This is a genomic window from Winogradskyella sp. SM1960 (assembly GCF_020179375.1).
GTDB classification, from domain to species: Bacteria; Bacteroidota; Bacteroidia; order Flavobacteriales; family Flavobacteriaceae; genus Winogradskyella; species Winogradskyella marina.
Genome location: NZ_JAICBG010000005.1, coordinates 1 through 115343, shown reverse-complemented (window position 1 = coordinate 115343; position 115343 = coordinate 1). Strand labels below are relative to the sequence as shown.

Annotated in this window: 93 protein-coding genes (1 of these 93 running past the window's edge); 55 read left to right on the top strand and 38 right to left on the bottom strand. The window is 34.7% G+C overall.

The features are described from left to right. The 4 genes from K1X16_RS12905 to K1X16_RS12890 form a co-directional block, all read right to left on the bottom strand. On the bottom strand, window positions 1-442 hold the 5' portion of the coding sequence (locus K1X16_RS12905; RefSeq protein ID WP_225036702.1) for a hypothetical protein. Its footprint begins 221 nt before the window's first position; 442 of the gene's 663 nt are visible here — the first part of the coding sequence; the start codon lies at window positions 440-442; the stop codon falls past the left edge of the window. 65 nt (window positions 443-507) lie between these two features. Next, the gene (locus K1X16_RS12900; RefSeq protein ID WP_195871055.1) at window positions 508-888 is read right to left on the bottom strand and encodes a TraR/DksA family transcriptional regulator; all 381 of its coding nucleotides are present in this window, start codon (window positions 886-888) and stop codon (window positions 508-510) included. Between the two features lie 4 nt (window positions 889-892). Further along, complete coding sequence (gene ileS, locus K1X16_RS12895; RefSeq protein ID WP_225036701.1) at window positions 893-4294, bottom strand: isoleucine--tRNA ligase; 3402 nt, start codon at window positions 4292-4294, stop codon at window positions 893-895. Window positions 4295-4434: 140 nt separating this feature from the next. After that, window positions 4435-6267: a TonB-dependent receptor plug domain-containing protein gene (locus K1X16_RS12890; RefSeq protein ID WP_225036700.1), complete on the bottom strand. Its 1833-nt coding sequence runs from the start codon at window positions 6265-6267 to the stop codon at window positions 4435-4437. Window positions 6268-6366: 99 nt separating this feature from the next. Here K1X16_RS12890 and K1X16_RS12885 point away from each other — a divergent pair, with 99 nt between their 5' ends. Then, entirely contained in the window at window positions 6367-7863 is a 1497-nt protein-coding gene (locus K1X16_RS12885; RefSeq protein WP_225036699.1) for a PLP-dependent aminotransferase family protein, read from the top strand. On the opposite strand, the gene K1X16_RS12880 is transcribed toward K1X16_RS12885, so the two are convergent. After that, a complete protein-coding gene (locus K1X16_RS12880) occupies window positions 7853-8269 on the bottom strand; it encodes a DUF2007 domain-containing protein (RefSeq protein WP_195871051.1) in 417 nt (138 codons plus the stop codon). The two genes, K1X16_RS12885 and K1X16_RS12880, sit on opposite strands and share 11 nt — an antisense overlap. Window positions 8270-8361: 92 nt before the next feature. Continuing rightward, complete coding sequence (locus tag K1X16_RS12875; RefSeq protein ID WP_225036698.1) at window positions 8362-8910, bottom strand: hypothetical protein; 549 nt, start codon at window positions 8908-8910, stop codon at window positions 8362-8364. Between the two features lie 219 nt (window positions 8911-9129). Here K1X16_RS12875 and K1X16_RS12870 point away from each other — a divergent pair, with 219 nt between their 5' ends. The 3 genes from K1X16_RS12870 to K1X16_RS12860 are packed head-to-tail and all read left to right on the top strand — an operon-like array spanning window position 9130 to window position 11690. Then, the gene (locus tag K1X16_RS12870; RefSeq protein ID WP_225036697.1) at window positions 9130-9639 is read left to right on the top strand and encodes a DUF2975 domain-containing protein; all 510 of its coding nucleotides are present in this window, start codon (window positions 9130-9132) and stop codon (window positions 9637-9639) included. A gap of 2 nt (window positions 9640-9641) precedes the next feature. Then, complete coding sequence (locus K1X16_RS12865; RefSeq protein WP_225036696.1) at window positions 9642-9848, top strand: helix-turn-helix domain-containing protein; 207 nt, start codon at window positions 9642-9644, stop codon at window positions 9846-9848. A gap of 45 nt (window positions 9849-9893) precedes the next feature. After that, the gene (locus K1X16_RS12860; protein WP_225036695.1) at window positions 9894-11690 is read left to right on the top strand and encodes a M61 family metallopeptidase; all 1797 of its coding nucleotides are present in this window, start codon (window positions 9894-9896) and stop codon (window positions 11688-11690) included. 2 nt (window positions 11691-11692) lie between these two features. On the opposite strand, the gene dinB is transcribed toward K1X16_RS12860, so the two are convergent. Together dinB and K1X16_RS12850 are read right to left on the bottom strand one after the other, a co-directional pair. Beyond that, the gene (gene dinB, locus K1X16_RS12855; RefSeq protein ID WP_225036694.1) at window positions 11693-12910 is read right to left on the bottom strand and encodes a DNA polymerase IV; all 1218 of its coding nucleotides are present in this window, start codon (window positions 12908-12910) and stop codon (window positions 11693-11695) included. A 510-nt stretch (window positions 12911-13420) separates the two neighbouring features. Then, window positions 13421-16441, bottom strand: a complete 3021-nt coding sequence (locus K1X16_RS12850; RefSeq protein WP_225036687.1) for a DNA polymerase III subunit alpha — start codon at window positions 16439-16441, stop codon at window positions 13421-13423. 256 nt (window positions 16442-16697) lie between these two features. Between K1X16_RS12850 and K1X16_RS12845 the strand changes: the two genes are divergently transcribed. Continuing rightward, the gene (locus tag K1X16_RS12845; protein ID WP_225036686.1) at window positions 16698-17465 is read left to right on the top strand and encodes an XRE family transcriptional regulator; all 768 of its coding nucleotides are present in this window, start codon (window positions 16698-16700) and stop codon (window positions 17463-17465) included. A gap of 301 nt (window positions 17466-17766) precedes the next feature. Here K1X16_RS12845 and K1X16_RS12840 read toward each other — a convergent pair whose 3' ends face one another. The 7 genes from K1X16_RS12840 to K1X16_RS12810 all read right to left on the bottom strand — a co-directional run bounded on the left by K1X16_RS12840 (window position 17767) and on the right by K1X16_RS12810 (window position 28865). Beyond that, a complete protein-coding gene (locus tag K1X16_RS12840) occupies window positions 17767-18060 on the bottom strand; it encodes a F0F1 ATP synthase subunit epsilon (protein ID WP_225036685.1) in 294 nt (97 codons plus the stop codon). A 102-nt stretch (window positions 18061-18162) separates the two neighbouring features. Continuing rightward, the gene (gene atpD / locus K1X16_RS12835; protein ID WP_225036684.1) at window positions 18163-19671 is read right to left on the bottom strand and encodes a F0F1 ATP synthase subunit beta; all 1509 of its coding nucleotides are present in this window, start codon (window positions 19669-19671) and stop codon (window positions 18163-18165) included. 179 nt (window positions 19672-19850) lie between these two features. After that, a complete protein-coding gene (locus K1X16_RS12830; protein WP_195871036.1) occupies window positions 19851-21509 on the bottom strand; it encodes a G-D-S-L family lipolytic protein in 1659 nt (552 codons plus the stop codon). A gap of 11 nt (window positions 21510-21520) precedes the next feature. After that, window positions 21521-24283, bottom strand: a complete 2763-nt coding sequence (locus tag K1X16_RS12825) for a TonB-dependent receptor (protein ID WP_225036683.1) — start codon at window positions 24281-24283, stop codon at window positions 21521-21523. A 170-nt stretch (window positions 24284-24453) separates the two neighbouring features. Next, the gene (glmS, locus tag K1X16_RS12820) at window positions 24454-26301 is read right to left on the bottom strand and encodes a glutamine--fructose-6-phosphate transaminase (isomerizing) (protein ID WP_225036681.1); all 1848 of its coding nucleotides are present in this window, start codon (window positions 26299-26301) and stop codon (window positions 24454-24456) included. A gap of 12 nt (window positions 26302-26313) precedes the next feature. Continuing rightward, on the bottom strand, window positions 26314-28044 hold the full coding sequence (locus K1X16_RS12815) for a DUF4270 domain-containing protein (protein ID WP_225036679.1): 1731 nt from the start codon (window positions 28042-28044) through the stop codon (window positions 26314-26316). Between the two features lie 8 nt (window positions 28045-28052). Beyond that, on the bottom strand, window positions 28053-28865 hold the full coding sequence (locus K1X16_RS12810; RefSeq protein WP_195871032.1) for a glycogen/starch synthase: 813 nt from the start codon (window positions 28863-28865) through the stop codon (window positions 28053-28055). A gap of 109 nt (window positions 28866-28974) precedes the next feature. On the opposite strand from K1X16_RS12810, the gene panC reads away from it, so the two are divergent. The 11 genes from panC to K1X16_RS12755 all read left to right on the top strand — a co-directional run bounded on the left by panC (window position 28975) and on the right by K1X16_RS12755 (window position 39579). Beyond that, window positions 28975-29826, top strand: a complete 852-nt coding sequence (gene panC / locus K1X16_RS12805) for a pantoate--beta-alanine ligase (RefSeq protein ID WP_225036677.1) — start codon at window positions 28975-28977, stop codon at window positions 29824-29826. A gap of 13 nt (window positions 29827-29839) precedes the next feature. Next, the gene (panD, locus tag K1X16_RS12800) at window positions 29840-30190 is read left to right on the top strand and encodes an aspartate 1-decarboxylase (RefSeq protein ID WP_195871030.1); all 351 of its coding nucleotides are present in this window, start codon (window positions 29840-29842) and stop codon (window positions 30188-30190) included. Between the two features lie 6 nt (window positions 30191-30196). Next, window positions 30197-31156 carry a YbhN family protein gene (locus K1X16_RS12795; RefSeq protein ID WP_225036668.1) on the top strand — a complete coding sequence of 320 codons (960 nt, stop codon included), beginning with the start codon at window positions 30197-30199 and terminating at the stop codon, window positions 31154-31156. A gap of 40 nt (window positions 31157-31196) precedes the next feature. Beyond that, window positions 31197-32345, top strand: a complete 1149-nt coding sequence (locus K1X16_RS12790; RefSeq protein ID WP_225036666.1) for an alpha/beta hydrolase — start codon at window positions 31197-31199, stop codon at window positions 32343-32345. Between the two features lie 76 nt (window positions 32346-32421). After that, window positions 32422-33609 carry an alpha/beta hydrolase gene (locus tag K1X16_RS12785; protein WP_225036664.1) on the top strand — a complete coding sequence of 396 codons (1188 nt, stop codon included), beginning with the start codon at window positions 32422-32424 and terminating at the stop codon, window positions 33607-33609. Then, the gene (locus K1X16_RS12780; protein ID WP_225036663.1) at window positions 33596-33748 is read left to right on the top strand and encodes a hypothetical protein; all 153 of its coding nucleotides are present in this window, start codon (window positions 33596-33598) and stop codon (window positions 33746-33748) included. The genes K1X16_RS12785 and K1X16_RS12780 overlap by 14 nt, the downstream gene beginning before the upstream one ends. A gap of 64 nt (window positions 33749-33812) precedes the next feature. Continuing rightward, window positions 33813-35174 carry a DNA repair protein RadA gene (gene radA / locus K1X16_RS12775; RefSeq protein WP_225036662.1) on the top strand — a complete coding sequence of 454 codons (1362 nt, stop codon included), beginning with the start codon at window positions 33813-33815 and terminating at the stop codon, window positions 35172-35174. Between the two features lie 383 nt (window positions 35175-35557). Next, window positions 35558-36196 carry a hypothetical protein gene (locus K1X16_RS12770; protein ID WP_225036661.1) on the top strand — a complete coding sequence of 213 codons (639 nt, stop codon included), beginning with the start codon at window positions 35558-35560 and terminating at the stop codon, window positions 36194-36196. A 50-nt stretch (window positions 36197-36246) separates the two neighbouring features. Next, the gene (locus tag K1X16_RS12765) at window positions 36247-37677 is read left to right on the top strand and encodes a flotillin family protein (RefSeq protein ID WP_225036659.1); all 1431 of its coding nucleotides are present in this window, start codon (window positions 36247-36249) and stop codon (window positions 37675-37677) included. Window positions 37678-38172: 495 nt separating this feature from the next. Beyond that, a complete protein-coding gene (locus K1X16_RS12760) occupies window positions 38173-39033 on the top strand; it encodes a cupin-like domain-containing protein (protein ID WP_225036656.1) in 861 nt (286 codons plus the stop codon). A gap of 60 nt (window positions 39034-39093) precedes the next feature. Continuing rightward, window positions 39094-39579: a DUF6646 family protein gene (locus tag K1X16_RS12755; RefSeq protein WP_195871020.1), complete on the top strand. Its 486-nt coding sequence runs from the start codon at window positions 39094-39096 to the stop codon at window positions 39577-39579. Between the two features lie 227 nt (window positions 39580-39806). Here the strand turns inward: K1X16_RS12755 and K1X16_RS12750 are convergent, their stop codons facing one another. Continuing rightward, window positions 39807-40277 (bottom strand): regulatory protein RecX, encoded by a 471-nt coding sequence (locus K1X16_RS12750; RefSeq protein ID WP_225036654.1) that lies wholly within the window; start codon window positions 40275-40277, stop codon window positions 39807-39809. A gap of 265 nt (window positions 40278-40542) precedes the next feature. Here K1X16_RS12750 and K1X16_RS12745 point away from each other — a divergent pair, with 265 nt between their 5' ends. After that, window positions 40543-46875: a GEVED domain-containing protein gene (locus tag K1X16_RS12745; RefSeq protein WP_225036653.1), complete on the top strand. Its 6333-nt coding sequence runs from the start codon at window positions 40543-40545 to the stop codon at window positions 46873-46875. 288 nt (window positions 46876-47163) lie between these two features. Here the strand turns inward: K1X16_RS12745 and K1X16_RS12740 are convergent, their stop codons facing one another. The 4 genes from K1X16_RS12740 to gdhA all read right to left on the bottom strand — a co-directional run bounded on the left by K1X16_RS12740 (window position 47164) and on the right by gdhA (window position 54200). Further along, window positions 47164-49551 (bottom strand): TonB-dependent receptor plug domain-containing protein, encoded by a 2388-nt coding sequence (locus K1X16_RS12740; protein WP_225036651.1) that lies wholly within the window; start codon window positions 49549-49551, stop codon window positions 47164-47166. Between the two features lie 71 nt (window positions 49552-49622). After that, complete coding sequence (gene recO / locus K1X16_RS12735) at window positions 49623-50342, bottom strand: DNA repair protein RecO (RefSeq protein WP_225036649.1); 720 nt, start codon at window positions 50340-50342, stop codon at window positions 49623-49625. Between the two features lie 2 nt (window positions 50343-50344). After that, window positions 50345-52729: a two-component regulator propeller domain-containing protein gene (locus tag K1X16_RS12730; RefSeq protein WP_225036647.1), complete on the bottom strand. Its 2385-nt coding sequence runs from the start codon at window positions 52727-52729 to the stop codon at window positions 50345-50347. 127 nt (window positions 52730-52856) lie between these two features. Then, window positions 52857-54200: an NADP-specific glutamate dehydrogenase gene (gdhA, locus tag K1X16_RS12725; protein WP_225036645.1), complete on the bottom strand. Its 1344-nt coding sequence runs from the start codon at window positions 54198-54200 to the stop codon at window positions 52857-52859. A gap of 316 nt (window positions 54201-54516) precedes the next feature. Between gdhA and K1X16_RS12720 the strand changes: the two genes are divergently transcribed. After that, window positions 54517-55302 carry a THC0290_0291 family protein gene (locus K1X16_RS12720; protein WP_225036643.1) on the top strand — a complete coding sequence of 262 codons (786 nt, stop codon included), beginning with the start codon at window positions 54517-54519 and terminating at the stop codon, window positions 55300-55302. A gap of 72 nt (window positions 55303-55374) precedes the next feature. On the opposite strand, the gene K1X16_RS12715 is transcribed toward K1X16_RS12720, so the two are convergent. Then, window positions 55375-56517, bottom strand: coding sequence for a cystathionine gamma-synthase (locus K1X16_RS12715; RefSeq protein WP_225036641.1), 1143 nt, complete (start codon window positions 56515-56517; stop codon window positions 55375-55377). Window positions 56518-56654: 137 nt separating this feature from the next. On the opposite strand from K1X16_RS12715, the gene K1X16_RS18060 reads away from it, so the two are divergent. From K1X16_RS18060 to K1X16_RS12700, 3 genes are all read left to right on the top strand, one after another. Next, window positions 56655-57374 carry a DUF3298 and DUF4163 domain-containing protein gene (locus K1X16_RS18060; RefSeq protein ID WP_225036639.1) on the top strand — a complete coding sequence of 240 codons (720 nt, stop codon included), beginning with the start codon at window positions 56655-56657 and terminating at the stop codon, window positions 57372-57374. 12 nt (window positions 57375-57386) lie between these two features. Next, window positions 57387-57740: an arsenate reductase family protein gene (locus K1X16_RS12705; RefSeq protein ID WP_225036637.1), complete on the top strand. Its 354-nt coding sequence runs from the start codon at window positions 57387-57389 to the stop codon at window positions 57738-57740. A gap of 209 nt (window positions 57741-57949) precedes the next feature. Continuing rightward, window positions 57950-59086 (top strand): peptidogalycan biosysnthesis protein, encoded by a 1137-nt coding sequence (locus tag K1X16_RS12700; protein WP_225036635.1) that lies wholly within the window; start codon window positions 57950-57952, stop codon window positions 59084-59086. Between the two features lie 62 nt (window positions 59087-59148). Here K1X16_RS12700 and K1X16_RS12695 read toward each other — a convergent pair whose 3' ends face one another. Beyond that, complete coding sequence (locus K1X16_RS12695) at window positions 59149-59628, bottom strand: acyl-CoA thioesterase (protein ID WP_225036633.1); 480 nt, start codon at window positions 59626-59628, stop codon at window positions 59149-59151. Window positions 59629-59749: 121 nt separating this feature from the next. Between K1X16_RS12695 and K1X16_RS12690 the strand changes: the two genes are divergently transcribed. The 4 genes from K1X16_RS12690 (at window position 59750) to nadD (ending at window position 63024) form a co-directional block, all read left to right on the top strand. Next, window positions 59750-60607, top strand: a complete 858-nt coding sequence (locus K1X16_RS12690; RefSeq protein ID WP_225036631.1) for a YicC/YloC family endoribonuclease — start codon at window positions 59750-59752, stop codon at window positions 60605-60607. A gap of 52 nt (window positions 60608-60659) precedes the next feature. Next, window positions 60660-61250, top strand: a complete 591-nt coding sequence (gene gmk, locus K1X16_RS12685; protein WP_195871006.1) for a guanylate kinase — start codon at window positions 60660-60662, stop codon at window positions 61248-61250. A gap of 158 nt (window positions 61251-61408) precedes the next feature. After that, complete coding sequence (locus K1X16_RS12680; protein ID WP_225036630.1) at window positions 61409-62371, top strand: D-2-hydroxyacid dehydrogenase; 963 nt, start codon at window positions 61409-61411, stop codon at window positions 62369-62371. A 74-nt stretch (window positions 62372-62445) separates the two neighbouring features. Further along, on the top strand, window positions 62446-63024 hold the full coding sequence (gene nadD, locus K1X16_RS12675) for a nicotinate (nicotinamide) nucleotide adenylyltransferase (protein WP_195871004.1): 579 nt from the start codon (window positions 62446-62448) through the stop codon (window positions 63022-63024). A 142-nt stretch (window positions 63025-63166) separates the two neighbouring features. On the opposite strand, the gene K1X16_RS12670 is transcribed toward nadD, so the two are convergent. Further along, entirely contained in the window at window positions 63167-63526 is a 360-nt protein-coding gene (locus K1X16_RS12670) for a YraN family protein (RefSeq protein WP_195871003.1), read from the bottom strand. A gap of 202 nt (window positions 63527-63728) precedes the next feature. On the opposite strand from K1X16_RS12670, the gene K1X16_RS12665 reads away from it, so the two are divergent. Beyond that, a complete protein-coding gene (locus K1X16_RS12665) occupies window positions 63729-64031 on the top strand; it encodes a hypothetical protein (protein WP_195871002.1) in 303 nt (100 codons plus the stop codon). A 341-nt stretch (window positions 64032-64372) separates the two neighbouring features. Here K1X16_RS12665 and K1X16_RS12660 read toward each other — a convergent pair whose 3' ends face one another. Continuing rightward, the gene (locus K1X16_RS12660; protein WP_225036629.1) at window positions 64373-65398 is read right to left on the bottom strand and encodes an LD-carboxypeptidase; all 1026 of its coding nucleotides are present in this window, start codon (window positions 65396-65398) and stop codon (window positions 64373-64375) included. Between the two features lie 284 nt (window positions 65399-65682). Between K1X16_RS12660 and metG the strand changes: the two genes are divergently transcribed. The 19 genes from metG (at window position 65683) to K1X16_RS12565 (ending at window position 87417) form a co-directional block, all read left to right on the top strand. Continuing rightward, window positions 65683-67773: a methionine--tRNA ligase gene (metG, locus tag K1X16_RS12655; RefSeq protein WP_225036628.1), complete on the top strand. Its 2091-nt coding sequence runs from the start codon at window positions 65683-65685 to the stop codon at window positions 67771-67773. A gap of 170 nt (window positions 67774-67943) precedes the next feature. Next, a complete protein-coding gene (locus K1X16_RS12650) occupies window positions 67944-68414 on the top strand; it encodes a lipocalin family protein (RefSeq protein ID WP_195870999.1) in 471 nt (156 codons plus the stop codon). 4 nt (window positions 68415-68418) lie between these two features. After that, window positions 68419-69126, top strand: a complete 708-nt coding sequence (locus tag K1X16_RS12645) for an OmpA family protein (RefSeq protein ID WP_225036627.1) — start codon at window positions 68419-68421, stop codon at window positions 69124-69126. Window positions 69127-69216: 90 nt separating this feature from the next. After that, on the top strand, window positions 69217-71334 hold the full coding sequence (locus K1X16_RS12640; protein ID WP_225036814.1) for a Tex family protein: 2118 nt from the start codon (window positions 69217-69219) through the stop codon (window positions 71332-71334). A 52-nt stretch (window positions 71335-71386) separates the two neighbouring features. Further along, window positions 71387-72289, top strand: coding sequence for a histone deacetylase (locus K1X16_RS12635; protein WP_195870997.1), 903 nt, complete (start codon window positions 71387-71389; stop codon window positions 72287-72289). A gap of 72 nt (window positions 72290-72361) precedes the next feature. Beyond that, window positions 72362-72880 carry a ferritin gene (locus K1X16_RS12630; protein ID WP_225036626.1) on the top strand — a complete coding sequence of 173 codons (519 nt, stop codon included), beginning with the start codon at window positions 72362-72364 and terminating at the stop codon, window positions 72878-72880. 305 nt (window positions 72881-73185) lie between these two features. Next, window positions 73186-73887, top strand: coding sequence for a hypothetical protein (locus tag K1X16_RS12625; protein WP_225036624.1), 702 nt, complete (start codon window positions 73186-73188; stop codon window positions 73885-73887). Window positions 73888-74352: 465 nt separating this feature from the next. After that, window positions 74353-74901, top strand: a complete 549-nt coding sequence (locus K1X16_RS12620; protein ID WP_225036622.1) for an ASCH domain-containing protein — start codon at window positions 74353-74355, stop codon at window positions 74899-74901. Window positions 74902-75088: 187 nt separating this feature from the next. After that, window positions 75089-76585 carry a sodium/pantothenate symporter gene (locus K1X16_RS12615; RefSeq protein ID WP_225036620.1) on the top strand — a complete coding sequence of 499 codons (1497 nt, stop codon included), beginning with the start codon at window positions 75089-75091 and terminating at the stop codon, window positions 76583-76585. Window positions 76586-76929: 344 nt separating this feature from the next. Next, window positions 76930-78435, top strand: coding sequence for a class I adenylate-forming enzyme family protein (locus K1X16_RS12610; protein ID WP_225036618.1), 1506 nt, complete (start codon window positions 76930-76932; stop codon window positions 78433-78435). Window positions 78436-78506: 71 nt separating this feature from the next. Next, window positions 78507-79373 carry an alpha/beta fold hydrolase gene (locus K1X16_RS12605; protein ID WP_225036616.1) on the top strand — a complete coding sequence of 289 codons (867 nt, stop codon included), beginning with the start codon at window positions 78507-78509 and terminating at the stop codon, window positions 79371-79373. Further along, on the top strand, window positions 79373-80788 hold the full coding sequence (locus K1X16_RS12600; protein ID WP_225036614.1) for a hypothetical protein: 1416 nt from the start codon (window positions 79373-79375) through the stop codon (window positions 80786-80788). The genes K1X16_RS12605 and K1X16_RS12600 overlap by 1 nt, the downstream gene beginning before the upstream one ends. 165 nt (window positions 80789-80953) lie before the next feature. Beyond that, a complete protein-coding gene (locus K1X16_RS12595) occupies window positions 80954-83431 on the top strand; it encodes a TonB-dependent receptor (protein ID WP_225036611.1) in 2478 nt (825 codons plus the stop codon). A gap of 30 nt (window positions 83432-83461) precedes the next feature. Continuing rightward, complete coding sequence (locus K1X16_RS12590; protein WP_225036610.1) at window positions 83462-84244, top strand: alpha/beta fold hydrolase; 783 nt, start codon at window positions 83462-83464, stop codon at window positions 84242-84244. Beyond that, complete coding sequence (locus K1X16_RS12585; protein ID WP_225036609.1) at window positions 84237-85007, top strand: 3-hydroxybutyrate dehydrogenase; 771 nt, start codon at window positions 84237-84239, stop codon at window positions 85005-85007. The genes K1X16_RS12590 and K1X16_RS12585 overlap by 8 nt, the downstream gene beginning before the upstream one ends. 217 nt (window positions 85008-85224) lie before the next feature. After that, window positions 85225-86067: a helix-turn-helix domain-containing protein gene (locus tag K1X16_RS12580; protein ID WP_225036607.1), complete on the top strand. Its 843-nt coding sequence runs from the start codon at window positions 85225-85227 to the stop codon at window positions 86065-86067. A 90-nt stretch (window positions 86068-86157) separates the two neighbouring features. Continuing rightward, the gene (locus K1X16_RS12575) at window positions 86158-86310 is read left to right on the top strand and encodes a hypothetical protein (RefSeq protein ID WP_195870984.1); all 153 of its coding nucleotides are present in this window, start codon (window positions 86158-86160) and stop codon (window positions 86308-86310) included. A gap of 144 nt (window positions 86311-86454) precedes the next feature. Next, window positions 86455-87003, top strand: coding sequence for a carboxymuconolactone decarboxylase family protein (locus K1X16_RS12570; protein WP_225036603.1), 549 nt, complete (start codon window positions 86455-86457; stop codon window positions 87001-87003). A gap of 30 nt (window positions 87004-87033) precedes the next feature. Beyond that, window positions 87034-87417 (top strand): cupredoxin domain-containing protein, encoded by a 384-nt coding sequence (locus tag K1X16_RS12565; protein ID WP_195870982.1) that lies wholly within the window; start codon window positions 87034-87036, stop codon window positions 87415-87417. A gap of 78 nt (window positions 87418-87495) precedes the next feature. On the opposite strand, the gene K1X16_RS12560 is transcribed toward K1X16_RS12565, so the two are convergent. After that, the gene (locus K1X16_RS12560) at window positions 87496-87831 is read right to left on the bottom strand and encodes a single-stranded DNA-binding protein (RefSeq protein WP_195870981.1); all 336 of its coding nucleotides are present in this window, start codon (window positions 87829-87831) and stop codon (window positions 87496-87498) included. A gap of 250 nt (window positions 87832-88081) precedes the next feature. Between K1X16_RS12560 and K1X16_RS12555 the strand changes: the two genes are divergently transcribed. The 7 genes from K1X16_RS12555 (at window position 88082) to K1X16_RS12525 (ending at window position 92658) form a co-directional block, all read left to right on the top strand. Continuing rightward, window positions 88082-88879 (top strand): CPBP family intramembrane glutamic endopeptidase, encoded by a 798-nt coding sequence (locus K1X16_RS12555; RefSeq protein WP_225036601.1) that lies wholly within the window; start codon window positions 88082-88084, stop codon window positions 88877-88879. 166 nt (window positions 88880-89045) lie between these two features. Beyond that, window positions 89046-89393 (top strand): hypothetical protein, encoded by a 348-nt coding sequence (locus K1X16_RS12550; RefSeq protein WP_195872762.1) that lies wholly within the window; start codon window positions 89046-89048, stop codon window positions 89391-89393. Window positions 89394-89849: 456 nt separating this feature from the next. Beyond that, entirely contained in the window at window positions 89850-90263 is a 414-nt protein-coding gene (locus K1X16_RS12545; RefSeq protein ID WP_225036599.1) for a hypothetical protein, read from the top strand. A 197-nt stretch (window positions 90264-90460) separates the two neighbouring features. Continuing rightward, a complete protein-coding gene (locus K1X16_RS12540; protein WP_225036597.1) occupies window positions 90461-91171 on the top strand; it encodes a membrane or secreted protein in 711 nt (236 codons plus the stop codon). A 144-nt stretch (window positions 91172-91315) separates the two neighbouring features. Continuing rightward, the gene (locus tag K1X16_RS12535) at window positions 91316-91582 is read left to right on the top strand and encodes a hypothetical protein (protein WP_225036595.1); all 267 of its coding nucleotides are present in this window, start codon (window positions 91316-91318) and stop codon (window positions 91580-91582) included. A gap of 38 nt (window positions 91583-91620) precedes the next feature. Then, window positions 91621-92280, top strand: a complete 660-nt coding sequence (locus K1X16_RS12530) for a spermidine synthase (RefSeq protein WP_225036593.1) — start codon at window positions 91621-91623, stop codon at window positions 92278-92280. Between the two features lie 27 nt (window positions 92281-92307). After that, on the top strand, window positions 92308-92658 hold the full coding sequence (locus K1X16_RS12525) for a hypothetical protein (RefSeq protein ID WP_195872767.1): 351 nt from the start codon (window positions 92308-92310) through the stop codon (window positions 92656-92658). 31 nt (window positions 92659-92689) lie between these two features. Here the strand turns inward: K1X16_RS12525 and K1X16_RS12520 are convergent, their stop codons facing one another. Next, window positions 92690-93175: a CBS domain-containing protein gene (locus tag K1X16_RS12520; protein WP_225036591.1), complete on the bottom strand. Its 486-nt coding sequence runs from the start codon at window positions 93173-93175 to the stop codon at window positions 92690-92692. Window positions 93176-93297: 122 nt separating this feature from the next. Here K1X16_RS12520 and K1X16_RS12515 point away from each other — a divergent pair, with 122 nt between their 5' ends. Beyond that, window positions 93298-94107 carry an NAD(P)-binding domain-containing protein gene (locus K1X16_RS12515; RefSeq protein ID WP_225036590.1) on the top strand — a complete coding sequence of 270 codons (810 nt, stop codon included), beginning with the start codon at window positions 93298-93300 and terminating at the stop codon, window positions 94105-94107. A gap of 92 nt (window positions 94108-94199) precedes the next feature. Then, entirely contained in the window at window positions 94200-94916 is a 717-nt protein-coding gene (locus K1X16_RS12510) for a hypothetical protein (RefSeq protein WP_195872770.1), read from the top strand. Window positions 94917-94990: 74 nt separating this feature from the next. On the opposite strand, the gene K1X16_RS12505 is transcribed toward K1X16_RS12510, so the two are convergent. Together K1X16_RS12505 and K1X16_RS12500 are read right to left on the bottom strand one after the other, a co-directional pair. Then, complete coding sequence (locus tag K1X16_RS12505; RefSeq protein ID WP_225036589.1) at window positions 94991-97057, bottom strand: M13 family metallopeptidase; 2067 nt, start codon at window positions 97055-97057, stop codon at window positions 94991-94993. Window positions 97058-97158: 101 nt separating this feature from the next. Then, window positions 97159-97686 carry a hypothetical protein gene (locus K1X16_RS12500; protein ID WP_195872772.1) on the bottom strand — a complete coding sequence of 176 codons (528 nt, stop codon included), beginning with the start codon at window positions 97684-97686 and terminating at the stop codon, window positions 97159-97161. 170 nt (window positions 97687-97856) lie between these two features. On the opposite strand from K1X16_RS12500, the gene K1X16_RS12495 reads away from it, so the two are divergent. Beyond that, entirely contained in the window at window positions 97857-98810 is a 954-nt protein-coding gene (locus K1X16_RS12495) for an NAD-dependent epimerase/dehydratase family protein (RefSeq protein WP_225036587.1), read from the top strand. 83 nt (window positions 98811-98893) lie between these two features. Here K1X16_RS12495 and K1X16_RS12490 read toward each other — a convergent pair whose 3' ends face one another. From K1X16_RS12490 to K1X16_RS12445, 10 genes are all read right to left on the bottom strand, one after another. Then, window positions 98894-100234 carry an alkaline phosphatase family protein gene (locus tag K1X16_RS12490; RefSeq protein WP_225036585.1) on the bottom strand — a complete coding sequence of 447 codons (1341 nt, stop codon included), beginning with the start codon at window positions 100232-100234 and terminating at the stop codon, window positions 98894-98896. A gap of 9 nt (window positions 100235-100243) precedes the next feature. Further along, complete coding sequence (locus K1X16_RS12485; protein WP_225036583.1) at window positions 100244-101653, bottom strand: tetratricopeptide repeat protein; 1410 nt, start codon at window positions 101651-101653, stop codon at window positions 100244-100246. Window positions 101654-101664: 11 nt separating this feature from the next. Next, window positions 101665-104826 carry a TonB-dependent receptor domain-containing protein gene (locus K1X16_RS12480; protein ID WP_225036582.1) on the bottom strand — a complete coding sequence of 1054 codons (3162 nt, stop codon included), beginning with the start codon at window positions 104824-104826 and terminating at the stop codon, window positions 101665-101667. 93 nt (window positions 104827-104919) lie between these two features. Next, window positions 104920-105501: an RNA polymerase sigma factor gene (locus K1X16_RS12475; protein ID WP_225036581.1), complete on the bottom strand. Its 582-nt coding sequence runs from the start codon at window positions 105499-105501 to the stop codon at window positions 104920-104922. Further along, a complete protein-coding gene (locus tag K1X16_RS12470) occupies window positions 105491-106465 on the bottom strand; it encodes a FecR family protein (protein WP_225036580.1) in 975 nt (324 codons plus the stop codon). Before K1X16_RS12470 ends, K1X16_RS12475 begins: the two co-directional genes overlap by 11 nt. 596 nt (window positions 106466-107061) lie before the next feature. Beyond that, a complete protein-coding gene (locus tag K1X16_RS12465) occupies window positions 107062-109005 on the bottom strand; it encodes an OmpA family protein (RefSeq protein WP_225036579.1) in 1944 nt (647 codons plus the stop codon). 19 nt (window positions 109006-109024) lie between these two features. Next, window positions 109025-109954: a type IX secretion system membrane protein PorP/SprF gene (locus tag K1X16_RS12460; RefSeq protein ID WP_225036578.1), complete on the bottom strand. Its 930-nt coding sequence runs from the start codon at window positions 109952-109954 to the stop codon at window positions 109025-109027. 16 nt (window positions 109955-109970) lie between these two features. Beyond that, window positions 109971-111218 carry a gliding motility-associated C-terminal domain-containing protein gene (locus tag K1X16_RS12455; protein WP_225036577.1) on the bottom strand — a complete coding sequence of 416 codons (1248 nt, stop codon included), beginning with the start codon at window positions 111216-111218 and terminating at the stop codon, window positions 109971-109973. Beyond that, window positions 111218-113683, bottom strand: coding sequence for a G8 domain-containing protein (locus K1X16_RS12450; RefSeq protein ID WP_225036575.1), 2466 nt, complete (start codon window positions 113681-113683; stop codon window positions 111218-111220). Before K1X16_RS12450 ends, K1X16_RS12455 begins: the two co-directional genes overlap by 1 nt. A gap of 223 nt (window positions 113684-113906) precedes the next feature. After that, on the bottom strand, window positions 113907-115343 hold a 1437-nt coding region (locus tag K1X16_RS12445; RefSeq protein WP_262902576.1), incomplete at its 5' end, for a hypothetical protein.

The window sequence follows — 115343 nt, the reverse complement described above, 5'->3', positions numbered from 1 at the left end:
GCGAATTAAAAGTGCCACTTAAATCAACAGAACCAATATCACTCACAATATCTAAAGAGCGTTCTTCAGGGATTTCTAATTGTAAGGTGGCAGCAATCACCTTGTGTGCGTTTCGCTTATCGTCTGGGATTTCTGAAAATGACAAATGCTCTAAATGTAAATAAAGCGTGTGATTATTTTCACGCATTACCACTTGAAATTCATTTTGATACTCACCATCTAAAGTAGACACTATTTTAATTTGATTAGTCTTTGATGTTACAACTGTAATTTTAAAAATTTGATTGCCATCAATTACAATACTATCTATACGCTCTGCCGTTAGTTCCTTTTCAAGCACATTTTGAGCTTGTAAAGACAGTGCTACAAAAAGAAAACCGATAAGCATAAAAAAAGCCTTGAAATTAAAATCCCAAGGCTTTATAGTGTTGTTTTTATTCAAAATAGATGCTCAATTAATGCGGTTCCTACTGTACTGAAACCAGTTCAGCACAAGTAGCAGGAATATTACTGCATATTTTTTGCTTCAATGCTCAGTGTTGCGTGAGGCACTAACTTTAAACGGTCTTTGTTAATTAATTTTCCCGTAACACGACATACTCCATATGTTTTATTCTCAATACGAATAATCGCATTTTTTAAATCGCGAATAAACTTTTCTTGACGAATAGCTAAAGCTGAATTGGCTTCTTTACTCATTGTTGCGCTACCTTCTTCAAAAGCTTTAAACGTTGGTGATGTATCATCCGTTCCGTTATCAAAGTCATTCATGTAAGCACTTTTTATAAGTTGCAAATCATGTTCTGCCTTTTGTATTTTATCTTGAAGTATCGCTTTAAATTCTGCTAAATCTTTATCAGAATATCGGTTGTTCGTTTCTGTACTCATATTATTAATGTTTTTGAATAAATAATTTGGTATTGACCTCATCAAATACAATCTCTATACCATTATTTATTGTGTCCATAATTTGTAATTCTTCGGTTAAGGTTTCAGATTTAATATACGCTTCATTTGAAGAAACGGCCTCAATAATTTGATCATCTTTTTGAAGCTGAACATCAATTCTGTCTGTAACTTCAAATCCTGAATCTTTTCGTAAATTTTGAATACGATTTACAAGCTCTCTTGCAATCCCTTCTTTACGTAAATCTTCGTTGATGGTAACGTCTAAAGCCACTGTTAATGCACCTTCATTCGCTACAAGCCATCCTTCTATATCTTGCGATGTAATCTCTACATCTTCCAAAACTAAGATAACAGTTTTTTCGTTAATTACTAATTCTAAATTACCTTTTTGTTCAATAGTTTTAATATCATCTGCAGTAAGTTCTTTTATTGCATTTGCTATTAATTTCATATCCCTTCCGAACCTAGGACCTAAAGCCTTAAAGTTTGGTTTTATTTGTTTTACTAAAATATCTGAAGCGTCTTCTAAGAGTTCTATGTCTTTTATGTTTACTTCGTGCTTAATTAAATCTGCGACAGCTTCAATTTCTTCTTTTTGCTGCTTATTATCTACAGGAATCATGATTTTCTGTAAGGGCTGACGTACCTTAATCTTCTCCTTAGCTCTCAACGATAAAACTAATGAACATATGGTTTGAGCACTCTCCATTTTGCGTTCTAAAACTTTATCTATAGCACTTTCGTTAGCTATTGGAAAATCTGCAAGGTGGACACTATCAAATGTTTCTTTTTTCGTAACAGCATTTAAATCTAAATACAAACGGTCCATAAAGAAAGGTGCAATTGGTGCGCCTAACTTCGCAATGGTTTCCATACACGTATACAGTGTTTGGTATGCCGAAATTTTATCAGCTTGGTAATCGCCTTTCCAAAAACGTCTTCTGCTTAAACGCACGTACCAGTTACTCAAATAGTCTTGTGTAAAATCTGAAATTACACGTGCTGCCCTTGTTGGTTCGTAAGCTTCATAGTATTTATCTACTTTTTGAATTAAGGTATTTAATTCGGATAAAATCCAACGGTCAATTTCTGGTCGCTCTTCTAATGGAATATCGGCTTCACTATAATCAAAACCATCAATATTTGTATACAACGTAAAGAATGAATAGGTATTATAAAGTGTGCCGAAGAATTTACGACTCACCTCGGCAATACCATCACTATCAAACTTTAAATTATCCCAAGGGTTAGCATTACTAATCATGTACCAACGTGTGGCATCTGCTCCGTATTTTGATAGGGTTTCAAAAGGGTCAACAGCATTTCCTAAACGCTTAGACATCTTTTGTCCGTTTTTATCTAAAACCAAGCCATTTGAAACGACGTTTTTATACGCAACATCATCAAAAATCATTGTTGCAATAGCATGAAGCGTGTAGAACCAACCTCTTGTTTGATCAACACCTTCGGCAATAAAATCTGCCTTTCTCCAAGTATCATCAACTTTTTCTTTGTTTTCAAAAGGATAATGCCATTGTGCATAAGGCATAGAACCAGAATCAAACCAAACATCAATTAAATCGCTCTCGCGTTTCATGGGTTGACCTGATGCTGAAACTAACACAATTTTATCAACTACATTTTTATGTAAATCAATGCTTTCGTAATTCTCTTCAGACATGTTCCCGACTTCAAATTCAGAGAAGATATCTTCAGACATAATGCCTGCTTTCACAGACTTTGCCATTTCTTCTTTCAATTCGGCAACAGAACCAATGCATATGACGTCTTTACCATCTTCTGTTCTCCAGATTGGTAATGGAATACCCCAAAAACGAGATCGTGATAAATTCCAGTCGTTGGCATTTGCTAACCAATTACCAAAACGCCCCGTTCCTGTAGATTCAGGTTTCCAGTTAATTCCGGTATTTAACTCATGCATTCTACCTTTTACATCTGTGATTTTTATAAACCACGAATCTAAAGGATAGTATAAGATTGGCTTATCAGTTCTCCAACAGTTTGGGTAACTGTGCTTATATTTTTCAACTTTAAAGGCTTTATTTTCAATCTTTAATTTAATGGCTAATTCTACATCTACAGATTTCTCTGGTGCTTCGCCATCATCATAATATTCGTTCTTTACATATTTACCTGCAAATTCGCCCATTTCAGGTCTAAACTTCCCTTGTAAATCTACCAATGGCACTAAATTACCATTATCATCTTTTACTAAAAGAGGTGGAATTTCTGGTGAAGCCTGTTTTGCAACCAAGGCATCATCGGCTCCAAAAGTTGGTGCTGTATGTACGATTCCTGTACCATCTTCAACCGTTACGAAATCACCAGAAATGATTCTAAACGCATTTTCAGGATTATCGTTTGGCAAAGCGTATGGTAATATTTGCTCGTAGGTTATTCCTACTAAATCTTTTCCAACGAAATCTTTAACTACGAAATAAGGAATCTTTTTATCGCCTTCCTTGTAGTCTATTAATTCTTGTTTTGTTTCAACACGTTTAAATTTACCATCAAATTGATTGTTGACTAAATTCTTAGCCAAGACCACATTCATTGGTTTAAAGGTGTATTGATTGTAAGTTTCAACTAAAACGTATTCAATTTTTGGTCCAACCGTTAACGCTGTGTTACTAGGAAGTGTCCAAGGTGTGGTCGTCCAAGCTAAAAAGAAAATATCACCTTCATTCTGAAGAAAATCTGGTAACGAATCTGCATTGGCTTTAAACTGAGCAACTACCGTTGTATCTGTAACATCTTGGTAAGTTCCCGGTTGATTGAGCTCATGTGAACTTAAACCTGTTCCTGCTTTCGGCGAATACGGCTGAATAGTGTAGCCTTTATATATTAAATCTTTGTCGTATATCTGCTTTAACAACCACCAAACCGTTTCCATGTATTTGGACTTGTAGGTCACATACGGATTATCCATATCCACCCAATATCCCATTTTTTTGGTGAGGTCATTCCAGATATCTGTATAACGCATAACGGCTTTTTTACAGGCTTCGTTATACGCTTCTACAGTAATTTTAGTTCCAATATCTTCTTTGGTGATCCCCAATTCTTTTTCTACACCAAGCTCAACTGGTAAGCCATGTGTATCCCAACCTGCTTTTCGTTTCACTTGAAAACCTTTCATGGTTTTATAACGTGGAAAAATATCTTTAATCGCACGTGCTAAAACGTGGTGAACACCAGGTAAACCGTTTGCAGAAGGTGGTCCTTCAAAAAACACAAAAGGTGATTTTCCTTCTCTTGTAGTTACACTTTTATCGAAGATATTATTAGCTTCCCAATAGTTACCGATTTCGTCTGCAACGTTTGGCAAGTTAAGTCCTTTATATTCAGGGAACTTTATACTCATTATTCTGTTTTCTTATAAGTCTGCGAATTTACAGAATTTTGAGGAAAAATGAGATGGCTTTTGTGAAAAAAGGATGATACGACTGCTTAATTGGTTTTTGCTGAAATTGTAGATGCAAAAAAGATGACCTATTGGTTTTTTCAAAGGAATTTATAACGCAAGCCAAACAACACATTACTTGGTGGCATTGGTGTAAAACCAGATTCTATATAATCGGCATTAAAAATATTGTTTGCCGTTATAGAAAACTCGACTTGCTTTAAGGTTATAACAACCGAAGCATCCCATACATTATAGGTTTGTCCTGTGGTACGTTCGGCATATTTGTAAATGATATTTTGGCGTATATTTTTGAATAATTTAGTACTTAATCGTGTGGTAAAATGATGCTTTAAAGTATTTAAAGCATAACGCGAAAGTTCCTCGTTTTGTTCTAAAATGTCATCTTCTAAATAGGCATAGCCAAAAGCTAAGGTTTGATTGAAGTCATTCAATTTAAAGGAATAAGACGCATCAAACTCTAAACCTTTGGTATTAACTTCAGCAATGTTAGTAGCTGTATAAACGTCTTCGGTACTGTTTGGCCTTATAAAATCAATTAAGTTGGTAGCATCTCTATTAAAAACAGATAAACTGGTTCTAAAATTTTGAGCGTTGTATTTTACACCTATTTCTTGTGCAAAGGCTTCTTCTGGTTCTAAATTCTCATTTCCTAAAGTTCCTGGATCCGTGTAATACAAATCGGTATAGGTTGGAATTCTGTAGGTAAACCCAATGTTTCCGTAGGCTTTTAGGTTATTGGTAATATCGAAACCAATATCTAATCCTGGAAAGGCATTAAATTTAAAATCCGAAAAATACGTCATTGCCACACCAGGCGTAATATCTAATCGGTTATCGACAAACTGAAATCTATGTTCTAAAAATAATGTGGTCATAAAACGCTGACGTTGACCTAAATTATTACTTCGTAAGTAGGTTTTAGACATATCTATTCCAAATCCTGTGATACCAAGTTTAGATGTATATGATGCATTTGCCTCTGCTCCAATTTTATTCGACACGTGGATATTTCTAAAAAATTCAGGTTCAAAACGTCTCAAAAGGAATATATCTTGGTTGCGTTTCCAATAGATACGCGGTTGTATTTTTAGTTTTTCGGATTGAAATTTCGTTGTGAAGGCAATTAAACTGTTCTGGGTTTCTTCGTATTCCTTGAAAGTAGGATTGGTGGTGTAAAAATTTTCGGCACCAAATTTTCGTTCCGAAAACATACTAATCATTTCAATCGCTTGCTTGTTCTTATTAAACGTACCTTTTAAGAAATAACTAGAGTTATCATAGTCTGTATTATCGGTATAGCCTTCCGACGTCATTCTACCAACATGAAGCAGATGTGTTGAGTTTTCTAATTCGCTTCCTACTGTAACCGATCCATTAAGCTGACCGAAAGAACCTGTTTCAATAGTTGCCGAAACCGAATTATCTAAGGTCGTTTTCGTCACAATATTAATAGCACCTGTAAAGGCATTTTGACCAAAAATACGTGCAGCAGGTCCTTTTATGATTTCGATTCGCTCAATAACTTCTAATGGTAAAGCGGCATTTAAGGTGTGATGTCCTGTTTGTGCATCATCCATTTTTATACCATCAATTAATAATAGGGTTTGATCAAAACCACCACCTCTAATGAATAAATCAGCCTGACTTCCTCCAGTACCACGACGTCTAACATCGACTCCTGCGACTTGCTGTAATACATCTGAAATGGTCACAGCAGCACTATTTTTAATATCTGCAGAGGTGATAATATTTATGGTACGGGAATTGTCTTTAAAGGGTAGGTCAATTCGTGTTGAGGTAATAATAACTTCTCTTAAAGAGTCTGTTTTTATAATGGGATGTGCGTCTTGTGCATTGAGTTGGCTCGTCGCCATTAAAATACATATAAAAAGTGCGGTAATCGTTTTCATTTATTTTGGCTTTATAGAACTTAGTTCTTGTATGGTTTTATTTTAACACTGCAAAAGTCGTAACTTCGCGGACGATTAAACTAGTCCAGTTTTAAAACAATGAATAGTCCGGTTAGTCAAATTCTAAAACAGCTTATCACTTTTGATAAAACTATTGTGCAACCTGTATATGTTCAAGTAGCACAACAAATCGTCAATGCAATACAACGTGGCTATTTAGAAAAAGGGAGTAAGTTGCCAGGAACTCGTGTTTTTAGTCAGCTATTAAACATTCACCGCAATACGGCTGTTGCTATTTACGAAGAGTTAGCGTCTCAAGGTTGGGTAGATATTATAGCGAATAGAGGAACCTTTGTGTTAGTGCCCGAAGCTTCAACGGCAAAAATTAAGGCGACAACAGAGCACTTGCAACAGGCATATACCTATCCAAAAGTCGCTGGTTTTCCGTTTCAAAAATCGTTTCACTTGGCTTCCACAGCACAAGAAACAACGGCTAAATATTCTATTAACGAAGGTAAGCCCGATTTGCGCTTGCATCCTGTGCATCAATTTTCGAGATGGTATAGCGCAGCAATGAAACGGAAGCCCTTAATTAATAAATGGAATAGAACCACTGCTTTAAGACCTTCTGTTTTTAGTACACAACTCTGTAATTATTTGAATGCCTCACGAGGATTTCACATTAATCCACAGCACTTAATTAATACACGCAGCACAGAAATGAGCCTTTATATGGTTTCACAACTGCTCATAAAACAAGATGATTTGGTGTTGGTTGGGCAGTTGAGTAATTATGCTGCTAATATGATTTTTCAAGAAGCAGGCGCGACAATGCGCACTATTCCGGTTGATGAAGAAGGCTTGGATGTCGATTATATTAAAACGCATTTTGTAAAGAAAAGCATACGCTGTGTGTATATCTGTGCACATAGAGATTATCCAACAACGGTAATGTTGAGCGCCAAACGTCGTTTGCAATTGTTGCAACTCGCCAAAACTTACGGATTTGCCATTATCGAAGACGATTATGATTATGATTTTCAATTTGAAGGTTCTGCGATGTTACCTATGGCAAGTGCAGATGCTGATGGTATGGTCATTTATTTAGGGAAGTTAGGGCAGTCATTATTTCCCAGTTTTCATACAGGATTTGTTGTCGCACCAGAAAATTTTATTTCAGAAGCCAAAAACTACTTACAATTATTAGATAAACAGGGAGACCTCATACAAGAGCAAATGCTTGCTGAGCTCATTTCCGAAGGCGAAATTTATAGGTTAAAGAAAAAGAATATCGTGACGTATAAACAACGTCTCGATAGTTTGTGCAGGTATTTAAACTCCTATTTTGAAGGTATTGTCACTTGGGAAAAACCTTTAGGTGGTTTAGCGCTATGGTTGCAATTTGTACATACTATTTCGTTAGTAAAACTAGCCGAAGAAGCAGAAAAACTCGATTTATTTCTGCCTAAAACCATTTTGTACCAAGATATAAATACCTGTGCTATTCGTTTTGGATTTGGGCATTTAAATGAAGACGAACTGCTTATTGTGATTAAAAAGTTGAAACGTGCATACGATGAAGTAGTTAGTCTTTAATAGGAAATTCTGTGTTGCAATCTTCACATTTATATTTGTAACGTGCACTAAAAGGCAATGTAAAGAACAGTAGACCAATTAAAAAAGACATCAAGGATTTGAAATTAGTGATAGTAGTGTACATTTCAATATGTTGACCTTTACAATTGGGGCAAACTATAGGATTTCCTTCGTTATCTACAGAATAAGCTTTAATAGATTTTAGAATTTCTCGCGCCTGTTCTTCATCCTTAGCAAGTACCTTTAATTTTACACCTCCAATAGCCTGACTCACTAAAGGATCTGTGTCTATGGTGAGATTATCTCTTAAAAAGACTTCAATACCATCGGATTCTAATCGGCCTTTGGCAATTTGTGCTTCTGTAGAATAAGGGAATCGGGCTATGGTAACAAAGGTATCTTGCATGAAGCAAAGATACTATATTCTAGTGGAGACCTGTCAGGTTATATACTGAAACAAGTTCAGCACTAAAGAAACCTGACAGGTCTCAAGGGAAGTTAATCAATTTTGCCAGACGCTATTTTAGCTTTCCATTCGTCTTTATCAATCCATTTAAAGTCATTTGGCACTGTAGCGTCTAATAAATCGATGTTTAATTGTTCGGAGAGCTCGTAACCTATAAGGAAAGCTTCTTTATAATCGTTTTCTTCATACAATTCAAAATGCTTGTTGTTGTCGTACCATAAATTCACTTCAAAGATATAATCACCACCAATTGTTGGTTGGTGAAATACAGAAACGTATTGATAGTTTTTAATAGTTTGCCATGATCCAAATTTTAATGGGCCCACGCTATAAGTTGGTTTAAATCTTGAGTTTTTGATATCGATATGAATACTTTTTCGCAAGGAAAAAGCAATACCAGGTGCAATAAAAATTAAACTAGATTTAAACTGATGTAGAAACGCTATAAACCCTTCTTCATTAAAGCTTAACCTATAGAACGCAAAGATTGTAATTGCTGTCGCGATAGTAAAAAATAATGCAGCAATTGGGATTTGCCAAATAGGTCTAGGGCTTTCTGAAATGATGATATTGGGTTTCATGTGTTTATATTTATTGTTTTTTATCGGTCACATGGTATATCCATTTTATTATTTCTTTGGGGATCAAGAGCGCGTTATGGATGTTTCATGTTTCAAAGATAGTGAGACCTGTCAGGTTTCAAAAACCTGACAGGTCTAATTAGTATAATTATCCTTTTTTAATAATAAATTATTGTTTATCGATAATTTTTATATATTTGTTATCGTAAAACGATAATTATGAGCTCAGCAAAAACACTTTATACGATACTAAATGTTATTATTTTCCTTATTCTCGCTAGCATTGGTTTAGGGATTTTTGTTTTAGCAATGATTCTCTTTGGTGTAAAACAAGATTTTATTGGCATAGGTGAAGATGTATTAATTTATAAAACTGAAGCCATGCTTTATCGTTATTCTTTTTTAAAGCTTGTGGTTTATGCTGTTTTTGTCGTTGCGCTTTGGAAATTAAGAAAGGCGACAAAATTGTTATTAAAGAATGATTTTTATAATACTAAACTCATAAAAGACATGTTCAATTCTGGAAAACTTATGATTCTTTCTTCAGTAGCTTTATGGGTTATTGATGAGATGAGCAATATGTTTTTTAAACGGCACCCTTTACTTGGTTTAAGTGAAAAAACATTGGTCTATTTATTAATAATTGCGATGGGATTGTTTTTAATGCTAATGAGTACGGTACTTAAAGATACTAAGGTTATAAGAGAAGAAAATGATTTAACTATATAGTTATGCCAATAATAGTCAACTTAGACCTCATATTAGCCAAACGTGGCATGAAGAGTAACGAACTTGCTGAACTAGTTGGGATTACAACCGCAAATCTTTCTATTTTAAAAACAGGAAAAGCCAAAGCCATTCGGTTTTCAACTTTAGAAGCTATTTGTAAGGCTTTGGATTGTCAGCCTGCTGATATATTAGAATACGTAGAGGATTAAAAGGTCTTAAAAATTAGTATCTTGGGTGTCTAAAAAATTGAATAGATGCGAAGCCTAATTTTATTATTGTCATTTTTATGTTTAGTGAATTGCAAAGACGACAAAACTTCCGACACGGAATCAACAACTAGTGGGAGTACGAGTTATACCATTTCGTTTAAAAATGCAGTACATCATGAAGCTGAGATCACGGCCACTTTTAAAGGTTTAAAATCCGGTGAAGCTGAATTTAGAATGTCGAGAAGCTCACCAGGACGTTATGCTATTCACGAATTTGCTAAGAATGCTTATAACGTAAAAGTTACAGACGGGAAGGGTAATGCTTTAGAAACAACACGTCCAGATCCGTATTCTTGGACCGTGAACAATCACGATGGCACTATAATAGTCAACTATACTTTATACGCTAACCATGGTGATGGTACTTATGCTCAAATCGATGAGACGCACGCGCATCTTAATATGCCAGCAACCTTTATGTATGCTCCGAGCTTGGAAAACGATATTTTCAACATTGAATTTAAACCTCGCGAAGACCTAAACTGGAAAATTGCAACGCAGTTAAAGCTCGTAGAAGGCAATACCTATTCCGCTGACAACCTACAGTATTTTATGGATAGTCCAACGGAAATTAGTGACCATATGGTACGTTCGTTTGAGGTTGATGGTCAAAAGATTAATTTCGCATTGCATCACAATGGAACTGCAACAGAATTTGATGCTTATTTTGAAAAGGTTAAGAAAACAATCTTACAACAAAAGGCCGTTTTTGGCGAATTACCAACTTTCGATTACGGAGAATACACATTTTTAGGCTGTTATATTCCTAATGCTACAGGAGATGGTATGGAACATCGTAATTCTACCATCGTCACCAGCACACGAAGTTTAGCTGATGGAGCCGATCGTAATATTGGTACTGTTAGTCATGAGTTTTTTCATTGCTGGAATGTAGAACGTATACGTCCAGAAAGTTTAGAGCCCTTTAATTTTGAAGCCGCTAACATGAGTGGTGAGCTTTGGTTTGCTGAAGGATTTACCAGTTATTATGATGATTTAACCTTAACCAGAGCAGGAATTATAGCGCAAGAAGATTATATAAATGGACTTACAGGAACGTTTAATTACGTATGGAATTCACCAGGACGACAGTTTTTTAATCCTATTGAGATGAGTTACCAAGCTCCGTTTGTAGATGCGGCACGTTCTGTAGATGATATTAATCGCGGCAATACATTCATCTCTTACTATTCGTATGGCAGTATGCTAGGCCTGGCTTTAGATTTATCACTTAGAGCCGAAAACCTGAATCTAGATGATTATATGACATTGATTTGGAATACCTACGGAAAAACGGAAACCTATTATACCATTGCTGATTTACAGCAAACCTTAAAGGATTATGCTGGTGCTGAATTTGGTGATACTTTTTTTAACAATTATATCTACAAAAGCGGCATGCCAGATTTTGAAAGCTTGTTTAAAACGGTTGGTGTGCAATTACAACAAAATACAGACCAGCCTGCTTTCGGATTGCGTTTGAACAATCAAGTGATAACCAATAATACAATGGTTGGTTCTGGAGCTTATACCGCAGGTCTCGAAAAAGGAGATAAATTACTTAAAATTGATGGTATTGAACTTAATAAAACTTCAGACTTAAATAAAATTTTAGGTACTGTAAAACCGAATCAAACCGTTGATGTGGTTTATGAACGCTTTGGAAAACAACGTACTGTAAACCTCACTTTAGATGCCGATACGTCTTATATTATTTCAAGTTTAGATGATTTATCTGAAGATGCTAAAGCAAATCGTGATGCTTGGTTGGGCGCGAAATAATTCTAACGACGTCGATTAGGCAACAAAGGAGGTGGCTCACCATTAAAAGGGTTAAACCGACTAATGGTCTTAGCTCCCATACCAGCAGCACTCATTACAGCTCTGTCTCCATAACGTTCGCGTATTTTGTCCATGGCATTGGTTAGGTTGAGGTGCATTTCATTATCCTCAAATAAATTTACTTGATGACCACCTTCTACCAAATGACTAAATTTTACACCAATCAGTCGTACTAAAAGCCGACGATGGTACAGTTTTTTGAATAAATCCAAGACCACAGGAATAATAGTATGATCCATGGCACTATACGGAATGCGTTGTTGTTGCGTATATGTTTGAAAATCTGAATACCGAATCTTAAACGTCACACAAGCCGTTAATTTATGACCACGACGCAATTGATACGCTAAATTTTCGGCCATGGCAACAACCATACCTTTCAGTTTGGTAACATCTGTCGTATCTTGATTAAAAGTACGTTCCGTAGAAATGGATTTACGCTCGTGATATTGCACTACTGGCGAATGGTCTATGCCATTGGCTTTTTTCCAAATCACCAATCCGTTTTTGCCCAGTACTTTGTGCATGAGTTCCATAGGCATATCTTGTATGGTTTGAATGCGTTTTACACCCAAATCGCACAACGCTTTATAAGTGACATTACCAACCATCGGAATTTTTTTAACTGAGAGTGGCGCTAAAAATGGCTTTTCAGTGCCATGAATCACTCGGATTTCGTTATTGGGTTTGGCTTCGCCAGTGGCAATTTTAGACACCGTTTTGTTAAGCGATAAGCCAAAGGAAATAGGCAAACCTGTTTCTCTAATAATTTTCTGTCGTAATTCTGAAGCTAATTTATGGCAACCAAAAAATTTATCCATTCCAGTAAGATCGATGTAAAACTCGTCGATAGATGATTTTTCATAAAGCGGCACATTGTCTTTAATGACCTCGGTAACACTATTTGAAAACTTGGTATAAATACCCGAATTTCCTCTAAGTACAATAGCCTCTGGGCACAATTGTTTTGCCATACGCATGGGCATGGCAGAATGAATACCAAAAGTTCGGGCTTCATAGCTGCAAGAGGCCACAACACCTCTGTCGCTAGTACCACCAATAAGTATAGGTTTGCCGTTAAGATTACTATCCATATGCCTTTCGCAAGACACAAAAAAAGTGTCTAAATCCATATGTACAATGCTTCGGTTGTTGTTCATTTTTTAATTTGGGAAATTCATGTCAGTTCGAGTGGCGATTTTTGTAGCTAAAGCGGAAAAAATGCTTGTATCGAGAACCTTATGATTAATGAAAGCTTCTCGATACAAATTTGTTCATGCTTTGCAAATTCACTCGAAGTAACGCGATGTTGTTTTTTAAACTGTTTTTAATTATACCTACAAGGTTTTTGAAACCTTACAGGATTTGTGTTTTTGAAAAAAAAACACCCCTAAAGTCCCCTCAAGGGGACAGTCTCACTGTTGCGAATAAAAAAATCTAAAAGATTTTTTTATTAATTGTCCCCTAGAGGGGACTTTAGGGGTGTGAAATTCAACTAACCACTTTATTATAAAAGCGTAATTAACGTCAGTTCGAGTGGCGATTTTTGCAGCTAAAGCGGAAAAAATGGTTGTATCGACAACCTTATAATTAATGAAAGCTTCTCGATACAAATTTGTTCATGCTTTGCAAATTCACTCGAAGTGACGAAATACTGTTTTTAAAATTCCTTAACTAATAGCTCTTTTCAAATCGGTAAAACTTCGTTTATTCTGAAACGTAGGATTCAAAGATTTTACCGCATAACGAGGGTCTTCAATAATGGCTAAACGTTCCATTTTAGAAACTTCAATCGTTACACAATCAAACTCTAGCATTACACGACCTATAATGCTATAAATTCCTTTTCCTCTAAAAGGATATTTGGCAGCAATAGGTGGAAAGTGAACGGTGTCTAAAAAATCGCCATCGCGATCTAAAAAAGTTCCAAAATGCATTATTTTTCCGTTGCTTGTTTTGGTGTTTTTGATGGTAATTAGGTAGCCTTCAATACGAATAAGTTGGTTTTCTAGTTGTTTTAAGTGTTTGGCGCGTAAATTACTAATCGAAGGTGTTTCTAGCAAAAAGAAAGGATTACAAAGGGAAAAACCGAGTAATTCAATTGAATCAAAAGCATTTTCTAAATCTGTACTTGGCAATTCTGGTGTGTTATAGTTAATCCTTTGGGTTTTAAATAGCGTAATTACGTCGTCTTGGACTACGGTTTTACTAATCTTTAAATGCGCTTCCCAAAGCAATTCACGTTTATTGATTTTTGTAAACCGAAAGGCATTAATTTTTATTAAAACCGAAATTTGTTCAATCGAAATTGGCACACGTTCTATAAAATCATCTAAGGACTGAAACATCCCATTTTTTTCACGTTCATTAAGTATACGATTGATGGTTTTAGATTCTAGAGACTGCAAAAACATAAAGCCGAGATAAATCGTTGTTCCTTTTATAATGGCTTGCGTAAAAGATTGATTAATACATGGTGCTTCAATAGTGCCATTGTGCATTCTGGCTTCGTGTACATAAAGTTCTGTACTATAAAATCCGCCAAAATTATTGATGGTCGCAGTCATGTATTCTAACGGATAATAGGCTTTTAAAAACAGACTTTGGTAGCTTTCTACAGCATAGGAAGCGGAATGCCCTTTGGCAAAAGCATAACCAGCAAAACTTTCTATTTGTCGCCAAACATCTGCGACTAAAGCTTCGGGTTTACCATCTTTTTTACAGTTGTCGAAGAATTTTTGTTTCACTTTTAAAAACTCATGTCGTGAGCGGAATTTTCCAGACATCCCACGACGCAACATATCAGATTCGCCCAAATCTAAGCCACCAAATAGGTGAGCTACTTTTATCACATCTTCTTGGTACACCATGATGCCGTAGGTTTCTGGCATAATTTTTTGTAAAACAGGGTGTGCTTCTTTTCGTTTTTCGGGGTAACGGTAACGCAAAATGTATTCGCGCATCATACCACTTTTGGCAACACCAGGTCTAATAATAGAACTTGCAGCCACCAAGCCCAAATAATTATCCACTTGCAGTTTTTTTAAAAGCATTCGCATAGCTGGCGATTCTACATAAAAACAACCAATAGCCTTGGCATGTCGTAGTAAATCCTTTATGCGCTCGTCTTCTTTAAAACGTTTAATATCATGAATATCAATAGGAGGTTGCTCTGTATAATTTTCGTCAATAATTTCTACAGCTTCTTTTATTTTTCCTAAGCCACGTTGACTGAGAATATCAAATTTATACAAACCAATATCTTCAGCAACGACCATATCAAACTGTGTTGTGGCAAAGCCTTTTGGCGGCATAAATGTGGCACAGTAATAATGAATGGGTTTCTCGGAAATGAGAATACCACCAGCATGAATACCTAAATAATTAGGAAACCCTTGAATATACTCGGCATATTTAATAACGAGTTGCGATAAATTATCGAGTTGATTAACCTTGTATTTACCTCGAGTTAGTTTATCCACTTCAGACTTTGGTAAGCCAAAAACTTTCCCTAATTCGCGAATAGACGCTTTAAATTTAAACGTGTTATAAACCGCAATAAGTGCTGTATGTTTAAAGGTTTCAAAAATATAATTGGTAATATCATCTCGGTCTCGCCACGAAAAATCGAGATCAAAATCTGGTGGATTTTGCCGAAAAAGATTAATAAAACGTTCAAAATATAAATCGAGTTCAATAGGATCTACATCTGTAATTCGCAATAAATAGGCTATAATACTGTTGGCACCACTACCACGACCAACGTAGTAATAGTCTTTGCTTCGCGCGTATTCTAAAATTTTCCAATTGATAAGAAAATAAGACACAAAGCTTTTTTGTTTTATGATGGTGAGTTCCTTTTCAATGCGGTCATACACGTTTTGGTCTACTTCAGTGCCGTAACGATAAGGAATACCATCGTAGGTTAATTGTTTTAGTAATTCATAATCTGAACTTTCATTTTCAGTGAGATGTTTTTGATTTTTAGGTTCGGTCGTTTCAAAATTAAAATCGGTTTCACAATGGTCTAAAAGCTGTTCTGTATTATTGATGAGTTTTGGAAATTCTGAATAGGTTTCGCACAGTTCATTATAAGGTAGCATCATATCGTTTATGCTTCCTTCTTCCGATTTTGGAAGCTTACTCAACAAAGTGTTGTTGTCAATGGCACGTAGCAAACGATGTGTGTTAAATCCTTTTTTATTTTGAAAGGAAACCGTTTTTAAAACCACCAATTTATGTTTGAATTGATTCCATTTTGAGAATTTGAGTCGATTGAGATCTTGAGGTGTAATGCCTAAAAATTCATTTGGTTTTAGTTCGAAATTGATGCCGTTTTGATACGGATAAATCACGAAACAATCATCTAAATCTTCATCTGGTCGTTCGGGAATTTGTAATTCAGAATTATGAAGAAACTTAGAGAGATAGTCGTTGATATTCTGAAACCCTTGATTGTTTTTCGCAATAAGAATAAACTGCTGTTGCGCACCATTTCTAAAATCGACACCAAGCACGGATTTTATTTTATACTTTTTGGATAAACGCATCACATCCAAACAAGCAGACGTACTGTTAATATCGGTTAAGGCAAGTGTTTGAACACCATTTTCTGAAGCAATAGCAAGCAATTGTTCTGGTTTTATGGTGCCATAACGAAGGCTGTAATAAGTGTGGCAGTTTAAATACATAGTGAAAAAGGTTGTTGTTTAATAAACGACTTTCTAAGCTTCGGAACTTTTAGAACAAAGAATCAAGAACTAGAACTCAATTACAAACAGCTGATTAACAAACATCAACAAATTAAAATACAGCTCTTCTCTATATTCTTTAAATTATTTCTAGAAGCAGATTGTAAAATTAGCTACTATATGTAGTTTTTGTTGCTTATATTTGTAGTAAATAATGTTAAAACTAAAAATAATACCACTTTAGTGGGAAGTATATATGAAACCAATTCAAATCAACATAAAACATTTACGTGCTCTAAAGAAGATGTCTCAAGAACGTTTTGCAGACGAACTAAAATGGAGCCGCTCTATGGTTGGTTCTTATGAAGAAGGACGTTCTGAGCCACCAATAGACCGTTTAATAGACCTGTCTATTTTCTTTGATATTCCTATTGATATTTTAGTAAAGAATGACTTACGAAAAGCAATAGATACTTCATTTATAGAGGTAGGAAATAAACGCGTACTGTTTCCTATAACTGTAAATGAAGATAATGAGGATTTAATTGAAATTATACCTGCAAAAGCATCTGCTGGTTACTTATCTGGCTATGATGACCCAGAATATATAGAGCAGCTTCAAAAAATTAAATTGCCATTTCTACCCACAGGTACACATAGAGCTTTTCCTATTAAAGGCGATTCTATGTTACCCGTAAAAGATGGTGCGTTTATAGTAGCAAAATTTTTAGAAGATATTACTGACATAAAAAATGGACGTACTTATATTATCTTAACCAAAGACGATGGTTTGGTTTATAAGCGCGTTTATATTCCAGAAAAAGACACCATAAATTTACTATTAAGTTCAGATAATAAAAGCTATCAACCGTATTTAATTCCTCGCGAAAATATTTTAGAAATTTGGGAATTTACCTGTTGTATTAATACCCAAGAGTATGATGAAAAGGAACTAAAATTGAGTAGTATTATGACTATGTTTCAAGAATTGAAAGTGGAATTGGAAGCTGTGAAACGCATGTAAGATGTTAGATTTCTTGCTCGACTTCCCTCAATAAATCGCTATTAGAACAAAGCTATAAGGCTTAAGAGAGAAGAACTAACTGGTAAAATTTAAGATTTTATTGGAACTCTAAATATGAGGTAGTATTAAACATTTTTATAATATCCTGCAAAGTCTTTTTTTTGACCTTGTAGGTATGGTTTATTGACTTAAAACGGCCTACAAGGTATTGAAACCTTGCAGGACTAAGCCAGTCTATTTAAAACAAAAAAAAGCGCGAAATAAAATATTTCGCGCTTTTTTAATTCATATTATGATTGAGTTAATCCGCTAAAATAATTAGCTTATTATCTTTCATTTCAAGGGTTCCTGAATTGATTTTTACAGATAACACCTTTTTATCATCATTATGAGGAACTACTTCTGCATGCAAATCATCAAATACCAAATGACTTTGTGTATGTGTGTTAATTCTAATTATACCTTCTTTTAAGAGGGATACAATAGGAGCGTGATTTGTTAACATCTCAAACTCACCATTTACACCTGGTACAACGACAGAATCAACTTCTGAACTAAATAAAGTAGCTTCTGGTGATACAATTTCTAAATACATAGTAAAACTTGTTTTACTACCCTGAATTTAATTCAGGGTCTTTTTGTTTTTATCTGAGGTTCAAATTAAGAGATACTGAAGCAAGTTCAGTATTAGCTTCGGCTACGCCTCAGCTAACATTTTTTCTCCAGCTTCAATAGCTTCTTCAATAGAACCTTTAAGGTTAAATGCCGCTTCTGGTAAGTGATCTAATTCACCGTCCATAATTAGGTTAAACCCTTTAATAGTTTCTTTAATATCTACTAATACACCAGGAATACCTGTAAATTGCTCAGCTACGTGGAACGGTTGTGATAAGAAACGTTGTACACGTCTTGCTCTACCTACAGCCATTTTATCTTCTTCAGATAATTCTTCCATACCTAAGATGGCAATAATATCTTGTAATTCTTTATAACGTTGTAATAACTCTTTTACACGTTGTGCACAAGCATAGTGCTCATCACCTAAAATATCAGCAGTTAAAATACGCGATGTAGAATCTAATGGATCTACCGCAGGATAGATACCTAACTCTGCAATTTTACGAGATAATACTGTGGTTGCATCTAAGTGCGCAAACGTTGTTGCTGGAGCTGGATCCGTTAAATCATCCGCAGGTACATAAACCGCTTGTACAGATGTAATAGATCCTCTTTTTGTTGACGTAATACGTTCTTGCATTGCACCCATTTCGGTTGCTAATGTTGGTTGGTAACCTACCGCAGAAGGCATACGACCTAATAATGCAGATACCTCAGAACCCGCTTGTGTAAAACGGAAGATATTATCTACGAAAAATAATACATCTTTTCCTTGGCCTTCACCAGCACCGTCACGGAAATATTCTGCTATAGTTAATCCTGAAAGTGCTACACGAGCACGAGCTCCAGGAGGCTCATTCATTTGTCCGAATACGAAAGTTGCTTTAGAGTCTTTCATTTCAGATTTATCAACTTTAGATAAATCCCATCCTCCGTCTTCCATAGAATGCATAAAGTCATCACCATATTTAATAATACCAGACTCTAACATCTCACGAAGTAAATCGTTTCCTTCACGTGTTCTTTCACCAACACCTGCAAATACAGAAAGTCCACCGTGTCCTTTTGCAATATTGTTAATCAACTCTTGGATTAATACCGTTTTACCTACACCAGCACCACCAAATAAACCAATTTTACCACCTTTTGCGTAAGGCTCAATTAAATCGATGACTTTGATACCAGTAAATAAAACCTCCGTAGATGTTGATAAATTTTCGAATTTTGGAGCTTGTCTGTGAATCGGTAAACCAGCATCACCAGCCTTAGGTAAATCTCCTAGTCCATCAATAGCATCACCAATAACGTTAAAAAGACGTCCGTAAACATCTTCGCCAATTGGCATTTGAATCGGAGCACCAGTTGCATGAACTTCTGTCCCTCTACTTAAACCATCTGAAGAATCCATAGCAATAGTACGTACGGTATCTTCACCTATGTGAGATTGTACTTCTAATACTAATTTAGAACCATCTTGGTTGTTAATTTCTAACGAATCATAAATCTTTGGAAGCTCTGAACCAGCAGCGAATTCTACATCGATAACTGGACCTACGATTTGTGCAACTTTACCTGTAACTTTTGACATTACTTATATGTTTTTGTTTTGCAATAGTTTAAATATGAAAAACACGTTTCTCAATCAAGTTGAGTGCGTTGGTTTTTCGCGCTGCAAAGATATGTTTTTATTTAAAAAAATAATAGTATTTACTGAATAAAAAAACACGCTCATTTCGAGCGTGTTTCGTGATAATAAATAAAGGGTATTTATTGAAGTGTAGGCGAATAGTTTGTAGGGTAATCTCCTGTATTCGCTTTAACACCTGCAGCTATAAAATTAGAGCCATACGTTAAATCTATAGCTTCCAAAAATTTATTAGCCATTATTGCATAACCTCTAGCCGTTAAATGAACTCCATCTAAACTCACAAGTCCACCAGTAACCAAATCTGTTGTTAAGGTAAAGTCGCCATCAGAAATTCCTGTTGTTGAAGCTTCTTCCAATATGCCTTTAAAATCTACGACTGCCAAACCTTTAGATGTAGCTACGGCATCTATAGTAGCGTTATAAGCGTCAGTAGCATTTTTAATGGCAAGTTGTTCGCTTGGTAATAACACCCATTTATCTTCTAAAGGATTTGTAACACCTTCTACTGAAAACTGTCCTGCAAGACTTGCTGGTAAGCCTTGTGATTCTAAAAAGGCCATTGTACTTGTGTTTACTGTACCAATAATAGAACTACTTGGTAACACTAACAATTCTTCAGAGGTAGCTTGTCTTGTCTGTCCATAAATACCACCAAATAAATTAGCTACTAAAGGAGCTGCTTCGGCTGGTAGTCCAAACGATTCTACAAAAGCAGGAAACGTTGGACTTGCACTTAAAACACCAATTATGTCATCAGAAATATCCGTTAAAGTTTCATCTTTTATAAGAACAGCACTTGCTTCAGTTTCTGAGAAAACTACAGAACGCTCTGCAGCATCATTAATAACACCTACTGATTCTAAATATCCATATACCTGATTTAATTGCCCAAAAACTCCATTCAATGTTGGAATTAATGGTCCAAAACTAGGATTCGCAGGACTCAATGGGTTATGCGGAACTGTAGTAAAATGCGTAAGGTTGGTTATATAAGGTACATTAGCAATTGCTCCTTTTGCTCCGTTTGCAGTTAAAGCATCTACAAGACCTGAAAAAACCTGTGCAAATACATTAGGATCTGTAATATCGTTTCCACCATAAGTAGATGGATCTAAATTCCCCGTCTGATCAACACCTATTCCACCAGAAGTTGCATACCCTAACACATCATTTCCACCGATCTCAGATAGTGTAAAAAATGTTGGGTTTTGAGCTACAGCATCACCAATAACCGTTGCGTCTGGCGATGAGGCCATTCTTGCAAAATAAGGATTAGCAGCTCCTACTGGCACTCCTGCAAGATTACCATAACCTGGTGCCACAAAATGAAAACTTTTTGCACCTGGAACTCCTAAATTAGTAAATGGTCCTGACAAAACGTTTGTTGTTTCCGTCGTTGGTGTTGCAGGTAAACCCGTTGGCCCTGAGCCATCAAAAAATAGTCTCGGACCAAATCTTGGATCTTGCATACCACCTATAAGTAAACCTCCAATATTATCACTCATTAAAGGTTGTGTAAAGCTACCACCATTGCTTGATGCAAACTGTTGTGATAATATGTTTGGGAATGAATTTTCTTGTGCATTAATAAATAGTGCATTATCAGTAAAACCTGCCGTGAACGATGCTCCAACAGCAACATACGTTGAAAAATCTAAGGATCCTGTTGTTAATTCCGGTAACGGTTCTGGTGTAGGGTTATAATCAAAATCATCATCACTACACGCTGTAAACCCAATGAGTACAGCTGAAAGAAATATATATTTAAATTTTTTCATTTTTATTAATTTTATAAATTATTAATAGTCCAAGATGCATAATACATAGAGCCGATACTACCAACTCCAATTGCGGTAAAATATTCATCACCAAGTAAGTTGGTTGCACCTACCTTTAATGAAGACTTAAGTGCTGGAATTTTAAAGTTTAGTTGAGCGTCTATATTATGATAAGCTGGAATGTTTCCATTACCAAAGGTTGCTTGCCAGTAATAGTCATCACTCCATCTCCAAGCGACATTAAAACCTAGATTCTTAGCCACTTCTGTATTACCAAAACTCAGCTTTGCCTTATGCTCTGGTGTGTTAAAACTTGTTATAAAATCTGGGAAAGCAGCTTGATCAAAATCTTGTTTTGTATAAGTATAACTTCCTCCAAGATCAAAACCTCCTAAAACTTTTATATCTAAACCTATAGATCCTCCATAGGAATTAACGTCAGCTTCTGAATTATTATAAGTTTGATAATCTCTATAATCACCATTTGAAATGGCATTAACAGAAATATCATTAGTTCCAACAGTTCCATATAAAGGTGCACTAACAACCTCACCCGAAATAAAATCTTGGTACTTGTTATAATAAACGCTCATATCTATGATCACCTTATCTAACTTACCTCTATATCCAACTTCCATAGACGTAATTTTTTCAGGTTTTACGATATCAGAATTACCTACTTCTAATAAACTTGAATCTCTTGTGTCAACGGTATTACCACTAGCTAAATAAGCATCCACAGAAGAGGCTAAATATGAATTTTCATAGGCTGCTCGTCCTGTTTGCGTAATCGAAGCTGGCTGACCTAAAGCAATTCCTCCTGGATTGACAGCATGAGTTCTTTCATAACGGTCTAAATTTGCAGGTGCAGATCCTACTAAGACCCTTGAACCAGCATCGAGACCAATAAATAAATCTTGTGTGGTTGGGTTTCTAAAACCAGTTTGTACAGAAGCTCTAATGTTATGATCTCTATTTACGGTTAAACCGGCAGAAACTCTTGGGGAAAGAAAACCATCAAAAAATTCAGACTTATCATAACGAGCAGAACCCGTAAGTTTTAATTTCATATCTTCATTTAAGTCTATTTCCTTCTGTAGTTGTGTATAAATTCCATATTCAGAATAATCAATAGCACCATCAAAATCCGTATAAATAGTTCCCGAAGAATTTAAACTGTATTGTCTATAAGAACCACCTACTTGAATATCTACAGCATCCCATAAATGACTAAAGTTGTAGTTGGCATCGCTATGATAATATTTTGATTGATCTTTAAACTGAGACCCTGTAAGTAAACTAGGATCATTAATAGTTCTTTCAAATGCCGCTTCGAACTCTGGAGTGCCAGGCTCAAGTCGACCAGTTTCTGCAGCTGCTCTAGCAGCAGTATGTGCTTCTGCATCTGTAGCACCACCTAGGGTTGCACCAGCGTAAGCACCAATGTATTCTTCAAACCATTGTGAATGAGGCTTCCAAGCATTTAAAATGTTAACACCTGTAAAGACCATATCATAAGAATCACCAGCATCATCAGAAACTACATAACCTCTAACGAAAAAATTGTCGTTTCGCACTTCAATTTTATGCTGTTGCTGAGAAAATCCAGCAATATTGTATCTATTACTACCTTGATAAATAGTATTACCTGTACCATATTTTCCAACGTATTGAATTTCAAAATCATTTTCCCATGGTCTAAAGTATAATCCCCAATCTGCTTTTATACTTTCTGCATTATAGTCGGTTAAGTCTTTTTCTTCGTAACCTGTTCTACTTACTACAACATCTGGAATGATACCTAATCCAGAAGCATTTCTAATATTCGTAGATACTAAATCACCATAAATATTGATACCATCGTACCCTACGCTTTCTCTAGTATCACCTGTTCCGGGTTTACCGTTATAATTATTAGCAGTCCAGTCTGTTCCTTTTAACCATCCGAAGTTTACCTTGGCAGCAAATTTTTCACTGAATTTGTATGCCATTCTAATACCAGTATCTCTATATGTGTTATCTCCACCTGCATCTTGCGATGTAATACCTTGTTTATGGTAAGCACTGATACCTTCGAAATCAAAAGGATTCTTACTACGCATAAATAAAATACCATTAAAGGCATTTGCACCATACAATGCTGATGCTGCTCCTGGTAAAAGTTCTACACTTAAAACATCCGTTTCATTCATTCCAACTAAATTTCCAATTGGAAAGTTTAATGCTGGAGCTGAATTATCCATACCATCTACCAATTGCATAAAACGTGTATTTGCGAAAGTGGCAAAACCTCTGGTGTTTACAGACTTAAACGTTAAACTATTAGTATTAACATCCACACCTTTAAGGTTCTCAAGCCCTTCATAAAAACTCGCAGAAGCCGTATTTTTAATTTCTTTTAAACCAAAACGTTCTACGGTTACTGGTGATTCAAAAATTCGTTCAGGTGTACGAGATGCAGAAATTACAACTTCATCAAATGCACTCCCTTCGTATAATGTGACATCAACAGTTTGATTATTAGTTACAACATCAATAGTTTGTGCTTCAAATCCGGTATAACTTATTCGGACTGAAAATGGTGGTTCTTGATTCACCACTAGTGTGTAGAATCCATCAAAGTCAGAGACAGTACCTGTACTTGTACCTACAACGATTATATTTGCACCAGGTAATGGCAACCCAGAATTGTCGATAATTTTACCTTTTATTGTGGTTTGAGCAAAAGATGCCACACAAAAAAGCATAGTGAAAAGCTTTAAGATTGTCTTCATGTTAGATAATTAGTTAATTTGTTAGATTAGCAATTTAATTAAATATATGAAAATTAAGTAATAAATTCGCAAAAATCTATGCACGCATAATAAAAATTCGAAAAAAAACGCTCTAAATTTGAGGATTACTCAAACTTAAAGCGTTTTTAACTATTTTTTATGGGCTTATTTTACTCTACAGTAACCGATTTTGCTAAATTTCTCGGTTGATCTACATTTTTTTCTAACATAACAGCGATATGATAAGACAATAACTGTAAAGGTATGGTAGTTAATAGAGGAGTTAAACATTCTATTGTTTCCGGAACTTCAATCACATGATCTGCTAGTTCTTTTACACTTGTATCACCTTTTGTTACAATACCAATAATTTTTCCCTTTCGCGCTTTTATTTCTTGGATATTACTCACTACTTTTTCGTAATGTCCCATTTTTGTTGCAATAACAATTACAGGCATCTGCTCATCAATAAGTGCAATAGGACCATGTTTCATTTCTGCGGCAGGATAACCTTCAGCATGTATATAAGAAATCTCCTTAAGTTTTAAAGCTCCCTCTAAAGCTACAGGAAAATTAAATCCACGTCCTAAATACAGGCAGTTTTTAGAGTCCTTATAAATTTCAGCGATAGTTTTTACGTAAGCATCAGACGTTAAAGCTTCTTCAACTTTTCCTGGAATCGTTTCGAGTTCAATAAGGTGATGTCTAAATTCTGAACTAGAGATTGTTCCCTTCGCTCTTGCTAAACGTAATGCCATTAAGGTTAATACGGTTATCTGCGTTGTAAATGCTTTTGTTGAAGCCACTCCAATTTCTGGCCCAGCATGCGTATACGCACCAGCATCTGTTTCTCTAGCAATAGTGGAACCAACAACATTACAAACTCCAAACACAAAGGCTCCTTTAGATTTTGCTAATTTAATAGCTGCTAAAGTATCTGCGGTTTCACCAGATTGAGATATAGCAATAACAATATCATTCTCTGTTATCACTGGGTTTCTGTATCTAAATTCTGAAGCATATTCTACCTCAACTGGGATTCTTGCTAAATCTTCAAAAATATATTCTGCAACTAATCCTGCGTGCCAAGATGTACCACAAGCTACGATGATAATTCGGTCAGCTGCTAAGAATTTCTTCATGTTATCCTCAACACCAGACATTTTTACGATCGCTTCGTTACTTAATAAACGTCCTCTAAAGGTGTCTAAAATAGCACTTGGTTGTTCATAAATCTCCTTGAGCATAAAATGGTCGTAACCACCTTTTTCAATCTGCTCTAAATTAAGTTGAAGTTCTTGAATATAAGGATCTACGAGAGCGTCCCCTTTTATTTTTCGTACTTTGACGTCCTTGCCTCTTCTAATGATTGCCATTTGTTCATCTTCAAGATAAATGGCGTTTTTTGTATATTCAATAAAAGGAGAAGCATCACTTGCTATAAAAAACTCATCGTCACCAACACCTATTGCTAGCGGACTACCGAGTTTTGCGACAACAATTTCGTTTGGTTTATTTTTGTCAAAAACAGCAATTGCATAAGCTCCGACAACTTGGTTTAAAGCAATTTGTACTGCCTTACCTAATTTTAAATTATCGTTTTTCTTTACTTCTTCAATAAGATTAACCAAAACTTCAGTGTCTGTTTCTGACTGAAACGTGTAACCGCGTTTAATTAATTCTTGTTTTAAGGCATCATAATTTTCAATGATTCCGTTATGAATAATTACTAAATCTCCAGAATTAGAATAGTGAGGATGAGAGTTAACATCGTTTGGTACACCATGTGTTGCCCAACGTGTATGACCAATACCCAGAGTTCCGTCTGTGGTAATTTCATTATCTATTTTGTCCTTAAGATCAGACACTTTGCCTTTGGTCTTTGATAGCTTTATAGCGTTGCCATCATACAATGCAATACCTGCACTATCGTAACCTCTATATTCTAATCTTTGAAGTCCTTTAATAACAATAGGATAGGCCTCTCGATGGCCAATGTATCCAACAATTCCACACATAGGTTTCTTTTTTTAGTAATTTGGTTCTGTATAAAATATTTCTAGATATACACGTTTATCTTCATTAGTTTCAGATGTATTATTACCATACAAAATAGTTCCTCTTGGTGTTAGAATAGAACCTATTGGCACTGTTGCATCTAAATCATCATCTGACAGCTCTTTACTCTGTGAAAAACTTACACTAGGATCTTCAATATTTACATTTAGAGAAACCGCTAAACCAAGTTCAACATTTGTGGAATCTCTAATTAATAAATTATTGATATGTTCTGTAATTTTCAATTTGTATTTTACACCTTTATTACTTGGCTCATCATCTACACGTTCTAAAGGACCAAGATGTCTAACTTTAGAAAACGAAGGTAAATTGGTGTTAGTGGCATCTAAAAAATAATCGATTAACGGCGATTTATTTGATACATCATACAAGTACAAGCGATTAGGCTCGTTCTCTGGGTCTTCATTAAATAAATCTAGCTGATCTCTGTCAACGTAAAAAACAAGATTAGCTTCGTTAACTAATCGTTTAGAACTCACGTACTTATCATTTTCCAAATTGACAAAGTCATTTCTAAAGACGTCAAAATTACTCATACCTGCTTCGGTATTAAAACCGTCAAACAATTTTATTCCTGCAATAGCTCCTTCCCCTCCTTTTAAGTAAAGTCTATCATCACCTAGGTCTGAATCTCCATCATTTACTGGCAATGTAAAATCGTTTTCAAGAAAATTAATCTTATTAGCTCCAAAATTAAGTACAAACGTTGAATTATCTCTTAACTCAGGATCATCGTCAGTTGACGCTGTTAGTTTTGAATAATAAATAGTAAGGTTGGCATTATTAGCAGTACTTGTGTTTAATATAAGGTAACTGCCATCATCATTTATAGCTTCAGCTTTAAAATAAAGACCTCTAAAGTATTCAGAAAAATTATTTAAGTTACTTAAAACTGCATCTCCTTCTTTATCTAATATCTTTTCTTCCCAAAAAGAAGGTTCTAACATAATTCTAATTCCTGGTGCTTGAGTAGACAATAACGTTTTATCACCATTTTCATCTAATTCATTAACATCCATTAGTCTATAACCGTTTTCGTTGATATCAATTTCATTATCAACTACAGTCATTATACTCCCTGTTTCCTCATCAAACTTTACAAAAGTAAGCTCCTCACCTTCTAGGGCTGTCGTGGATATAGTTTCTGACGATGACACTGATTGGTCTGAGTAATAAGCTTGTCCTTCATTAAAACCACCACTTGGATCAAAATCTCTAATAAAATACTTATTTTCAAAAACGCTTAACTTTATATTATTGTAGCCCTCTCCTTTAGAGAGTACTGAATCTATACTGTAGGTAGGATTGCCATCGTCATCAGCACCTGTAATTGTACTATAAAAAGGCAAGGTAATAACAACAGAGTCAACCTTTGCATCCTCTCCAAAAGAGGGATTAAATGTTGTTGGTGTTAACTGCGTTACAAAACTCGATGTTGTTCTTCCATAAGCATCATCGTAAATACCTAAGGTTGTTAAACCAAGTTGATTTGTTTGTACAGGATTTAAGGCTTTGGTATAGGCAATAACATCATATTGATTAGAGTCTATATCAAAATTTGTTGCAACGTCACTATTAAGAAGGTCAGACTCTAAAGTAGCAAAATCATCGTCACAAGCAATAAAACTTGAAACAATAAGGCCAAATGATAAGATCTGGAGTGCAATTTTATTCTTTTTCATAGGTAATATTAACTGTTTAATACAGTGTTGTTATAAAAATCTGTGTATGGATCTGCAAATTCTTCAATTGAATAATAGTCCAATACAGGTTTTGTTAAATCACTTAAATAAGTATCTAATTCTTCTGGTAAATCTTCAGAACCTCTAATGATAGCATCAGAATTATCAATAGCAACCTTCATAAGGTTGATATAATCGGGCTGCTTTAGCAGTTCTGTTGCATTAGCATCTAATTCATCAAAATTAACTTTAGAGATCATGTCTTTATCTAACGTCCCTTCAAAGCTTTGATTGTATACAGAGGTTACTATTTTACTTTCGGTAAATAAAGGTTCTGTTTTATAAAACTCTTTTAAGTATAACGGAAGAAGTGACGCCAACCAACCATTAACATGAATAATATCTGGAGCCCAATTTAGTTTCTTAACTGTTTCAATAACGCCTTTTGCAAAGAATATCGCACGTTCATCGTTATCTGAAAACAACTCACCGTTTTCATCTGTTAAGGTTGCTTTTCGCTTAAAATAATCTTCATTATCAATAAAGTAAACCTGAATGCGTTCTTTTGGTATAGAAGCCACCTTTATTATTAATGGCATATCTAAATCGTTAATTACCAGGTTTATTCCAGAAAGCCTAATCACTTCATGAAGTTGATGCCTTCTTTCATTTATATTTCCAAAGCGAGGCATAAATATTCTTATCTGACCTCCTTGTTTGTTTACCATCCGTGGCGCTTCAAACGACATTGAAGAGATTTCTGTTTCGGGTAAATATGGAACAACTTCCGAGGACACATACAATATTCGTTTATCTTTCATAAATCTGCTGCTTTTGAAATTAATGGTAAAAAACATGCAAAATTACAAAAATTTGTGCAGATTGCTAGTATTATATTATGTTTGCATGCGTTAAACTTTTGTTACAGCATTGAAAAACATTCAGAATAAAACCGATTTATCAAATCATATTAAGGATCTAAAAGCTAAAGGAAAGTCTATTGGTTTTGTGCCTACTATGGGAGCACTACACAATGGACACTTATCATTAGTAAATAGCGGACTAAAAGAAAACGACCTTGTTGTTGTGAGTATTTTTGTAAATCCTACACAGTTTGACAATAAAGAAGACCTCGTAAAATACCCTAGAACATTAGACGCAGATATTGCCTTATTAAAAACAGTAAGCGCGAATAATATTATTATTTATTCACCGACTGTTTCTGATATTTATGGCAACAACATTGTATCTCAAAGTTTCACCTTTGATGGCTTAGAGCATGAAATGGAAGGCGCATTTAGACCAGGACATTTTGACGGAGTTGGAACCATAGTAAAACGTTTGTTTGAAATTGTTAAACCAGATCGCGCCTATTTTGGAGAAAAAGATTTTCAGCAATTACAAATAATTAAAAAGCTTGTAGAACTGCACCATCTAGACGTAGATGTTATCGGTTGCTCAATCCATAGAGCCGAAGATGGTTTGGCAATGAGCTCTAGAAATGCAAGACTTTCACCAGAGCATAGATCCGCTGCTCCTTTTATTTATAAAACACTAAATACTGCCAAAACAATGTTTGGCACAAAAAGTGCAGGTACAGTAACGGAATGGGTTCGTTCTCAATTTAAAAAACAGACGCTCTTAGAGCTAGAGTATTTTATTATTGCAGACATAACGACCTTAAAGCCAGTGAAACGAAAATCAACTCAAAAGTCATATAGAGCATTTATAGCTGTATATGCAGGCGATATAAGATTAATAGACAATATCGCTTTAAATTAATTATCTTTGTGGTATGCAAATACAAGTTGTAAAATCTAAAATTCATCGTGTAAAGGTTACAGGAGCCAAACTAAATTATATTGGTAGTATCACTATTGACGAAGACTTAATGGAAGCTGCTAATATTATACAAGGCGAAAAAGTTCAGATTGTAAATAATGACAATGGCGAACGCCTAGAAACCTATTGTATTCCAGGTCCTCGTAATAGTGGCGAAATCACGCTTAATGGAGCAGCAGCACGTAAAGTAGCTGTTGGAGACACGCTTATTCTTATTACTTACGCCATTATGGATATCGAAGACGCCAAAGTATTTAAGCCTTCTTTAGTATTCCCAGACGAAGCTACCAACCTCCTTAAGTAAAGTTAGGTGGCCAAAGCTAAATCCATTCTAAAAGTTGTTTTACCATTACTCTTAGGCGTTGGATTGGTATGGTATTCTTTATCAAAAATTTCTATTCCAACCCTAGTTCAATACTTTAAAAATGCTGATTATAGTTGGATAATTCTTGGTATCACTTTTGGAATACTTAGCCACATATCTAGAGCTTATCGTTGGCTATTTATGGCCGAACCATTAGGATTTAAACCGAAATTTGGCAATAGCCTTATGGCGGTGTATTCGGCTTACCTTATTAATTTTACAATTCCTCGTGCAGGAGAAGTTGCCAGAGCAACGATTTTAAAAAACTATGAAGGTATCCCTTTCGATAAAGGGTTTGGCACCATCGTTGCGGAACGCATAGCAGATACTTTAATGCTGCTTGCCATAGTAACAATAGCTTTTATATTAGAATTTGAGTTCATTTTTAATTTTTTCGCAGAAAAATTCAATGCAACCTCTTTGTTTTTAGGAGGTTCAGTATTAGCTTTGGGAGCTTTAATGTTAATTCTGTTTATAAAAAAAAGTAAATCTAAATTCGCTTTAAAAGTAAAAGGATTCTTATTTGGGCTATTAGAAGGTGCACTTAGCATTTTTAAAATGAAAAAAAAGTGGGCTTTTATAGGACATACCTTGTTTATTTGGGCAATGTATGTGCTTATGTTTTATGTAACTACTTTTGCTTTACCCGAATTACAGAACATCACATTAACTGCAGTTCTAATTGGATTTATATTGTCTAGTTTTAGTATTGCAGCGACAAATGGTGGAATTGGCTCATTTCCCGAAGCGATTGTTATAGCCTTTTCGTTATTTGGTATAGCAGACGACCCAAGTAGAGCATTTGGTTGGATAGTATGGTCAACGCAAACGCTAGTAATTATTATTATTGGCGGGTTATCATTGTTATATTTACCTCTCTATAATAGGAAGAAAACAATATTATAATTTATTTTTATCGTACTTTAAATTTTTAATTATGCATAATATGAAGAACTTTTACCTACTTCTTATAGCGCTTTTTATAGGCTTTAATAGTCAGTCTCAAGCTATATATAAAACTATTGATTCCTATAAGCTTGAAGGTAAACGCGAATTAAAAATTCAATTACCAAGAAATTATAATCCCGAAGAAAAGCGATCCTATCCTTTAATCATTGTTTTAGATGGTGACTATTTGTTTGAACCTGTTGCGGGCAACATAGATTACCAGTCGTATTGGGAAGACATTCCAGATTGTATTGTTGTTGGTATTAACCAAGCAGATACTAGAATAGATGATTTTTATTACGACAATCATTCCAATCTTCCGTTACATTCTGGTGCTGACTTTTATGAATTTATGGCGGCCGAATTATTGCCGTTTATTGAAGATAATTATAACGCCTCTAATTTTAGAATCGTCGTTGGGCACGATTTGAGTGCAAATTTTATAAATTATTACTTATTTAAAGACGACCCTATATTTAGAGCTTATGTGGCATTAAGTCCAGATTTTGCTCCAGAAATGATAAATAGATTAAAGCAACGCTTATCGATATTAGAGAAAGAAGTGTTTTATTACATGGCAACAGGAGATGCGGATATTAAAGCAATTAGAGCCTCTATTTTAGAAAGTAACGCTATGATATCTACTATAGAAAACAAGAATTTTCTCTATAAGTTTGACGATTTTGAAGATGCCAATCATTATTCGTTAGTTGGTAGAGGTATTCCAAAAGCGTTAAATCAAATTTTTACACTTTTTAAACCTATTAATGCTAAAGAATATTCCGAAAAAGTGCTCACTTTCGAAGGGTCACCTTATGATTATTTGGTAAAAAAATATGAAGACATCGAACATTTTTATGGTTTTGAAAAAAAATTAATAGAAAACGATATTAGAGCAATTGCAGCAGCTAGTAATAAAAAAGAAGATTTAGAATCCTTAGAAAAATTATCTAAACTAATTAACAAGGTCTTTCCAAAATCCATGCTAAGTGCCTATTATGATGGCATGTACAACGAGAAACAAGGAAATTTAAAAAGAGCACTACAACGCTATAAATCAGGCTTATTATTAGAGCCTTCGCAATCCGTAGACAAAGAAATGATGCTCGATAAAATGTACGAAATTCAAGATAAAATGAAAGAATAATGCATTTCATCGAAAAAAATTGACTATTTGACGACAATTTAGTATGTTTGGAACCCCAAATCTAAACCTACTTATCATGAAAAAAACTATTTTTGTAGTTCTAACATGTCTCATTTGTGTAACGTCTTTTGCGCAAGTCACCTACCAAGAAATATCCTCGTCTAAACTTAGCGACGTACGGAAGCTAAAAGTTAAACTCCCTAAAAATTACGATCCAAATTCTGATCAAAAGTATCCGGTAATTATTGTTTTTGATGGAGATTATTTATTTGAGCCCGTAGTAGGACAAGTAGATTTTCAAACCTACTTCGATAATATGCCAGGATCAATTATCGTTGGTATTATGCAAGGAGAAAATCGTTTTTACGACGGTTACTACGATCCAACCACAGGATTACCTACAGAATCCGGACTTAGATTTCACAACTTCGTTTCAGACGAACTATTACCTTATATAGACAAAAACTACAACACAAGTAAGTTTAGAGTTGCCGTAGGTCATGATAATATGGGTAATTTCATCAACTCTTATTTATTCAAAGACGATCTAGAGTTTCAGGCTTATGTTTGTATTAGCCCAGATTTTATTGGATCCTTAAACAATTTCATATCAAAACGTTTAGCGGTTTATAAGACAGATATTTTTTACTATTTAGCCACAGCAGAAAAAGATATTCCATTCCTTAGAGACAACATACTGGCTACAAACGGACAAATTAAGGCTGTTGACAATCAGAATCTCACGTATTATTTTGATGATTTCAAAGACGAAAATCATTACACGTTAGTCACAAGTGCTTTGGCCAAATCGTTTGAAAAGATTTTTGATATCTATAATCCATTACGCGAAAAAGAATTGGAAGAAAAAGTATTACCTTATGAAGGGACTTTAGATAATTACTTAACGGACAGATATAAAAGAATAGAAAAGTTATTCGGTATTAAAAAAGAAATTAGTGAAGACGAAATACAGAAAGTGATAAAAATTGCGGAGCAACGCGAAGATTTAAAATCACTACATAAATTAGGTAATTTAGCGAATAAGCTTCATCCAGAATCTTTAATGGGCACCTATTATTTAGCACAATCTGCCGAGAAATCAGGTAAAACTAAAAAGGCTAAAAAACTGTACGAATCTGCTTTAACCTTAAACGATGTAAGCCATATTAACAGAGATTATATCTTTTCTAAAATTGACGAATTAACTGTCGCAGATTTAGATGAAGAGATTGATGATAATGAAGAGGACGATGAAGAAAACTAGAAAACACAGATTATCATCCGATTACTTTATCGAAGCTTTATATGGTAAAACAAAGACATTTCTGCTTACTAATATGCCTTCAAAATTAGCCACATTAAAAGTTTTAGCTATTATGGCTTGGTTTAAAGACATCAACTAAAATTGTCTTAATTTAGCTGTTTCAAACTCTAATAATCCTGTTTTTGGGATTCTGAAACTAGAACATGGCTAAAGTAAAAACAACCTTTTTTTGTCAGAATTGTGGTAGTCAATATGCCAAGTGGCAAGGACAATGCACCTCTTGTAAAGCATGGAATACCATTGCCGAAGAAGTGATTCAAAAACCCGAAAAAAGCGATTGGAAAACACCAACAAAAGCAACCTCTAAACGGGTTTCAAAACCCTTACTGATTAACGATATAGACACGTCTCAAGAAGCGCGTTTAAACATGCAAGATGACGAATTTAATCGTGTGCTAGGTGGCGGAATGGTTCATGGATCCTTAACATTATTAGGTGGCGAACCAGGTATTGGAAAAAGTACACTTTTACTTCAAATTGCTTTAAATTTAAAATACAAAACGCTTTATGTTTCAGGCGAAGAAAGTCAGAAACAAATAAAAATGCGTGCCGAACGTATTCAACCTAATAGCAACAATTGCTATATTCTTACCGAGACCAAAACCCAAAATATCTTTAAGCAAATTGAAGCCTTAGAACCAGATATTGTGGTCATAGATTCTATTCAAACCTTACATAGCGATTATATAGAATCTTCGGCTGGTAGTATTTCACAAATCAAAGAATGCACCACAGAACTTATAAAGTTTGCTAAAGAAACCGCAACACCAGTATTGTTAATTGGTCATATTACCAAAGATGGTCATATCGCAGGTCCAAAAATTTTGGAACACATGGTCGATACGGTTTTACAATTTGAAGGAGACCGAAACCATGTCTTCAGAATTTTAAGAGCCAACAAAAACCGATTTGGTTCTACCAATGAATTAGGAATTTACGAAATGCAAGGCTCAGGATTACGCGAAGTATCCAATCCTTCCGAAATACTAATTTCAGAAAAAGACGAAGAATTATCTGGTAATGCAGTCGCTGCGACATTAGAAGGTTTACGACCACTAATGATTGAAGTACAAGCTTTAGTAAGTACTGCCGTTTACGGAACACCTCAACGGTCTGCCACCGGATTTAATGCCAAACGACTCAACATGTTACTGGCTGTTTTAGAAAAACGAGCAGGCTTCCGTTTAGGTGCAAAAGATGTATTTCTAAATATAACAGGAGGCATAACAGTTGATGATCCTGCAATAGATTTGGCCGTTGTCGCTGCCATTCTTTCATCTAACGAAGATGTCGCTTTACCAAGTGATTATTGTTTTGCTGCAGAAGTTGGTTTATCAGGCGAAATAAGACCTGTACAACGTGTAGAACAACGTATTTTAGAAGCTGAAAAATTAGGGTTTTCTACCATTTTTGTGTCTAAATACAATAAAATAGCGTTGAAAAATACGGGTATTAAAACTCAATTAATTTCTAAAATTGAAGATGTCGTTAGCTTTCTCGTTTAACATCTTACAAACCAAAATACCGTAACCGGCTTCTAGCTGATATTGGCGTCAAAATTTAAGTCGAAAAACACCATATCATTAAAAAGTTTTAGACTATTTTGTAACAAAACCGCTTCAATGGCTACTTATATATTGAAAGTGGTCTAAATCTCAAAACGTTTTTGAGGCTCCAAAGTATAAAATCGACCGTACTTCAATTACCATCAAAACACATTAAATAGTCCAAATTTGAAGCTTTAGTATTCAAACGAGATGTCATCTAAAAAATAAAATTATTACAAGGCATAGTTGATGGTAATGCCAAGACCAATTTACTTTCAAATAAGGTTGTTTAATCTTACAATGGTCGTATCTTTAGTAACTCAAAACATAAATTGACTCATATGGCAGAATGGTTTTCAAATTTAGAATTTCTATCCAAAATATATTGGCTAGTGGCTATTATTGGTTCACTCATTTTTACTGTAGTTATGATTATGGCTTTTGTAGGAGGAGATGCCGATGATATTGGCGACATAGATGCTGATATCGATGTTGATGGAGCAGGATTTCAGTTTATTTCATTTAAAAACCTCGTTGGCTTCTTCACTATTTTTGGTTGGAGCGGAATTGCTTGTATAGATGCCGGACTTTCAACACCTGTAACCATAGTAGTTTCTATAATTAGTGGTTTGTTAATGATGGTAATTATGGCTGCGTTATTTTACTTTATTAGTAAACTCTCAGACAGTGGGACTTTAAATTACAAAAATGCCCTCGATGCGGTTGGTGAAGTCTATTTACCAATAGGAGCTGACCGTTCTAAAATGGGCAAAGTAAACGTCAGCGTACAAGGCTCTATGCGCGAATTACATGCACTTACAGACTCATTAACCGAACTAAAAACAGGCACCATTATAAAAGTGGTCGATGTAACCGCTAATGGTATTCTCATTGTTGACCAAACCCGGAAACCTATTGAACCTTCAAGAGGAAATAATGAAGAATTACCAGCGTCTAAAGACCGATTTATAGAACCTTAACACACACCAATACTAAGTTTAATCAAATAACCAATCAAATCGAAATGAATATGAATTTACTAATCATTCAAGAGAGTTTTAATGCAGAGGGTCTTGGCGGACCAATGCTGCTCATTTTTGTAGCGCTATTTATAGTGGTTACCTTACTTATTTTAATAAAGCGTTACAAACGTTGTCCTTCGGATCGTATTCTTGTCGTCTATGGAAAAGTTGGAGGCGGACAATCAGCAAAATGTATTCATGGTGGTGCAGCTTTTATTATTCCTGTGATTCAAGATTATGAATTCCTAGACTTAACACCGATTTCTATAGAAGTGAATTTGGTTAACGCCTTATCTAAACAAAACATTCGTGTTAATGTACCATCGCGTTTTACCATTGGTGTGTCTACAGAACCAGATGTGATGCAAAATGCGGCACAACGTCTATTAGGATTAGCGGCACAAGATGTTCAAGAATTAGCCAAAGAAATCATTTTTGGTCAGTTACGTTTAGTCGTTGCTTCTATGGATATTGAAGAAATTAACAACGATAGAGACAAATTCTTAACGAATATTTCGCAGTCTGTTGAAACCGAACTACAGAAAGTAGGTTTAAAACTAATTAATGTAAACATTACAGATATTGTAGATGAATCTGGCTATATCGAAGCACTTGGTAAGGAAGCTGCAGCACATGCTATTAACGCAGCTCGTAAATCGGTTGCAGAGAAAACAAGAGATGGTTCTATTGGTGAAGCTAATGCTGTACAAGATGAAAGATCACAAGTGGCTGCTGCAAATGCACAAGCGGTTGAAGGTGAAAACACAGCAAAGATTGCTGTTGCTAATTCAGATTCCTTACGTCGTCAACGTGAAGCCGAAGCAGAACGTGTCGCAATAGCATCAGAGAAAGTACAAGCTGCAAAAGCATTAGAAGAATCCTATGCTGCAGAGCAAGACGCTGAAACAGCAAGAGCAGATCGCGAGCGTTCATCTCAAATGGCAGATATTATTGTACCTGCAGAAATAGATAAACAAAAAGCTGAAATTGATGCCGAAGCTGAAGCAGAACGTATTAGAAGAAAAGCAAAAGGTGAAGCAGATGCGATACTTTTTAAAGCACAAGCCGAAGCACAAGGTCAGTATGAAATCTTAACCAAGCAAGCGTCTGGTATGGAGCAAATTGTAAAAGCGGCTGGTAACAATAGTAGAGATGCCGTATTATTATTAATTGCAGATAAATTACCAGAATTAGTAAAAGCTCAAGCCGATGCAATTAAGAATATTAAAATAGATAAAGTAACCGTTTGGGATAATGGAGCATCTGGAGAAGACGGAAAATCGTCAACGGCTAACTTCCTATCTGGTATGTATAAATCGGTGCCTCCTTTACAAGAAATGTTTAATATGGCTGGTATGGATTTACCAGAGTATTTAAAAGGTAAAGATAAAAAAGAGATCGAGGCAGATGATGCCACTATCGATCAATCAGAAAAGTAAACTCGACTTTTCTTGACTACAATTAACTACAAAAGACCAATACCAACATTAAAGACTATTTATGGTATTGGTCTTTTTTTATTAGGAGTACTTAGCCATTGTTGGTGTTTTTCTCCAACACCCCAAAGCTCCAGAGGAGCTATATATTAATAACAAAAACAACTTTAGCTATGTTAAAAGCTCCAGAGGAGCGACACACAACACTATTGCTAAATTATAATATCGTATCAACAGCGCTTAAAAATGTTTAATCTGTAGGTTGTCCCCTTGAAGGGACCTTAGGGGTGTTATTCACTGTTTCACCCTAATAACGAAGCTCTTAGGTATGTCACACAACTTTTGATTAAAGATACCGAAACATAGTTTTTGACAACCGAATCGAGAACCAACCATCAACCTCATATAAAAACAATACCCATTGTTATTTCCGCGAAAACAGGAATCCATAAAATTTAAAACCTTTCCTTAACTTTGCAACCTAAACGTCGTTCACATTTGAAACTCAACCTGCAAGATATTCCTCGCGTAAAAGCAATCACCAAAGAGGATTTTATAACGCACTATTTCAAACCACAAAAACCTGTGGTGATAGAGCAATTTATTGAAGATTGGCCTGCCTATTCCAAATGGAATTTAGACTACATCAAAAAAGTGGCTGGAGATAAAACCGTTCCACTTTACGACGACAGACCCGTAGATTATAAAGATGGATTTAATCAGGCTCACGCCAAAATGAAAATGAGCGATTATGTAGATCTACTAAAGCGTGAACCTACAAAATACCGCATTTTCCTTTGGAATATTTTAAAAGAAATCCCACAACTTCAAAAGGATTTCACCTATCCAGATGTTGGACTACGTCTCATGAAAAAGCTACCGATGCTATTCTTTGGAGGAAAGGATTCGCATACCTTTATGCACTACGATATTGACTTGGCTAACATTTTTCACTTTCATTTTGAAGGTAAAAAACAATGCATATTATTTGACCAAAAACAAAATAAGTACTTATACAAAGTACCACATTCGTTAATTGTTAGAGAGGATATTGATTTTAATAATCCCGATTTTAAACAATGGCCAGCACTAAAAAAGGTAAAAGGATGGAGTTGCGAATTACAACATGGAGACACCCTATATATGCCAGAAGGGTATTGGCACTACATGCGTTACCTAACTCCAGGATTTTCGATGAGTTTACGCGCTATAGCTCGAAACCCTAAAAACCTTGGCAAAGCAATTTATAACGTTTTTATAATGCGAAATTATGATAACCTTATGCGCCGCTTAAAAGGACAAAAATGGATTGACTCCAAAAACGAAAGAGCGATTACTAACACCAATCGTTTCATTTAATTTTCTGACATTAATTAAATACTATTTGTATATTTGACCCTTATTTTTAAAATGAAAAACATGAAAAATATTTTACTCGTTGTCGCTTTACTAGCCTTTAGTTTTGGTAATGCGCAAGCTTTTATAGGCGAAGGAGACCAGAAATTTCAGGTAGGTGCTAACATACAAGATTACGCTACAGGTATTAATGTAAGTTTCGACCATGGATTAGGAGAAAACATCTCTATTGGTGTATCCTCATCGTATGCTTTAGGAGGTGCCGATGGCATTGAAAATCTTGATTTTGGCGACCGTTTCGATTTAAAAGGACGCTTTAATGCTAACTTAGGAAATGTAATTAATATTGATGAAAACTTTGATCTGTACCCAGGATTAAACCTAAGCCTTAAAAACTTTGGTGGCCATGTTGGTGCACGTTATTTCTTTTCAGAAGGTTTTGGTGTTTTTACAGAAGCCAACTTTCCTTTAGCGAAATATGATACAGACGATCCAATTGATATACACAACCAGTTCACATTAAATATTGGTGCGGTTTTCAACTTGTAGATAAAAAACGCTGCACGGTTAGAATTAAGAAAACAGATTACATTCTAACAAATAATAAACAGAATACTAAGCCTTTTCATTCCCATGTAAAGGCTTTTTTTATAGAATTAAATGCTACTAAAATGTAAGACTATCATAATTTAAAATACTTTTTTCAAACCTTATTACTCTAATCTTCATCAAAGCTCATACCACACAGCTCAAAGCTAACCACTCACTCCTCACCCCTAAAAATACTCACCAAGCTTCTCATAAACCAAAGCCGATTCCCAACCACGATACAACAAATAATCCGCCACCTTTTTCTTTTTCTTATACACATTAGGCTCTTTAACTTGCTCCATACGTTTTTGCACCAACGCATCTAAAGTGTTATAATAATCGTCCAGATCAATTTCCCTTAATGCCGCATCAATACTATATTTAGAAATACCCCTAAACTTCAACTCGCGTAACAACCGGTTTTTGCCCCATTTTTTAATTCTGAATTTCCCAGAAACAAAAGCCTTAGCAAAGCGTTCTTCGTTAAGGAAGTTCTCCTGAATTAAATGCACCATAATCACATCTATAGCCTCAGGAATCATATTCATATCCCGTAGTTTTTGTCGCACCTCTTTATGGCAACGCTCTTGGTAAGCACAATAGTGTTCTAACTTTTTCTGTGCTTCGTTAACGGTGTATGATTTATTGATTTCCATGCCATTCAAAAATACAATAGATTAAGAAAATGTAGTCATTTATAAGGTAGAAATAAAGTATGGTAAACTACATACAACAATGCTGCTTAAAAGTATTGAAATGATAAGCAACAGCACATCATCGATGATTTTAGCACTTAATAGATAAACCGTAAGAAATCTTAACAATTTGTTAATAAATACTTACTTTGCAAGACACTGACTAACAGTGATTTTCACATATATTTGGTTAGAATTAATTCATCATACAATCCCTCTTATCCCTATGGTTAAAAAATACTCCCTTATTTTTATAGCGTTCTTGTGCTTTAGTTTGTTTTGTTATGGGCAGACAACTGTTACTTATGATTTTTCAGCAGGCGGAGCAGTTACAGGTTTAAATGAAGCTTCACCAGGTATTGAATTAGATACCAATATTGGATTTGGTTCATTTAAAAATAGTGGAACTAGCAATCCTGCACTTAACTCTGGGCAACTAAGATTATATCAAAATGGAACTAAGGGTGGCTCAATTATAATTTATGCTAACAATGGAGCAACAATAACAAGTGTTACAGTAAATGCGTCTGGTACCACTGGTCCTGCTGGTTATAATGTTGATGGGTCTTTTGTCTCGAATTTAACTAGTGGGAGCACCTATACTATGAGTGGGCTTTCTGCTACTAGTGAAGTAGAGTTTTTTCAAAGGGATAGTAATAGCGGTAATAGAATTTATGTAGATTCCTTCGAAGTCACCTATGCTTCTGCTTCAACAGACACAGAACTAAACTTCGCTTCAACAACCTATACTGCAAATGAAGGAGATGGCACAGCAAGTATTTGTATAGATATTACCAATGAAAGTGCAACCCCAACAACTGCAGATATCGTTTTAACCTCTGCAAGTACACCACATGTGACGTATTCCACAACAGGAATTACATTCCCTGCAAATAGCTCTACATCACAATGTGTTACTGTAACTATTGCAGGTAACACCAACTGTAGCGACAGCACTGATTATACCTTTGAAATTCAAAACGTAGCTGGAGGAGATAGTGCCGCAGCAGGAAGTGATGATGAAACAACCTTAAGTATTACTGATGATGATGGGATTGATGGAGCCTTTAAGACGCTTTCTTTTGAGACAGGAGACAATTGGACATACACTGGCACAGGCCAATTAGAAAACGATTTTAATAGATATAATGGCACTATGTCCTATGAAATGAATAATAATGAATCTATAGAATTAGATAATGTTTCATTAATTGGATATACAAATGTGACACTTTCTGTTGCATATGCAGCCACAAATGTAGATTCAGGAGACGATTTATACTTAGAAATTTCATACGATGGAGGAAGTACTTATACAAGAACTAAATTAATTGACGGTACTGATAATTATGATTTAAATATAAACTCTACAGGTTCAGTTACAAGAAATCCTGTTCAAGCTAATCCATATATAATTAATATACCTCCAACAGAAACCCAAATTAGAGTTCGTTTTTCCGATCATTATGCTGACGGAAGTGACTACTATTATGTAGATGATATCATTTTATCTGGTGAAGCATGCCTCTGCTCACCACCAGCAGACCCAATAGGAAGCATATCAGGAACCACACCAGCATGTGCATCAACAACCTTAAGCTATTCAGGGACTGCGGCAGCTGGCACTATTAATTATTGGCAAACAAGTCCTACGGGTACCGACGAAACCCACAATGCTACGGCAACCTACACCGCAACAAGTTCGGGGACTTATTATGTGAGAGCTTATGACACGTCTGGCACCTGTTGGTCAGATAACGCACTAAGTTACGCGGTAGTCATAGAAGATGGTATACCAACATTAACGCAACCAACCAACCAAACCGAAGTCATACCAGATACAGCAACATTCTCGATAAGCTCTGGTGATACAGACAGCTACCAATGGCAAGTAAATACAGGCTCAGGATGGAACAATGTTACTGGAGGGTCTGGCGCCACTACAGATACGTACACCACAGCAGCAACATCTGCACCAATGGATGGGAACCAATACCGTTGTATCCTTACAAATATCTGTGGGAACACCACCTCTAATGCCGTAACGTTAAATTTAAGTAACGAAGCGCCAAATAACGCAAGAAATATTGAAGGTTGCTTTGAAGATACAACCGTTACTTTAAATTGGGATGCACCAGCATCTGGCGTAACTCCAACAGGGTATATGGTATTTGCCAGAGATGGTGGTACAGACCCAACAGGCACAAAAGACGATGCTAACACCTATACTCCAAATACAGACTTTTCCGCAGCAACACCTGTTACACCAGTATCTCTAGGGCGAGTGGTATATAAAGGAACAGCCACTACAGCTACAATTACAGGTTTAACTGAAGATAACAACTATTCATTTACAGTTTACGCTTATTTTAGTGAAACATTAACAGGATGGGCCAATGGTGGCACTGCAGGAAGTACGGTGACAAATGGGCTAGCACAAGGAGATATAACCAACCTTACAGCAACACCATTAACAAATAAAGTAACGCTAAACTGGAACAACCCTTTACCAACGGCATGCTATGATCAATTAATCATTATTGCCAATCAAGGAGGAGTAACATTTACACCAACTGGAGACGGTTCTGCATATTCCGGAAATGACAACGATGTATACGCAAGCGCAAATCAATTAGTATACGAAACCACCTCTAGCGCTTCAACCAAATCCATAACGGGCTTAGCCAATGGGACTAATTATTGTTTTAAAATATTTATTAGACGAGGAACCACATGGACAGAAGGTGTAGAAGTGTGTACAACTCCGTCACTAACCTATTGCGACTCTTATGGAGATGGAGGTGACGGTTACCTAACCCTTACCAACAATGTGCAATTTAACACTATCAATAATGCTTCGGATAATACGGATAATGCTTATTCAGATTACACAGCCATATCTACAACAGTTACAATTGGGCAAACTTATAATTTAGAAGTGAGAGTAAATACCGATGGGGAATACTTTACAACCACAATGGTTTGGTTTGATTGGAACAACGATGGTGATTTTTCAGATGCTAATGAAGATTACGACTTAGGAGTAGCATACAATGCCGTAGATGGATCTACAGACGAAAGTCCGCTCTCTATCGAAATACCATCTAATGCTGTTATAGCTGCAACAAGAATGCGCGTTTCTACAAAATATTATGATACAGATTATCCTATAGACCCACCAACTCCTTGCGAAACTAGTTTTGACGGTGAAGTTGAAGATTATACCATTAATATCGTACAGCCTTTTGATGCTGAGATTAATGTTAAAGGAAATAATATCTCTATAGACAATGGGTTTAACGCACCATACGGTTTAAACAACACGTTGTTTGCCTCCACAAACGTGGGAGATACAGGCCCTGAAAAAGCGTTTTTTATAGAAAACATTGGAGCAACCACTTTAAATTTAACGGGGACTCCAAAAGTTGAAATTATCGGTGCCCATGCAAGTGATTTTAGCGTCACCTTACAACCTAGCGCAACTGTGGGTTCAGGATCTAGCTCAGAATTCAGAGTAGAGTTTAACCCAACCTCAGATGGAGTGCGTACCGCACAAGTAAGTATAGAAAATTCAGACAGCGACGAAGACCCTTATATATTCGATATTGAAGGCTCTGCAGTCTGTAGCACTGTTTTAACAAGCACCGTATGGCCGACAGAAGGACCAGAAAACACAGAAATAACAATTACATCTGCTAATGACCTCACAGGTGCCACGGCGACCATTAATGGCTTAGCGATGACTACTGTATCTACATCGGCCTCAGAATTAATTGTGCTCTTACCAGAAGGGGCTACCGACGGAGACATTACAGTATTGTTTTCTACAGGTTGTTCTTCTGAAAATGTGTTTACCGTTATAAGTGATGATATTTCTACCTGTGAAACTACAGCTGTGTCGACACCGCCTACGGACTTATTTATGAGCCAAATATCTGATGCTACCACCGGAAGTTCGTCTTTAGTTGAAATTTTTAACGGTACCGTATCAGCAATTAACCTCAACAATTATAGCATTCGAGTTTTTAATAACGGAAATGCTTCTGCATCTTCTACTCTAAATTTAACTGGAACAATCGCTTCTGGCGGTATACACGTCATTAGTATCGGAACATCCTCTTGCGATTTTACCGCTGCAGGTTTGGATAGTAGTTTACCAAACCAATCTTTTGACAGTGCTAATGGTATTAACTTTAAATATGATAGTTCAGATTTAATAGAACTATATAACAGTTCCACAGCCACTTCAATAGATGTTTTTGGAGTTTTTGGTAGCGATAATTGGTCTAACGGTTTGGTTACTGGTGAAAACGGTATTAATTTCAGCAGAATTAATACAGCAAGCTCATTGCCTTCCACAACGTTTAACCTTGCAGATTGGGATATTACAGATTGGACAGATTGTAGCGATTCTGATTATAGTAATTTTGGAGTGTATGATTTTGCTTTAGCAACACCACCATCAGTTTCAGTATTAACACCTCCTGTGTTTAATTGTTTAAACACTATTCAAATAGGAGTTACAGGTACTGAAGGTGTGCCTTCTGGCTCAGGTCTAACGTACCAATGGTTTTATTTAGAACCAAGCTCAGCAACATTTGTTGCTGTACCGAATAATGCTGATTTTGATAATGTAGCAACCGCAACTCTAGACATTTTAAATCCTATATCGTATTTAGAGTATCAATTCTATTGCCAAGTGAGAGAAGATGACGTTACGTGTTACAAAGCTAGTAATGCAGTAAAATTAGACGCAGTAACGGCTTCTTGGGACGGCACTACTTGGTCTACAGCTCCCGCTTCAGATAAATTTGTAGTTATAAATGGCGCGTACGACACTAGTGTCACTACAAATGGAGAAACAAGCTTTGAAGCCTGTAGCTGTGAAATTACAACCGGTAATGAATTAATAATTGCTGACAATACCTATGTAAAAGTAGAAAACAATCTTGTTGTAGATGGTAGCTTAGTGGTGCAACCTTACGGAGCTTTTGTACAAGTTAATGACGCGGGTACCCTGACAGGTAATATCTTATCGGATAAAACCAAAATTCAAGTGTATAAAAAAACACCTTGGTTAGAATCACGCCATGAGTACGTGTATTGGAGTGCACCTGTATTTGGCGAAACCATTGGCGATGGATTGGCAGAAGCAAATACAGGAAGAAGATACACCTACCTAGGTCAGAATTTCTTAGATGCTACTGCAGAAACCAATAACAATGGAGCCACCATTCCAGGACAAGATGACGTTGATGATAATGGTGATGATTGGCTATTTGTTAATGGAGCTACCATAATGCAACCAGGTGTGGGCTATGCCGCAACTCAAAATAATTTCGCACCATTCCCAACGCGAATAGACTATATCTTTGAAGGGCCTTTCAATAATGGAATTTATAACATCCCTATTTATAGAAACGACTCAGAATTAAATGACAACAACTGGAACCTCATCGGTAACCCATACCCTTCAGCTATTGATGCTGACTTATTCTTAAGTGCTAATGCTAGTATTGACCAAACTGTAGATGCCCCTATCAATGGAGCCATATTCTTTTGGTCTCACGCTACAGCTGCCGATGCAAATGCTAACGGTAATGAAAACTTAAACTATGCACAAAGTGATTATGCAATTATAAACGGCTCTGGTCAAACAATGGGAGGTGATGGCATAATGCCTGATCGTTTTATCCCTTCAGGGCAAGCGTTCTTTATCTCTATGGATGATGCTGCTCCTGCTACAACCGTCAGTGGAGATATTAAAACTACTAATGTGGTATTTAATAATAGCATGAGAGTTACAGGTAATAATGACCAATTTTTTAGGACTTCAACAACTACCGGAAGTAATAGGCTATGGTTAAATCTTACAACAGACAACGGAGCATCTAATCAAATTTTAATAGCTTATGTTAATGGAGCTACAGATGCTGATGACGGTATGTATTATGATGCACCTAGAAACTTATCTACAGATGTTAATGCTGTTATATATTCGCTTCTTGAGAATTCCACTGATAAAAAACAATTTGTAATTCAAGGTAAAGATCCTAATAACTTAACGCTTGAAGAAGTAATTCCTCTCAGTCTTATCACCACTATTTCAGAACCTACTTTTTACACCATATCAATAGACCAATTCGAAGGTGATTTTATGACTGAAAATGCCATTTACATCAAAGACAACCTATTAAACACCACTCACAACCTCAAAAATTCAGACTACACCTTCACCTCAGAAACCGGCGAATTCAATAACCGTTTTGAAATTGTGTTTACACCAACAACATTATCTATAGACGATAACATATTGGATGCAAATACCGTAACCATTACAGAGTTACAACATGGTGATGTTCAAATTAAGGTTGGAAACGCACATACCATAAAACATGTCGATATTATAGATGTAACCGGACGAATTGTGTATAGCTTAACAGGTGATGCTTCTACTGAGATCTACAACCTGTCTAAATTGAGTCAAGCCGCTTATATTGCAAAAATAACCTTATCCAACGGACAGATTATAAGTAAAAAAGCAATAAAACAACGCTAACATTGCATCATCAAAAGAAAACAGGAAGCTGATCTAAAAAAATAATCCTTCCTATACCACTGAGCGCTTCCAATAACTATCGGAGGCGCTCAGTGTTTTAACGCCTATTTTACACCTAAAAACTACCAAACAAAGCAAATTCATCACTATAGGTATAGCGTATCTATAGCGTATTAACCCCGTGGCTAATCCATGGATACTCCGTGTGAAGTCCGTAGTAACGTCGGCAAAAAGAAGGAGTAATACAAAACACACCTATTAGTGCAATGCTATTACAGTATGAAGGTATTAAAGTGTATATTTTAAAGCTAAAATTAAGTTTCTACCCGCTGCAGATAGTCCAGAAGAATACGGTCGATAACGTTGATCCGTTATGTTTTCTAAACTCGCTGTAATACTTAACTTCTCATTATAGTGGTATTGTGTTCTAAAATTAAGCGTGTGCCAAGAAGGTGCATAAGGATCTCCATTAGCATCTAATGCATAGATATAATCCTTAGACGTTTCTGAAGGTGCTAATTGATTATTGGACAATTCATCGTTATAGATTAGATAAGCATCAAATAATAGTTTGTTTTTCTTCCAAACCAAATGTGTACGCCCAAATCTTGGTGCCACATGTCTTATAGGTTCTTCTACACCATTATTATCTTCAGTTCCACCAATACTGTTATATTGCGAACGTAGTTGTAATTGTTTTGTAAAGTTGACTTCTATTCCGGCTTCAAATCCATAAATCCAGGCTTTTGAAGCGTTTTGTATCGCTTGGATGGTACTCGCTTCGCCATTATAAACCATCTCAGTGTCACCATTAAGCTTATAATCTCTTCGGATTAATGCATTGTCTAAAAAGGTGTAATAGGTGGCTAAATCTATAATAACTTTATTTTCAAAATTCAATTTTAAACCTAGCTCTCCGCTATACGCATACTCTGCTTTTAAATCTTTATTCGGTACCACAACAGCACCTGGTTCGCTATCAAACACCTTACCGATATCATCTATATTTGGAGCTCTAAAGGCGGTTGCTGCATTAAGTTTCCATTGCAATAAATCGCTTGGCGACCATGTAATTCCCGCTGTACCTGTTAAGGCGCCAGTATTCACCTCAGCATCATCAAACGGTAAATTTAAAAACACATTGTTCTCGGTATAATCGGCCTTAGCAATCACTTGATTATAGCGAAGTCCAGACTGAAATACAAATTTAGAATTAGGTTTATATTTTAAGCTGGCATAAGCCGCAGCAGACTGCCAAGTAGAGCCGTCTGGATAGCGTGTAAGACTCACTGAATTGTCTCCAGTTTCAATATTTTTATCATGCCCATCGGAATGTACTGTATTATGCAAATATTCCATGCCATAAAAAAGGCTTGTTTTAGGGTGTAATTTCTTTTCTAAATCTAAATTAAATGAAATGGCATCCACAGATTCCGCTCTAATAGCACGAATAGAAGATTGAAAATCGCGATCTTCTCTGCTCTCTTTAAAATTTTGATACGCTAAAGTCGTTTGAATTTTATCATACAAATTAGAACTACTGCTCAATTTGGTGAACTGAAAATTACCCATAAACCATTGTTGTGGACCGTAATTCCATTCTGCCGAACGCAACACATCGTCTCGGTAACGAATAAGTCTATCGTATCTAGAATAATCTGAGGTTGTAGAAAAATACAAGCCTAAATCAAAATCCAAATCATCAGACGATTTATAACGTACTTTTTGCATCAAATTAATTTGATCGTAACCTGTAGGTACTTGCAATTTAGGGTTTGAGTTGGCAACAATAGCGTCCTCACCATTTTGCCGCGTGACGTATTCTGGTCTCAAGTAATCGTCTGGCCCATGGCTTCCCATTCTTAAATCATCAAAATCAGTATAACTAACACTTGTTAAAAACGCCCAATTGTTATACCCTAAATTAAAGTCTAAATGGCCTGTTTTTTCGTTATTTGCAGATGCAAATCGTGTTAAAGCATTAGCGCTAAAATCTAAATCATCGGTTTCAGAAAACTGAGGTTTTTTGGTATAAAAACTCATCACACCTCCAATAGCATCACTACCATACACTACAGAACCTGCTCCAAGCGTAACTTCGGTCTGTTGTACCGAAAACGGATCTATAGCAATGACGTTTTGAAGATTACCACCTCTAAAAATAGCATTGTTCATTCGTACACCATCGACTGCAATTAAAAGCCGATTGGTAGAAAACCCTCTTATCATAGGACTTCCACCACCTAACTGACTCTTTTGAATGTAAATATTACCTGTGTTTTCTAATAAATCGGCACTGGTTTGCGGATTAGACAAGGCAATATCCTTGGCACTCACATTAACTATGGTTTGTGGAATATCGCGTTTATGTTGTTCAAACTTAGACGCAGAAATTAAGATTTGATCTAAACCTTCCACTTTAGGAGTGAGGTAAATAACCCCATTCTTGTTGGCAATTTCAGATTTAGTGAAGTGTTTATCTTCGTATAAAAAGTCTTTAAAATAGATGAGTTCGTTATCGCTAAAACCAGACAAAGACGCTTCTCCTTTAGAATCAGTAATAACCGTTTTACTTTTTATATCATTAACAACAGCAACCCCAGGAATAGGCATCTGACTATCGGCTTCTAATACAGTAACCGTTTGACCAAAGGTTAATTGTAAAAAAAGAAACATTAAACATGTATGTACGCTATTGCGTTTCACTTGTGAACTCACAATCATTATAAAATTTTGGTAAATTCGGCTTAATGAAAAACCGCGTTAAGCACTTGTAAAGATTTGGGCTTTTTAAAACTTCCCAAATGTAATTCAAAATAATGCAACAATAGATTTAAAAACTCTTGGCGTTGTTTTGCTTTAATGGTTATGGTATTTAGTGCATCAAAACTTGTGCCTAACAGTTGTTTTAGTAGTATTAAATTTTCACCCGAAACAGAGTAGATACCATGATTGGACGTTTCAAAAACTCCAGTCTCTAAATTAAAAAATGGATAGTGATAATCTGTATTTTCAGGTTGAAACCCTAAGTATCGTGTAAGCTTTAACAGAAATAATAAATGAAAGTTTGAAAACTGATCTTCATTATCTAAATACTGAAGTGAAGCGGTTATAAAATGGAATAAATCGGCATTCTTTTCTTCTTCTTTCAACACATTGGAAAGAATTTCGGATAAAAATAAAACGATTGAACTCTTATAAATGTTAGTGTGAAGACTTTTATAGATGTAATTAAACTTCGTCTCTTTAATAAAATGAAGCGACTGATTGGGTTTGTAATTTTCCTCTATTTGAAGTTGAGATAAGGCTTGAAAATAAACCGTTTTTGATAGTCCTTTTTTAGATTTCAAAACACCTCTTAGCATATAACTTACAACGCCTCGTTCTTCAGTATAACACTTAACAATAAGGTCGTGATCTCTATATTTTAATTTAGAAAGCACAATGCTGTTGTTTTTTGAAAGCATGTTTATTGGACTATGAGCACTTTAAGCACTTTGGTTTCAAAAGAGTCTAAATCTGAAATCAGTATTAAATACACACCTGTTCTCACCACATTATTCGCAAGGTTTTTACCATTCCAAATAGCTGTTCCACCATCTATGGCAAAATTATAATTGGAATTAGACGATCTTAAATTAACATTAGACTGGGCTTCGGCGACCAAATTCCCTTCAATATCGGTGATTTTTATATTTACACGCTCTGTTAAGCCATTTATTTTAACCCCTTTATTAATATCGTTAAGGTCGTTAAAACCAAGAATGTTGTATTCTGGACGCACAGGATTTGGATACACAAAAGCATCCTCTAACGTATTGCCAGGTTTAGAACCACCTGCCTTAAAAGATAATAAGCCTTTTATGCTTGCGATATATACAGTGCCATCATTAGGGTCTATGGAAATTTCGTTAATTCTATTAGATGGTAATGGTGAATTGTCTTTGGTAAAGTGATATATAGTTGTTTGCCCATCTGGTGAAAAGTAAAACACGCCAGAATCTACCGTACCAATCCATTTGTTATTAGAACCATCTACTTTAATATCGGTTATGGTTTCGCCTTCTAACAATTCTTTTGCAATACCATTTTCTAGAATAATTATAGAACTTAAGGTTGGATTAGAATCTTCATAAAAACCAGAAGTATTATAAAGTACTCTCAGGCCTGTAAATGTACCAACCCAAAGTTGATTTCTATTATCTATAGCAACCGCATTCACTCTCGGAAACGGTAACCCTTGTTCTTCGGTTCTAATATTTCGAAGCGGATTATTACTTACTGTTTCATTATAAGCATAAATTCCGTTTGTATAAGCTCCAATCCATTTGGTACCATTATTATCTATGGCAAGATCAAAATAGCCAAGCTCATCGCGAATAGCGTCTTGTATTATACTCGAAAAATCATAACTATTCCAATTGCCAGTAATTGGGTCATACGATTTTAAAGGTTCAAATAACAACGAAGATAGCGACCACAACAATCCTGTTCTATCAAAAGCGGTAGCCGAAACTCTTAAACTCCTAAAATTAGGAGATCCTGGCAATACTAAAGATTCTAAACCACTATTGGTTTCATCATATAAAATGGTGGGTTCAAAATCATTTAATTCTAGAAGACCATCTTGAAAGGAACTCACAAAGACTTGATTGGAAACAAAAGGGTTCACGGCTATTTGAGACAAGTTTCTACCTCCAAATAGACTATCATACGGAATGCTTTCCCACACTTCATTTCTATAATAACTTATACCTCTACTTCTAACTGGACTTGGAACTAAATCCTCTGTATAATCCCCAAAACTAGACCAAACCACGCCAGATTCTGCATTAAGCCTAAAGGTTTCATTAAATAAAGGACCATTAGGTTTAATTTCAGAATACTCTCCTACTACAGAAATTGAATTGTTTAGAACTCCAAAGGCTTCCGTACCTATATATATAGAATCATCTAAACTAACTGCTGAAGTAAAATTAGAATCAAATGCTTCCGTAGGCTGAAAACTATTGACAAGTCCTAGGTTTTCATCATACACATAAATCGTATTTAAAGTTGAATACACCAAATTAGAGTCTGACATATCAGCGTCTAGAGGCAATACCGGAAATGTAAACAACGTATTTATTGTAGCTCCATTTATTTCGTAAAGCACCCGATTATCACGTACTGAATACAATTTATTATTAATCGTATTCATAGTATAATAATTACCCATTATAACGGTTTGCCATTGCTGATAATCTATTAAATTAGGATTGTTTAAATCGGCTCTTTTTATACCATTACCAGCTAAACATGCCGCATAAATTTCATTATTTAAAATTGAAACCTGAGTTACAGTGACCTGAGATCCTCCATTACCTAAAAAATATGTGTCACCAAACTCCAAGCGTTCTAAATCATAAACAGAAACCCCATAATTTGTAGATATATATATTAGGCCTTCATTCTCAAAGAAATGATTAATCCCTTTATTTACAGGAGTAATATTTTGTTTATCTAATATATCGACAACAGATAATACTGAATTGTCGGTTTCAGAATAGACCTCTACTAATCCTGTTTCATAACCAATAAGCAGATACTGATACAATTCACTGTAATAAATGGTGGTAATTTGCTCACCTGAAAGGCCTTCAACAGAGGTAATAGTTGTGATCTCATTGGTTTGTGTATCATATTTAAAAACTGCATTTTGAGCCGCAGCATATAGGGTATGATTACCACTAACGACGTCCACTATATTGTTATAGGAATAATGACCTTGCCATAATGCTGTGAAATCTTGACTATAACATGAAGCCGTAAGTCCAAATACCAGAATAAAGATTTTAAAAACAGTGTTACTCATTTAAGAAATAAGGTTTGTTCAAATATATTTAATACTAACGATAAATTATACGCTTATCATATATTATGTCATAAAAAAGCTCCTGTAAGGCATACAGAAGCTTGAAAATATACTTTTTTAAATTTGATTATACGACACCTTGTGCCAACATAGCATCCGCAATTTTTACGAAACCAGCGATATTTGCTCCTTTAATATAGTCTATGGAACCATCTTCGTTTTTTCCATATGTTACACAAGAGTCGTGAATGTCTTGCATAATGCCTTTTAGGCGCTCATCTACTTTTTCTCTAGACCAACTATAACGCAATGAGTTCTGGCTCATCTCTAATCCAGATGTGGTTACGCCTCCTGCATTTGACGCTTTACCTGGAGCAAACAATAATTTAGCTTTTTGAAACTCATGAATAGCCCCGGGAGTTGAAGGCATGTTTGCCCCTTCAGCTACACAAATACAACCATTTCCTACTAACTGTTTTGCCTCTTCAGCATTTAACTCATTTTGAGTAGCACATGGTAGCGCAATATCACATTTTACAGACCAAGGCCTTTCATCTGCATAGTATTTAGCATTTGGATACTGATCAACATATTCTCTTATTCTACCGCGCTTTACATTTTTAAGATCCATAACAAACTTCAATTTCTCAGAATCTATACCATCTTCATCAACAATATAGCCCCCAGAATCGGATAAAGTAAGTACTGTTGCTCCTAATTCTATTGCTTTTTCAGCTGCATATTGTGCTACATTTCCAGATCCAGAAATTACAACCGTTTTATCTTTGATTGCGTCATCCTTTAACTTTAACATACTTTGCGCAAAATAAACCGTTCCGTATCCTGTAGATTCAGGTCTAATTAGTGAGCCTCCCCAAGTTGGCCCTTTACCCGTTAATACACCAGTAAATTCATTTTTTAGTTTTTTGTAAGTTCCAAACATATAACCAACCTCACGTGCTCCTACTCCTATATCACCTGCCGGAACATCTGTAAACTGTCCTATATGTCTAAATAATTCACTCATAAAGGCCTGACAGAATCGCATAATCTCACCATCTGACTTTCCTTTTGGGTCAAAATCCGAACCGCCTTTTCCTCCCCCCATTGGCAATGTGGTTAAGGCATTTTTAAATACTTGCTCAAAAGCTAAGAATTTTAAAATACTTGCATTAACAGAGGGATGAAAACGTAAACCTCCTTTATAAGGACCAATAGCAGAGTTCATTTGAACCCTATAACCTCTATTAACTTGAATTTCTCCCGCATCATCAACCCAACTAACCCTAAAAGCAATTAAGCGTTCGGGTTCAACCATTCTTAATAGAATGTTTTTTCCACTGTATAATTTATGTTGTGCTATATATGGTATTAAGGATTCCGCGACTTCTTGAACGGCTTGTAAAAACTCTGGCTCATGACTGTTTCTGGCATTTACTTCTGCTAAAAACCTATCAATTTTGTCTCTCATTTGTATTTATTTATTATCGAAATTAAATAATTCGTATACCAATTCTAAATAATAATCTATTTTTGTGAAAACTTTACGATATTTTATTTAAAACAGGTAATTGTAAGAATATTTTGATATATTGTGGCTTCCTTATTACTTTAGTAATTAGACACATATCAATATAGTAAATGTGATATTGTAATCATTCTTGTTCAAATCGAAAAGGGGTTAAATTTTATGAAAAAAACAAAAACATGCATTTTGTCGGTTTTATTTGGTAGTTTATCGAGTTTTTATATATTTGCTTGGTAAAAGCATCAATTTTCAAAATTACATGACATTAAAAATAAAAAAATTATTCATTGCATTTTTATTGCTTTTTGCAATGCAATTGAGTTCTTCTCAAAGCTTTTCACATGAAATTGGGATTATTGCAGGTCCTGTTGCTTATCAATCTGACTTTGGTGAGCGTTACGACTTTGAAACTAACACAGGTAATGTAGGGTTTGGAATTGGTCTTGTTTATTTTATGAACTTTGACTATCTCGCTAACTATTATTCGTATTCTAGAAACAACTACTTTACGAACCATTTTAAAATTCGTGCCGAATTATCCTGGAACAAAACAGGACTTAATCATTATGGGCAATGGGTTGATGACAGCCGAACAAGTGTTGCGGCAGATAAACTAAGAGCGCATTCTGGGGAATCTCAAAATTTCGACTTAGGAGTTCAACTTGAGTACTTTCCACTGAGTACACGAGCTTTAAATCGTGGAGGGGATAGATTTGGACCATTCGCAAGTTTAGGTGTACATTACGTGTTTTATAATCCTGATGTATCAACCACATACGGTGACCAGAACCCTGATAATTCAAACAACTTTTATCCTAGTTGGGAACCAGGCTCTATAGATGCTACTAATGGGTCAACTTGGTCCGTAGTTGGTAGCGTAGGAGTACGATACAATATGAGTCCTATTTCACATTTAATAGTAGATTTAAGAATTCAAAGCTTTTTTGATGATTATACAGACGGATTAGACCACCAATTAGATTCTAATAAAACAAATGACTGGTTAGTTTGGTTAAATGTTGGTTACATTTTCTTATTTGACTAAACCTTCAATATAACAGATATAAAAAAGACCAAATCCCGCGATTTGGTCTTTTTTAATATGATATTCTTTAGTCTATTTATCCAATGCTTGTTTTAAATCGGCTATCAAATCATCCTCATCTTCTATACCAACACTCAATCTAATTAACGAATCTACAACACCAATATTTTCCCGTTGTTCTTTTGGAATACTAGCATGAGTCATACTTGCCGGATGACCAGCTAAGGACTCTACACCTCCAAGTGACTCGGCCAAGGTGAATACCTTAAGATGCTCAACAATTCTAATCGCTGCTTCGTAATTATTTCCTTTTGTCGTAAACGAAACCATACCACCAAAACCACTCATCTGAGCGCTGGCAAGTGTATGATTGGGATGATTTTTAAAACCTGGCCAATATACATATTCAACTTTAGGGTGTTTGGATAAATATGTCGCCACAGCTTTTGCGTTTTCGCAATGCCGCTGCATTCTAACATGCAAAGTTTTAATTCCTCTTAAGGCTAAAAAAGAATCTTGTGGCCCACAAATGGCACCACTTGCATTTTGAATAAAATACAATCGGTCCGCTAAATCGCTATTCTTAACCATTAATGCTCCCATGACCAAATCACTATGACCACCTAAATATTTGGTGGCCGAATGCATCACAATATCGGCGCCTAAATCTAAAGGACGTTGCAAATAAGGAGTCGCAAAGGTGTTATCTACAGCTAAAAGAACATCGTGTTTCTTTGCAATTTTAGCGGTCATTTCAATATCTATAATATTTAGCATTGGGTTGGTTGGTGTTTCTACCCATAACAGTTTTGTGTTATCGTTAATATAGTCTTCAATGTGATTAGCATTTTCCATACCTATAAAATGAAACTTTATACCAAAATTTTCATATATCTCGGTGAATAAACGATAAGTTCCACCATATAAATCATTAGTGGAAATAACCTCATCACCACATTTTAACAATTTTAAAACAGCATCGATTGCAGCTAATCCTGAACTAAATGCTAAACCATGTGTACCATTTTCGATACTGGCAAAAGCCTTTTCTAAAGCATGACGCGTTGGGTTTCCAGAGCGTGCGTACGCATAACCTTTATGTCCACCAGGTGTAGATTGTGCAAATGTAGAGGTCTGATAAACAGGAGGCATAATAGAACCATAAGCCTTATCAGGTTTTTGTCCACCATGTATGGTTTTTGTATTAAATTTCATAATAATTATATTAAAGGTAACCCATTCAAAAATTAACAGAATTATCGCTTTTGTATCATAACAAATTTAACGGATAATTCGTTCTATTCAAATCTATACAATACCTTTATTGTTTATAAAACATAAGCTCAACTACTGTGAAAAACATTATTCTATTTTTAATAATTAGCCTTCTATTAAATTCATGTACTTCAGAATTTAAGCCTGCGACATTTGATACCATTTCAATCGAAGAATCCTATGAAGCCGAAATTTCAGCAATCTACAGTGAAGCAACTGGAAACAGTGAACTCAGTAATACCATTAACACCAACGTTGAAAATGCAATAATTGAAACTCTAAATACACCTGAAAATAAGACTAATTTAAAAGAGGTTTTAAAAGCATTTAATGAAGAATACCTAAGTTTTAAAAATAAATTTACTGAAATAACCGAACCGGTTTGGGAACTTCATATTGAAACAGAACTTATTTATCAATCTGAAGATGTACTTACAATTGCCATGAGCACGTATGAATTTAAAGGTGGTGCGCATGGAAACGATAAAATAAAGCTATTAAACCTTGATGCCAAAAGTGGAAAAACCATTGAACTCAATGATTTTATCAACGATATCGATGGCTTTACATCAGTAGCAAAATCCCAGTTTATCTCGTCTTTAGACCAAAACAAAGATCAATTAACTATTGAGAACTTTTTCTTTGGAGAACCGTTTCACCTACCACAAAACATAGGGTTTAGTGAAGAAGGTTTAGTTTTAATCTACAACGTTTACGAAGTTGCTTCTTACGATTTAGGTTATACAGAATTTATGATTCCTTATAATGAAGCAGAACCATATTTAAAGATAAATTAACTTGCGTTGACTATGAACAAAATATACTACCTAAGTAGTTGTAATACCTGTACTCGAATTATAAATGAGCTTAACCTACCTGAAGGATTTGAACTTCAAGATATAAAAACCGATGCTATTACCACCTCTCAAATTGAAACAATGCGACGCCTTACTGACAGTTATGAAAATCTGTTTAGCAAGCGTGCAAGACTATACAAAGAACTGGGATTAAAAGACAAATCACTATCCGAAGACGATTATAAAAACTATATTTTAGAACATTATACGTTGCTAAAACGACCTGTTATTGTATACAACAACCAACTATTTATAGGTAATTCTAAGAAAACGGTTGAAGCTGCAAAACACGCCATTCATGGTTAGCAGGTGATTTGCAATTTTTGCACTTTTAATGGTGCGATTGTTGTGTGGCCTTAATTTTACTTTTACAACACCGTAATGAATGATAATTTTGTATCACCATTCGTTACTAACCGTGTTGCGATTTGGTGGTGCTGCCATTCTGTTTTGGCTCATTAGCATTTGGTTACCTCAAGAAAAGATAGAACGTAAAAATTATAACAACACTTAATTTGTCTTTAAAAACAGTAATATTCAAAACTATAGATGCTATTCCAAACAATTACTGGAATAGTGTCAACTGTTGTACAAACATTTACTATTCACCTGATTTTTTAAAAGCCTTTGAACGTGCTAATACAGACATTGAATTTAATTATATTTTTATACTAAAAAACAACGACGCCATTGCCTTTGCCAATACGCAAATTGTAACGATTGGTATTGAAACGATTACTAAAAATATTACGATAACATCAGATAAAGTTAGACGTGCCGTAAACAATATGTTTTGCAATAATGAAATTAGAGTATTATTCTGTGGTAATGTGTTTTTAAGTGGCGAATATGGTACGTTTATAAAAGACGGAGAAGATAAGGTTGAAACCTTTAAAGCCATTGCCAAGGGTGTAAGACAGGTAACAAATTCTACAAAAAAATTAATGGCTGTTTTTGTGAAAGATTTTAAAAACGAATCACTTCCCATCACGAATCATTTAGAAGATTTTGATTATGCTGCCATGCAAGTTGAACCTAATATGATCATAACGCTTAAACCAGAATGGCAGTCTTTTGAAGCTTACACCAATGCTTTAAAATCTAAATACAGAGTAAAAGCAAATAGAGCAGACGCTAAAAGTGACACATTAGTTGCCCAATTATTTTCTGTAAAGGATATAGAAACACATAAAGATGCGCTTCAGGAATTGTATCAAAACACTATTGACAATGCTAACTTTAACGCTCAAATATTAAATCTTGACACGTACGTTCATCTTAAAAAAACCTTTAAAGATCAATTTATAGTGAAGGGCTATTTTCTCAATGAAAAATTAGTTGGCTTTTTGTCTGCCATGCAAAACGATACAAACCTCGATGCCCATTTTATTGGCATTGATTATTCCAAAAACAAAGAATTTGCCATTTACCCAAGAATCTTAAATGATTATGTAAGACTCGGAATTGCAACAAAGTCGGCTCAAATTAACTTAGGCAGAACGGCTTCTGAAATAAAAAGTACACTCGGCGCAAAACCAGAACCACTAACATGTTACTGCAAACACAAACGGTACTTACCTAATCAAATTTTAAAACCGTTTATAAAGAATGTTCAGATTAAATCTTTCAAACAGCATGCTGTATTTAAATAAAAAAGCAAATTATAATTGTTATAGCTAAGACATATAACCTTACTTCTTCTTTAAATAAACCCTTATGTTTTCATAGGTTTTGGTCGTACTCCATGCTTACGCGTATCTTCTTTAGTCAACACCTTATAACCTTCAGACTTCGGAAATTTATGTGCTAACTCTAATAAAGGTTCTGGTAAAGCAGTTAATTTTCTCGCTTTTAAATCAATCCAAGCACCTTGCATTTCGCAGTAGGCTAAATTTTCACCTTTATGGTTATAAAAATTATGTTCAAACATAAACAACATACCATCATCACTTAATCCAGAAACTTCAATAGTTACTGTAATAGGAGTGCCCAAAAACGATTCTTTAAAATAATACATATGCTCATAAAACACCACAGGACCAACGTTGTATTTCATAATTTCTGGCATTGTAAAACCTTTCTCAGCGAAAAAAGACATCCTCGCATGACTCATAAAATTGGTATAAGCAGAATTGGCTAAATGACCATTAGCATCTACATCGCTCCAACGAATTTCAAATTGTTTCTTGTACATAGTTTTGTTCTCAATTTAGGTCTGCAAAGTTATAAAAGTCTGTTGTGAGAACCGGTTGAATTCTAAACTATTTAAAACCATTCAATTTTGTACCTTTGTGCAATTAAAAATCATCATCTTAATGATACAATCTATGACAGGTTATGGGAAATCTGTATTACAGCTCCCAACCAAAAAAATATCTATAGAATTAAAATCTCTAAACAGTAAAAACTTAGACCTCAATGCTCGTATGCCTTCTATGTATAGAGCAAAAGAACTAGATATACGAAAACTTATTGCCAAACATTTAGTGCGCGGAAAAGTAGATTTTTCACTTTATGTAGAAATTACAGGTGAAGATACTAGCTCTAAAATCAATAAAACCGTAGTAAATGAATACATTAAACAGCTCAAAGAAGTCGTAGACGGCGATACAACTGAGTTATTAAAAATGGCCATTCGTTTGCCTGATGCTGTAACTACAGAGCGCGATGATATAGATGAAGAAGAATGGACACTTATCAGTAATGGGATTAATGAAGCCATCTCAAACATTGTCATTTACAGAAAAGATGAAGGAGAAACTTTAAATCAAGATTTTACAGATAGAATCGCGACGCTTAAACAATTACTAGATGATGTTATTGCTATGGATCCGGAGCGTATCGATGGTGTTAGAGCACGATTAGAAAAAGGTATTGCTGACATTAAGGAAAAGGTTGATGAAAACCGTTTTGAGCAAGAACTCGTGTATTACATTGAAAAATTTGATATCACAGAAGAAAAAGTAAGACTCGATAATCACTTAGATTATTTTATAAAGACGTTAAACTCGGAAGATTCAAACGGAAAAAAACTAGGCTTTATTTCTCAAGAAATAGGTCGTGAAATCAATACTATAGGTTCTAAATCTAATTATGCTCCAATGCAAAAATTAGTAGTTCAGATGAAAGATGAACTTGAAAAAATTAAGGAACAAATGTTGAATGTGCTCTAAATTAATTTAAAGTCTTACTCACCGTTTTCATCAGTAAAAAAACAATTCAAAAGTGTCAGAAATCAAAAACGAAATACAAGGCAAACTCATTGTGTTTTCAGCACCTTCAGGATCTGGAAAAACAACGATAGTTCGTCATTTATTAAAACAGCAAGAACTTAATTTAGAATTTTCAATTTCGGCAACATCTCGCGAAAAACGTGGTAATGAAATCAACGGAAAAGACTATTATTATTTATCGCTTCAAGAATTCAAAAACCGAATTAAAAACGATGAGTTTTTAGAATGGGAAGAGGTTTATAGAGATAATTTTTACGGCACTTTAAAAACAGAAATTGAACGCATTTGGGCCAAAGGCAAACATGTTATTTTTGATATTGATGTGTCTGGAGGACTTCGTATAAAACGAAAATTCCCAGAACAAACACTCGCTATTTTTGTAAAACCACCAGATCTAAATGAATTGGTAAGACGTTTAAAAGAACGCGGTGAAGAAAGTGAAGACAAAATAAGTATGCGTGTCTCTAAAGCACCTGCAGAATTAGCAACAGCACCACTTTTTGATGAGATTGTGGTTAATTCTGACTTAGACAAAGCCTTAGAAAACGCCCATAAGCTGGTATCTGACTTTATAAACAAATAACCCTTTTTCCTTTTTAAAACATTTTCCGATTATTGTCTTACATGACAAAGTCGTGGTGAAACAGTTTAGCTTAATTAGAACCTCATTAATTGGTTAAACTGAGTATTGTTCCCCTAATTTTTATTTTTAAATTTACCTGTAATTTTAAAGATGACGAAATGAAAATTGTTGTGCTTGATGGATACACTCTAAATCCAGGCGACTTAAGTTGGGAAGGCATCAGTCAGTTTGGCGATTTAAAAGTTTATGATCGTACCGAATTTGATTCAAAAGCGATTATAAAAAACATAGGCGATGCCACAATTGTGCTCACCAATAAAACACCCTTGTCAAAATCAGTTTTAACTCAAGTGCCGCATTTAAAATATGTAGGAATTTTAGCAACAGGCTATAACAATATTAATATTGAAGCTGCTAAATCTCTAGACATAACAGTGACTAATGTGCCAACGTATGGCACACAGGCTGTTGCCCAGTTTACGATGGCTTTATTGCTTGAACTCTGTCATCATATTGGCGAACATGCCGATGCTGTAAACGATGGCGAATGGACAGCAGCACCTGATTTTTGCTTTTGGAACAGCCCACTCATAGAACTAGACGGAAAAACGCTAGGTATTATCGGTTTTGGAAAAATAGGTCAAGCTACAGCTAAAATGGCACAAGCCTTTGGTTTAAATATTTTAGCATATAATCGCAGTAAAAATCCAGATTTAGAATCCGAAATGTGCAAATATGTTGCTTTAGATGAATTACTAAAATCCTCAGATATTATCAGTTTACATTGTCCGCAAACCGACGAGACAAAAGGCATTATAAACACAGTCAACATAGACAAAATGAAAGATGGAGTGATGCTCATAAACACATCCCGAGGAGGACTAATTATAGAAGACGATTTAAAAGATGCCCTAAACTCAGGGAAAATCGCCGGAGCAGCTGTTGATGTGGTCTCAACCGAACCTATTGAAGCTGACAATCCATTGTTAAAAGCCAAAAACTGTATCATTACACCACATATTGCTTGGGCACCAAAAGCTTCAAGACAACGAATGATGCAAACTTCGGTTGAAAATTTAAAATCTTATTTAGAAGGCAACCCTATGAATGTTGTAAATTAGCCAATCTTGGATATAAATGGATTACAAGAGTATAAAAACCACTACAAATTAAACCTTTTAGCAGATAGCAAACTATGAAAATCGGACTTTATTTTGGCACATTTAATCCCATACATGTTGGGCATTTAACTATTGCAAATCACTTAGCTGAACATAGCGATATGGACCAAATTTGGTTTGTGGTAACACCATTAAGTCCGTTTAAGAAAAAGCGTAGCATGTTAGATAATTACCACCGTTTAGAATTGGTTCATTTAGCCACTAAAGACTACGACAAACTAAGACCAAGCGATATAGAATTTGGATTAAAGCAACCAAATTACACCATTGATACACTCACGTATCTTTTTGAAAAATACCCTAAACATGAGTTTGCTCTAATTATGGGTGAAGACAATCTTAAAAGTTTTCATAAGTGGAAAAATTATGAACTCATTTTAGAAAACCATAATATTTATGTCTATCCAAGAATATCTGAAGGCAAAATAGACACGCAATTCAATAATCATCCTAAAGTTATAAAAATTGATGCACCAATTATGGAGCTTTCATCCACATTTATTAGAAATGAAATTAAGGATGGTAAAAATGTACGTCCTATGTTACCTGAAAACGTATGGCAATTTATTGATGAGATGAGTTTTTATAGGTAACATTCCTGCGTCCGCAGGAATCTCATGAAAAAAAACCTAGATCATTAAAGTTTGGACATAATCTGTTTCAAACTTTTGAAAGCATTAGTATACACCATGAAAATTACGTTATTATTCATAGGATTCCCGTTGTCACGGGAATTTAGAAATGATAAAAAGCATCCTCATAATGGGTTAACTGTTCCTTCTTTTTATTCTTTAAAACAGCAATGATATCAAATCGGGTTTCTAAATCGATATCATTTTCAATTATAAAAGCATCCATCGCTTTTACTAACAATTTAATTTTGCTTGGTGTCACAAAATCCTGTGGATCACCAAAAAAGTCAGAGTTTCGTGTTTTCACTTCTACACAAACCATTAAATTATTGTGCTTAGCTATGATATCAATTTCAGCTTTTTGAAACACATAATTCCGAACGATAATTTCATACCCTTTTTTAATAAGCAAATCTGTTGCCAATTGCTCACCTAATTTACCAAGTTCGTTGTGTTGTGCCATGATTTAGTATTCTATCGTTTTCAATAATCGTCTCGATACGGATGACTTTTATAAAACTAATAGTGTTTTGCAGTTTGCATCAAGATACAAAATTGTTAGATTCAAAGTTAGCACTATGTAATCTGAGTCAAAGCATCTTTGTTTTAAGCACATAAAATCCTACAAATAGCCATATCTTTGTTATTCAAGAAAACGCTATAAAATGGCTAGTCATATTAAATGTCCAAATTGTGGTATCTATAACACAAATAAAGCGTACTGCACCAACTGCAATACACTTTTGTCTTATAAAAAAAGGCGTGAACTAGCATTTGAAAAAGCAGAAAAAGAACGTCGTGAACGCGAGCGAATTCAAAAAGAGGAATCACCTTCGTTTTACAACAAATACAAAGATCATCGCTATCTAGTTGTTCGTGTTTTTGTTAGAGTCTTCCACTCTATTTGGATGGGGTTTATTGCCATAGGTATGTTTATTGCTTGGGTGTTTTCAGCAATTGCGGCATGAAAATTTTAAAACATCCTATTTTCTATTTCAGTGTTTTAGTAGCATCTGCAATTTATAGCGTCCAACGTTTACAGCTACCATTACCAAACTGGATAAGTTTTTATGTTAATGACTTTCTGTGCATGCCCATTGTTTTAAGCTCCTGTTTAGCAATAGTGCGAATCATCAAAAAAAATGAAACCCTATATGTACCACTCACTGTGGTTTTAGGACTCACCATTTATTTTTCAATCTATTTTGAATGGTTAATGCCACTACTAAACACACGCTACACAACTGATGTTATAGATATCCTCCTTTATTTTTTAGGTGCGATTCTATTTTATAAACTTCAAAAAAGATTATTCTAAAAACTTTAAAGTCGCTGTGCCTTTACCTACTTTCAAATCCACAGTACGTCCTAAAACCAAAGCTCTATTATCTTTTTCATGTCCTGCTGGCACATTAAATGCTATAGGGAAGTCGTAATCTTCTAAAGCATCTAAAATCAACTGTTCAATCGAAGTTCCCCAAAGTGTGGTATTTCTTCGCATTCTAGACATATCACCAACCACAAGACCATTTAAGTTATCAAAATATCCAGCACGTTTCATGCTCTGAAGCATACGGTCTATATGATATTTATATTCGCCAATCTCTTCAATAAAAAGAATTTTTCCGGCAGTATCAATACTTTCTTTAGAACCTAACATGGTATGCAATATGGTGAGGTTTCCACCTACCAATTCGCCAGATGTTTCGCCTACTCTATTATAATTAGAGCCTTTTAACGCATAGTCTTCTGGCTGACCAAAAATGGCCGATTTAAACGTTGAAACGGTTTCTTTTATATCCTCTAAGTTCTTAGTTAAACTCACACACATTAAGGCGTGCAAAGACTGAAACCCTTCATTATGAACCTGATTATGTAAGGCTGTAATGTCTGAATACCCTATCACCCATTTTGGATTTTTCTTAAATTTGGTATAATTCAATTTATCTAAAATCCTAACTGTTCCGTATCCACCTCTTGCACACCAAATCGCACTAATGCTTGGGTCGTCCATGGCATTTTGTAAATCTTCACAACGCTCATCATCGGTTCCTGCAAAATGATTCCCTTGATTAAAAACATTTTTACCTACAACCGCATGCAAACCCCAATCTTTTAAAAGTGCAACAGCCTGCTGTACCTCCCCTTCTCTACTTTTTAAAATTCCTGAAGGCGCAACGATAGCAACCGTATCGCCAGCTTTTAAATATGGAGGTTGTATTAAGTTTGAAGTCATTTTAGAAGAATTATCAATTGCATTCTGAGCGTGGACATCAGTATTTACACTAAAAATCACGGCAACAATAAGCAATATTACATAAGGTTTAAAAGTCATAAATTGGGCTTTTTGTAAAAGTACATTTTTTTTTAGACGTTCAAATTTTTTGATTCCTATTCTAAGTATAAAGTTAAAATACAGAACTTAGAAAATGGTTTCAGGCAAGTATTATGTATTCCTAACTATAACCTTGAAATATTATTGTTTAAAATTTGCAAATGCCTGTTTCTAATTCGGCGTAATAATGATTACTTTTGTAGCTTGTAAATAGTGAAAACACTTGTCTTTCTGAACACCTAAAACAAAGGCATCACGTTTCAGAACGACTAAATAAAAAATCCATGAGCACACCAAAAAGATATACCATAACCGCAGCTTTACCTTATACAAATGGCCCAATTCATATCGGACATTTAGCAGGCGTTTATGTCCCTGCAGATATTTACGCACGTTATTTAAGACTTACAGGGAACGATGTCGCTTTTATTTGTGGAAGTGATGAGCATGGTGTACCGATTACAATAAAGGCTAAAAAAGAAGGCGTAACACCACAAGATATTGTGGATAAATACCACGCCAACATCAAAAAGTCTTTTGAAGAATTTGGAATTTCACTAGACAATTACTCACGTACCACTGCGAAAGTTCATCACGATACCGCTCAAGAATTTTTTAAAACACTTTACGACAAAAATGAATTTGTAGAGGAAGTTACCGAACAATTATACGATGCTGAAGCGAATCAGTTTTTAGCAGACCGTTTTGTAACCGGAACTTGCCCTAAATGTGGTAATGAAGAAGCCTATGGCGACCAATGTGAAAGCTGTGGGTCGAGTTTAAACGCAACGGATTTAATTAATCCGAAATCAGCAATAACAGGAAATGTTCCAACTTTAAAAGAAACCAAACACTGGTTTTTACCTTTAAACAAACACGAAGAATTTTTACGTGAATGGATATTAAAAGGCCATAAAAAAGACTGGAAACCTAATGTTTACGGTCAGGTGAAATCTTGGATAGATGATGGTTTGCGTCCACGAGCGGTAACCAGAGATTTAGATTGGGGAATTCCGGTACCTGTAAAAGGTGGCGAAGGCAAAGTCCTTTACGTTTGGTTCGATGCACCAATCGGTTATATTTCTTCTACCAAAGAATGGGCAGCTCGCGAAGGTAAAAACTGGGAAGATTACTGGAAAAACGACGACACCAAACTGGTTCACTTTATAGGAAAAGACAATATTGTATTTCACTGTATTATATTTCCAACGATGCTAAAGGCAGAAGGCTCTTATATTTTACCAGAAAATGTACCAGCAAACGAGTTTTTAAATTTAGAAGGTCAAAAATTATCGACCTCTAAAAACTGGGCCGTTTGGTTACCAGATTATTTAGTCGATTTCCCAAATCAGCAAGATGTATTGCGTTATGCTTTAACCGCAAATGCACCAGAAACTAAGGATAACGACTTTACTTGGAAAGATTTTCAGGCAAGAAACAACAACGAATTGGTAGCCATTTTCGGAAACTTTATCAATCGTGTGGTGGTTTTAACCAATAAATATTACGATGGCGTTATTCCAGAACCTTCAGAATACAGTGCTATTGACGAAGAAACTTTAGCAGCCTTAAAAGCTTATCCTGCTGTCATTTCAAGTTCTATAGAGCGTTACCGATTTAGAGAAGCGAGCCAAGAATTAATGAACTTAGCACGACTAGGAAACAAATATTTAGCAGACGAAGAACCATGGAAAACTGTAAAGACTGACGAAGCACGCACCAAAACGGTGATGTTTGTAGCTTTACAAATCGCTTCAGCTTTAGCCGTTTTATCAGAACCATTTTTACCGTTTACGTCTAATAAACTAAAATCAATTCTTTGTCATTCCGAACTTGATGCAGAATCCACTTGGGATGATATCAGCTCTAAAGCGTTACTGCTACCTGCTAACCACAAAATAGGCAAAGGCGAATTATTATTCTCTAAAATTGAAGATGCGCAAATTGAAGCACAGTTAGAAAAATTAATTGCGAGTAAAAAAGCTAACGAAGCCGCAAATAAAGCTGTTGAGCCTCAAAAAGAAGAAATTACGTTTGAAGATTTTACCAAATTAGATTTACGTGTTGGTACTATTCTCGAAGCTGAAAAAATGCCTAAAACTAAAAAACTTTTAGTCTTAAAAGTCGACACAGGTATTGATACCAGAACTATTGTTTCAGGAATTGCAGAAAGCTTTAAACCTGAAGATGTAGTTGGAAAGCGCGTCACTGTTTTAGTCAACCTAGCACCAAGAAAACTGAGAGGTGTTGAGAGCCAAGGGATGATTTTAATGACTGAAGACGACGATGGTAATTTGGTGTTTGTAAATCCTGATACTTCCACTGCGCTCAGCACAGGTAAAGACGGAGTAACTAACGGTCTTCAAATAAGCTAATTACAATTTAACTTGTACATTTAATTGTTTGGTTCTATTTTGTTTGGTGAACAAAATAGAACCTTTTTTATCGTTTTAGTATTGCTAATGCATCAATTATTTTTTCATTACAAGTAATCGCTCACCTATCCTTTTAGTAATTTTGACCATAAATCATAACTCCAAATACTATGAAAAAATTAGCATTAATAGCATTAACCTTTTGCTTTTTAGCTTGTGGCGCTTCAAAAACAGTGAGACAATCTAAAAAAGTAATAAAAGGCAACTGGACTCTAACATCTGTAACCTCATCAGCTATTGGTGACATAAAAATCACATTGCTTAACGATGCCAACAAAGCTTGTTTTGAAAACAGCTCATGGCAATTTATCCCCAATAACAACACAGGTGTTTATACACTCTCGGGCATGTCTTGCGCTACCGACCAACGTTATTTCGTATTTACAATTGACGAAGTAAACGAAGACACGGGCTTGTATAATTTTTTATTAAAACCTACTAACGAAAAAGGTAAATCTGAAACTAATTCAGGATTCAGATTAGAACTCACATCACTTTCTGAAACCGCTATGCAGTGGCAACAAATAGTGACCTTAGATGGAAAGCCCATCACCATTACAATGAACTTTACAAAATTATAGAACCATGAAATTATTGAATTATAAAACGAATTTAGCCATTACCTTATCATTACTTTTAGTATTAATGACAAGCTGTAAGGCTGTAGACAATGCTAACAACAAACAAAAAGGCGGCGTCATTGGAGCTGCTGGTGGAGCCTTATTAGGTGCCATCATTGGAAATAACGTCGGCGACGGTAATAATAGCGAATTAGGTGCTGTTATTGGCGGCGTTGTAGGTGGAGGTGCTGGTGTTTTAATTGGTAATAAAATGGACAAACAAGCCCAAGAAATTGAAAATGAAATTCCAGGCGCAACGGTTGAACGTGTTGATAATGGTATTGTATTAACCTTTGACGAACAAAGTGGAGTGTATTTTGCAACTGAAAAATATAATATTAATGCCAAGTCACAAGAAACACTAAACAGTTTAGCCAATGTATTTATAGAATATCCAGACACTAATATTTTAGTTGTTGGTCATACCGACAGTTCTGGTAATGATGCGTACAACATGACCTTATCTAAAAACAGAGCCGAAGCTGTAACCAATTATTTAATGGGCAAAGGCTTAAGTAATGGAAGATTCACCACCCATTGGTATGGTGAAGAACAACCTACACACGATAACAGTACAGCTGAAGGACGTTCAAAAAACAGACGTGTGAATATCGCCATTGTACCTAACGAAACCATGATTAATGAAGCGAAGCAAGAAGCTGGTACTAATTAATAACTTTTGTTAAATCATTCGGCAATTAATGTCGAGTTAAATATCTTACAGGCCTTATACTTAAAAAACGTATAAGGTCTTTCTTTAATGATGATAGATTACATAGTTCGATCCACAAAATTACCTAAAACCAATATAAAAAGTACCATTCAATTACTGAATGAAGACTGTACCATTCCCTTTATTTCACGTTACAGAAAAGAAGCCACAGGAAATTTAGACGAAGTACAAATTGGTGAGATTGTAAAATATAAAGAACAATTTGAAGCTTTAGAAAAACGCAAACAAGCCATATTAAAAGCGCTTGAAGAACAAGATGTTTTAACAGAAGAGCTAAAACAAAAGATAGCACAGACTCAAGATTTAACAACACTTGAAGACCTTTATCTACCATACAAGAAAAAACGAAAAACAAAAGCTGAAACCGCTCGTAAAAATGGTTTAGAACCTCTGGCTAAAATCATTATGAGTCAGAAGGCAAATGACATAGAATCCATAGCTTACAAATATGTTAAAGGCGACATTAAATCTGCTGATGAAGCTTTGAAAGGTGCCGGACATATTATTGCCGAATGGATTAATGAGCGTGCAGATATTAGAAACCTTTTAAGAAATCAGCTAGAACGACATGCCCAAATTTCAACCAAAGTTGTAAAGGCAAAAAAGGATGAAGATAAGGCACAAAAATTCAGAGATTATTTTGATTGGTCCGAAAGTTTAAGTCGAATTCCATCACATCGCCTATTAGCAATTTTAAGAGCCGAAAATGAAGGGTTTATTCGTGTGAAAATAGAAATCGATGCTATTAGAGCCTTAGAACTCATGGATAATAGAATTATAAGAAGCCAAAATAGTTGTGCCGACCAAATTGAGTTAGCCATTTCAGATGCCTACAAACGTTTACTATTTCCATCATTAAGCAACGAAACCTTAAGTAAGGCCAAAGACAAAGCTGATGAAGCTGCCATCACTGTTTTTGCCAAAAACCTAAAACAATTATTGTTAGGTTCACCTATTGGTGAAAAACGTGTTTTAGCGATTGACCCTGGCTTTAGAACCGGTTGTAAAATTGTTTGTTTAGATGCACAAGGCAATTTAAAACACAACGAAACTATTTATCCACACGCCCCAAAAAACGATAGTATAGGTGCTATAAAAAAGATTTCCTCTTTAGCTGAAGCTTATAAAATTGAAGCCATTGCTATTGGAAACGGCACCGCTTCAAGAGAAACCGAAGCTTTAATCCGAAAGATTCAGTTTAAAAACGAGATTCAGGTGTTTGTGGTAAGCGAAGCTGGTGCTAGTATTTATTCGGCATCCAAAATTGCTCGAGAAGAATTTCCTAATTATGACGTTACCGTTAGAGGTTCTGTGTCTATCGGACGACGACTACAAGACCCTTTAGCAGAATTGGTGAAAATTGATGCGCAGTCCATTGGTGTTGGACAATACCAACATGATGTAGACCAAACCAAACTTCAAAAACAACTCGATACCGTTGTTGAAAATTGTGTGAATGCCGTTGGTGTTAATATCAATTCGGCAAGCACGCCATTACTGAGTTATGTATCTGGAATAGGACCAAAATTAGCAGAAAATATTTTCAACTATAGAACCGAAAATGGAGTCTTCAAATCTAGAAAAGACATCTTAAAAGTCCCGCGATTGGGTGGCAAAGCGTTTGAACAAAGTGCTGCTTTTTTAAGAATAAAAGGGGCTAAAAACCCTTTAGATGATTCGGCTGTGCATCCAGAACGCTATGCGATTGTAAAACAAATGGCAAAAGATGAAGGCGTTTCACTTCAAGAATTAATTGGAAATAAAACCAAACTTCAAAACATAGATTTAAAACACTATGTTTCCGATTCCATTGGATTATTAACGCTTCAAGATATTATAAAAGAGCTCGAAAAACCAGGTTTAGACATTAGAGAAACGGCCAAGGTATTTACCTTCAACCAAAATATAAAAACCATTACCGATTTACATGAAGGCCAATTATTGCCTGGCATTGTTAATAACATCACTAATTTTGGATGCTTTGTAGATGTTGGGATTAAGGAAAGTGGCTTAATTCACGTGTCTAATCTTAGCGATAGTTTTGTAAAAGATGTCAATGAGCACGTCCATTTACATCAGCAGATTATTGTGAAAGTTTTAGAAGTTGATGTGGCGCGTAAACGGATTCAGTTGAAGCTTCATAAGTAAAGAAAATAGGATGTGCTTATTCAAAAATAATTATAAAACGCTTATGCTATAAATGCTAAAAATCGCTTTCCATCCCATATATAAACACAGTTTACCGCAAGGACATCGGTTTCCGATGGAAAAATATGAATTATTACCGCAGCAATTGTTGCATGAAGGCACTTGCGACAGCACTAATTTTTTTGAACCAGAAAAACCTAATGACAAGCATATTCTTGCTGTTCACGATCCTGAATATTTTTATGATTTACTAAATATAACTTTAAACCAACGTGCTGCTCGAAAAATAGGTTTTCCACTTAATGAAGTTTTGGTTGAACGCGAAATAATTATAGTCGACGGTACTATTAAAGCCAGCGAATTTGCATTACAACATGGCATTGCTATGAATATTGCAGGTGGTACGCATCATGCATTTACTAATCGTGGCGAAGCCTTTTGTATGTTAAATGACCAAGCGATAGCTGCACGATATCTTCAAAAAAAAGGATTAGCTAAAAAAATTCTAATCGTTGATTTAGACGTACATCAAGGCAATGGAACAGCTCAAATATTTCAAAAAGACACTTCCGTTTTTACATTTTCAATGCACGGAAAAAGTAATTATCCTTTTAAAAAAGAGCAAAGTGATTTAGATATTGCACTAGATAATAACGCAGATGATACGACATACCTCAACCTATTAAAGCATACATTACCAAAACTTATTGCTGAACAACAACCCGATTTTATTTACTATTTATGCGGTGTAGATGTCATAAAAACCGACAAATTAGGAAAACTCGGTTTAACAATTGAAGGCTGTAAAGCCAGAGACCAGTTTGTTTTAGAGCAATGTAAACGCAACAAAATCCCTGTAATGTGTAGCATGGGAGGAGGTTATTCACCTGATATAAAAACTATAGTAAATGCACATTCAAATACGTTTAGACTAGCGCAAGACATTTTCTTTTAGAGTCATTCTCAATTAAGTAAAAACTTTATATCTGATTTAACTATCCCTATATTTGTATAAAACACTAAAAATATGCTATCAAAATCTATAGAATCCGCATTAAACAAACAAGTTAGAATAGAAGCTGAGTCTTCGCAAATTTATTTAGCTATGGCCATTTGGGCAGAAGTAAAAGGTTTGGAAGGTATCTCTAGTTTTATGTACAGCCAATCAGACGAAGAGCGCGAACACATGCTAAAACTCGTAAAGTTCATTAACGAACGTGGTGGACAAGCTTTTATTTCTGAATTAAACGCACCAAACGTAAAGCATAAATCATACAAAGAGATGTTTGAAAAACTTCTAGAACACGAAATTTTTGTGTCTGAAAGCATTAACGAATTGGTTCATATCTCCTTACAAGAAAAAGATTATGCGACACACAACTTTTTGCAATGGTATGTTGCAGAACAAATTGAAGAAGAAGCCATAGCTAGAACAATCCTAGACAAGGTGAAGATGATTGGAGATGACAAAGGTGGCTTATATTTATTTGATAGAGATATACAACAACTTACAGTAAACTCAGCAGCAGATACTCCAGGAGCTTAAGTGCACCTTAACTTATATCACGATTATATAAGATACAGCTTTAGTGAAACATAGTATCTACTGCATTCAAAATTTATATATTTCACAAAATTCATAAGGGCTCATTTTAGTTGATTACACCCTAATCAGCTATTATTGATAAGATCTTATTTTACTTAATATTTTTAGAGATTAAAAATAAATTAACCCAAATAATGTGGACACTCAAAATCGTATTATAAAATGAGGTAAGTACAAGTTATTCATCTATGGTTATATTATATTTAAAGATGTTACAATACACTTTAAATTTAAAACCTATTTTTATGATGAAAAAACTATGCCTCTTAACCATTTTATCAATTGCCGTTCTCTTTAATAGTTGCGCTAATAACAGTGAAAAAAACAAAACTACAGAGGCCCCAAAAGAGGTTAATGAGCCCATAAAAAAAGAATTAAAATTTACTAATGAACAATTCTATGATGCTGAAGGGCAATTTCTAAAAGAAAAAGCAAAAGACGCATTAATAGAAATGCTTGAATATCATAATTATCCAATTTTCGATGGGCTACGTGAAAAAATTTGGCTTACCGATTATAATCAAGGTAACTATGCCGAATTAGGATTAGCATCTATAATGTTTGTTAATAATGAAGAAGACCAATACATGTTAATGGATATCTTTCTTTTACCTGGCCAAATGCTAGGAGAGCATATGCATTTCGCAGCAGAAGGCAATCCGGTAAAAATGGAAGGTTGGTTAGTTAGACACGGTAAAAGTTACATCGTTGGTGTCGGAGAAAACAATCGTGATCAATTTCCACAAGTCGTAGTTCCTCAAAGCCATTGGGACGGAAAAACAACCACTAATTATATTATTGAAGCCAACGAAGGAGATTTTGCATCGTTAGCTGAGCCCGAATCACCGCATTGGCAAATGGCAGGGCCAAAAGGAGTGGTAATTACTGAGGTCGGAAATGTACACACCAATTCTGGAGTGCTTAGATCTGACCCTAAAATGAATTAAGTTAAATTCATAGCTCAATAAGGTTAGCAAAAACACCTAACCCATTTATTAGTAGCGTCTAAATGTTAAAATTTATTTAGATTAAATATAAATAGTTATTTTTGTCCTCATAATATAAAGATTTCTTTTTCTAAGGAAACTCAGAATGGGCAAAAAGAAGAAAAATAAGAAGTTAAAGAAAGAACGCATTAAAGTGCTTAAGGCTTCTGGTATTGAAACACTTGATAATGTAAAATCAAAGTGTTGTAAGAAATATAAAAAGTCGGAAAACAAACGTTGTAAAAAATGTCCTTGTTTTGATTTGCTTAAAAAAGTGGCTTAACCTATAAAAGTGTCACTTTCTAAATAATCTTCAAATCTATAATAGATTTAATCACGAAAAACAGTAATCAGATTTGGTTGCTGTTTTTGTTTTTTTAGTACCTTAGAAAGCCTTCTAAAATGAGGTGTAATTAACTGCAAACCATGAGACACCTTGCCATTATTCTACTTATAATTTTAACGAACTGTAAAAGCGACACAAAAACAGAAAGCCAAACCAAAAATGGAATTGATAAATCTGTTTACGACATGTGGACAAATTACACAGCATCTCATCCCGAATTCCAAACAGATGAACTTCCGGAATCTTGGTATTTTCATAACAATGAAGATGATGCAAATCGTTTAGCAGAATTGATTTTAAACAGCAAAAAGCAAGCAGGTTCTGGTTTATACACTTGGTATAAAAACGCTAATGCAGCATTACCGAAAACAGGTGTAAAACATATTATTACAGACTTTAACGGAAAAGCAAAGGCAATAATTAAAATTAAAAAAGTAGATACCGTTCCCTTTAATCAAATAACGAAAGAATATGCGGAATTAGATATGGGTACAACCATTGAATCCCTTAAAAAATGGAAAAAAGCACATTGGGACTTTTTTGCGACTACCTTAGAACAAAATGGAGATACGCCAACAGAAGACATGCTCATTGTTTGTGAACAGTTTAAAACGATCTGGCCAGAATAATTCAATTCTATTAACCACTCACCTCATTTTTATTACTTTTTAAGTCTCACTTAACAAATACACCTGTATATTTACTATAACAATATTTATTTAAAAATATATTTAAAAGTCACACCATTAGAAACAAAATTACCAAACCTTAAAAATTTTTAAAGTTTGTTATTTGTCTCTAAAGACATTTATTAAAATGATAGCATCAGACAAGTTGGTCACTTACATGTGGATTTTATTAGCAGTTTACGCTACAGTAATCTTATTTTTCGTCATTAGAGGCGCTCGTAAAAACACAAACATTAAAGATTATGCCGTTGGTAACATTGGTTTCCCATCTTGGGTTGTTGGTTTATCTTTAGCTGCTTCCATGACAAGTGCCGCCACCTTTATTATTAATCCAGGGTTTATAGCGCTCTATGGAATTTCTGGTGTTATTTCTTTTGCCATTGTTTTACCTATTGCTGCGTTTATTTCATTAATAGTGTTTACAAAAGGCTTTGTAAAACAAGGAAATGCGGTTAAAGCAACCACCATGGCACAGTGGATTGGTAAACGCTACGACAGTGAAAAATATGCCTTTTTCTTTGGCATTATTGCCCTTTTACTCATTACGTTTATTGTACTTATTAATGTTGGATTAACACAGGTGATTTCCAAATCCTTAAATGCCGATCCTTTTTACGTTCTCATGGGAATTACAGCATTTGTATTTGGTTATATGATGTTTGGTGGTGCCAATTCGATGGTATATACCAACACCATCCAGGCGATTATAATGTGTATTGTCGCCCTTATTTTAATCGGTTCTGGTTATGAGTATTTCGCAGATGGAATCACAGGATTTATTGACCAATTAAATACCATTGACCCAAATCTAACAAAACCAACAAACACCGATAGTTTTATGTTTCGAGATTATTTCGAAATCATTGCAGCACAAATCGTTATTGGTGTCGCTATTGTTTGCCAGCCACACATCATCACAAAATCATTGTTATTAAAAGATTCTAGTAAAATAAATTCTTACCTCATTAGTGGAATTGTCTTTATGATTGTCTTCTTTTTAGTCGTGGTTGTAGGTTTGTATGCTCGTATCAGTTTCCCAGATTTTATGGTAAATGGCGACAAGCTTAGAATGGATGAAATTATACCAACTTACGTCGTTACTAAATTTTCAGTTGGTGTTGGTTTAGTCATTGTAGTTGGATTGATTTCTGCAGGACTATCTACTTTAGAAAGTTTAATTCAGTCCTTATCCATTACCATTACGTCCGATATTATTAACCCATTATTCAAAGATAAGTATACCGAAAAGACCATAACCATTAATAAAATGGTGATTATAGTTTTAGGTATTGTAAGCTTTTTACTCAGTTGGGAACAGATTAAAAATCCAGACGTGAGTGTTGCCATTTTTGCTCAAAACGGTGTTTATGCTTACTTTGCTGCAGCTTTTGTTCCTGTGTTGTTTGGCACGTTTTTAAAGAACGTATCGACAAGGTCAGTTTTTGCAGCAAGTATTACAGCGATTGTGGTTCATTTTGGGATTTACTATGGTAGAATTACACCATACATGCAAGAACCTGTTAATAATCCAGGAGTTTCCGCAGCCATCGGAATTATGGCATCCTTAGTTGTAGGTTATATTATTTATAAAGTGGACAATAAAACAGTACAAATCAAAGGTTAACCCATATGCATTACCCAAACACATATTGGTAAAAATTTGAAGTTGAGTTTTAAAAAGTGCCGTTAGGTACTTGATATAGGTAATTAAAGAAAATGACAGTATAAATTGTGCCTCTAAGTACAATATATAGCGTACCTAAAGGCACGCTGATTATACGTTTCTAAAATTTTACCTACATAGTGTACCTAATGGTACATTTTTTAGCTTCGTTTAGTTTACACTTTATTACAACAGAAAGTAAAGCATGAACTATTAGAATTGAAGTTTGAGACAAAAAGTTACCCTATTTATGACATATATTTAAATTAACAACTCATGTTGAAATGAATTAAAACAATATAACCGTGGACAGACTAGATTGGACAGCTAAATGGGCAGATTACACGCCTAATAAAATTGCACTCACATCGTATGACGCTAACAAAAGTTATACATACAGCGACTTGCATTGTTATGCCAATCGGTTAATTAAAAAATTCACAGCACTCAACCTCGAAGAAGGCGATCGTATTGCCGTTTTAGCAGACCATGGTTTAGATTATATGGTGCTTTTTGTGGCTTGTCAACGTATGGGTTTGGTCATTGTGCCATTAAATTATCGGCAATCTATTAACGAAATTTCTAAGCTCGTCGTCGATTGTACGCCAAGTTTATTCATCTACAATAGTAATCACAAAACTAAAGCCGAACAATTACCCATTCAAAATTTAAAAGTAACGTCTTTTGAAGTATTGGCTGCCTATTATCAAAACGCGAACTATACAACGAAGAAAACCTTTCAGATTAAAGAAGATAATCCATTATTCATTTTCTATACCTCAGGAACCACAGGCACACCAAAAGGTGTTATTTATACGAATAAGATGTTGTTTTGGAATAGTCTAAACACATCCATGCAATTGGGAATTACATTTCGAGATTCTACCATAAACACCTTACCACCTTATCATACCTCTGGTTGGAATGTTTTTGTTACACCATTATTACACAAAGGTGCGCATATTGGCATGTTAGAAAAATTTGATGCCGAAAAAATACTATGCCTCCTAGAACTGAACAAAACCACATTATTTATGGCATTACCAACCATGTTGTTGATGATGCAAAAAACAGCTGTTTTTAAAGAAGTCAATCTTAAAAAATTACGCTACATTATTTCAGGTGGTGAAAAAGTACCATCAGAACTCGTCAGTTTCTGGAAAAACAAAAAAAACAGTTACATAAGACCAGGTTATGGACTCACAGAAGCAGGACCAAGCATTACGTCATTGCATCATAAAATGGCAGAATTGAAACCAAATTCTATAGGGAAACCTAACTTTTATTTAGATATAAAAATTGTGAATAAAGCTGGTAAAATTGTAAAACCAAACGAAGTTGGAGAACTCTGCATCAAAGGTGATATTGTGACACCTGGTTATTGGAATAATTCAGTGAGAACAAGTACCAAGATTAAAAAGGGTTGGCTGTTTACAGGCGATTTTGCTTATAGTGATGAAGAAGGTTTTTTATATATGAAAGGCCGAAAAAACGACATGTATATTTCAGGCGGAGAAAACATTTATCCGCAAGAAATTGAAGCACATCTTGAAAACATAAAACACATTAAAAAAGCAGTTGTTTTAAGCGTGAAAGATGAAAAATGGGGAGAATGTGGCATAGCCTTTGTATCCTCAACAAATAAAGATCTTACGGTTACAGAAATCCGAACAGAATTAACAGAAAATCTCGTAGCTTTTAAGCATCCAAAATACATTTTTATTTTAGATGACATTCCTTTAACTAGTTTAGGAAAAGTCTCGCGAAAGAAACTAAATAAATATCTTAACGCCATAAAATCACAAGAATGAAACGACTCGGCTTACTACTACTAATGATCCTTTTTAACACTACTCTATTTTCCCAAAACACAAAACAACCAATGAAAGAACTACTTTCAGATTATGATTTTAAAACCGTTACCACAACGTTAGATAGTTTAGATATCAGCTATATAAAAGAGGGAGATGGCGACAAAACATTACTCTTTGTACATGGGTTGAGTAGTAATTCTGATGCTTGGTCTAAAAACATTGAAGCCTTAAAAAAGGATTACACATGCATTGCTTTAGATTTACCTGGCTACGGAAAATCCTCTAAACCAAAAGCGGATTATACACCATCATTTTTTGCTGACGTGTTGTACCAATTTATTGAAAAATTAGCGTTAAAAAACATCATTCTCATTGGTCATTCTATGGGAGGCCAAGCAAGCATAAAATTTGCAACAACGCATCCTGATAGGATTGAAAAATTAATTTTAGTGGCACCAGCTGGTTTAGAGCAATTCAATGCCACCAATGCCACGTTAATGAAAGCGTATTTTACACCAACAACTGTTGCTAACACGCCAGATGCCCAAATAGAAAAAAATTATGCACTCAATTTTCATAAAACACCAGACGATGTTTCAAAAATGGTAAAGGATCGAAAAAGAATAAAAGAAGCATCAGATTTTGAAGCGCATTGCCAAGCGATTGTCAATAGTATTTCTGGTATGTTAGACGAACCCGTTTTTAAGGATTTGGAAACGATTTCTAACCCAACTTTGGTACTTTTTGGAGATAAGGACCAATTGATTCCTAATCGTTATATGAATCCACAACTAAGCATCGAAGATGTTGCTAAAATAGCTTCAGAGCACATAAAATCTGTAAAGGTAGAATTCATAAAAGACGCTGGTCATTTTGTACAATATGAAAAACCAACGGAAGTCAATGCTTTAATTGAGCAATTTGCGAATGAATAATGAAAACAAAGCTTAAAAAATTTACAGCATTTAGCAAAACCATTCTGCCCAATGAAGCTAAATATCTTGAAGACCGTTATCAATTTACTGACGTAGAAAAACGCAGTATTATTTCACGTGTTATTTCTAACGCGCTATCTCAAAATAAACGCGAAGATTTTGATGCCGAAATAAACAAGCGAAAATATTCCTATATCAAAGATTGGATTGAAAAGAAATTAGCAAGCATCGATGTAGATACTACGATAGCTTGGATTATGACTTTAAACAAAAAAATATTAACCGATGCCATAACGTCCAAGGAAGAAAAAGAGTTTCTACATTACATTTCGACCTATAAAAGCATTGAATATAATTTTCAGAATGTATACGAGCTTGCCAAAGAATACAAATCGTATCTCTTGGTTAGAATGCGCTATAAAGACCATAAAACCATAGCCGATTTTATAGAAACATACAAACCGCATTATGATGAAGCCATTGTTGTAAAAGATAAATTATACAAAGCAACAACCGAAATTACCAATCAATACACCAAAAACAACAACGAGACCAAACATTTAGAACATTGGTTACTTGCTGTTTTTAACGACAAAAATATCGACGGCAAAAACAGATATCAAGCTTTTGTTTTGCTCGCTTTTATGTACACCAATTATAATGAAAACGGAAAGTTAAAAGTCGTTTTTGATCAACTCGATTTATATTTTAATGAAGGCGAAATGTACTCGAGACGTATTTTATCTAATTATTATGCGAGTAGAGTTTTACTACATTCTAAGCAAGACGAATTTGAAAAAGCAGAATTTTACGGTTATTTATCCATTAGACAAAATAATAACGATGCGCTGATGTATCTCAATAATTTGGTCGCCATTTTATTACGAAATCATAAGCCAAAAGAAGCATTTTCTCTCTTAGAGCATCATCACGATTTATATAAAGAAACTCATAATTACCATCAAAAAATTGGTTATTGCTCTTATCGCATTCGTGTGTTGTCTGAACTTCAAAAGCATAAATTAGCTGAAGCAACTGCTAAAACCTTTTTAAAACAATATAAAAACGAAGTCCTAAACCACCGTTGGCATCACTTTTTTACATCTTATATTAATGTGCTTATTATTTTAGAGAAATACGAAGACGTTTTAAAACTGGCTTCAAAACTCAACCTCATTGAAAAGGAAAGTGAGCGCCAAAAACAGAATAATTATGTCCCTAATATTTCGTGGAGTATTTCGTTGTCTAGATATATGGAAGGTCATATAAATTCTAACCGTTTATTGGATGAAATTAAAGCACCTCTCAAGGATATTCAACCTACAAAAAACCAAAAACAATTGATGATTAAGGTCATTGACAGGCTTTCAAACAACTTACCTGAAGCTTTTTTAGAGCTAAAGTCGCATATCTAGTTAATCGTAATAAAAACAGTACTTTTAAGCGATTGGACTGTCCTATTTTGTATTAAAAAGAAAAAGTCACACACAAATGCTTCGACTTTCATTAGTATTTATTTTCAATTTCATAATAGATTGCCCTAAGAACTAATAAACTAACTTAATCAATTGTCTAATATTATGAAAAAACTATTTTTTTTACTAACTCTCATTAGTACTTTTACTATTGCCGCACAAGATAGTGGTAGTATATCAGGAATAATTAAAGAAGCAAGTGGTACACCTTTATCTGGTGCAACCGTTTACATTAAAGCTTTAGACAAAGGAACAGTAACCGACTACGACGGTAAGTTTATGCTAGACGACATTGCTGCTGGCAACTACGTTGTTTCTGTATCTTATGTAGGTTTTGCAACGTCTACGGAAAGCATTACGGTAACTGCAGGTGCATCAACAACTTTAAATACAACACTTAGCGAAACTGATAGTATTTTAAATGAAGTGGTGATTACAGCAAACAAAAAACCTCAAAAAATAACAGACGTACCCGCAACCGTAAACGTTATAACGTCAAAAGACATAGAAGAATTTCCAAGTTTTAATATTGGAGAATTAGCGTCGCGCCAAAAAGGTGTAGATTTTGTAAGAACTGGAGTTTTAGGTACAGGTATTAATATTAGAGGATTCAACTCAGCTTTTAATGCCAAAAACTTACAAGTTACTGATGATAGATTATCGACTTTAATTGCAACTGGTTTACCTTTAGGAACCTTCTCTACTGTAACTAAAGACGATGTTGCACGCGTTGAAATACTATTAGGACCTAACGGAACACTTTACGGACCAAACGCACACAACGGTTTAGTCAGTACAATTACAAAAAATCCAAGACAATCTGAAGGTACTACAGTCGCCTTAGGTGTTGGTAACCAAAGCGTATTTACAACACGATTAAGACATGCTGAAGCGGTAAACGATAAGTTTGCATATAAGTTTCATTTTGAACATTCTCAAGGAAAAGAATTTAACTATGCAGATAGTGTATATGTGGGTACAACAGCCTACAAGGAATTGGATTTAGATCGTGATTTTGAATCTTCAAAATATGGAGCATCCTTATACTACAAGCCAACAAAAGGGTCTGAGCTTATTGGATATTATGGCCATAGTAACAATAATAATATTGGCGTTACAAGTGCTGGTAGAAACCAAATTAAAGATTGGACTATTGATGTGGCACAATTAAAATTTGTATCTAAAAACGTTTTTGCTAATGCGTATTATACATGGAGTAAAACTGAAGATACATATGCCATGAATCAACGAACACAAAACTATGTATCATTTATAGAAAATGGGTTTTCTGAAGAAGAGGCTCGTGAGCGCTCATTCACAGAACAATGGTTCCAATTTGGACCTAATCCAGGTGACGGAATTCCATTACAACGTGGAGCCGTTTTTAAGGATGACTCACAACGTTTTAACGCAGAAGCACAATACAACAATAATTGGAATGATTTCTATGTGACCTTAGGAGCACAATACCAATTAGACATGGCAGATTCTAAAGGAACATACCTTTTAGACGAAGGCGGAATTGATTTAGCACAAACAGGAATTTACACACAATTAGAGTATAAATTAGAAGATTCTGGATGGGGATTTTTATTCGGAGGACGCTATGATAATCACGATTTATACGGCTCTAACTTTATTCCAAAATTAGCCATCACAAAAAAAGTAAACAGCGGCACCTTTAGAGTGACTTACGGAAAAGGTATTGCTGTACCTTCAATCTTAAACCTTAAAGGAAACTTATTTGGAGGCTTAGTAATAGGTAATGGTGAAGGCTTTACATTAACGGATGGTACAAAAATCCCAAAATTAGATGTTGAAACCATCAATTCTTATGAAATAGGCTACAAAGGTCAGTTATCTGAAAAATTATTTATTGATGTCAATGGGTATTACAACCAATCCGATAATTTTATTAGCCCTTTAGTTACGGTTTCAGATGCTGCTAATGGTAACAATGTAACACATGTTGGAGATACACCAATCGGAGAGGTTGTTGAAGGTTCTGACGGATCATTTATTTTATCGTATTTAAACTTTGGTCATGTAGATACTTATGGTTTTGATGTTGGCTTAAATTATTATTTCTCAGACAGCTTTAGAACGTCTGTTAATTATTCATACTTCGGACGTAATTTAGATACAGATGATCTTGCCAATGACGGAAATTTAGATGGACAAGTATTAGAAAGCGAATTACCAATTAACACACCAAACAACAAATTCAGCGTTGGATTTCACTACAATAAAGGAAAATTCTACGGAGCCATTTACGGACGCTATGTTGAAAAGTATGATTTCTTCTCAGGTATACATGTAGCTGCCGAAACACAAGATCAAGATGGAGATGGTGTTAACGAAATAGTAGAAAACGCAAGAGTTGGAAGAACTTGGAACTACGGACAATTAGGTGGCTTTACCATAGATGCTAATGCAGGTTATAATGTAACAGACCAATTATCAATGGGACTTAGTGTTACCAATTTACTTAACTCAGAGGTTAGGGAGTTTGTAGCATCGCCAGCTATTGAAACCTTAGTTTCTTTTGAATTGAAGTATCAATTTAGCTTAAAACAAAAATAAAATAAACACCCTAAACTAAGTTTCTTAAACATGTTTAAAAAACAAGTTAACAACATAGAACTTGATTACGAAGATCATGGAACAGGGAATGTCCTTTTGTTTCTTCATGGCTTAGGATCCACAAAAAAAGATTGGGACGCACAAGTCCCTTTCTTTTCTAAAACACATCGCGTTATTACGGTAGATTTAAGAGGTCATGGAAATTCTACAAAACCACAAGATGCGTATAGTGTTGAACTAATGACGGAAGATGTAAAGCAACTTCTGGATGAGCTCAATATTAAAAAAGCAACGGTTATAGGCTTTTCAATGGGAGGAGCTGTGGCTTTTGAAATGGCAGCTAAACACCCAGAATATCTAGACCACCTAGTCATTGTAAATTCTGGTCCAGATTTTAATGATATGGGCAAAATAGGAGAAGATCTTTTAAAGAACCGAACCGAATTTTTGGAGACCAAAGGGTTAGAAGCCTTATCAAAAGAGATTTCCTATAATATGTTTCCAGAAGACCATCAAGTAGATTTGCGACATGAATTTGAAGTACGCTGTAAAAACAACGACTACAACGCCTACTCCAAATCATTTACAACACTAATGGAATGGGGTTTAGGAGATCAGATTCACAATATAAAAACCAGAACTTTAGTGGTTGGTTCAGATATGGATTACACACCTGTTTCCTTTAAGGAAGACTACGTAAACAAGTTGCAAAACGCCACCTTAGTTGTCATTAAAAATTCGAGACATGGTGTTGTTATAGACCAACCCGATGCTTTCAATTTAGAACTTCAAAAATTTTTAAATCATGAGTAAAACGGTTCTTATTACAGGAAGTACAAGTGGCATTGGTTTAGGAATTGCACATCAGTTTGCTAAAGAAGGTTATAATATTATGTTTCATGGTTTAGAAACTAATGGACAAGATATTGCCAATGAAGTCGGAAAAAAACATCATATTAAAGTCGGTTTTTCTAATGCTAATTTATTACAATCCGAAGCCATAGAAAATTTAGTCAACGAAACAATAGACACCTTTGGAAGTTTACACGTTTTAGTTAATAATGCAGGTATTCAGTTTGTGTCACCTATTGAAGATTTTCCAAATAACAAATACGAAAATATAATCGCAATTAACATGAATGCTGTTTTTTACGCGTCAAAAGCCGTTTGGAAACAAATGAAAAAACAGAAATTTGGACGAATAATCAATGTATCATCCGTTCATGGTATTAGAGCTTCAGAATTTAAATCAGCATACGTTACCGCAAAACATGGAGTTATAGGCATGACAAAAGTGTTGGCTTTAGAAGGAGCTGAATTTAATATTACCTGTAATGCAATTTGTCCTGGTTATGTAAAAACACCTTTGGTACAAGGACAAATAAAAGACCAAGCCAAAGCACATAACATGACAGAAGACGAGGTGGTAGAAAAAGTAATGCTAAAAAAACAAGCTGTAAAACAGTTTGTGCCACTAGAAGCTATTGCAAATATGGCACTATTATTAGCTAAAGACAGCTCTACAACCATCACAGGAACTTCTTTTGTTTTAGATGGAGGTTGGAGTGCGCAGTGAGTTGTTAGTTGTTAAGTCAAAAAAGAATTTAGAGTTACTGTATGTGTTTTTTAAAAATCTGCTATTTATAAAATCATACTTTATTTAAAATTAGGCATCAGAAAACGTTTAAGTGTTAGTCTAAAAAATCTGATGCCTTTTTTATTACAAATCAAACCAACACGTAACTAAATGTCTTTTTTTGTAATTTTAAACCCACTAATCAGACTTAGTGGTTATGACGCATACTTTTAAAGAATTTTCTACAAATGCCATTTTCAATATTGGAAATGAAACTGATTTGCATGCCTTTAAAACAGCGAAACAATGTGAGTTATACACTTTTATTTGGGCAAAATCTGAAGCCGTAGATTTAACTATAGACAATGTACCATTTACAATTCCTCCGCATAGTATCTTAGCGTTAACACCTATTCAGTATCTTCAATATAACGGAGGAAATGATGTGATCACCTATCAATTTAATAGCGAATTTTACTGCATTAAAGATCACGATCAAGAAGTGAGCTGTGTAGGTATTCTCTTTTTTGGTAACACTAATATTCCTGTTATTCATTTAAATAGCATTGAGCAACTAAAGTTTGAAACGCTTCATGACGTTTTTATAGACGAATTGGAAACCGAAGACAACATACAAGCCGAAATGCTTCGTATGTTAATGGCTCGATTTATTATAAAAAGCACCCGTTTACTAAAAGCCAAAGAAGGCATTTCCGATGCTCCAAAAAGCGCTAAAATAGATTTACTTCGCGAATTTAATTTTTTAGTAGAACAACATTTTAAAACAGAACACAGTGTAGCGTTTTATGCTGAAAAATTATTTAGATCACCCAAAACCCTATCTAATAATTTTGCCAAACTAAACAGAAGCCCATTACAAATCATACACAACCGTATTGTATTAGAAACACAACGTCAATTAGTCTACACCGATAAAACAGCAAAAGAAATTGCTTATGATATTGGTTTTGAAGACGCCTCTCACTTAAGTCGTTTGTTCAAAAAAGCAACCTCAATGTCACCTTCAGACTATAAAAAACGCTTAAAAACTTCTAGTTAGGAAAAATTGACAAGCCCAAGGGCAATTTCTTCATTTTATCACACCCACTTCCATCGCATCTTTGCATTGTAATATTAAAACAATAACAAGATGAAATTAAAAATCAAATCCATATTCAATCTCATAGAGATATTCGCAAACAGTCCAAAGAAAATAGCGCACACCATTAATACAGAAATGCATTGTGATCAATATCATATTCATGATTATTACTGTGATGCCGAAAAGCCATATATAAGCTAAATCACACAGCGGGAAAAAATGACATGCTAAAAGGAATTACATTCATTCTTTGCAGCAGAATTATATCTCAACTTTGTACCAACAAAAAAATCAAAATAAATACGAATAACACCTGAATACATTTCAGGATAAAAAATTAAAATTATGAATACATTTAATGTTCCTTCAAGAGAAGACGTAAGCACAAACAACCAAGCTATTTTCGATAATCTCAACAAAGCTTTAGGATTTGTTCCAAACTTATATGCCACCTATGCACATAGTGATACGGCATTAGAAAACTACCTCAACTTTGCTAACGCAAAAACATCCTTATCTGCTAAAGAGAAAGAAGTTGTAAATCTTGCTGTTAGTGAAGTAAACGATTGCATTTATTGTCTTTCGGCACACACTGCCATCGGAAAAATGAACGGCTTTACAGACCAACAAATATTAGAGTTAAGAGCTGGATATTCTACTGTAAATGACAAATTTGACGCTTTAGCAAAATTAGCTAAAAACATTACTGAGAATAGAGGCAAAACAGACGAAACAATTTTAAAAAACTTTTTTAATGCTGGCTACACCAAAGGCAACTTAATAGACACTATTGCATTAGTTGGTGACAAAACTATTTCTAATTATGTACATAGCACCACGCAAGTTCCTGTAGATTTCCCAGTAGCACAACCTTTAGAATTAGAAACTATATAATTTAAAAAACAACCCACAAAATTTAAAAAGATGAAAAAAATAATCGCATTTATCGCACTCGCATTAACCTTTACATTAACAGGAACTGCACAAGACAAAATGAAACCTAAAGCCACCACAGTGTCTTTAGAACAAACCACAGGTGCATTTACTCAGAAATCGCTAACCTTAACAGAAGGAGATTACATTTTTGAAATTGCTAATAAGAATGTTGGTCACCAAGTTGGTTTTGTATTAGTCCCTAAAGGAGCGGATGTGTCTAAACCAGAAAACCATATTCAAACGGCTTATGTGACTAAAGCTGTAGAAAATAACACTTCGGAATCTAGTAATGTTACAACATTATCAAAAGGAGAATATGTATATTTCTGTCCTTTAAACCCAACACCACAATACACGTTAGTAGTGGAGTAAATGACAACCTCACAATGTAGTATATAGAAAAGAGCAACCTTGTGGGTTGCTCTTTTTAGTTTTATTTTTAAATAGATACTATTTATTTCCAAGCATTAAAAGTTCGCTACAAACGACTTCCGTAATGTAACGCTTCATACCATCTTTATCTTCCCAAGATCTTGAAGTAAGCTTCCCTTCTATGGCTACTTCTTTGCCTTTAGTAATATACTTTTCTACAACCTGAGCTGTTTTTCCCCAAGCAACTACATTGTGCCATTGTGTATCTGTAATCTTTTCGCCTTGCGCATTTTTATAACTTTCGTTTGTAGCGATAGAGAATTTTGCTAAGATTTTACCGGATTCAAAATTGGTGATTTCTGGGTCTTGTCCTAAGTTACCAATCAACTGTACTTTGTTTTTAAGTGTGTTCATAATTTCTAAATTTAATGGTTAAACAGTTAATACTATCGAGTTCTTATGTTTCGACATGGCAAAGATGAAGCAGCTTCCAAATAATATCCGGTAGTTAACAGCTTACATTCGTTTGTAAACGTTTGTTGTCGTTTGAAAATAGCTAGTGGTAAGTTATTATAGGCTTTGTTCTGTTTTAAAAATATAACGGATATATGCTTATATTTGAGAGTTAGCTGTAATAAAAACCGAATCGTTCCCAAGAAAAATAATGAGTATAATTAAAGCATTTTTATATACCATTTTAGCATTTGTATTTTGGACAACAATTCAACTCGCAATACTTCTTCCGATTAAATATTTGATTGGAACACCAGATGATTTCACTCATATATTTGGAATAACTAAAATTGTATCTGTTGTTGGAGCATTTTTACTCATTTATTATTTCTTTTGGAAACCAAATTTTGATTTTAAAAAAGCTCTTAAAGTTACGAATTACAATCCTCGAATATATTTGTATTTACCTCTAATTGGAATTGGTTTGTTATTAATAAACAAACCTTTTTGGGATTTCAATAAAATAATGGAATATTATCAAGGAATTTCTACAAATGATAACTTTGTTAGTTCTAACAATAATATTGCTTTATTCTACAATCTGATTTCCACACTATTAATTGCACCAATAGTTGAGGAACTATTTTATCGAAAATTTTTATTAGATAAATTGTTAGAAATGAATAAACCGGTTTTAGCGATAATTATTTCAAGTATTTGCTTTTCAATAATACATATCGAAACACTTAATAATTTAATACCGACTTTCATAAGCGGAATTATACTCGGAATAATATATTTGAATACTAAAAAAATCGGTTATTGTATAATGCTTCATTTCATTGTAAACTTAATTATAGTTACGACAAACAATATTGAAACCTCTTATGACAATTGGCTGATTGGTTATAATTTTGACATTTATTATTGGCTATCATTTGGAGTTGGAATTATTATTACAATAATCGGAATGAAAAAAATTACTACAGCTAACACCGTGTATAATTAATTGCTAGGTTCTTCCCTACTTGCGAATATTCCTGCGGAATATTCACAGGTTCGTAAAAGTTTGTTAACTTAGTTGCTTAACCACGCAACTAACCATACACAAAAACGTTGTATGTAATATGAGCTACGAACTCAAAAAAACAATTTAAACAATAAAATAAAAAAATATGAAGAGATTATTTGTTACTGCTAGTCTGATTTTAGCCATTGGAATGAATTGCTATTCTCAAAACCAAGTTAACCCTGAAAATGAATTGACTTACTCTTGTGATGAAATGGTAAAACAGAATCCTGAAAATGAAACAATTACTCTTATCGGAAATGCGAATCTAAAAACCAGTGTGTTTGAGTTTGAGAATGCAGATAAAATCGTTTTAAATAAAAAAACCAAAGAAATATTTGTGATTGGAGGTTATAAAGTTCATCTCAATGGTGGAACAATAACTCAACAACCTAAATCGGAAAAGAAATGGCTAAGGTATAAAATTGGAGAAAATGTAGCTTATGTAGAATAAAACACTCATACTTGGCTAATCCCAATAATACTGCGGGATATTGTTTATATTTATGTTTTCAATAGACGTAGTAAAACATTAAAACACAGAACCTATAAAAAAATACATTTTAAGTTTAGTAATTTTATTTTTAGTAATTAGTTGTTCTTTAGAATCAAAATTCAGCTTACCAAATGATGAAAATATCAATCCTGAATTAACTGGAGAATGGTATAGTGAAAAAGATAATGACGAAAAACTTAATATCATAAAACACGGAGAAAAAACATATAAATTACTACTTCAGGACAAGGAAAAAACTAAAGAAATAATTTCGTACTCAAAGACCACAAAAGGTTTTGAAATTATGAATCTAAAAACAGAATACGAAATTGTATTATGAGTTTTTAGAAGACAAAACACATGGAGATGCATTGCATAATGCTGTGTACAATGCTTTTGAAAAGATTTTTAGTAATGCTGACTAAACATTTAAAAACTGATAAAGTCCAAAGACTAATCTATGGCATTGGACTCATTTTATGGATCTTCATTTGGGTTAATGATTTGAGCTTTATTTTCAATGCATCTGTTTTTGGAATTTATTTATGGCAAGTAATCATACCTGCACTGCTACTCATTGGACAACTGATTTTTAATAACAAAACCCTTTGGAACATTCTAATCGTATACGTAAGTCTTTATAGTTTATGGATCATCTGGAACATAGTAGTAACAGATATTTTAATTGATATACAGAGAGATTATTTACCAAGAGCATTCTGGACTTTCGAAAAGATACTGAACTGGATTATTATGCTGACAGTTTTAGGATTTACGAATTGGATTATTTGGAAAATAAAGCCGATTGCAAAAATAAAAACCAAGTAAACGATATTAGATTTTCACCATCTTAGACCAGTTTTAAAATAGAATAATATGCAGCCATTCATAATTACATATCGTTAACAACGATTAGGATGCACGTTTATCATATTTAGATTCCGTTTTTATTTATTAACTTTAATGCAAAACAGCTCGTATGTAATTTTGATTAGCTGTTGAAGACTTTTAAAAAATATAAAATCATGAAAAAAATAATCGGAGTCCTCATTTGCACAGTAATGTCATTCGGAATCGAAGCTCAAAGTGTTATTGGAGCATGGGAAAATTATACAACGACTGAAAACGGCGACAAATTAAAAACCGTAGTCATTTTTACAGATGGCTACCATGTCTCAACCACTTATGAAGCCACAACCGGAAAATTTAGTCACACAAACGGTGGATCGTGGTCCTTAAAAGGAGATGTAATGACTAAAAACGTAGAATTTAACAGTAAAAATTCTGAACTAGTTGGAACAGAACCTAGCGTTAAGATCAATCTTACAGATAACGAATTAGAAATTGTAGATAGTGGCTTAAAGTTTAACAGAATAGATAATGGCAAACCTGGCGAATTACAAGGGGCTTGGTTAATGTCTGGCCGCGTACGCGATGGAAAAACACAAACACGAGATACCAGCGGCCCCAGAAAAACCATGAAAATATTATCTGGTACGCTTTTTCAATGGATTGCCTATAACACCGAAACAAAACAGTTTATGGCAACAGGTGGAGGCACTTACACCACCGAAAATGGAGAATACACAGAAAATATCGAATTCTTTTCAAAAGACGACTCTAGAGTTGGTGCGTCTTTAAAATTCAACTATGACCTAAACGATGGTGATTGGAATCATACTGGATTTTCTAGTAAAGGAGATCCACTGAATGAAATTTGGAGTTTGAGAGCGTAATAATTCTAACTGGATGACAACCAATGGATGCTGCATTTTTTTGGAATTGATATCCTCAAATCACGAAAGTCTTAAAATATATTTTTTAATTTAGTAGACTTAAAATCCCTTAAACACTGACCGTTTTAGTCTAAAATTATACACATGGAAAATAAATTAGCAAACATAAAAACAGACATAGAGGATTACGCAAGTGACTCTAAGTTAACAGAACTGGAAGTTCTGGATAAACTGAAAGATTATTACTTCAACAAAAAAGTAAACGAAAACTTAAAACTCTATAAAAAAGGGAAAAGAAAAGTGAGTGAAATTACGAAGGATCTAAAAATTTCGCCTCGAAAATTCTATGCAATTCTTAATAAGAAAAAGATAAATTATACCAAATACAATAAAAATAAAGACGAGTCATAGCTTAAAAACAACCTCATAAACCTCTACCATTAGTAACTATGAAGCAACTGCTCAGTTACATTTATCCCGTTACCAAAACAATTGAATCTAAATACAGCGGCACATTAGAAATCACGTGGTACAACGGTAAAAAACACCTCAACTCTGCAAATGCCAACTACAGTTATGGCTCTTTACAGCGAATTTTAAAATATGGTATAGAAAAAATTGAACTTTCAAAGGTCAATTCTATATTAGTTTTAGGCATGGGAGGAGGAAGCGTTATTAAAACACTTCGTACGGATTTTAAGTACACTAACGCTATTGAAGCCGTAGAATTAGATCCTGTAATAATAGATATTGCAAAGTCAGAATTTGGAATTGAAGACAACCAACACTTAAAAATTCATTGTACAGATGCTTTCAATTTTATTGAAGCCAACACCAAATTATTCGACTTAATTATAATAGACCTTTACATCGATCTTTCGGTTCCAGATAAATTTTTAAGCACAACGTTTTGGGATCATGTGCTTAACTCAAAATCTTCAAAAGGATACTTACTTTTTAATGCTTCAGTAAAAGAAACCGATATAGACAACGTTGAAACCTTAGTCAGTTACCTTAAAACAAAAGTCTATAAAGTGGCTGTATATAAAAAAGTAAACAAGACCAATACGCTTATCATTACCAGTTTTCTTTATAACATTATAAATTAGTATATTGTAAGGACTTAATTTAAAGTTATGCGGAAAAAATGTCCAGAATGTGGAGATCTAATTGTTGGCAGAATTGACAAAAAGTACTGTAGCGATGGTTGCAGAAATGCACAAAACAACCGCTTAAACAAGGATTCTAAAAATTTAATTAGAAACACCAATAACCGACTTAGAAAAAATTACAGAATCTTAGAAGCACTCAACCCGAATAAAAAAATGAAATGCTCTAGAGCTAAAATGATAGAGAAAGGTTTCGATTTTAATTACTTTACAAGTATCTACACCACAAAAGCAGGTACTATTTACTACTTTGTGTACGACCAAGGTTACTTACCGCTCGAAGGTGAGTATTATGCTTTAGTAAAACGCGACGATTAACGCTGCCGTACGTACAAGTCGCAACTTGTCCTTACGATCCTTTTTTAGTGGTGCTATTCCAATTTTCGCCTTTTAATTCTAGTGCAGCAATTAAAATATCTTTTTGGCTAATTTGCCCAACTAATTTTCCGTTTTCTATTATTGGGAAACGTCGTCGTTTAGACTGCAAAAATTTGTTGGCAGCATCGAAAACATCCATGTTACCATCTATAGTTTCAACCTCTGTAGCCATACGTTTATCTACAGTATCATGCTCTAATGGCATGTTGTAATATCTACTTTCGCTGAGTTGTTTTAAACAATCACCTTCAGAAATAATGCCAATTAATTCTTGCTTATCATTGACAACAGGACCACCAGAAATCTTATTGCTTATTAAAGACTCTACCACTTCTTGTACAGATTGATCTGGTCTAAACGTTATAAGCTTTGTTGACATATAATCTCTTACTTTTAACTGTGAATTCTCATTAGCATTTTGTTGCTTTCGAGCTCCTTGAAAACTTTTTATAGCCATAACGTTTTGATTTTTAAGGTTAGAGTTAATTTAAAAATACTGAAAATTAACCATTTAAAAAAATCAAAATACAAATGCAGCTAAAATTCTGTATTTTTAACATTTATAATTAATCCATAGTTTTGAAAACACAAATAAGCATTATTGGTTGTGGTTGGTTGGGTTTGTCTTTAGCTCAAAAATTAGTTGAAGACGGCTTTAGCATTAATGGTTCTACAACTACTAAAGCTAAACTACAGGAATTACAAAATCAGCATATACATCCGTTTTTAATCACTTTAAATGACACTTCAATTTCGGGTAATTATTCTGAATTTTTAACCGGAAGTGAGACCGTAATTATTAACATTCCACCTGGATTAAGAAAAAACCCAAATAAAAATCACGTTGCAGAAATACAGCATTTAGTACATGAAATTGAAAAACATGATATAAAAAATGTGCTCTATATAAGTTCTACTTCGGTTTTTGAAGACGATGTAAGTTGCCCTGTGATAACAGCCAATACACATCCAAATGCCACATCAGCAAATGGAAAACAACTTATAGCCATAGAACAGATGCTTCAAGAAAATTCAAATTTTAAAACCACTATATTACGTTTTGCTGGCTTGGTAGGTAAAAAGCGTCATCCTTCAACCTATTTGTCAGGAAAATCGAATATTTCAAATCCCGATGCTCCTATTAATTTAATTCATAAATCAGATTGTATCGCTATAATTAGTGCTATCCTAAAAACTGAACTCTGGAATTGTACATTAAATGCAGCATATCCTGCACATCCAACCAGAAAAGATTACTATCAAAACTATTGCGAACGTCACAATTTGCCGCTACCTACGTTTAATTCTTCAGAAAAAAGTGAAGGAAAAATCATAGCAAGCAAAACATTGGTACAACTTTTGAAATACAGCTTTAAAGTGGCACCATAGAAATTATAAGATTTTTAAGACCAGTTCTTATTAATTTTTATAGATTTAGCCCTTTAAACTAAAATACCTATTAAACAATAAATAAAGAACAAATGAAGACGATTACAATTGCAATTCTTATGTTATTCTCAGTTAGTGTATTTGCACAGACTAATACAGAATTAAAAAAACATTTTGAAGCGTATTACAAGCAGATGAAAAAGCAAGGCGACAAGCAAGGTGTTATTAATGCAATGACGCATCTCGATATCTTAGAACCGTCTGTAGCACGTAAAGATACCTTGGCCTATATCTACCTTTCAGAAGGCCAATATATGCAAGCTTTAAACACTATTGGTGTAGAGAAAAATGCAACCGATTCTGATATGAATGTTGAAGTAAAAGCTTTGGCATTAAAAAATCTTAATCAAATAGAAATGGCTTTAGAGCATTTTGAAGAGCTTTACAAACGCGATCCTAATGTCTATTTAGCTTATGAATTGGCTGACATGAAAATTCAGACTAAGGATTTAGCAGGAGCCCGATTAAACATCGATTACGCTATGGCTAATGTTACAGATGACATGAAGCGTGCCTTTTACGAAAAGCAACAACCATATGAAACATCTATGAAAGCAGCGTTAACGTACTTAAAAGGGCTTTTAACGTTTACAGAAAATAAAGATGCTAATTTAGATGCAGCGCTAAAATTAATGAACGATGCTTTAGCTATTGATTCTAATTTTAATCTTGCTAAAATTAGTAGAGAGGCTTTAGAGGCTCAAAAAGCGCAACGTGCACAACAAGCGGCTGCCGGGAATAAGAACTAAGACATTACAAGTAATATACTATAAAAAATGCAGCTCGTTGAGCTGCATTTTTTGTGTTTTAAACTGGTATTAGGTTACCAAATTCTTACGCGATCTTCGGGTGCTAAGTACATAGCATCACCTTCTTTTATATCAAATGCTTCGTAGAAAGCATCAATATTTTTTAAAGGTTGTGTCGCTCTATAAATACCAGGTGAGTGTGGATCGGTTTTTATTTGTGTTCTTAAACCGTCTTCTCGAGATAAGGTTCTCCAAACGGTTGCCCAAGACATAAAGAAACGTTGCTCTGGTGTAAACCCATCAATAGTACCTGGTCTTCCATTTTTTTCAAAATATAACTGAAGTCCATCATAGGCTCCTAATACGCCTCCAAGGTCACCAATATTTTCACCTAATGTAAACTCACCGTTTATATAAACACTATCTAACACTTCTATAGCCGAGTATTGATCTGCTAGTGCTTTACCTCGTTTTTCAAATTCTATTAAATCTTCTGGTGTCCACCAGTTATTTACATTTCCATCACCGTCAAAACGTGCTCCAGAATCATCAAAAGCATGTGAAATTTCATGACCAATAACAGCACCAATTCCTCCATAGTTTACAGCTTCATCTGCCGTATAATTATAAAAAGGTGGTTGTAAAATAGCTGCAGGAAACACAATTTCGTTATTTATAGGATTGAAATACGCATTTACCGTTTGTGGTGGCATTCCCCATTTGGTCTTATCTACAGGCTCATTTATATCTTTAAGGTTTTTGTTTTTAGCCCAAGCACCAACAGCCATCATGTTTTCGGCATAAGAATTACCATCTTTTATTTCCATTTTTGAGTAGTCTTCCCACTCATCTGGATAGGCTATTTTTACTGTAAACTTATCTAGTTTAGTAATGGCTTTTTGTTTTGTTTCTGCACTCATCCAATCGAGCTTGTTAATTCTGTTTTGAAATGCAGTGATTACATTTGCAATCATTTTTTCTGCTTTTTCTTTAGCTTCTGGTGGAAACTTAGCTTGCACATATAATTGTCCTACAGCCTCACCAACACTACCATTTACAGTACCTAATGCACGTTCTTCTGCTGATCGCATTGCTTTAGATCCGCTAAGTGTTTTACTGTAAAAATCCCAGTTTGCTTTTTCCATTTCTGTTGTAAGCATACCTGCTGCTTTATTTAAGGTGTTCCAAGTTATTAGAGTTTTTATATCTTCTATAGGTGTTGTTTTTAAGAACGTATCCAAAGTTTTCATATACTCAGGCTGCATAACCATTAAGGTATCTACCTTTTTGTCTATTCCCATATCATCCATTAATTTCTGCCAATTAATAGACGGTGTCATACCTTGTAAATCTGAAAGCGCTGTTGGGTTATTAAAATTTCTAATATCTCTACTGGCGACTTTGTCTAATCGTGGAATGGCAAGTTGCGTTTCCAATTCTAAAATCGTTTGAGCTGCATTACGAGCATCTTCTTGAGAATAGTTAATAAATTGAAGCATTCTAGCTATATGATCTATATACTTGCCTCTTATTTCTTTTGTCTTAGTATCTTCATCTACATAATAGTCACGTTGTAAACCTAATCCTCCTGGAAAAACCCAAGCAGTATTCATGCTGCTATTATTTAGATCTGCATTTGCACCAATGCCTGCAAACGGCGCACTAACACCTAAAGTAGATGCATAAACAGTTTGCATATCTTGCAAGCTTTTAATGCTATTTATCTTTTCTAATAAAGGCTCTAAAGGTGTAATTCCTGCTTCATTTCGTGCCAGCGTATCTAATTCAGATTCAAAAATTAATAAAGCTTTTTTCTGGTCAGAACCTTCTTTGTAGGTTCCAAATTCTTTAGACGATTTTATAATTTCTAAAACATCATGCCGCGTAGATTTACGCAAAACACCAAATCCTCCCCATCTCGTTTCATCGTCTGGTATGGTATTAGTTCTTACCCAATTACCATTTACATAGTTATAAAAGTCTTCTTTTGGATTCACTAAAGTATCCATATTCTCTAAAACAATTCCCGGAGTGGTCACTTTAGCAATTGTAGTGTCTTTTTTAGCGTTTTCTTTACATGCTACCATTGTAAGAAAAGCAAAACCTGATATCGTTAACAAACGACTAAATTGGATTTTCATAATATATTATTGCTTTGTTAAATTAAATAGTTGGTAATCATATGTCCTCTCAAATATAAAATTGTTACAACCTTATATGATTTTGGGGTGGTACTCATAGTTTATTCGGGTTGAATCTTACTATAAAAATCATCCTCTAATTTTTTATTAATCTGATAATTTAGGTTAGAAAATGATATAAAAAGTGCTTTAATATTTAATAGTTTCTCGTCTCTACTAATGTTATCTATAGTTAGATTTTCATTTAACTTTAAAAGTTCTGTTTCAATAATAGCATTACGAGATATAATAGGATTTGTTCTAAATTGGCTTGGCATTTGCGCATCAAATTCTTTTATAAACTTTTTTAAAAGGTCTATATCACCATTGAAAAACGAAAAATCTGCTTTCTTTAAATAACTCAGTTGCGTTGCTAATTCATGGTATCTTTCCCAAGTTACAACTTCAGCTTCAGCTTCGCTACTTAGTGCATAATCTTCGTAAGTAATAGCCTCAATGGTTTTTGCTGTAATCTTTTTATTCTGTGATGTGTTTTCAGATGTTTCCAAATCTTTAGTGGTATTGGTATCTTCATTACAACTCAAAACCATTAAACAACTTAAAAATAAAAGGACTAATCTAATGTTCATACGTATTAATTAATTTTGACTGTAAATATACTAACTATCTGTGTTATAGATTTGGTATCTAAGCTCTAAATAAAACTGAGGAATTCATAATAAAATTGTCTTTTTCTGAAAATTTTAATATTACAACGCCTTATTTCTTATTACTTTTGCCGATAATTTAAAAAGCGCAAATGTCTTCAAAAATATTAATCATTGGTGCCTGTGGGCAAATAGGTACAGAACTCACCACCAAACTAAGAGAGATTCATGGTGTAGATAACGTTATTGCTAGCGATATTAACACCCGTAAATTAGAATTAGTTAATGCTGGTCCTTTTGTTATTTTAGATGCTAAGAACTTTAATGCGATTAAAGATTGTTGCATTAACCACAATATTGACACGGTTTACCTCATGGCAGCCTTATTAAGTGCTACTGGCGAAAAATACCCGATGGAAGCTTGGGATTTAAATATGAATTCACTGTTTCATGTGTTAAACTTAGCAAAAACCAAACAAATTAAAAAGGTATTCTGGCCAAGCAGTATCGCTGTATTTGGACCAACGACTCCCAATAAAAACACACCTCAACATACCATTTCTGAACCAACAACCGTTTACGGTATTACCAAACAAGTCGGTGAACGCTGGTGCGAATATTACCACAATAAATATGGTGTAGACGTAAGAAGTATACGTTATCCTGGTATTATTAGTCACAAAGCGATGCCTGGAGGTGGCACAACGGATTATGCTGTTGAAATTTATCACGAAGCGATAAAAGAAGGTAAATACGAAGGGTTTCTATCTGAAGACACCAATTTACCAATGATGTTTATGGATGATGCTATTAAAGCTACGACTCAAATTATGGCAGCACCTTCTGAGGATATAACTATAAGATCATCGTATAACTTAGCAGCTATTAGTTTTACTCCAAAAGAGATTGCCGAAAGTATTAAAGCTGAAATGCCAGAGTTTAGCATGACCTACAAACCCGATTTTAGACAAGCCATTGCAGATAGTTGGCCAACGTCTATAGATGATAGCGTTGCACGAAAAGACTGGAACTGGTCGCACGATTTTGACCTTAAAAAAATGACTTCGGAAATGTTAACGCAGTTGAAGAAGAAGTATCAGTCATAACACTAATTTCATATTTACATAAAAAAAGCAAGAGAAACCTAACTCTTGCTTTTTTGCTCTACATGGTTTAAGTATATGAATTCTCAATCAGTAGTAGTATTCAGCATACTCTTATAAACAATTCCTTTAGAGGATTCTAACTCAGCTCCAAGAAGATAAGCTGATAGCGTTGGAATATCTTCCATTTGTATTTCAGGAAACACCACACCTTTTTTAAAATCTGGACCAAAAGCTACAAAACCTGTTTGGATATTTTTAGTGTCAGGATACTGACCATGCTTACCTCCATGTGCCGTTTTAATTAACGCACCATCTCTATCATTATTAAAACTAAAACCATCATTTGCCGTCAAAGCCAATACTGCATTTGGGTTGGCTCCTCTAGAAGTCATCTCTTCTCTTGAAATAATTCTAAACGCTTTTTTGATACTAAAAGGTAAACTTTCAAGTTTCTTTACAATTTTCTCTATTGTTTTTTTATCGTTTTTATCCTTCATATGCAAAAATGCAGAACCACCAGTACTTAAAAAGAATGTGTCTTTATCAAGCAACCCTAATTCTTTTAACCACAGATTAGGAGTGATGCTAGAATGCACTGTATAAAACCCATGGTCTCCGGTGATTATAATATTGGTTTGTTCTAAAATGTCCGCTTTTTTTAAGGCATCAATTATAGTACTAACGGCTTGGTCCGCACCAGCAATTGCCTTTTCGACATCCACACCATCACGCCCATTTCTATGCTGTGCTCCATCGGTATTGGGTAAATGAATCGTTAATAAATTAGGCGTATAAGCTCTAATTATATAACCTGCTATTCTCGCTAAATTTTGATCCATGCTTAAGGAGCTCAAGTTGTAATCCTCTACTTCAAGATTACCTGTTGCATTACTTATAACCTCTTCAAACAACCCTTTAGGTGTTGCATATTTTTGAGTAGCACCACGACGATCTCTCGGATTATCAAAAGACCATATTTCTGGTATATTATAATCTATAACGGTAGCATTTACAGTAATAGGCCAGGAAATAGACGCTGTTTTTAGTCCAACATTTTTTGCTGCTTCCCATAAGGTTTTAGCTTTTACGGAACTAAAATCATAATACCAATTCCCAGGAGTACCTTCTTCTGAGACTTTAGTGTTGTAGTATACACCATGTTCATCAGGACCAACACCTGTTATTAAAGTGGTATGTGATGGGTATGTAACTGTTGGGAAAATACCATTTACACCTTGTGAAGCAATTCCATTATTTGCTAAATCTTTTAGGTTGGGTGTTGGCCATTGGTCTTGCAAGTAGAAGTCTGGCCTAAAACCATCGATACTAATAATAACTAAGTGTTTTGCTTCTTGTGCAACGATTAGGTTGATACCAAAACACGTTACTATTCCAATCAAAATATGTTTAAATAACTGTTTCATATGATAAAATTAATTAAAAGGCAATACATGGTTTGACGTTTTATTTTCCACTAATACGCGATTCATATCGTAAAGCATGGTCACATTTCCTGTGGTCTCATCTACAGTAAAATCATCTAAACCTAAATTTAAAGGGATAAAACTAGGTATGGTAGGTTGTGTAAATTCATCTGAAATATTAGCATTATTTAACTGCTCAGTTTGAGACACAGGAAACTTAATACCTAAATCATTAGAACGTCTACCTTCACTCATAAAAATCTCTTGACGCATTAAGTAGATAAGGTATAATACATCATCTACATTTGCTGCTGCATCAACAGCCTGGTGAGTGACACTTGTACCTGAAACAGTATAAACAGGAATAAGGTCAGCTTGTCTGTCTAAAACATAACCCGATCTAAATTCTTGTCCGCTTTCAAAACGAACATCTACCGCTGTGGTCGGGTAATCTTGTCTGTTGGTTCCATTTCTTAATTCTTCGCTATCATCTAAATACATCACAGGTCTCGCGCTTAGCACATTGTCTATTAAATCATGCAATGTAGTAGTTGCCATGTCTAAATTATTTTCAGCCGTATACGCTTCCGCTAAAATTAAATAGGCCTCTTCCACTTTAGCTAGAGATAATGGTTTTTGATCTTCTGAAGCTGTTCCTAAGTCAAAAAATTTAGGGTCTAAAAAGTCTAACCTTGGAAGTGGCGAAAATCTGTTCTCGCTAGCTGTAAACGTGGCATTTTGGATTTCATTAGGAACACCATTGGTGCCATCGAATTCTACGGTAAACAACAAGCTATTATTGCCAATTACAGTTTGAGCAAAAGATTTTGCATTAGCTCTATCTCCTAAACTACGGTACACTCTAGATTTTAATAACTGGTACGCTGAAATAGTTTCTGAGTTACTTTCGTTTTCAATGGCAAAATCTAGATAATCTAAACTAGCTTCTAACAATTCGCTTGCCGTATAAGCTTCACTATTACTATTCATAGGAAGGCCTGTGAAATTTTCGCCAGATAAAATTAAGGCATAAGCTTTTGCAAAATAAGCATAAGACCATTGTTGAGTTGTAGCGTCTGGATCGCTAGGCAATACGGTTTCTAAAGCATATTCCGCCATTTCTCTTAGCGCTCCAATTTCTACTTGCATACTATTACCATCGATATCTGTATAGTCAATTTGTGGAATATCGAATACTTTATTGTAAAGGGTATAGTTATTAAAATAATTATCAGAAACCATTTCCGAATTAATGACAATAGCATTCATGGTTAAAGCAAATTGTCTTTTAATACCCATAATCCAACTCGTAGCTGAATTGGTGTTATCCAAGAAAGCGTCTTCGGTAACATTAGGGTTGTCGACACAAGCGGTAAGTGTCAGAAACAAAACTGTGATGTATATATAAATTGTTTTCATGTTTTTTGTTTTTAGAAATTTATTTTTAATGAGGTTAAAAATTCTCTAGGCGCAGAGTATGTCGCATAAGATATTCCTCCAGTAGAGGCACCACCTTGTCCCGTTGCTGAACCACTAATTGTTGCTTCAGGATCAAACGACGATGCGGTAAAATTGAGTGGATTATTCACACTAAAACCAATCAAGATAGATTTAATGGTGTTCGTATTTTTAGGGATTAAGTTGTAATTCAGTCCGATGGTTCTAATTTTTATAAAATCAGTCTTTTCAGTGAATAAATTTGTAAAATTTAACCAATTTGAAGTCCCATTAGCTTCAACTTCTGCTTCTGGCACTATAGCATCTGAAGCTCCATATAGAAATCTAAACTGTTGGTCAAAACTATTAGCATAAGCCCCTTTTTGATAATTACCATTTGCAAAGAGACTGAAATTTTTATACGAGAAGTTCATACCTAGGTTACCAAATAAATCTGGAATGGTAGTCCCTAAATACGATTGTGCTGTGGTAGACTCTAAAACACCATTTTCATCAAAGGTGCCATAATTTCCTCTTATGTATCCTATAGGATATCCTTCTTCTACCACAGTTTGAATGGTTCTTGCACTAAATCCATTAATATTAAATGGTGCTACACCTCCAGAATCTACCACTAAGTTATCTAAAGTATTTATAGACACATTTAATGATAGCGTTACATTTTCGGTTTGTATAGGAATAAAACTTGCATTTATTTCCCACCCTTTATTTTCTATTTCTCCAATATTATATAATTGACTACTTGCATAGCCACTAGATGGTGTTGGTGGCACATAAAACAAAGCATCTTTAGTATTGGCATTGTAGTAGCCTACCGATAAGTTGACTCTATTATTAAACAATGCTGCGTCTACACCTACTTCATACGTTGTTGTTTTTTCAGGTTTTAAATCCGGATTTCCAGATTGTCCAAAAAAGGCCGCTTGTTCACCTAAAAAACCATCAAAATCTATGGTTCTTTCGTTTACAAAAGCGGGAGGTAGATTACCAGCTACACCATAATTACCTCGTAATCGTAAAGAATTTACAGCTGTTGCATTTTCTAACCAAGGTTCTGAACTCAACAAATAAGACACACCAGCTTTAGGGTAGTATTGCGTACCAATATTATCCCCAAAGGATGGGTTACGATCTCCTCGAATACCTAAGTCAAAGAACAACTTATCCTTAAAGCCAATATTTTCCTGAAAATAAAAGCCATAGTTAAGTACTTCTGCCAAATATTCTTCACTCGTTTTTATAGCGGCATCGCTAATAGTTTCGGCTCCGTCTCTAATATTTGTTCCTACGTATTGAATTTGATGATCTGAGTTTCTAAATAATTGACCACCAACGGTTGAGATAAATGAAAACTGACCTGTTTCAAATTTATGTTGCGCACTTAACTCGAGCGTAACACCAAAGTATTTACGTTCTGTATTAGCAATACTTCCTTCATCTGTGACGCTAGTTTGAGACGTATGTGATAAATATTCGTTGGTCTGAATAGTTTGATCGTTCTGAACTCTATAATCGATACCACCAACAAATTTAGCTTCAAAATTATTTACAGGTTTATAAGCAAAACTTTGAGAGGTTGTAAATCTATTTATAGCGATTTCGTTATTTTGTAATTCTTCCGCCGTTTTTACAAAAGCATTTATGTCATTAAACTCCGTAGAGCTAAGATCATCTAACCTATTATTAAAACCTTTTAAAACAGACGCTCCACTTTCTGCAAACCACAAACCTGTATAACCTCCTTGGTTACCATTTCGGTTTCTGTTGTACCTATTATTCACATAAATAAAAGAACTATTATATGTTACTTTTTCTCCTAATTTCGCTTTAAAACCAGTGCTAAAATCTATTTTCGTATTAGCATTATTCTCTGCTATTTGAGCCCCTGTGTTATCTAAAAAATTCCCAGAAAAACTATACCCAAAACCTTCAGAGTTACCACCACTTATACTTAAGTTGTATTTTTGGTAAGTTCCTGTTTCAAATAATAAGTCTTTAGAGCGGTCAAAATATAGAAAATCTGCAGTTGGCGCTACAATTCCCATTTGAGTTGAAGCGGTAATTTGCGTACCTCTTGAGCTTCCTTTTTTAGTAAAAATTTGAATCACTCCGTTCGCGGCATCCGAGCCGTAAAGCGTTGTTGCAGCTCCACCATTAATATATTCAATTCGATCTATATTATCCATTGGAATATCGGCAATAGAACTCATAGCCGCACCTTGTGCACTACCTCCACCTAAGGCGCTACTTGTGTTTAAGTTATCCATACGCACACCATCTATATAAAATACAGGTGTAGAACTTAGGAACGCAGAATTAATACCTCTAGATCTAATTAGTGTTGTTGCTCCCGATTGGCCTCCTGTAAAATTAATCTGGGTATTCGGTAATTTAGTTGCAATCAACTGGTCTATACGTTGTGAAGGTAAACCGGCTAAATCTTCGGACTTAAGAACTTCAACATTGTTAGATAATCTTTTTCGCTGTACACTTGCGCCTTGGCCTGTAATAACAACTTCGTTAAGTGCCGCAAAATGAGGCGTTAAATTAACTGTAATTTCTAATTGACCTTCTAATGAATAATCGACGTCTTCGTATCCGATATAAGTAATTTTTAACGTCTTCGTATCCGCAGGAACTTTGATTGTAAACTGACCATCATAATCCGTTACAGCTCCAATATTATATGCTGTAGCGTAAATATTAGCTCCAAGTACAGGCGTATTAGTTTCATCATAAACCACACCTTTAATGGTGATATTATCTTGATTAATTTTAGAAAGCGTTTCGCCTATTGGCTTAACGAGTATGCCGTTATCGGTGATTTTAAAATCGATTGGTGATTTTTGCTTTAGTGTCTTTAATACAGTCTCTAAAGATTGATTATTGACACTTAAATCAATTTTAGTGTTTTGGTAAAGCGCATTAGAAATATAAATGAATTTTAAATCGGTTTGCTTCTCAATTAAATTAAAGACCTGAATTAAAGATGCTTCTTTAAGCTGTAAATTAATGGTGTTATTATTAACATGGTAACTATTAGTATTGTGGTTTATAAGATGGATACTTCCATATACATTGCATAAACTTGTTAAGATTATGGCGGTACTTAATATGAATTTTTGGTATTTCATAAAGTTGTTTTTTTTAATGAATAGTTGTTATAATGTTGGAATCGTTTGGAATCAAAAGCGTGGGTTAAAACGTAATTGTATTTTTAATACGCACTACTTAAACTTATTTATGTTTGCACTAATATGCCTAAGCGCTAGCCCAATATGATTCTCTACGGTTTTAGGGGTTATTTCTAATAATTCTGAAATCTCTTTGTATTTAAAGCCGTCAATTCTGCTCATTTCAAAAATTTGACGTGTTCGTTTTGGTATAGATTCTAAAACATTTTTGATGACATTTCTATTAATTTCTTTTTGTTCGTTAGCTATAATTTCATCTTCGATACTTGGATAAAGACTGCCGTTATTTAAATGGTCTTCATCTTGTAGTGGTCTAATTTGGTAATTGTTCTTAACTCTTAGGAGGTCGTTTTTTAGTATGGCATAGATATATGATTTTGGATTTTTAATTGTATTAAGTTGGTCTCTATTAGACCATAGTTGAATAAAAACATCGTCTACTTTTTCCTCTATGATATGCATGTTAGACTCGAACAACACACCAAATCTGCACAGCTTGTTATAGTATTTTTTAAAAAACACATCGAGAGCTTTGGTATCACCTTCTTGAATTTGTTCAAATAGAAAAAGGTCTTCGCTTGTGATAACTGAATGACGAATGCTTTTAATCTTCATGGTTTTGAGTTATTAGGTATTCGTTAGGATTTATCTTCTTTATTTTAACATCTGCGATGAATTCTATGGAGTTAATAAATTCATCAATGTTTTGCTCTTTAAAAGCACCCGTAATCCTTTTTTGATTAATTTTTGCATCAGTAATCTTGAAGCTTACTCCGTAATAATTATTTATTTTATAGAGTGCGTCTTTGAATATTAAATTATCAAGAATTAACATATTGTCTTTCCATGCTAAAGCTTTGGTGACATTGAAGTTTCTTTTAGTAACATCTGAAGTTTTAATGTTGTATATAAGCTCTTCTTTCGGTAATAAATTAAGACTGTTTTGAGACTTCTTAATAAAGACATTGACCTTACCTCTTTCTAAGGATACCGACTTATTCTCTAAAACGGTATTAACGTTAAAAGCGGTTCCTAAAACGGTAATGTTTAAATCCTCTGTATGGACAACAAACGGAATTTCTTTGTTATGAGTCACATCAAAGTAAGCCTCCCCTGTTATAAAAACATGGCGTTTATTTTTAAAGTCTGAGTTATATTTGATTTCGCTTGAAGCATTCAAAATAACAAGACTACTATCAGGAAGGTATACCGTTTGTCGCTGACCTTTCCCTGTAGCAACCTGATTTATATAACTTAACGCGCTAGAAGGCAAAAAATAACTGTAGGTTACAACTATTAAACCAACAGCAGCTAAGCTAAATGCGATACGATTAATTACGTTTCTCTTACGTTTTATTGGTCTTTGAACAGCCTTAGGCTTTAATTGTACTTCGTTATGTTCATGATACTCGTTTAAGCTAACTGGATAATTATCCCAAATTAATTTATAGTTTTCATAAGTTGCTTTTAATTCATGATCTAAAGTCAATTCTATTTCGAATATCGCTTTAGTTGCTGTAGACATTTCTTGTGCTAAATACCGAACGCATTTTCTCTCATTTTTAGTCATATTAATCATGGAGTATTCCCTTTTACTACTATGAGTAGAAAATTAGAAAATACCCCCAGTGATTGACATCAAGAGATTAACAAGGAATTATTAAGTAAATGTTAATTGCAGACTAAACATTTTAAAATCCTGTCGTTTACGATGGGATTTTTGTATTTAATGGATTTCAAAAAAAAATTAACTTTAATCTCTGTTTTTCCTTTTATAGTATCGTATGTAATGGTGTGTCAGAAATCTACATACTACTTTTTAACCTTGTAGATATCGTTTGTCAACTTGAAAGCGCAACAAGGTCTTGTATGTATTGAAAAAAAACTAGTTATTTTAAAAGATAAAAGTTTTTCTCTACGTAAATCCACGATAACAATGGAACAAAAGAATTGTTGGTAACACTGACAACACATTGTCTTTCATTGTACAGGTTGAAAACCGCCTATAAAACAAATAGAAGTTTCTAAATAATATCACTTATAAGTGATCACAGCAAACATCATCGCTATGATGATGCCAAAGGGCATCAAGGCTCTTTAAAAACTATAAGCAATAAAAAAAACCGAAGATTGCTCTCCGGCTTTTCAGCTATTAGTCAAGGGGGACACTCATTTTTATTCTTTAACAATAAATTCTGAGCGTCTGTTTTTTTGGTGCTCACCTTTAGAACAAGGTACACCATTACTACAATTATTAACGTGTTGGGTTTCTCCCATACCTTGAGCAGATAATCGTGATGCATCTATACCTTTATCAACCAAATAGTTTAAGGTAGAGGTTGCTCTACGTTGAGAAAGTGCTTTATTATAAGAATCATTACCACGACTATCCGTGTGCGATCGTATGTCTATTTTTAAATCAGGATAAAAGTTGAGCACTGCATAAACTTTTTCGAGTTCAACTTGTGCATCCTTACGGATATTAGATTTATCAAAATCAAAATAAATAATAGGAATATTAAGTACCTCAGCCAAGTCTGTACCTGGAACAAGAGAAATTTCATTCTGCTGTAATTGAAAATTGATACTCTGCCTTTCTAAACCTGATTTAGACATATTTTCATCCGTATCATACTGAGGTTTACTCGCTTTTATTAAATAAGAATCAAACTTATTAATATCTACTATATAATACCCTTTTTCATTGGTTTGAACTTCTTTAAATATATTCCCTTCAACATCAGATAAAACAATTTGAGCTTCAGCAATAGGCTCTCCTGTTTGTTTATCGGTAACAACACCTTCTATTTGTGCAAAATAAACATCTTTAATAGGTGATGTTTCTAAAAATGAATAAATGTTATCATACACAAATTCTCCTTCAGTTTTAGAACGATTAGAACTTATAAACCCTCGGCGAGTTTCCAAATCTATTCCGAAAGCAAAATCATCTGCATAGGAATTTACAGGTGCACCAATATTTAATAAATGACCATAACCATCCTCTAGAATCTGTATATAAAATACATCTAAACCTCCCATTCCCATATGACCATCTGAAGAAAAATACAAAGCATTATCGGCTGTTATAAACGGAAAGGTTTCTTTTCCACTAGTATTAATGCTAGGTCCTAAATTTACTGGTGTACTTAGATGACCATCACTATCAATTTCAGACACGTAAATATCAGATTCGCCATAACCTCCTGGGCGGTCTGAAGAAAAATAAAGCTTAGTATTATCTGAACTTAACGTTGGATGTGCATTAGAAAAATAATCGCTATTAATTGATAATTCTTCGGCTTTTTGCCATTTGTTATTTTTTAGTTCTGCTTTATAAATCTTTAAACGCTGATCTTCATTTTTGTCATCGTATGTAATATTGCTTCTTGTAAAATACATGGTATTGTGATCCGCTGTAAATACAGGTGATGACTCATGGAATTTACTTTTAAGCTTCCCTTTAAGTTTTTTAGGTTTACTTATCGTTTGGTTTAAAGAATCCACTTGAATAGTATAAAGGGATAAAAAACTCAAACCATCCCAAGCACTTCTTCTGTTTAAAAATGTTTTACTGCTATTGGTAGAAGCATAATACAAGGTATCCCCTAATCTTAAGTGCCCGAAAGAAATCTGTTTTTCATCGTAAACATTTTTTAGAACTTCTATATCATATCTCCCTGAATTTTGTTGGATGATATCAAGATAATCTTGTGCTTTTATAGTCGTGTTTTGCAAATCACTATTCAACAAAAAGGCATCATAATATTCGGTTGCTTTTGCTGCTTCACCTGTTGCTTTTAAAGATTGCGAATAACGTAAATAAACATTATTATCTTCTGGCGTAGCTGTAAAATCAAACAAGCGTTCGTACCATTTTACGGCATCATCATATTGCGCATTAAAATAATAACTGTTGGCTAATTTTGTGAAAAGTTCTTCAGATTCATGGCCTTTTTCAGCAACCGCTAAATATATTTTTTGGGCATTAACATAATCTAATTGCTCATAATTTTCGGTAGCTTTCTCTACTTTTCTTTCTTGTGCGTCAATTGAAGTGAGTTGAATTACACTCAAAAACATCAAAAAGAAACTATATATGTTTAAACTATTTTTCATTAATTTTTCTATTTAAGAATTAAAAGAATCTCGGGTTTACTTTTCCTCTAAGTCTTGTGCCTAACTCGAAACGTAAAAATATTTCGTGAGATCCACTATTATAATTTCCTAATTCAGTTGTATCGTAATCGTACGCATAGCCTATCATAATATTGTCTGACACCTGAAAACCAGCCATGGCACTTACAGCAGCATCAAGGCGATAAGCCAAACCAAAAGTGGCTTTTTCATATAATAGGGCATTGGCAGAAAGATCAATTGCTAAGGGAGCACCACTAACGGCTTTAGCCAATACCGCAGGTTTTAATTTTAAGTCGGGATTAAGGGTAAATACATAACCTCCTATAAAATACAGATGCGTTTTTTCCATGGCGGTAGATACCTGAACTTCATCATAGTGTTCGGTTTCTAAGAAGTTAGGTGTGGATATACCAACATACCATTTTTCTGTATGTAAATAAAAACCCGCACCGATGACAGGTGAACTGTGATTTTCCCGTCTTAAATTATAATCGTTCGGATCATAAATAGTTAATTTATCTGGATCTAAATTCCAAAGCGACAGTCCGCCTTTAATACCAAAAGAAAGCTTTAATTTTTCTGCCATTTGAAGGGTGTATGAGAAATCTGCCGTTATAAAACTCTCTTCAGATGGCCCTAATTTATCACTAGTAAAACCAAGACCTAAACCAACACCTTTAACACCTATAGGTGAATGTGCGGCAAAATTGAGAGTCTCTGGTGCACCATCTAATCCTACCCATTGGTTTCTATACACACCTAGCACATTTAAAGACCCTCTAGATCCGGCATATGCAGGGTTTACAGAAATGGTATTATACATATACTGCGTATACTGCGAATCTTGCTGTGCCTGTGCAGATGGCAACATAAAAAATAGGCTCACTAGCAGTACAAGTGCACATAAATTTGATTTTATAAAAGTCATTAGAGTTCGTTTCATTTTAGTTAGCACTTAAGTATAAATAACCTGCTTTTTTATATTGGTTATTATCTGTTTCATCACCATATTCATATTCAAGAATGTAGTAATACGTACCAAAAGGCAATCTTTCAGAACTATTCAGTGTTAATCGGCCTGAGGAATAGCCATCAAAAACATTTCCATGAGTGCCATAATTATCGGTCTCAAAAACCTTAACTCCCCAACGATTAAATACTAGAACTTTTAAGTTTCTTGCACATTCGTTATTGGGCTGATCAATAAGAAAATAGTCGTTTTTTCCATCAGCATTTGGTGTTACAGAATTGTAAATAACAAGTTCACATGGTAAAATAAGATTCGACTTAACACGTCCGAAAGTAAAAACACCATAATCATTTACAGCCGTTGTTACAGTTTGGTTATCGAGATCTATAACTCCACCTTCATCAACCCACATATTTGTAGCTTCATCCCAACGCACAATGGTTAAGGCATCTTGTTGTGCAGCTTCTACCATAGATGATGGCGTAGTAACATCGCGCCACGATAGCGTAATAAAGCCATTTTCCGAATTTTCATTACGTTTTTCAATCGTCCAATATTCTTGGTCGTCTATTTCTTCTATAACACCTGCTCTTAAGTCATGTGAATATATATCGTCAGAGTTTTCAAAATAAAACTTGCCTTCAAATAGTGCAGATACATTTCCTGGTGCTGAAATACCTGCAAAACGATAATAACCGCCATCTCCAATTGGGTAAATAAATTCTTGATTACCCAATTTATTTACAGGCCCATCCACATGACTGTAATCGGAGGTATTAATATGTGTTGCATTGTTGTAAAAAGTAATTTCGCCACCGAAATTATCGTTGTCTACGATTCCTTCATAAAAATCGGATTCACCATTGATATGAATATGCCCTGATACTTGAAATGGAGCTATAGCACTAGTGTTATTAAAATACACATCATTGAGGTAGCTAGTTTCTAACCCGCTAAGCAGCTGATTTGAGCTTCCTATAAATCGAGTAAGCCCTGTATTTTGATAAAAATCTAAAATCCCATCATTATTAAAATGGCTGTAAATAAAGGCATCACCATCATTATAAAATGATCCGGTACTAAGGTTATCTAAACGCTCTACAGTTGAAAACTGTGTGTCTTCACTAACATATAGCACACCTTCGTTAACTGTTTGAGCGTTTACAGCACTAAAAGCAAGAAGCATACATATATTAATATATAAATAAATTTTTTTCATCATTAATTGCTTTTTACTCTTTGATAAATATTAGGATTCGTAATCAAAAGACTCCGGCTTTTAAGCGGTACAAACGTATGATCTGGCCTGGCAGGATCGTAATTAGGATCACTAGGGTCTAATGGGTTGGGGTCTATTGATGATACGGCATCTAAGTCTTCATCCAATTCATTCGTCCCAGTAACCGAGGCTAAATTATACACTCCTTTGTTATCGATATCCGCTTGAGTAATAGTATAAGACTCCGTATACGTCCACGTTTCATAGATATTAAAAACACCATCATTATTAGTGTCTCCAGCTTGTGGTCCTGTTAATACGCCTCCCAATAATGGGTCTTCTACAATAATGTCATAAATGTCAATATCTTCTTTGTTTTTTACGGTTATTGTGTACGTAATCGTTTCACCAGGCTCCGCAATACCATTATTGTTCTCATCGTTAAATTCTCCTTCTTTTTCTAAAGTATAAGAATCACATGGCACTATATTTAGTCCACTTCCGTAGCCATCCATTAACGTAGGACCTTGTACATTCTGTGTTACTATAATAGTATTATTCGATGTTGGATTCCATGAAATTGTATTAAACGAATTAACAGGACTAAAATCTTGTTTAAATTGTAAAGGAAAGAGCTGGCCTCCAGAAGTTTTACTCCCATACATGCTTACCTCTCCTGATGGGCTAATTAGAACTCTGATTAAAGGATTATCGGTAGTACCATCCATTTGCCATATCATTTGCGTGTCTGTTTCATATTCGTCCCCATCTTCAAATTCTATATTTATGCCAGATGTACCACTAGATTGAAATTCTATTTCATGTGTAGCAAGACTTACACCATTTATCTCCATATTAAAGGAGTTATCTAATTCATAGATATCAAACTCAAAACCACCATTTACACCAGGTTGGGTCATTGTTTGTGAAATTTGGCTTTGGCTCCCCCCATAACTCCAATTAAATGCTTCGCCTGTTACAGTCTCTGTACAGATTAGAGTTGGAGTTTCGTTTTCTACAAGTACGGTCACTACGGCAGTATCACAATTTGCTGGCGAAACCTCATTTTCACATAGCGTATAAGTCAATGTATAAGTCCCAGGTGTTGCATCTGAGCTAATAGATACTCCCCCTGTAATAGGATCGAGTGTAAGAACACTAGTATCTCCTGTTACATCTGTAATGGACACTTCACCAGAATTAGTTCCTAAAACAACAGCTTCATCGTTTAGAGTATCATTTTGTGTTACTGAGCTTGCAATAGAATCACCTGGCGCTATAGGGCTTGTGCTATAATCATCGTCTGTGGCTACAATTACTAAGCTAATACTTCCATCTGGATTCCAACAAATATCACCTGCTGTCACCTTGGGTGCAATACAATTACCGGAAGCTTCACAATCATAAGTTAAGGATGAAGAGAAATTAAGGCCTTGATTGTTAAACATTGTTACTTGGCTAGAAGCACCATTTGTTCTTTTTAAATTTAAATTTGGACCAATAGTACCACTATTCATAGCTGCTTTTTTAAACCAAGTCATATAACCTAATTTACCTGAGCCATCAGGGGGACCAGTTATATTACCATCGTTTTGAATATTATTGGAAATTTCAGTAAATCCTTCATTATAATACTCACTTCCATTTCCAGCCAAAAGTAGTTGACCACTTTGGATATCTACATGTCCTGTGTTTTCAAAATATGCTGTATTATTTCCAAAACTAATATTCCCTCCTGAAACAATAAATTCAGAAGAATTATAAACTTGACCTCCGTTTAAATTAAAACCATTCCCAGAAGTCATAATTCCACAGTTTACAAAAACAGTTTTGTCATTACAGTTATAACTATTCCCTAAATCTAGTATTCCACTATTTTTAAAATAGCAAGTTCCAGATATATTAACATTGGCAGTAATATTCATTGTACCATGATTATCTGTTGTATACTCACCGTTTGTTCCATTAAAATTTAAAACACCCGCAGAAACCAATCCATAATTTACTATTGTATTAATACCATTCCCTTGAAACGTAAAATCATTAGTCCCACTAGAACCTGCTTTTAATTCTCCTGAAGAAGCTATAGTTATATCTACATTTGCTGAAATTTGAGGAGATTGATTAAACTGCAAAGTCCCCTCTAAATCCATCGTAATAGTTCCCGATGAACTCACGTTATTTTGAATGATAACAGTAACTCCTGGTTCAATATAAATTTCTGAACCATCTTGGAACGTTACATCACTTAATGTGGCATCTGTAGTAAAACACGTAAGGGTATTAGAAGCAAAAGTAATATTCCCTGAAGTTGGCGGTGTAACACACTGCGCATTCATTTCAATACTGCTTAAAACAAATACAGAAATCAATAAAATTTTAATACTACTAAAATTTTGTGTTTTGATTTGTCTATCTGTGCTTAGATTACAGACATTATTACATATGAAGTGTAAAAACTTATTCATATAATTATAGTATTAACGTTTTGATAACCCTTGTGACTTGCAATCAACTAGAATAATAAATCCTAATAATAGATAACATGGGCTTTTCATTCTGTTTTTTTTATGTTTTTAATATCCTTTACTTTATTAGGTTAAAGGATCGACTTTAAATTCTTTTATTTACGATATAAAATTCTTGCTTGATAAAGACATTAGCCTATTATACCAAGCAAGATTGTTTTTGTTATTTCACTACAAATACTATAGTCATATACGACGCTTCTGTTGCGTTACCGATAATAGTGTATGATAAAACTCCATTCGCGTCAATAGACAGGTTTGAAAATACCGCTGTGTCATAATATGTAATATGATACTCTAATTCATTTGCTGGTAGTGTTGGAATAGCATTAACCGCACCAGCACTACTTACTAAAGTTGGATTAGCTGTTCCTGTAAACTGTGCCTGATATTCAGTATGTAAGTTTCTTGTAAAAGTTCCGTTTACTGAAGTATCAAAAATAACAGCTGGCATATAGAAGAACTTTGGCATTGCTGCTTTAATTTGTCTTAGAGTACCATCAGCTTCTACAGCTACTAAAGCATTATCAACAGTACCTGTCTGTAAACCTTCAATAGCTAAAGTTTGAGTGGCATCTGTTGTAACCGTTGTTGGTTTTATTAATGTACCACCTAACTGAATTGCATCAGCAGTAGCATCGACGTTTAATCCATTATTAGCTTGAACATCAAATGTATTTGTTGTTTCATTTTTAACTAAACCAGTACCTGCAACAGCGTCATCTATTTTTAATCCAGTGACAGCATCATCAGCTAACTTATCGGTTGTAATTCCTCCTTCTGCAACGATAATGTTAGTATCTACTATTGTAGCTCCTGTTCCATCGGTTACAGTAATAGAACTGTCTCCAGCTGTTAAATCTTTAGGATCTACAACACCGTCAGCACCATCAGATACAACAACATCATTAATACCATCACTTACGGTTATAGTACCATTACCGTTATCCGTTACCGTTACTGAGGCGCCGTCAACACCGTCTTGTCCGGATGGACCTACTAATGCATCTAAAAAGTCTTGTTCTGATCCTGAGTGTCCTGCTGCTAGCCATTCTTCGTATGCTGAATCACCATTTTGTCCTCCTGCAACAATACCTGTATCAACTCCTCCGATTATCCAATGATTATTCGTTCCTATTTCTGGAGTTAATCCATCTGTTCCGTCTACTCCATCTGCACCGTCAGACACAACAACATCGGTTGTGCCATCACTTACGGTTACAGTACCATTACCATTATCGGTTACCGTTACTGAGGTGCCGTCAACACCGTCTTGTCCGGCTGGACCTACTAATGCATCTAAAAAGTCTTGTTCTGATCCTGAATTACCAGCGGCTAACCATTCTTCGTAAGCTGAATCACCATTTTGTCCTCCTGCAACAATACCTGTATCAACTCCTCCGATTATCCAATGATTATTCGTTCCTATTTCTGGAGTTAATCCATCTGCTCCATCTGATACAACAACATTGGTTGTTCCGTCACTTACGGTTACAGTACCATTACCATTATCGGTTACCGTCACTGAGGTGCCGTCTGCTCCATCTTGTCCGGCTGGACCTACTAATGCATCTAAAAAGTCTTGTTCTGACCCTGAATT

What these genes read in the sequence shown, in the direction of transcription:
- K1X16_RS12900 (WP_195871055.1), bottom strand. Translation starts at nt 888, where the DNA reads ATGAGTACAGAAACGAACAACCGATATTCTGATAAAGATTTAGCAGAA.
- ileS (WP_225036701.1), bottom strand. Translation starts at nt 4,294, where the DNA reads ATGAGTATAAAGTTCCCTGAATATAAAGGACTTAACTTGCCAAACGTT.
- K1X16_RS12890 (WP_225036700.1), bottom strand. Translation starts at nt 6,267, where the DNA reads ATGAAAACGATTACCGCACTTTTTATATGTATTTTAATGGCGACGAGC.
- K1X16_RS12885 (WP_225036699.1), top strand. Translation starts at nt 6,367, where the DNA reads ATGAATAGTCCGGTTAGTCAAATTCTAAAACAGCTTATCACTTTTGAT.
- K1X16_RS12880 (WP_195871051.1), bottom strand. Translation starts at nt 8,269, where the DNA reads ATGCAAGATACCTTTGTTACCATAGCCCGATTCCCTTATTCTACAGAA.
- K1X16_RS12875 (WP_225036698.1), bottom strand. Translation starts at nt 8,910, where the DNA reads ATGAAACCCAATATCATCATTTCAGAAAGCCCTAGACCTATTTGGCAA.
- K1X16_RS12870 (WP_225036697.1), top strand. Translation starts at nt 9,130, where the DNA reads ATGAGCTCAGCAAAAACACTTTATACGATACTAAATGTTATTATTTTC.
- K1X16_RS12865 (WP_225036696.1), top strand. Translation starts at nt 9,642, where the DNA reads ATGCCAATAATAGTCAACTTAGACCTCATATTAGCCAAACGTGGCATG.
- K1X16_RS12860 (WP_225036695.1), top strand. Translation starts at nt 9,894, where the DNA reads ATGCGAAGCCTAATTTTATTATTGTCATTTTTATGTTTAGTGAATTGC.
- dinB (WP_225036694.1), bottom strand. Translation starts at nt 12,910, where the DNA reads ATGAACAACAACCGAAGCATTGTACATATGGATTTAGACACTTTTTTT.
- K1X16_RS12850 (WP_225036687.1), bottom strand. Translation starts at nt 16,441, where the DNA reads ATGTATTTAAACTGCCACACTTATTACAGCCTTCGTTATGGCACCATA.
- K1X16_RS12845 (WP_225036686.1), top strand. Translation starts at nt 16,698, where the DNA reads ATGAAACCAATTCAAATCAACATAAAACATTTACGTGCTCTAAAGAAG.
- K1X16_RS12840 (WP_225036685.1), bottom strand. Translation starts at nt 18,060, where the DNA reads ATGTATTTAGAAATTGTATCACCAGAAGCTACTTTATTTAGTTCAGAA.
- atpD (WP_225036684.1), bottom strand. Translation starts at nt 19,671, where the DNA reads ATGTCAAAAGTTACAGGTAAAGTTGCACAAATCGTAGGTCCAGTTATC.
- K1X16_RS12830 (WP_195871036.1), bottom strand. Translation starts at nt 21,509, where the DNA reads ATGAAAAAATTTAAATATATATTTCTTTCAGCTGTACTCATTGGGTTT.
- K1X16_RS12825 (WP_225036683.1), bottom strand. Translation starts at nt 24,283, where the DNA reads ATGAAGACAATCTTAAAGCTTTTCACTATGCTTTTTTGTGTGGCATCT.
- glmS (WP_225036681.1), bottom strand. Translation starts at nt 26,301, where the DNA reads ATGTGTGGAATTGTTGGATACATTGGCCATCGAGAGGCCTATCCTATT.
- K1X16_RS12815 (WP_225036679.1), bottom strand. Translation starts at nt 28,044, where the DNA reads ATGAAAAAGAATAAAATTGCACTCCAGATCTTATCATTTGGCCTTATT.
- K1X16_RS12810 (WP_195871032.1), bottom strand. Translation starts at nt 28,865, where the DNA reads ATGAAAGATAAACGAATATTGTATGTGTCCTCGGAAGTTGTTCCATAT.
- panD (WP_195871030.1), top strand. Translation starts at nt 29,840, where the DNA reads ATGCAAATACAAGTTGTAAAATCTAAAATTCATCGTGTAAAGGTTACA.
- K1X16_RS12790 (WP_225036666.1), top strand. Translation starts at nt 31,197, where the DNA reads ATGAAGAACTTTTACCTACTTCTTATAGCGCTTTTTATAGGCTTTAAT.
- K1X16_RS12785 (WP_225036664.1), top strand. Translation starts at nt 32,422, where the DNA reads ATGAAAAAAACTATTTTTGTAGTTCTAACATGTCTCATTTGTGTAACG.
- K1X16_RS12780 (WP_225036663.1), top strand. Translation starts at nt 33,596, where the DNA reads ATGAAGAAAACTAGAAAACACAGATTATCATCCGATTACTTTATCGAA.
- radA (WP_225036662.1), top strand. Translation starts at nt 33,813, where the DNA reads ATGGCTAAAGTAAAAACAACCTTTTTTTGTCAGAATTGTGGTAGTCAA.
- K1X16_RS12770 (WP_225036661.1), top strand. Translation starts at nt 35,558, where the DNA reads ATGGCAGAATGGTTTTCAAATTTAGAATTTCTATCCAAAATATATTGG.
- K1X16_RS12765 (WP_225036659.1), top strand. Translation starts at nt 36,247, where the DNA reads ATGAATTTACTAATCATTCAAGAGAGTTTTAATGCAGAGGGTCTTGGC.
- K1X16_RS12755 (WP_195871020.1), top strand. Translation starts at nt 39,094, where the DNA reads ATGAAAAATATTTTACTCGTTGTCGCTTTACTAGCCTTTAGTTTTGGT.
- K1X16_RS12750 (WP_225036654.1), bottom strand. Translation starts at nt 40,277, where the DNA reads ATGGAAATCAATAAATCATACACCGTTAACGAAGCACAGAAAAAGTTA.
- K1X16_RS12745 (WP_225036653.1), top strand. Translation starts at nt 40,543, where the DNA reads ATGGTTAAAAAATACTCCCTTATTTTTATAGCGTTCTTGTGCTTTAGT.
- K1X16_RS12740 (WP_225036651.1), bottom strand. Translation starts at nt 49,551, where the DNA reads ATGTTTCTTTTTTTACAATTAACCTTTGGTCAAACGGTTACTGTATTA.
- recO (WP_225036649.1), bottom strand. Translation starts at nt 50,342, where the DNA reads ATGCTTTCAAAAAACAACAGCATTGTGCTTTCTAAATTAAAATATAGA.
- K1X16_RS12730 (WP_225036647.1), bottom strand. Translation starts at nt 52,729, where the DNA reads ATGAGTAACACTGTTTTTAAAATCTTTATTCTGGTATTTGGACTTACG.
- gdhA (WP_225036645.1), bottom strand. Translation starts at nt 54,200, where the DNA reads ATGAGAGACAAAATTGATAGGTTTTTAGCAGAAGTAAATGCCAGAAAC.
- K1X16_RS12720 (WP_225036643.1), top strand. Translation starts at nt 54,517, where the DNA reads ATGACATTAAAAATAAAAAAATTATTCATTGCATTTTTATTGCTTTTT.
- K1X16_RS12715 (WP_225036641.1), bottom strand. Translation starts at nt 56,517, where the DNA reads ATGAAATTTAATACAAAAACCATACATGGTGGACAAAAACCTGATAAG.
- K1X16_RS12705 (WP_225036637.1), top strand. Translation starts at nt 57,387, where the DNA reads ATGAACAAAATATACTACCTAAGTAGTTGTAATACCTGTACTCGAATT.
- K1X16_RS12695 (WP_225036633.1), bottom strand. Translation starts at nt 59,628, where the DNA reads ATGTACAAGAAACAATTTGAAATTCGTTGGAGCGATGTAGATGCTAAT.
- K1X16_RS12690 (WP_225036631.1), top strand. Translation starts at nt 59,750, where the DNA reads ATGATACAATCTATGACAGGTTATGGGAAATCTGTATTACAGCTCCCA.
- K1X16_RS12680 (WP_225036630.1), top strand. Translation starts at nt 61,409, where the DNA reads ATGAAAATTGTTGTGCTTGATGGATACACTCTAAATCCAGGCGACTTA.
- nadD (WP_195871004.1), top strand. Translation starts at nt 62,446, where the DNA reads ATGAAAATCGGACTTTATTTTGGCACATTTAATCCCATACATGTTGGG.
- K1X16_RS12670 (WP_195871003.1), bottom strand. Translation starts at nt 63,526, where the DNA reads ATGGCACAACACAACGAACTTGGTAAATTAGGTGAGCAATTGGCAACA.
- K1X16_RS12665 (WP_195871002.1), top strand. Translation starts at nt 63,729, where the DNA reads ATGGCTAGTCATATTAAATGTCCAAATTGTGGTATCTATAACACAAAT.
- K1X16_RS12660 (WP_225036629.1), bottom strand. Translation starts at nt 65,398, where the DNA reads ATGACTTTTAAACCTTATGTAATATTGCTTATTGTTGCCGTGATTTTT.
- metG (WP_225036628.1), top strand. Translation starts at nt 65,683, where the DNA reads ATGAGCACACCAAAAAGATATACCATAACCGCAGCTTTACCTTATACA.
- K1X16_RS12650 (WP_195870999.1), top strand. Translation starts at nt 67,944, where the DNA reads ATGAAAAAATTAGCATTAATAGCATTAACCTTTTGCTTTTTAGCTTGT.
- K1X16_RS12645 (WP_225036627.1), top strand. Translation starts at nt 68,419, where the DNA reads ATGAAATTATTGAATTATAAAACGAATTTAGCCATTACCTTATCATTA.
- K1X16_RS12640 (WP_225036814.1), top strand. Translation starts at nt 69,217, where the DNA reads ATGATAGATTACATAGTTCGATCCACAAAATTACCTAAAACCAATATA.
- K1X16_RS12635 (WP_195870997.1), top strand. Translation starts at nt 71,387, where the DNA reads ATGCTAAAAATCGCTTTCCATCCCATATATAAACACAGTTTACCGCAA.
- K1X16_RS12630 (WP_225036626.1), top strand. Translation starts at nt 72,362, where the DNA reads ATGCTATCAAAATCTATAGAATCCGCATTAAACAAACAAGTTAGAATA.
- K1X16_RS12625 (WP_225036624.1), top strand. Translation starts at nt 73,186, where the DNA reads ATGATGAAAAAACTATGCCTCTTAACCATTTTATCAATTGCCGTTCTC.
- K1X16_RS12620 (WP_225036622.1), top strand. Translation starts at nt 74,353, where the DNA reads ATGAGACACCTTGCCATTATTCTACTTATAATTTTAACGAACTGTAAA.
- K1X16_RS12615 (WP_225036620.1), top strand. Translation starts at nt 75,089, where the DNA reads ATGATAGCATCAGACAAGTTGGTCACTTACATGTGGATTTTATTAGCA.
- K1X16_RS12605 (WP_225036616.1), top strand. Translation starts at nt 78,507, where the DNA reads ATGAAAGAACTACTTTCAGATTATGATTTTAAAACCGTTACCACAACG.
- K1X16_RS12600 (WP_225036614.1), top strand. Translation starts at nt 79,373, where the DNA reads ATGAAAACAAAGCTTAAAAAATTTACAGCATTTAGCAAAACCATTCTG.
- K1X16_RS12595 (WP_225036611.1), top strand. Translation starts at nt 80,954, where the DNA reads ATGAAAAAACTATTTTTTTTACTAACTCTCATTAGTACTTTTACTATT.
- K1X16_RS12590 (WP_225036610.1), top strand. Translation starts at nt 83,462, where the DNA reads ATGTTTAAAAAACAAGTTAACAACATAGAACTTGATTACGAAGATCAT.
- K1X16_RS12585 (WP_225036609.1), top strand. Translation starts at nt 84,237, where the DNA reads ATGAGTAAAACGGTTCTTATTACAGGAAGTACAAGTGGCATTGGTTTA.
- K1X16_RS12580 (WP_225036607.1), top strand. Translation starts at nt 85,225, where the DNA reads ATGACGCATACTTTTAAAGAATTTTCTACAAATGCCATTTTCAATATT.
- K1X16_RS12575 (WP_195870984.1), top strand. Translation starts at nt 86,158, where the DNA reads ATGAAATTAAAAATCAAATCCATATTCAATCTCATAGAGATATTCGCA.
- K1X16_RS12570 (WP_225036603.1), top strand. Translation starts at nt 86,455, where the DNA reads ATGAATACATTTAATGTTCCTTCAAGAGAAGACGTAAGCACAAACAAC.
- K1X16_RS12565 (WP_195870982.1), top strand. Translation starts at nt 87,034, where the DNA reads ATGAAAAAAATAATCGCATTTATCGCACTCGCATTAACCTTTACATTA.
- K1X16_RS12560 (WP_195870981.1), bottom strand. Translation starts at nt 87,831, where the DNA reads ATGAACACACTTAAAAACAAAGTACAGTTGATTGGTAACTTAGGACAA.
- K1X16_RS12555 (WP_225036601.1), top strand. Translation starts at nt 88,082, where the DNA reads ATGAGTATAATTAAAGCATTTTTATATACCATTTTAGCATTTGTATTT.
- K1X16_RS12550 (WP_195872762.1), top strand. Translation starts at nt 89,046, where the DNA reads ATGAAGAGATTATTTGTTACTGCTAGTCTGATTTTAGCCATTGGAATG.
- K1X16_RS12545 (WP_225036599.1), top strand. Translation starts at nt 89,850, where the DNA reads ATGCTGACTAAACATTTAAAAACTGATAAAGTCCAAAGACTAATCTAT.
- K1X16_RS12540 (WP_225036597.1), top strand. Translation starts at nt 90,461, where the DNA reads ATGAAAAAAATAATCGGAGTCCTCATTTGCACAGTAATGTCATTCGGA.
- K1X16_RS12535 (WP_225036595.1), top strand. Translation starts at nt 91,316, where the DNA reads ATGGAAAATAAATTAGCAAACATAAAAACAGACATAGAGGATTACGCA.
- K1X16_RS12530 (WP_225036593.1), top strand. Translation starts at nt 91,621, where the DNA reads ATGAAGCAACTGCTCAGTTACATTTATCCCGTTACCAAAACAATTGAA.
- K1X16_RS12525 (WP_195872767.1), top strand. Translation starts at nt 92,308, where the DNA reads ATGCGGAAAAAATGTCCAGAATGTGGAGATCTAATTGTTGGCAGAATT.
- K1X16_RS12520 (WP_225036591.1), bottom strand. Translation starts at nt 93,175, where the DNA reads ATGGCTATAAAAAGTTTTCAAGGAGCTCGAAAGCAACAAAATGCTAAT.
- K1X16_RS12510 (WP_195872770.1), top strand. Translation starts at nt 94,200, where the DNA reads ATGAAGACGATTACAATTGCAATTCTTATGTTATTCTCAGTTAGTGTA.
- K1X16_RS12505 (WP_225036589.1), bottom strand. Translation starts at nt 97,057, where the DNA reads ATGAAAATCCAATTTAGTCGTTTGTTAACGATATCAGGTTTTGCTTTT.
- K1X16_RS12500 (WP_195872772.1), bottom strand. Translation starts at nt 97,686, where the DNA reads ATGAACATTAGATTAGTCCTTTTATTTTTAAGTTGTTTAATGGTTTTG.
- K1X16_RS12495 (WP_225036587.1), top strand. Translation starts at nt 97,857, where the DNA reads ATGTCTTCAAAAATATTAATCATTGGTGCCTGTGGGCAAATAGGTACA.
- K1X16_RS12490 (WP_225036585.1), bottom strand. Translation starts at nt 100,234, where the DNA reads ATGAAACAGTTATTTAAACATATTTTGATTGGAATAGTAACGTGTTTT.
- K1X16_RS12485 (WP_225036583.1), bottom strand. Translation starts at nt 101,653, where the DNA reads ATGAAAACAATTTATATATACATCACAGTTTTGTTTCTGACACTTACC.
- K1X16_RS12480 (WP_225036582.1), bottom strand. Translation starts at nt 104,826, where the DNA reads ATGAAATACCAAAAATTCATATTAAGTACCGCCATAATCTTAACAAGT.
- K1X16_RS12475 (WP_225036581.1), bottom strand. Translation starts at nt 105,501, where the DNA reads ATGAAGATTAAAAGCATTCGTCATTCAGTTATCACAAGCGAAGACCTT.
- K1X16_RS12470 (WP_225036580.1), bottom strand. Translation starts at nt 106,465, where the DNA reads ATGATTAATATGACTAAAAATGAGAGAAAATGCGTTCGGTATTTAGCA.
- K1X16_RS12465 (WP_225036579.1), bottom strand. Translation starts at nt 109,005, where the DNA reads ATGAAAAATAGTTTAAACATATATAGTTTCTTTTTGATGTTTTTGAGT.
- K1X16_RS12460 (WP_225036578.1), bottom strand. Translation starts at nt 109,954, where the DNA reads ATGACTTTTATAAAATCAAATTTATGTGCACTTGTACTGCTAGTGAGC.
- K1X16_RS12455 (WP_225036577.1), bottom strand. Translation starts at nt 111,218, where the DNA reads ATGATGAAAAAAATTTATTTATATATTAATATATGTATGCTTCTTGCT.
- K1X16_RS12450 (WP_225036575.1), bottom strand. Translation starts at nt 113,683, where the DNA reads ATGAATAAGTTTTTACACTTCATATGTAATAATGTCTGTAATCTAAGC.